This window comes from Bacillus sp. JJ1609, from assembly GCF_036967045.1.
GTDB lineage: Bacteria > Bacillota > Bacilli > Bacillales > Cytobacillaceae > Mesobacillus.
The window spans coordinates 1-115,343 of sequence record NZ_JBALSS010000014.1 but is presented as its reverse complement, the minus strand read 5'-3'; the positions used below and the strand labels follow the sequence as shown (position 1 = coordinate 115,343).

The window sequence follows — 115,343 nt, the reverse complement described above, 5'->3', positions numbered from 1 at the left end:
GCAGTCAGTGGAACTTTCGCCAGTTCCTCCGTGACTACTAGATGATTCGCTTTGTAAAAAAAGAACAATTCCCCAGGCCGTTTTAAGGTAAGATTTCTTCGTGCTTTTTCCTCTTCGATAAAAGTATGCAGCTCCTCGAACAGCTGCTCATCATTCTTTTCACTATAACGCTTCACATTTTTATACAGACCTTCAAGATTATTCGGCAGCTCGCTAATGATTCTCGCTTCCTGCTCGGCACCAAGTCGAATTAGGAATGTCTCTGATTTATCAAAGCGCTGAGGTAAAAGAAAAGCATCGCGCAGAAAATATGGAACATCCAGCTTACGGCCTTTATAAGAAATCGTACGAATTGGCGTGAAGCCTGGAGTTTCCTGTACCTCGACGGTAGGAGCTGCCACAGCAGCAGCCACCTCTTGCTTAGCTGTTTCCACAGCAGGTTTCTGACCTGAATTCTTCAGCAGCTCCTCAAGCCCTTTCAGCCTTACTTCAAGTTCCGACATATCAAACACCCTTTCCACCTGTGGCGATGGATCCTGGTAATCAGGAACGATGACATCGACAGGACCGTACACCTCAACATACCATCGAACGATACTGTATAGGGCCTCCCATGATAAAAGAGCCTCTGAATACCTGAACATCCGCGAGTCATGTGCCGCCTGGTTCCCCAGTCTCCTCACCAAGTGTAGCGCATCGCGATTGTCTGGTATCAGATAGCCATTATCATTCAGCATATCAAGCCGTTCCTTCAAATTCGTACGAGGATCCTCAACCAGTTCCTCTGCTTTACTTACCTGCTGCAAAATATTTTCCACAAAAACCCTCGAGTGCATAAGCATCGTCCTCGGGCTTGTAAAGATACTATTCTCCAATTCCTTCGCCAGCAGCGCAAGCTCCTTGGAAATTGGCTCTAAAAATTGATAGAAATATGTATTTGTGTTCATCCTAAATCCCCCGATAATAGTCTCTCTAAATTTTATCATAAGATAAGTAGAAAAGATGACGGTAGAAGAAACTGGCAGACAAAAAGAAAAAACCTCCCAACATCGAGAGGTTTGTCATTAAACATATCGAATTCCAGCAGCCTTCACTTTATTGATATCACCCGAACTGCAAGGCGTCACTCCATAGGTCATGCCACATTCAGGACAATCCATTACGACCGTTTCCAAAATGAACATCTCACCACACTCACAAACGATGTTATGAGCAATCTTTGGAGCAATATCCTTCTTTCCTTTACTTTTCACATGATCAACAATCTCTTTACCATCTTCCAAACGAGAACAGCCACAGCTCATGATCCAAAACTCCTTTATGTCTTTTTAAGTTATGTATGAATTTACACTATTAAAATAGCATAAAAGAGTCGATAACCAGTATGTGAAAAGTCACAGCCTTGAGCTTCGTGTTACCTCTTAAAATAAGAAAAACCGATACCAAGCTAATGTTGATTCCGGTTCATTTACCCACTATTTAAAGGTTATGATTATGTTTATTCAATTTATTTCGCAGGACTCTTAACTGATTCATCAATTGCTCATATTCTTCATACTCAATATTGCATGTTTTTAATTCCGTCGCAATTTTTTGCACGATTGCCTGTTTCTCTTCGAGGGCTTTGGGTTGAAGAGATATACTCACTTTTCTTTCATCTATTGCAGACCTTTCCTTTTTCACCCAGCCATTCGCTTCCATTCTTTTAATCATGGGTGTTAATGTACCTGTGCCTAAGTTCAATTTTTCGCCAAGCTCTTTTGCGGTAAGGTCATTTTTCTCCCACAGTGCCAATAATACTAAATACTGGGGATAGGTCAGACCAAATGAATCGAGCGATTTAGAGTACAATTTTTTAAATTGGCTGCCTGCTTCATAGACAGCAAAACACAGTTGATTTTCCAGGGTTAAAAAATCTTTCAAATGACTCATCCTTCATTAAGCTTGTAATAGTTTCTCCATATCCTTCTCAATTTTACCCGGTTCTGTCGTTGGGGCATAGCGTTTTACCACTTCACCATTTTGATCAACAAGGAACTTCGTGAAATTCCACTTAATATCCTTGGAAAGGAGACCGCTTTTTTGATCTTTCAAAAAAGTAAATAAAGGTTCTTCGTTTTCACCATTCACATCAATCTTCGCAAACATTGGGAAAGACACACCGTAATTCAACTGGCAAAACTCTGTTGTCTCATTAATATCATCAAACTCCTGGTTGTTAAACTGACTGCATGGAAACCCGAGGATTTCAAACCCATCGTTTTGATATTTATCATACAATTCCTGCAGACCTTTAAACTGACCCGTCAATCCACACTTACTCGCCGTATTAACAATCAACATTGGCTTTCCTTCGAAATCCCTGATCGCTTTAGCCCCACCATTCGTTTTTTTAACAGTAAAATCGTATACCGTTGTCATCATTATGTCCTCCTCTTTTAAATTGAAAACTTTTATTTATATCGTGTACGATTTAATCGTACCAGATTTTATTTTCTGTTTCAACTTTGAATGCTCAGTCATTTTTTAAGTAAAAAAATAAAGGCAATGCAAACAACTGCATTACCTTCTTAAACGGTCACATAATTCAGGAGGAGTAATTTTGTTCCAGCTTCATAAACCGATCTTGTCTCAAAATACTTTTCCTTAATTCTATCTAACTCTTCTCATCAACCTTTTTAAGAAAATCACCAATAACCTGCAGATACTCTTCAGGCTCTTCCATATAAGGCATATGCGCACTTTCCTCAAACACATGGAACTCAGAATTTGGCGTCACGCTGCTATAATACTCCGTTGTCTCAGGAGTAGCCTCATCATATCGGCCGCATGTATAAAGCGTTGGACAGTAAATTTCTTTTAGCTCGGAGGTACAATCGAATGTTTTCAAATTCCCAAGCACCGTAAATTCAGAAGGACCCCACATCGTTTGGTACACCTCTGGATTCCTCATCCCTGCACCAACCTTAAGCCATTCAAAGTCAGGCTCCCCGCGGAACACAAACTCCTTACTAAATGCTGCAATAGCCTCCTTGAATTCGGCAGAATCCGTCGTACCCTCCGCCTCACAGCGTCTGATTGTTTCCTGCATATCAGCCGGCAGCTTCGCAATATTCCGCTTCTGATCCTCTTCCCATAAAGGAGCACTCAAACAAGGACTAGAGAAAATAACACTCTTAACTCCACTCGGCTTCGTCAGACAGTAAGCAGCCGCAAGCGTCGTTCCCCATGAATGACCTAGAATATGTACCTCATCAAACTTCAATGCCTCTCTCACCTGACCAAGCTCCTCAACAAACCGGTCAATATTCCAAAGAGAAGAATCAGTCGGCCTATCCGATTTCCCGCAGCCTAATTGATCATACATAATGACCGGACGATCCTCACCCAGCGCTTTTAAGCCCTTCAACGAATAAGTCGATGTACCAGGCCCTCCATGTAAAATAATAACAGGCGTTCCAGCAGCATCTTGATTATAGATCTCGTAGTAGACTCTCCCACCAGTTACTTCAACAAAACCATCTTGGTACATGACAATATCCCCCTTATGTATACTATCTATGATTATACTTCATTAGCATATTGAACCACTTTCTTTTTTGTAAAAGAAGTAATAAAAACTCCTATAAAAACTAGACATCCTCCAATAATTTGTGGAACGGTAATCACCTCATCGAGAACAAGAAATGCTGCAATAGAACCAAATACTGGAATCAGGTTCAAAGAAATCGAAGCCTTGGATGGACCTATCAAAGCAACCGCACGATTCCATAACAAAAACGAGCAAATAGATGGAAAAATCCCTATGTAAATAAGTGCACTCCAATCAGATATCGAAGGCGCTCCAACCGGAACAATCGAAAGCTCAATAGCAACAGGAAGAATCATCACCACAAAACCAATCGCCAATGTGAAGCCAAAAATCGCCATCGAAGGCATTTTACCAGAAATCTTTCTGATAAAAATAGAATATAAAGCCCATGAGATCACAGCCAGAACCATGATCAAATCTCCAATATTAAAATGCAAATCCATCAATCTTTCGTATGAGCCCTGCGTGATGACGAATAGCACACCAATAAAGGAAACCGCCATCGATACCCAGTATTTCAGCTCCATTTTCTCTCCAAGCAAAAGCGCAGATAAAAGGAAGATGAACATAGGGCTCGTACTGTTCAGCAAGGTAGCATTGATTGCCGATGTGTAATGGACCGCCCAATAAATCAACAGGTTAAAACCAATCACCCCTGTTATAGCCAGGAATAATAACAGCTTAAAATTCTCCCGAAACACGGTCATATCCCGCTTGAAAATCCTAATGATCACCGGAGACATAATCAATACCCCAATTGTTAAGCGGATGAATGAAATTGTCACTGGCGGAAGCGAACCAGCAAGAAACTTACCAGCTACAGCATTGCCACCCCAAAATAAAGCAGCTATCACCAAAAGAAAAATCGGAGCGTTCACTATTCTCTGGATCAATGAATTCTTCCCTCCTTGCTTAGGTAAAACCTATATTACTATTGTATCCGAAAATTCCAATCACTGTAATAATTTTCTAGAAGCAAAGGGACGTACCCTTTGCTCTTTTTTTAAGATGCCATTGAACTGCATTGTAGCTCTAAACTAATTAGAAGCACGAGATATGTCCCCGTATTCCCTAAAGGATAAACGAGGAAGCTATTTATTTACATATTTGAAAAAGAACCGAAATATTAATTTGGAATCTACTTAGGAAAAGGAAACAAAAGTGGTTAAACAGCAAAAAATTATTTATGGGACTTAAAAAGAAAGAGGATATTAGGTTTAACTTCATTTAAAGCAACTATGGGAAGTCGAATTAGGTTCTAACAGGAGGATATTAATTAGGGCTTTTATAATGCATGTTGTTATATACAATACTGATGATTCGTTTGTATGATATTAGCAACTCTTGAGAATGGTCATAAAGAAGGAAAAATAGAGTTGCTATAGTAAGTAGAAAGATTTCCTATACGATTAGAGATGTACAAAACGAATCGTCCAGGTCATTCCTAGAAAAACATTAGATTCTAGAGTTCCCAACCAAAGTGAGTAATTATTTTAATTGTGCATGTTTTTTTCAAGAATATATATACGCTTGTCCATCTCAGTCAATCTGCTGTTCAAATAATCGACTTCAAGATCGGTTTTCTTTTTATTTACTTTCAAGATTCCAATGACATCCTCAGTTTGAGAAACCTCAATTCTATTGACCGTTTCTTTGATTTCATGTATATCTATTTTTACATCTTTAAGATCTTTTTGTACTCCTGCTAAATCATTTTTTACTCCTGTTAAATCATTACTGACAACTGTTAGCCCTTTTTGTAAATCCATTAAAATTTCTAGTATTTGTTTATCCATCACTATTCACCTCCTTCACTATTATTATAAGGTATTTTTAAATCCCTCGCTATCCGAAAAATCTCTTAAGCGGGATGCAATTTTCTGAAATCATAATAAATCAAACTTTCAGCTGTATCAATTCCACTAGATAGTAGCTTATAAAAATAAATTATAATTAAACTATCATTGATCAGTACCTGTTCTTCTTTCATTAAATTCTTTCTTTTGTTTTCGATTATTAAAATGAAATAGAGTATTGCATAAATTAAAGAAGAAGATACGTCCCAAGGGCGTACCCTTTGCTCCTTCTCCTAAAATCCCAATGACTACTTTGCTGCTTAAGCTTTCTAAACTAAATAGAAGCACAAGGTACGTCCCCTAAAGCAATTGGTGGATCATCTTCTTTTTTGCATAATAGAATGAAGCTGTTTGGATGATGAAGTAAATTCCTGAAATCAAAATGAAGTGCTTCAGGATATCAAGATTCTTTAGAATACCACCTACATCAGTTGATAGGATCACGATATAAAGAAACGCCAAAATTGTTCCCAGTGAGATCGGGACAAAAAAGAAGGTTCTCAATTCCTTCGCGACATTCCTTCTGACTTCCCTTGTTGTCATCCCGATTTTGTACAACTTTTTGTACTTCGCTTTTTCTAGGTCGATTTCTGAGAAAAGGTTAAGGTAAAGCAGCACAAATGTGCCGAAGAAGAACATGATGCTTAAGAAAGTGGTGACAAAGAACATGAGTCCATTTTCATTTCTGTTACGTTGATAATCCTCTATTTTTGACTGGACACGGAATATTTCTTGCTCAGTCGTGATTTGCGTTAGAAGGTTCTCAACGGGTGGGGCAGCGGCATTTCTCTTTTCCAGTTTCGCTTTTAGGATGCCCACGGCTTCCCCGCTGGTTTTCCAATCCGTGACATTGATTAAATGTAGGGTTGATTGGAATCCATCCAGTTCGCTCCTGAGTTTACGAAACTCAACGTCGCTAACGATGATGAATTCATACGCATTGGGCAGCAAGTTAATGTGATTTTCAACCACAGAATCAGAAAGTGAATACCTTACCTTTTCATTCCCGACTGTAAACGAGAGTTCATTTAAAGGATCTGGCTTGCTATATTCCGGATCGGTATTTACATAGAACAGATACTCATCGTCTTTCAATGTCTTTTGCTTTGAAGTCAGCTTGTTAAAATCATTCACTGACATAAACGCGTAGGACTCATAACCCTCTATATCCTCATATTTTTTGTAGTAATAAAACACGGGTATCTTTTGATGCTTCTTGATGTCCAATTCAGCGTTCAATTCTTCTTCTGAAATGGTGTTCTTCCTATCTGTTTGAAAGAAAGCCACATCATATGGATTTTGCCTCATTGCATCCTGTTCTGAAGCTTTGTAGAACGTCAAAAGCAATGTACTGTAAAAAATCGTGATCATCGTCATCACGGTCACAAGCATGATGATGGAAGTCAGCTTTTTAAGCTTGTAATCCAGACTCGACAGAAACAACAGCCTGCGGTAATAATAGCCGGGGAATTTTTTCGCCAAATGGATAAAGAAACTGGTAAACTGATTCAACGATATATACAAGCCGATGAACATAGCCATTGTCCATAGAGGCAAGTATCCCCCAGCTGATTTTTCATAGGTAAAATAAAGAATCAGGAGCGAACACGCCATCAGTAAAATTCCAAAAGCTCCGAGGATTGGACTTCTCATTTTAATACTTTCAGCAAATCTGTTGCTATTGATGCTGCTAATCAGGCTGCTTCTGATCGTCTGAAAAAGGGATTTTCCCACCGCAAGGCTAAATACAACAAGATACATACCAATACTGTAGCTGAACATTTTACCGTTAAAATGAAATGAAACATCTTCCTGCAGACCGACACGACTCATCAACAGCATGAAAAACAGTCTTGAAAAAATGGTACCAGCAAGGAGGCCAGTTAATATCGAAGAAATGCCGATGATTCCATTTTCGAATAGAAGCAATTGACTGAGATCCCGTTTTGACATCCCTAATGTCATGAACAGGCCAAATTCACTTTTTCTCCTTTTCATAAAAACATTGTAGGCGTAGCTGATGAAAAAAACCGTAAATAAAATCAGTGCAACACCCGGGATGGATAAAGCATTTTGAAGTCCATCCAGCTTTTTTGCCTGCTCGATTTTGTCGTTAAAATACACTGTTGCGAACATGAAGAAAAACATGACTGCAAAGCTGTTGCAAAGATAATAAAAGGTGTACTTCTTATACTGAACCTTTGCCATCTTCCAGACGATCTGATTAAAGGTCATAGGTTCTTCCTCCCAGGATCGCAAGGTTATCCATGATTTGATGCAGGAACTCCTTTCTGCTCCCCTTTTTGACAATGCTCGAATGAATCAGGCCGTCTTTAATGAAAATGACTTTGTGGCAATAGCTTGCTGCGAATACATCATGAGTGACAAGCAGGATCGTTGTCGAAAGCTCATCGACGATCTTTTCAAAACACTCCATAATAACAGCAGAAGATTTTGAGTCCAGGTTTCCAGTTGGTTCGTCAGCGAAAATAATCGCAGGATCATTCACTAACGCACGGCTGACAGCGGCACGCTGCTGCTGACCCCCGGAGATATGATAGGGATATTTTTGTAAGATTTCTTCAATATCGAAAAGACTCGCAATTCTTCGAACCTTCTCTTCCATCTCGGCTGCAGTTCTCTTTTCGAGCACCATCGGAAGAATAATATTTTCCTTTACCGTTAAACTGTCTAACAGATTAAAATCTTGAAATACAAACCCTAATTGTCTGCGACGGTATAGTGCAAGTTCGTCCCCTGTCATACTATTTAATTCCTGTCCGGAGATCGTGGTTTCCCCAGAAGTCGGCTCATCAATCCCGCTCAGTACATTTAGCAAAGTCGTCTTCCCGCTTCCCGATGGCCCCATGATCGCCACAAACTCCCCCTGCTTGATTGAAAAACTAATGCCGCCAAGAGCCGTCATGGCACCTTCGCCACTGGCACCTCCATATACCTTCACTATATTTTTGGCCTCTAAAATGACCATTTCATTCCCTCCCCCCAACTAGCTAACACCATCTTATCCCCATTCTCGGAACGGAACCATCGAGCATGCTAAAAAATACCTTACAATTTTGTAAGGTATTTACGTTTGTTTTTTCGCGAGCCATCGGATTGTCACAGTTGTCCCTTCACCTTGTTTGGAATGAATGGTTAACTTCGCTCCAATACGGTCAGCAATTTTCTTGCTGAGATACAGCCCAATCCCTGTAGAGTCAGGATGTTTTCTGCCGTTTTCACCAGTAAAAAACGGCTGGAATACTCGTTCGAGATCATAATCAGGGATGCCTACCCCTTCATCGATGATAGCTAAGTAGATATGTTCATCCTTTTTCTCAAACCGAAAAACCAGCTTTTGGCTGCCTTGTTTCAAACTTGAATACTTGATACCGTTTGAAATGATTTGGTCGATTAACATGTCATTCCATTTGGGATCCGTAATGATGAAGGCGTCATTTCCTTCGAATTCTATTGAAGGAAAAATGGACTGATAGATCCATTCCTTTTTTCTCGCGTTAATCAATTTTCGTAAAGACAAGAGTAAGTCAACCGTCTGAAGCTCCAGGTCATTTTCAAACCGGTCCATCCTGATCGAGGTTAAACCCTGTTCAACAGAGCGATGCATCCGCTGGTTCTCCTGCTGGATTTTTTCCAGCACAATAGATTTTTCTTCTTTATTGATGATCAACTCAATCACGGATACAGGGGTTTTCAAATGATGCATCCAATGAGATAGAAAATAGAAGCGTTCATTATTTTGTTCTTTCAACTCATTGTATCGTTGAGTTTGTGCATGAACCAATTTATCCAGTAACTTCTGAAATACTTTCTGTTCTTCAGTTGACGGCTGCCATTCTGCATATTGATCTTTTAAAAGAAAAGCCATCGTCCGGTTCGTCGGGTAAAAGCGGAACCAATCAATGATCAAATAGATCATCAATAAAAAGATCCCAATCGAAAGAGGGTAGAAAACTTCAGTGTTTGCTGGTTCGCTTAGGTGAAAAAAGCCAAGAATACATCCCAGGTTGATCAGGTAAATGACAATGAGGAGCATTCGATCTTTTAAAAAACGGAGGGCAAGTGTTTGCAGCATCGTTATCCCCTTTGAACAGGATTTTGAAGCATATACCCTACTCCTCTTTTACTTTTAATCAAATCCTTCAACCCCAGTCCTGATAGTATTTGTTTGATCCTGGTCATATTCACGGTCAACGTATTATCATCAACAAACGTGAGCGAGTCCCACACTTCTTCAATCAGCTCTTCCCTCGAGACAAATGAATCTGGTTGTTCCATCAATTTCTTCAGCAATTTAAATTCTTTCTTAGAAAGCTCCGTTTTTGTTCCCTTGAATGAAAGCGATAAGCTCTTTTCATCAAGACAAAGCGGCCCCACACAGCTCGCCTTCTCTTCCTTCGCAGAATATTCACCATACACCCTTCTGATTGTCGCTTTCACCTTGGACTGCAGCATCTCAAACGTGAAAGGCTTAGTAAGATAATCATCCGCCCCCATCTCAATCGCCATAATCTGATCCATCTCATGGCTGCGTGCTGAAATCATCAAAATGGGTACATTGGATTTCTGACGGAAACTCCTGCACAAATAATAGCCATCATAATAAGGCAGATTAATATCCAGTAATACAAGATCTGGTTTGATCTGAGTGAATTCTTCCACTATCGTTGAAAAATGGTTTGGAAGCTGAACTGAATACCCATACCGTTCCAGATTTTCTTTTATCAAATCTGCCAATTGCTGATCATCTTCGATCAGCATGATGTTATACATACGCCATTCTCTCCTATAACTCTATATCTTTACTATAATCTTTCAATCCTTTAATTCCCAGGTTATCTCTAATTTTAATAACAACCACATAAACCAGGTATCCAATTACTGAACCTAATACATTAAAAATCACATCGTCAATGTCAGTGATTCGTCCCCAGCCACCTCCAAATCGCTGGAAGAGCTGTAAGAGCTCTATGGTTACTGATACAGAAAAGCCTAATAATGATGCAGCTTTAACACTCCTGAACCTTTTCCATAAAATCGGTGCCAAAAAACCTAAAGGCATCAATAATAAAATATTGCCGCCTACATTTCTGATAATCAGGTAAACCATAAAAAGGACATCCCCATCATAAGCCGTCCCTATTTGATTGATATTCGCGATCACGCTGATGAGCGGCACGATATTTATAGATATTAAAAAATCTCCGCTTTGATCATGGAAGCCTATTGGGAATGGAAATAAAGTGACAGAAATAACCATGAAAAGATAGATAGTAAAAAGGAATAAAATGATTTCAGTTAACCAATGGACATTTAACTGGTTTTTGTATCGTTTAACAATAAATAGACCCCTCAGCACTACATAACAAAGAACCCCTATGAAAATAAAAAAACTTCCATTTATTAAAATCAAGCTTTTTACATCCCTTCTTTTCTAGTCATCCTAATTTTACCATAAAAATAGCAGACTAGTATTTAACGGTTTACTCGTCCGTCTGAGCAATCGCAATACGAATGTCTAAAAATAGGATCCTGATTCTTTACGAAACACTCTAAAACGAATCCGATTTTTGAATACTTAGTTTTTAATAGAAAACTCAATTTTCCATATCTCACTTTCCATTTAATTGGTATAATTCATGTTAGATAGATTAAAGGGGGAAATAAAAATTAAGATTGTAAACTTAGTAATCATGATTGTTGTTCTTTTATTGTTGTTGATTTCTTCACTTGCTGCTCCAATTGGACTGATTGGCGTTGCCATTTATCTTGGTGGCATGTGGCTATATAACCTTAAGGGAAAAGGTAAAAGTTATTTCGAAAAACCGTGGATGTTTTTAACAGCAGGAGCTATTACCACTTTTGTATTGGTTTTGATTTTCGTAGACCCTGTTCCTGAAGAGACCAAAGCCGATGCAAAATCGGAACAGCTGGCAAAGAAAGATGCCGAAAAACTTAAAAGTGAGCAGATTAAAAAAGAAAAAGAAGAAAAGAAGGCAAAAGAATTAGCTGAACAGAAAGCCAAAGAAGAAGCCGAAGAAAAAGCGAAATTAGAAGCTGAGGCACTAGCAAAAGCAGAAGAAGAGGCTAAAGCAAAAGCTGAAGCAGAAGCAAACGCTCAAGAAGAAGCAACACTTGCAAAATTAGGTCTTATGGCAGTCACTGTTGGCCGTGTCGTAGATGGAGATACGATTGAAACAACCGATGGCCAAAAAATTCGCTTCATTGGTGTCAACACTCCCGAATCGACCACAAAGACAGAAACGTTCGGAAAAGAAGCAAGCAACTATACGATTTCCAAGCTAGATGGCCAAAAAATCTGGATCCAAAAAGACGTCAGTGAAACCGACCGTTACGGACGACTGTTGCGAATCATCTGGCTGGCCATCCCAACAGACGACACGAACGAATCCGAAATCCGTTCAAAAATGTTCAATGCCGATTTGGTCCTAAATGGATATGCAGAACCATCCACCTACCCGCCCGATGTAAAATACAGTGAGTACTTCGTCAAGTTCGCAAGAGAAGCACGCGAATCAGGTACAGGCCTCTGGGCATTCGGAACAAACGGAACGACCAAAGGAGACCTTGATCCAAAAGCCGTCGCAAAAGCACCTGCTACTTCAACGAGCAAATCAAACACTACGACCACAAAGCCGGCTGCAACGACAACAGCCCCTGCAACCAGCAGCCAGCCAGAGGATTTTGCTAACTGTACTGAACTAAGGAAAGTGTACCCAAATGGAGTGCCATCGACTCATCCAGCTTATCAACCCAAGATGGACAGGGATAAGGATAATTTTGCGTGTGAGCGTTGATAAAAAATTCGAGCCTGCTTGGGTGCAGGCTCTTTTTATGTTATTTAAAACACCCGTAGGAGAATTATAGACAGTGTTTTATTGCGGAAGCACAAGAAACGTCCCTGTGCTTCCAGCTGTATTACTCTACAACCGTAACAATACGGTTCTTGCCAACTTGCTCTGTTTGGTATTTGTCAAAGACGGCAATGTCATGTCCCGGGATAATGAAATCAACTTTCCCTCCGACCAGTTTATTTATTTTATGAATGGACATTAGTTGTTCCACATTATCAATTCCAAGTCCCAGAGGTTTATTGTCGATAGCATTTTCGTATGTGTACACGACATCCTGGGCAAGCGCATACATTCCTTTCTTTGTCTCAACCGTAACGGCTTGCGTGCCAAATGTGTGGCCCTTGGCTTGATGGAGCTTTACTCCTTCTGCTACTTCAAAATTGTCCTCTTCGATCAGCGTCAACCTGTTTTCTGCCGCCACTTCCATTAGATCTTTAATATGGTCCATATCGGTCGCCAGCCAAACCCAATCCCGAACCTTGTCAGGCAGTGATAAGGAAGACACCCAGCCATCAAGCTCCTCTTTTTGAACATAAAATTGGGCGTTTGGAAACTGGTCAATATTCCCGGCATGGTCAAAATGAAGATGGCTTAATATGATGATATCAATGTCATTTGGAGTTAAATTTACTTTTTTCAATACTTCGGCTGGAGCTTCGATATTCGTTGCACCAAATAATTTGGACCAATCCTTCTGGCCATCTTTTGCCTCATTTCGATAACCGATGTCAAAAAGAATATTGTGTTCCTTATTCTGAATCAAAATATAAAAGAATGGCAGATACGTGGTTCCTTGATTATGCGTCCCATAAACCAATCCAGATTTGGGATAGTCTTCAATACCTCCGTACTCAAGCAGCTTTATACTATAGTCACCTTTTTTAGCCGCAAATGCGCTCCCCGATAGGATAAATGAAAAAATCAAAGTGAAAAGTAAGATTATCTTCTTCAACCTCATCTTCTCCTCCTTTTCATTAAGATTTTATTCACTTATTATGATTTCCAGATTTGGTTCGAAGCATGAATAAACATGTCAAACAACGATTTTTTTCTTAACAAAAAAGAGGAAGCACAAGGAACGTCCCTGTGCTTCCAACTATTATTTATTTTGCTTTTTTAAAGCTTTTAAAGCGACTTTCTCTAGCCCATTTCCTCTTTCTTCTGCAAATTCAATATCTGCTTTTGGCAGAGCTTTATTGTGTTTTTCTTGCTTATTTTTATTGTTGGTCATCTTTTCTCCACCTTTGTTATATTCTTTTGCCCTCATGGGTGTCACAGATAATGTCCAGAATCATGTTACCGAAATTATTGTCTGCACCCATAATTCTTAGTTTGCTTTTCTTTTCAGGGAAAATTCCTCGTTAGAAGATAAATTCATTTGAGTAAAACGCCCTCATCCTTTTTGTTTCCCTGCTGCTAAATTATCCTGCGTCTTCACAACACCATTTTTATTCTCAACAACAAACTTAGTATATTCCCCTACCTCCTCCAAATACTAAGTCTATTGTTTATTTTTTAGAGATGGGTTCATGGCTAGTATTTGGCGGATATTGTGAATGATTGGAAAAATATCTTTCGTACCCGGCCGGTTCTTTTATTGGTGCTGGGTCTCATGGTTCTGCCTTCTGCTTATGCGTAGTTAGTATTGGAAATGTATACCACATTATGACGTATGAAGCTCTCCAGGCTTTAGCTGTAATCTCATGCCAAAGATACGTTAATAACGTTGATCAGTTTAGCCATTTCAATAATGCCCTTCAATTTTCAATTTTAGCAGCCAAGTATTATCATAACGAAAACAGTTTCCAATCCCCTTCGGAGACCACTTCGACCACTCCGTCAATTACTTTGATGGCGGTTTGATCGTCAATCGCATACGCCGGCCCCTGCATCCCGGCGGCCCATTTCTCTGCAGCAGCCATCGTGTTATGCGGCAGCATCTCATGTTCCAGATGAGGAAACATTGCAAAATCGACCATACCCAGCGTTTCATCACTACCGTTGGTCGGGGTCCAGCCAACGAAGAATTCCCCGATTTTAGGTGCCATCACCATGCTCCCAGCACTCATTCCCACATAGACTGCGTCCAATGACGGCAAGAGGTCTGCCAGCCCGGATTGCCGCATCCAGTGGCACAGGTAAAGGGCGTCGCCGCCCGACACCAGCAGGACGTCCGTCTCCCTGACCAGCGGCACCCAGCGGTCATCGTCGATGCTTGGCAACGCTGTGAGCTCCAGCACGCCTACGGACTTCCAGCCCAGGCCGACCATGTTATCGGATCTCCCGCTGATGAACTGCCAGGCATTGACACCTGGACCTACCCAGGGGTGTCCGTACAACGCGGTGGGGATGCACAAGGCGTTGGAGTCGGCAATCGGTTTTCCCAGCATGTCAACAAGCGTGTCGTGTATGCTTTCGTTATTGATGCCAGCAGATGTTAGCAGAAATTTCATAATTTCACTCCTTGTCGTTTAATTTCAAACAGGGTTGCGGATGTCGTTTGGAACAGCGAAAGCTGGTACAAGAACAAATTAACCCGATATAGTGTCGCGTCAAGTACCTTCCCGTTTCGAGTATATATTCTATAAGGATAATTATAAGTCCTTTGTTAATTTTTGCTCAGCAGCGGCTGCCCTTTTTCACCCTAAATAGGCATTGAAAGCTAGTTTTATCGGTCTACCATCGTATTTATAATTAATTATTTGATAATCACTATAATGCTCCGTTTTTTCAATAAGGAATACAGCAAAAAGATGCCTCAATCCTGCCTGGATCAACGCACCTATTAGCTGAAGTAGATTCCTCCACAAACTCTCTTTTACAAATAAAAAGTTGCCTTAACAGCTGTTTTGAAGTTATTTTAAACTTTAAGCTTTTCTTCAATTACTTCTTCTTTGATACCAATATATTCAACCTTTTTCTCAGGTATATAAACACGATAGGTTACAATTCCAGCCTCAGAAATCTCTTTTAAGAAATCTATAAAGGGGAGAGAAATGTTAGCGATTGCATTGAGTACCTTATTTCTATTAAATTTATCTGAGATAACCAGGTTTATTTGGGAATCAGTTTTAAACTCAGAAGTGACTCCCTTATACTTGGCTTGACCAGTAGCAACATCTATTTCATATTCATTTATGCCTCTTTGTGACAATTCGTCTAAGAATTGAGCAAAGCTTATATTGCCGTTACTTCTTCTGTGGATAATCTCTTGAAATTCACTTTCTGTTATTTTGTCAATCATATAATACCCCCGATTAAAATTAACTCTTAATTATTCCTCCACATCCTTATTCTAACCTTGGAGGTAATTCATATGTTTGTAAAAATGTTCATTGTTTCTTCTTCGTTTGTGCTATAAAGAATTCTACAAAAAAAGGCGTTTAATCCTATCAGGGTCACCGCACCCGATAAGTTAAGAAAAAATATTTAAAGATGGGAATCTAGTCATTTAAAGATTTACCCGATTTTCTCCGCCAACTCTAAAATAATTCCCTCTGGACCCCGAACGTAGCATAACTTATAACTTTCTTCATATTGCTGTATCTCACCAAAGATTTCCGTGCCCCTCTTTTTCAATTTTGCAACAATAGCTTCAATATCTTCAACAGCAAAGCAAATATGTCGGATACCCAGCTTATTTGCAAGAGGTTGCTGAATATCTTTTTCATCGGATGGCGAATAAAATTTGACTAGCTCTATCCATGCCTCTCCATCTGGCATCCCCAATCCTACACATGCCGTTTTAACATCATGAAGCCCAACTATTCTGTCCAACAGTTCTCCATCCAATTCCCATTCCGCTTGCACTTCAAGTCCTAAATCAAGAAAAAACGCTTTAGCTCTGTAAGATTATTTTACAATTATACTTACATGATCAATTCTATTGATCTTCATATCTCATACCCCTATACACCTGATATTTTCTTGAAGCAAAGGGACGCCCCTTTTGCTTCTTTTTACAAGTAAATGGTTTAAGAGCTGATAGCAAAAAACTTAGACCAAAATTTTATTTTAATTATATGATTAATTAGATTAGTCCCCTCGGCTTGTTCCGGATGACTTATTTACCCCTGATTAGTCGGCCGGATAATGATTTCATTAACTGCAACGGAAGCAGGCTGTGACAGTGCATAATATACGGCGTTGGCAATATCCTCACTTTTTATGGAAGGAAGATCGGGGTTCTCAAAAATTGGCCTAACTTCTTCATCGATTATTAGATCTGTTAGCTCTGTGTCTACAACACCAGGCGAAATCGTGGTCGTCCGGATATCTGTTTTAGTCAGTTCTTTATTTAGCCCCTCCATAATCACCCTTGCTGCGAATTTTGTTGCACAATAAACAGTCCCTGAAGGGAAAATACCGTGACCGGCAACTGATGATGTCGTAATTATGTGACCACTGTTCCTTTTAAGCATATAAGGAAGCACAGCGCTTACACCATGAAGGACTCCTTTTATGTTGACGTCAATCATTTGATCCCATTCTTCGACTCTATTATTTTTCATATAGGAGAGTGGCATAATTCCTGCATTATTGAAAAGTACATCAATTTTGCCGAATTGTTCAAGTGCGAATTCCGCTAAACTTTGAACCTCTTCGAGTGATGTTACATCTGTCAGTTTATAAACCGCAGTACCTCCTTGTGACTTAATCTCTTGTGCAAGCTCTTGAAGACGTTCTTCCCTTCTTGCAGCAAGAACAATTTTCGCTCCTTCACTTGCTAATTTTAAAGCAGTTGCACGACCGATCCCACTGCTGGCACCTGTAATAATAACGATTTTATTTTTAATTGCCGACATAATTTTCACTCCTTTTTTCACTAACAGCCAATAAGTTGCAAGCCTCTTTTAGTGCACTTTTTAAAAGATAATTGACTTTATTAATCTGTCTAATAATTGATGTGCTCAGCAAATAATAGTCGTGTGTCCCCTTTTCCAATGCAGCAATTCTATTAATTGAGGAAAGTGCGGGAATGGGCAAAAAACCAATAGCTGCATCATGCTCAAAAATATCAGTACACACATAATTAAGAGGAACAAGCTTGCGCGAGATTGCCATAATTCTTTTATTAATCTCTTTCTGAACTACTACCGACATTCCAGATGACAAGAGAGTAAATTGAGCTTTCAAAAGAACTTCTTCAAGTTCGTTTAAGCGTTCCAAAGTTACATCCAAATCGACTTTATCTCCTGCAGCTGCCTGATACTCTTTGATTGTATCTTTCATCTCTCGTACCGCAGCCAACTGGTTAATTGGCAATATAGGATCAGTCAAAACTTTATAGATGGAGAGAGCATAGATTTCACAATCTCGCTTTAAATTTGCAGAGTCGATTTTATCGATTGTGTCTTCCACTGTATGCCACCACCAGCCAAAGCCTCCCGCCTCCTTTCCTGCAAATACTTGAAACACTTTTTGGGATAACGGGTCATTAGATAATGGTTGTTCCGACATTCCCATAAATAAGGAAGGAACTCCTGCTCCCCAAAAAGATTGGTCAGCGTATTTCCCATATCTGCTTCCAATATAATCCTGACCGGCTATCTCCTTCACATAGAGAGCTGCTATCTCCTTCGTTTCACTCATACAGTTACTTTCGCTCAGTATGGTAGCTCCTTTGCCTCCGACAGAATCTATATAAAAATGCATGACACAATTCTCGTGGATTTCTTCCCAATGATGATCACAGTAGTTTTGAGATCCAGCATATCTGCCATGTGAATGTCCTGACCAAAAAGCAAAACGGATTGATCTTTTCAATTGCTCTTTATATTTTGAAAGCACTCTTCCCACCTCAAGCATAGTCGCATTCGCAGACCCGTTATCCATGGCTCCGTAATGCCATGAATCGATATGACCACTGAATAAAACAAAATGCTCTGGTTCCTCTTTACCTTTAATGTCGGCGGTTAACGTGGGGATTTTTGTCCATTTCGTTTCAACCTCGGTATGTAGTTCTACCTGGCCCTTCCCTTCGTTAATCCACTTTTTAAGTATTTCTCCAGAATCATCATTTACTGAAATGACAGGAATCTTCGGCATTTGGATAATATTATCGGCAGTCGGACTCCCCCAGACAGTCGAAACAATCATTTCATGTGTAAAAGGTCCATTTATAAAGATGGCTCCAATAGCTCCCGCTTCCCAGAGCTTTTTTAAAACCACTGGACTCGCAATACCTTCTAAAACAGAAATTTTGCCGTAACAAAGATCAAGTTTATCATCCCTAAACTCACCAATATAAACAGATTCTCCTATTAACCCGCCTTCTTTAGTGGACGGTGCCATGGAGTGAGTAATACAAGGCAGATCGATATCTCCCACCTTTAAGCTCGCCTTACCAGGAAGAGAAATAAACGCTTCGTGAAAAGAGAGTTCAGTCTCTAATCCAAAGCTATGGAGAATCTTTTGGACATAATTGAAGGCTCGGAGCTCTTCTTCAGAACCTGACAACCTTACCTCTTTTGCAATGTTCTTGTTATAATCCATTAGTTGATTCGCATCTATTTGGGATATTATTTCCCTTTCAATCCCTGTCAACCTTTCCAATATTCTCCCTCCCATTTCTATTTATTCCTGAATGCCACTCTCGATCCAAAATACTCATCTCATAATAACTCCAATAATTTTCACCAATCCTGGAAGCTTCTCTAATAAGTCCCTCACTTTGAAAACCCATTTTCTGATAGAGTTTAAGAGCTGGAGTATTAAAATCATATACAGCAAGGCTTACCTTATGAAGTCCAAATTGTACAAATGCTATATTTAAAAGCTTATTGACCATTAAAGGAGCTAAACCCTTGCCTTTCATCTCCTTATCACCAATTAGGACTCGGCACATTCTTGCTGTCCTATTATTCAGATTGATTGCACCAAGGGAAATATGCCCGATTACCTTCGATGATTCAAGGTGAATAACCTTATAAGCATGTACCTCTGACCCTTTTTTATTTGCTTCCTTCAAATACTTAATGAGCTGTTGGTCCGTCAGCGGAAAGGAAAATCCTGACCCGCTCCATTGCAGTAAAAATTCAGGACTATCAATCCAGCTTATAAGTTGTGGGATGTCCTCTTCTGTAAAGTATTCTAATTCGATCATGTTGACGATCTCCCTTTGAGGAAAATATTAAATTTAGAGAAGGTGAAGCTCCCAAAAAGCCTCACCTTCCATTTTTATTGTTTCAACGTGTTAAAAGCATCAAATTCTACACCGTGCAGCTTGCTGATCGCTTTGATAAAGGTTTTTGTAGTATGAGGAGTGTCATACAGAATAGAAAAATATTCCGATCGTTTTTCTTTGGGAGTTTCTTTATAGGCGTTTCCTACCATCCAGCGGCCATAATAGTAGCAAGGGAAATAGGTTTTTTGTATTGGGTCTGAGAAGAATCGGAAGGCATTGTTTGCTTCAATTTCTGTTATACCGCCTTTCTTGATTAAATAATCAATCGCTTCCTCCCTGGATACCTGGCCAAGGTTATACATAAAGCAGGCATTAGTGGTAAACATCCTTTGATAGTCTAGATAATTCCTTGCGAGCAGATACTGTTGCTTTTGTTCATCTGTTACACCAGGTGTTTCCTCATTTAAATCGTCCCAGCCGAGAAAGCTCAGGGCTGTTTCTGGACCACCTTCAAACAATGCATTGGTAGGACTGTTGATTAAGTAATACGAAGCTTCAAGTGGAAGCTTTCCCTGCTGGAACAAGTAATCCCAGCGACAGTAGAACGCCTGGTGCCCTGGATAACCTTCATGTGTCATGATTTGTGCGAGAATTGGCTCTGTCCATGGGCGGTCAATATTGAAGGTTAAGTTTCCGCGATACTTGCCGGTATATTTGGAATATCCGCTCCAGAACACTCCCCTGATCGGCTTGATCCAATCAATTCCATCTTCTTCTGGAAGTCCAATAACCCTTTTCAATGTCCCTTGCTTGCTGTTTTCACGGAAGTTTTCAGCTACTGTTGTCACCTGTTCAGGGTCAATCAATGTATCAGAACGCCAGGCAGTTGCTTTTTCAAATAAGCTTCCTTTGTACCCAAGGTCTGACAACCCTTTTTCAACAAGATCCCTGGCGTGTTCGAGCTGCTGCTCTGTAATTAAGGTGGATGGCAACTCCTGAATGTTCGCAATCAGTTCTTCATATGGAACGTTGTCGCCCTGCAGGCTCCGAGCAAAATAACGGAATCCGTTTAACATTGCTCTCAAATATTCTCCTTCATGCCCTTCTTTCGCTTTAATTTCGCTTTCTGCCTCATCCAAAGCATCAGAAATGTCATCAAAGCTGGTAAGCGTTGGTTTCACTTGACTATAACTTGCTGTTGCAACCTCCTGGCTGTGTAATTTTTGTGCTTGTTCATTCAAACTGACAACGATATCGACGATTTTTTCTCCTATTGGTTCATCCGTCCATCTTAACATTTTATTTTCCTCCTTAATTGACTGATTCATATGCCACCCTCCATAAATCTTCAATATCGGATAAAACTAGTTCCAGCATCATTTCATATAATCTTTCGCCTTTTTCGGCTGTCGCTGCGCCTGCATTTCCTAAATAGCCATCCTTAAAGAAATTCTTGCCTGATTTTTTGAACTTGATTTTCGTATTCATATTTACATGGTGGTCACCAGCAAGACTTGGATCAGCAAGTTTCTCATCAATGGCCAGAATCAATGAAGTCTCATCTTCCCCTCCATGACCGGGCCCTTTGGTGATTTCTAAGATTTGCTCACGGTAATCCATCCACCAATTGATGGTTAAAACCTTCATCCCTAAGTCAGCAAGCTTTTCGGCAACAGTTGTTAAGCTTGGGATATTTCCTCCATGTCCATTGAACAGAACAATTTGTTCAAAACCATTCCGGTGAAACTCTTTTCCGATTTCGTAAACGTATTGAGAAAAAGCTTCCGCAGATATATCAATCGTTCCTTCAAATGGGGCAAGACCCCAAGAATGACCGTAAGCAACTTCAGGTGCCATCAATACCCTGTCTCCAATCATCCGATCAAGCCGGCGGACAAACTCCCTGGGAATCCACACATCCGTTCCAAGCGAACAATGAGGTCCATGCATTTCAATCATTCCAATAGGCAACAAAACAGTGTCTACGGATGCTTTAATTTCTTTGAATTTTGAGGCTGTTAAATCCATCATGTACATAATGTCAGTCCCCCTAGTTATTGGCATATCTTTGAATAATTTCAGCCATCAGGGCTGCTCTGTATGGAAGATTCGATAAATCCACATGTTCATTATCAGTATGAGCTCCATCTCCAACAGGCCCTAAACCATCAATTGTCGGAATGCCAAGACCTGCTGTGAAGTTGCCATCGCTCGCTCCTCCCGAAGACCCTTCTCCCAAATCGTATCCGTGTGAGGCCGCAATTCCCTTTAGCTCTTCATATAATTGAATCACTGCCTCTGTCCGTTCAAGAGGATAGCGGTCAATCTCCCCAAATACCTCGACCTTTGTTCCTTTTACAAAAACTGGTCTGTTCAAGATTGCTTCTGTAATCTTTTCCGCCTGTGCACTTTTGGTGATGCGAACATCAATCTCTGCTACAGCTTCTTTGGCAATGACGTTCCCGCGGGTTCCGCCTTTCACTACCCCGACATTCACTGAAATTCCTTCATCGCGGTTCTCAAGCTTCTTCAAATCTAGTATTTGGTGAGCCAGCTCTTCAATTGCACTGGCACCATCCCAGGCATTGATCCCCGCATGCGCAGCAATCCCTTCAATTTTCATCAGGAACTGCGCTGCTCCTTTTCTTTCGGTTTTTACTGCCCCATCCGGTCCGATACTTGATTCCGGAACCAATACTACCGAGCTTTTTCCAGCTTCCTTAAGGATGATCTCCTTCGAATTGGCACTTCCCACTTCTTCATCTGTGGATACAAGGAAGGTGATTTGCTTGTTCAGCTGGGTACCGGTTTCCTTCAATGCCCTTAATGCCCAAAGTGTAATAGCGAGACCACCTTTCATATCAAAAGTCCCTGGGCCATAAAGAAGGTTTCCTTCCTGCCTTATTGGCAGTGCTCCCACATCCCACACGGTGTCCATGTGGCCAATCACCAAAATCTGCTCTTCTTCATCCCCTGCTCCATATGTAAATTTGTATTGGTTGCCAACTTCCGTTTTTTTTATCATTTCGACGGAACCGCCTACCAGACTCTCAAATTCCTGTCGCAGTACTTCACCACACTTATCCACGAGAGCTTTTGTATGGGATGGAGATTCAGCCTTTGTCAACCTAATCAAAGTGTCAGTGATGTAGTTACTGTGCTCTTTAAGGTATTTTAAAATATCAGACATTGATCTTGATTCCCTTCATTGATTTGCCTAGCAGCCTTTCTAAATTCACTGCTGCTTCAATCAGTCTTTTGTCCTCAAAACGTCTACCAACAAGCTGCAGTCCAACCGGAAGCTTACTATCAGTAAAACCAGCGTTCATCGTTATAGCTGGATGTCCTGTAACATTAAATAACCCGGTAAATTTCATTTCGTTATCTACTTCAAGGGCAGGGTCCTCTTCTGGAGCAGGATAGGGTACCGTAGGCATAAGCAGAAAATCCACTCCATTTAATATCTGGTCGACATCCTCCCTCGCATTTATTACATCTCTTTTAGCTTCCAAATAATCTATTGAGCGATGTGAAAGGCCTGCGTCGATCTGTTTATATGTTAAAGGGGCATACTCCTCTTTCCTGGAATGCCATATTTCATGAATCAAGGCTGCTTCAGGTAAAAGAACATTCATAACTATTTCCTCTGTGCGATTAAAATACTTCAAATCAATTTCCTTCACAGACCAGCTTAAATTTTCCAACTGTTTTAACGCCTCTTCATAAACACTTAATACCTCTGCGCAAACATCTGAAATTTTATCGGCTGGCAAGATTCCAATGATCATATTTTCATTGTTTGGAAATTTCTCAGAGAGAAAGCCTGGCACCAGGGCATCCATCACCACTAATAAATCATCCGGACTCTTTGCCATAGGCCCGGCATGATCGAGTGATGGCGATAATGGAAAGACACCTTCGATTGAGAGCAAGCCATAGGTCGGTTTAAGTCCTGTAATTCCACAATAAGACGCAGGGATCCTTATTGACCCTCCTGTATCTGAACCAAGTGAAAATAACCCAAGCCCGACAGCGACTGCAGCGGCTGATCCACCACTGGATCCTCCAGCAGTCTTTGAAACATCCCAGGGATTGTTAGTCTGGCCATAATCAGGATGAACAACCCCATAGGCAAACTCCAACATATTCGTTTTACCAATGAGTATGGCTCCGCAGTCCTGCAGCTTTGATACCAATGGAGCAGTGGTGTCAGGAATATATTCCTTCAGGATATGGGACCCGCATGTCGTCCTGACTCCCTCTGTATAATATAGATCTTTTACGCTGTATGGGATCCCATATAAAACATGCTCCGCTTTATTTTTTAAAAAAGCAGTCTCAGCCTTTTTTGCTGCTTCTATGGCTTCTGATTCCAATGCAGTAATAAAACTGTTCAGTTCTGAGTCAACTTCTTTAAGCCTTTCGAAAGTGTTTCCTACTAATTCAACCGGAGACATTTCCTTTCGCCTGTATAAATCAGCCACTTCCAAAATCGATAAATCAGACCACTTTTTCATCATTCATCACCTATTGCCAGATAGAATCTTTTATTTTGATCGCCTGTTCTGTCACCAGGAGAAGAGGAAAATCTCGCCATCCTTCAGGTCCCAAAATTCTACATTGTCATTCCTCCTCCATTTGATTGAATAAAACGACCGCATACGATAAAGTCCTGCGGTCGCTTTAATGAAAATTATTCTTTCGTCATCTTTTGGAACGGTACATACCAAGTGTTCATCGGATTGATTTCATACCCTTTTACCCAGGTTCTTTGAGTAGCCTGAACAAGACGCTGTGCAGGGAAGATATACGGAACCTCTTCACTCATGATTGCCTGGATTTCCTGGTAAATTTCCTCTCGTCTGCCTTCATCGACAGTCTTTCTGCCTTCTTCCAATAGCTGATCGACTTTGCTATTTTCATAGAATGCAAGGTTGAATCCAGGTCCCTTACTAGAAGAATGTGCGAAGTACCAAAGATTGTAATCCGGGTCAGCATAATCCGGTGTCCATGCTGCGAGTGCTAACTGATGACCTCCTGAAGTAACAGTCTCCAGGAATGTCGGCCATGCAAGTGTCTTGATTTTCAAGTCAACACCAATCTTTTTAAAGTCTGATTGCATCATGACCGCAATATTCTTACGTACTTCATTATTCTCAGAAATCAGGATCTCCGTTTCAAAACCTTTACCGAGTCCCGCTTCCTCTAGAAGTGCTTTTGCTTTATCAAGGTCAAAATCATATTGCTTCACATCAGGGTTATAACCAAACATTCCTTCAGGGATGATTCCGCCGATACGCTTACCAGCACCCAGAAGAATATCATTATTGATAGAATCGTAGTTTACAGCGTGCGCCAATGCCTGACGCACCTTCACATTGTCAAGAGGTTTCTTCTCTATGTTAATCGCAATATCATCAATCTGGTATCCAGGCTGTGTGATAATATCAATACCTTCTGTACCTTCCATCTGTTTCATTACATCAGGGGAAAGCATAGAGTAATCCAGCAAATCTACTTCGCCTTTTTCTAGCATTAATCTCGCCGTTGAAGGTTCGTTGACAATCATGATATTGACAGTTTTTAATTTAGGTACTTCTCCCCAATAGTTCTCATTTGCTTTTAAAACCATCTTCTGGCCGCGATCCCAGCTTTCAAGAGTGTATGGACCAGAACCGAAATCCTTATCAGCAAGGTAACTTTCACCTAAATCATCGCCATGGTTTTCAGCAAGTTTCGGATTGACGATATTGGCAAACACAGTTCCAAGTGTTTTGATGAATGGGGCAAATGGTTTCTCGAGAGTAATTTTGATTGTATGATCATCCACTATTTCAAAGCTATCCTTTAAGATAACTTTATTAAATTGACCAGCAGCAGATTTTCCAATATCAATCGCACGAGTGAAGGAATACTTAACAGCTTCCGACGTAACAGGGGTACCATCATGGAATTTAGCTTCCTTATTCAAGTAGAATGTGTAGGTCAAGCCATCATCCGAAACATCCCATTTTTCAGCAAGTTGAGGCTTGACTTCAGTACCTGTTCCATCATAAGTAACGAGACGATCATAAAGCATGTAGGTTACACGAAACGATGTATTGGCAGCAGTGCCATGTGGGTCAAGGTGAGGTATATCCTGGTTGGTGGCGAAATTGAAGACTTCTTGATTTCCCGAACCCTTTGGTTCTGCTGGCGTATCGCTCTTGTCTTCGTTCTTCCCCTCTGCAGGTGTTGTCGTCTCCTGGTTATACTTATTACATCCAGTCAAAGCAAGTAACAGAATCAGCGCCATGGTCATCACTTTAAATAAGATACTCTTCCTTTTCATTATTTTCCCCCCAGATTTTTAGTGGAATTATTTTTACTTGCAAAGCTTTAAAAAGCAGGAATCACCCCTTTCAAAGAAATATAATTACCTATTCTTAGGATCAAGCAAATCTCTCATGCCATCACCCAATAAGTTAAAACCTAAGACAGTCAGCAGGATCGCCAAACCGGGAAAGGTAGCTGCCCACCAGGCATCCCGCAGAATTTCTCTGCTCGATGATAGCATAGCTCCCCACTCAGGAGATGGAGGCTGTGCTCCCAGTCCGATAAAACTTAGACCAGCTGCAGCCAAGATGACGAATCCTAAGTCCAGGCTCGCCTGGATGCTTGCTGGAGCAATCGCGTTTGGAATGATTTCTTTAAATAAAATTCTAAAAGGGTTGGCTCCGATCGCCCTGGCTGATTCTATAAACTCAGAGCTCTTGATTGACAGGACAGACGACCGGACAATCCTTGTATACCAAGGCCACCATGTGATCGCTAATGCCAGGAGGACATTTTCAATCGATGGTCCAAGGGCTGCTGCAATGGACATCGACAGGATGATACCTGGAAAGCTGAGGAAAATGTCAGTAAGCCTCATGATTACCTGGTCGACCATACCACCTACATAGCCAGCTATTGCGCCAAGGATGGTGCCGATTGGAAAAGAAATCAAAACGACCATTAATCCAATCTTTAAAGAAATCCGAGTTCCAAAGATAATCCGGCTTAGTATATCCCTTCCTACTTCATCCGTACCGAACAAATGATCGGAACTGGGAGGAAGTAATTTTTGTCCCAAATTTACCTCCAGCGGATCCTTAGGGGCAATCCATGGAGCGAATATGGCTAGAATAATAATCATTACAACCAGGAAAATCCCTAACACTGTTAAAGGACTTTGTAAAATCCGTCTAACCACTTATATTGCCTCCTTTTAATCATAGTTAAGTCGAGGATCGACAACCTGATAGAGTATATCGATGATAAGGTTTACGAGAATGAAGAGAACGGCAATCAAAATAGTGACGGCCATCACAGCTGGAAAGTCCAGATATGTAATGGCATTGACTGCATACTTGCCAAGTCCTGGCCACGAAAACACCGACTCAACGAGCACACTTCCGCCGAGTGAATGGCCAAAGGTCATGCCAAGAAGCGTCATGATCGGCATCATCCCATTCCTTAATGCATGGCCGTAAAGTACTCGCTTTTCTGATCCACCTTTGGCAAAGGCCGTTCTAATATAATCACTTCTTAACACTTCAAGCATTGATGATCTCGTCATTCTTGTGATCATCCCGATTGTTACGGCAGCTTGCGTAATCCCAGGAAGGATTAAATGGATCACAGCTGATTTAAACACCGTCCAATTCCCAGTCAGAAGAGCATCAATTGTGTACATCCCAGTGATTGTCTCCGGAGGAACCAGTCCTGTATCTAACCGTCCTGAACCAGGTAAAACCCCTAGTTTTAAATAGAAGAATAATAGAAAGATAATTCCCAGCCAGAATGCCGGCATGGCTACACCTATGAGTGCCATGACCCTGGCAAATTGGTCAGCTGCTTTATCTTTCTTGCTTGCACTTATGACCCCTAAAGGAATGCCGATTAAAATCGTGATAAACATCGAAAAAAAAGTTAACTCTAAAGTTGCCGGAAAATATTGTTTGATATCCTTCATCACGGGCTGATGAGAATAATTACTGTTTCCAAGATCTCCTTGAAGCAATTTTTTCATGTAATTGGAATATTGAACATATACAGGATCATTCAGGCCCATTTTTTCCTGCAGCTCCTCGATTACCTTCGCATCTGCGTATGGACCTGCAGCCAAACGAGCTGGATCACCTGGAATGGTATTCGAGATGAAGAAAGTTAAAATGCTTATACCAATCAATATTGGTATCATGAGCAGAATCCTTTTTACCGTGTAACGAAGTGCGTCCACCTATCCCGCCTCCTTTTTGGTTATGAAATATGGATTTTTGTTTTCGTAATCTGCTCTGCGTGTACATGAATACATGAAGCCCAGTGTCCCATTACTTTTTCCCTGAGCTCAGGAGTTTCCACTTTACATTCAGGTGTTGCTACTGGACAGCGAGTATGGAATGCACAGCCTGTCGGAGGGTTGATCGGGCTTGGCAGGTCTCCTTGCAAAAGGATTCTGTCTCGCTTTTTTGTCGGATCCGGAAATGGTACGGCAGTTAGCAGTGCCTTGGTATAAGGATGCAGCGGATTCCTGTATAGCTCATCAACATCCGCAATTTCGACGATTTTCCCCAAATACATAACAGCTACTCTGTCGGAAATATGCTGTACAACAGAAAGGTCATGCGAGATGAACATATAGCTCAAGCTAAATTCCTTTTGAAGATCCACCATAAGGTTCAGAACCTGCGACTGGACCGAAACATCAAGTGCAGAAACAGGTTCATCTGCGATAATTAGTTTCGGATTCAAAGTGAGTGCCCTTGCGATGCCGATCCTTTGTCTCTGTCCGCCAGAAAATTCATGCGGATAGCGGTCGAGCTGTTCTTTGCGAATGCCGATTTTATCAATCAAGCCTTCAACAACTTTCAACCTTTCCAGTCTATTTCCTACACCATGAACGATCAGCGGGGTTTCAAGAATCGCACGAACTGTGCTCCTGGGGTTTAAGGAGGCATAAGGGTCCTGGAAGACAATTTGCATATCCTTCCGCAACTCCTTCATTTCCTTTCTCGGAAGATGGGTAATATTCTTTCCACCGAAAAAGATATCTCCGGATGTTGGTTTTATTAACTGGAGGATTGTACGGCCCAAACTTGATTTCCCGCAACCAGATTCACCAACAATCCCTAACGTTTCCCCCTGCTCAATGTGGAAGCTTACTCCATCAACAGCTTTTACTTTTTTCTTTTCACCAAGAAACCCCTTACTAATTGTGAAGTGCTGCTTCAAGTCCTTCACTTCCAGAAGAGCCATTCAATTCTCCCCCCTTTTCCTCGTATAGCCAGCAAGCTGCTTTATGATCTTCTCCTACACTGCGCAATGAAGGTGTTTTACCTTTACAAATTTCCATTGCTGAACTGCAACGATCAAAGAAGCGGCAGCCCGTTGGCATTTTATCTGGTGATGGAACCATTCCAGGAATGGATCCAAGCTTTGCTTTTTTAACCCCTAGTTTCGGTATTGATTCAAGCAGACCTTTTGTATAAGGGTGCTTAGGATTCAAAAATAACTCCTTAACATCTGCCTGCTCTACAATTTTGCCAGCATACATCACAACAACACGGTCACAAACCTCTGCAACTACACCGAGATCGTGGGTGATCATGATAATCCCCATCTCGTTAACCTCTTTAAGATGATTCATTAAATCAAGGATTTGTGCTTGAACGGTTACATCCAAAGCAGTTGTTGGTTCATCACAAATCAATAGGCTCGGGTTGCATGCCATGGCAACAGCAATCATGATTCTCTGCCTCATACCGCCAGATAATTGATGTGGATATTCTGTAGCAATCTCCCCTGCTCGCGGCAAGCCAACTTCATTTAACAGCTCTATGACGCGTTTTTTACGTTGCTCCTTATTTAAATCCGTATGAAGGATTAGCGTCTCTTCAATTTGCCTGCCGACAGTATGAAGTGGATTCAATGACGTCAGCGGATCCTGGAAAATCATCGCCATTTTATTGCCTCTGATTTTCTCCATTTTCTTTTTCGAATAGGAAGTTACATCATCACGATCAAGATTAATGACACCCTCAAGCTTTGCCTTTTCAGGTAAAAGGCGCATGATCGATAATGCGGTCATGCTTTTTCCGCAGCCTGACTCACCGACAATACCTACTGTCTCGCCTTTATTTACCTGGAGAGAGATCTCATCTAAAATTTTCACGTATTTCCCATCTATCTTAAGAGATAGTGATACATCATGCAGTTCTAGCAACATAAAAACACCACCCTTATATAGTCAGAAGGCCCTTGACCCCTTTTAGTTCATTCAGTGCGTGAACATAATGATCGGAAAACTCCCTGCTGACTCTATCTGTGTCCTTTGACTTCAAAGCATCCAGTAGTTTTCTATGGTTTTCTACAACAAGAGCTGCCCTCGCAGGAAGCTTGTTAGCAACTGTCAAAAACATGGCTCCAACCTGGGTATCCAACTGCTGATGCATGTGGATCAATCTTTTATGCCTAGAAGCACTGACGATCACACTGTGGAAATCTATATCACACTTTGCCTCTGTTTCTAAGTCCTTCTCTTCCATAGCATGTTGGAACTCTTCCAATAGCGACTCCAGCCTGCTAAAATCTTTATCTATTAAATGAGGAATTGCAAGGCTTGCTGCCTTTGCTTCCAGCAAAGCCCTGAGAGTATAAATCTCATATGCATCCTGAGAAGAAAGTGTGGTAACATGTGTTCCTTTATTTGTTTCATGTTTGATCAACCCTTCATTTTGCAGTAACATCAGAGCCTCTCTTATCGGCCCGCGTGATATATTAAGACTTTCTGCAAGTTGGGCCTGGTTCACTTTTTCGCCAGGCTTCAAGGAACCGTTCAGGATCATTTTTCTTATGATTTTAGCTACATGATCGGAAAGATTTTCATGGTTTAAATGCATATTTTTTCTCCACTTTCATACCGTTCTTTTAATTTATATAAGTGATCCCAATCCATTTGAATCGTACCGTTTTCTATCTCTTTGATGAGAGACACCAGCAAACTTGTCAGTGGCATCGGAATACGATGATAATCTCCTATTTCTAAGATAGGGACTAATTGCGAATCAATTTCTGTCTTTCTTCTTCTGACAGCCAAGTCTCTCCAGATTCCACTTTTCGTTTTTTTGTTTGCAGCCATTCTTTGTGCTAGCTTTTCCAGCTGATTATCGAGAACTGTTTGATCCCGTGTATCTCGAGGATAAACAAACTCCGGGACCCAATCATCGAAACCGATTGGCTTAACACCTTCCTTATCCGCCACCTCTAGTATTTCTGAACAAAGTTCCATCAGTGTTTCCCTCAGTTCCATTTTTCTGACAACAGCTGCCATTGTTTCATCAACTAATGCAGTAGCGTATAAAAGTCCAGCGTAGGACATCTTCCCCCACAGGTAGCCCCATATGTTATTCGTAATCTGAGCTGGTCCCCAGCATTGGAGGATTTGCTGCAAATTCTTAACCCGCTGACTGATTTCCCCATCCAACTCCCCAAGATAGAGCGCTGCGACTCCTCCATAAAGAATCCTGCCCGGCTCTAAATAGTCAGCTGAAAAATTAACAAAGCATCCAATCGTTTTTTCTCTGCCTATCAAGCTGGCAATCTCGTTTTCGCATAGCCCGTTTTGGAAGGATACAACTTTGGTATCTTCCCCAATCAAAGGTAAGAATGGCTTTAAGGCTTCTTTTGTATGCTGTGCCTTAACACACAGGAAGACTGCATCCAATGCTGCGTTATTTTTAACTAGCTGTTCCGGTATATACGCATCGCATTCTACGGTAAAAGTTTCATCAGGCCCCTCAATTCTAAGACCGCGACGATTCATCACATCAACATGTTCTTGATCTTTATCGCAAAAAGTTACTTTGTTGCCTGCTCTCACTAGGTGAGCTCCCAACACGGCGCCAATCGCGCCTGCACCAATCACTGTGATTTCCATTCGACCCCTCCTAAAAAAGTTGTTGTCCGCCATCTGCTGAAATAGTTTGGCCACTCACATAGCTTGCAAAGTCCGATGCAAAAAACAGAACCGGATGAGCTATATCTTCAGGTTCTCCGAGTCGCTTCACCGAAATCGATTTGACCAGATTCACCTGTTCCTCTGTTGTCATTCTTTCCCACTGCTTCTTTGTTGAAGGATTGGAAATGACAAATCCTGGCGCTATGTTATTGACTGTTATGCCATATGGACCAAGTTCTTGAGCCATTTGTCTCGTAAAGCCTATCTGGCCAGCCTTGGCACTGGCGTACGCCTGTATTCCAGTCAGACTAGTACTTCTCCCTGCTCCACTTGAGATATTAATAATCCGTCCATATTTCTGCTTTTTCATATGTGGAGCAACTTCTTTTGTCGTATAGAACGCGGCATCCAGGTTAACCGCAAATATTTTTCTCCATTGCTCAGGCGTCACTTCTTCCACTGGTTGATGTATTTGCCCACATACACCTCCAGCATTGTTTACCAGGATGTCAATCTTCTTAAATTTTTGAACCGTGAACTCCACCAGCTCTTTCACACTTTTCTCTTCTGTTATGTCGCATGTATATGTATTAAAACGGTTGCTTTTTTTATTCAACTCAAGCCACTCATTGAGCTCGCTTTTCACTTCCGCAAGTTCCTGATTCAATATGTCCGTACCAATTACTGTTGCTCCGTGCCTAAGGAAAGTCTCGCAAATCCCTTTTCCGATCCCATGAGCTGCACCGGTAACTAAAACTACCTTTCCCGTAAAAAATGTCGATTGTAAACTGTTAACACTTTTAATCAAAAGACCACCCCTTCACTATCCGCTAGATATTGGTAATACTATATAACAGGGTTAAAAGGTTGTAAAGATTGTTTTTAGAATATTTTTAATATTATAAATTTAATGTTATTACGGTATAAATAATCTATTACTCTCTAATAATCTTAGTGTTATTTTGAAATACCTTTGTATGATCAGAAGTATGATTAAACCTAAAGTCAGCCTTCAGAAATTGATATACTGAATAAGTAAGTGTGTTTGACTCCGAAAACTTTTTTGAAAAACAAAAAAAAATAAAATTTTAAACCCTTTTACCTTTACGGCCTATAACATTTGAGTATTAGTAGAATTTTCAGTGTAATTGCTAATGCAAACTGTGTTATTTGAAGAGTCAAGATTTGATAGCAAACGACATATTATGCAATGGTTTAGGTAGACTTAATAACTTAATAACTTAATAACTTTTGAACCTAAAAAAAGCACATGCTAGTCAAACTACCATGTGCTTTCAATATATTTCATTTCTTTTTATAAACTAAAAGGGAGCTGATTCAGATGGCACGCTTTGTTCTGCGTGGTACCTAATATTTTAGTTGTATGGATAAATACACGATTGAAAAAAGCGCAGTGTACGTCCCTGCGCTTCCCTGTTATTTATTCAGTTCGATTGTTTCATTAACATTTGTTGATTCTGAACTTTGTCCTGTCATGCGTTTATACATAAAGACGATTTTCTTTATAAAATTACCGGTTTCCCAATATTCGGCTGCTTCGGCTTTTACCTTTATCAAGACCACATTAGGATCATCAAAAGAGGCCTGCATGATCTGCTCATATGCTTTACTCCAGAATTCCTCTTTCTTTTGTAAATCCTCAACAATTTCTGCCCTTCCACGGACTGAAACATAGGACTTACCTGCATACGCCACATTAACATCTTGGTCATTTAAAATTTCTTCATATTTATTCGTTTCTTTTTTAGTGAAAAACCATAAGTCTCCGTCAAACTCTACTTCTTGTGTTTTCATAGGACGAGAAACAAGCCCTTCTTCAGTTACCGTAGTCAGCATGGCCGTGTCCACATCTTTGATTAACTATCTCAAGGTTTCCATTTCTTCTTGTTTTATCATTTTAGACATTTCCTATACCTCCTCTAATATGTTCAGAGGTATACTACCCTTTACACCAACTTTTATTCCAGGGAGCAAAGGGACTTCCCTTTGCTCTTTCTGCTTTTAATTAGAATGAAGGTGAAGGTTTCTAAAATAAATAGAAGCACAAGGAACGTCCCTGCGCTTCCGTAAATTGTTATAAATCGTCTAACGAGGAAAATGTTCTTTCGTTCATTTATTTTGCCTTAAAGTTCTGGGCGCTTACTCACCCACCATACCGTCATTATCATTATCGCGCATATAGGGGTATAACCAATGATCAGAGGTTATCGGCATACTGAAACCTGCTGCTTTTGCTTCTTTAATCGTCACCTGTCCGTTACCGTTTGTATCAACACTAGAAATTTCACCGTTTGTGTTAGTACCAGTTGAATCGGAAGGCACACTGCCTGTTAAACCGAGTGATGCGTTTACTTCATCAGGGTTCACATTGTCAAATGTATCAACGATCTCGTTACCCATTAAAGTATAGGTATAATGATAACTTGAAGGAATCTGAGTTTCCGTATTCGGATATGTGATAATTGCTTCAAAATTGGTGACTCCACCTGCTCTACGAATTACGTCTTCCATATAAGCTTGATCACCATGTCGGTTGAGCGTACTATCTTGCGGGGTAATATTATAAGCATTCGATACCCCTCCGAGAGAATCAGCAATGATATGTCCTTCATCTAAAACGTCACTTTCGACACCAGGAACCCTTGCCTCATCAGAGTAGTATCTGCCAGAAGATAATACAGGTTCGTTACGGTCATCTTGTAGAATGATTTCGTCAGCAATGACACGTACTAATTGCCCGTATTCATTAGTAAACGCCCAATATTCACGGTCCCCATAACCAATGTCAACGACGACGTTAGGTTCACGATATCCTGACAAATCACCACCATCAACTTCAATTAGTTTGTATCCTGAGAACAGCTCATTATTTGATTGGGTTGGTTTTTCCTCTACTGGTTCATCAACAACCGTAGTGATCGTTTCTTCTTCTTCACTATTTTCATTTGTATTAACTGTGGTTACTTCTTGTGGATCTGTTTCTCCATCTGTAATGGATGAATCTTCTACGTTGGTACAACCAACTATAAAAATGGTTATTAAAAGTAAGATTAAATAGTTCACTTTCTTTTTCATTTTAGGACTCTCCTATAATAGTTTCATATTGTTCATTATTCTTTGAATAGTAAAATGTATTTACATTATTATCCTATTGATAATAGGACATTCCAATATCAACTATTATTATATGTCAAAATCCGGATTTATTCCTTCTACTTTTCAAGCACTTAGGACTCAAATTTACATTCGGATATATCCATTGGTCATTCAGGTTAAGAAAATTGTAAGAAAAAAAATAATCCCATCTCATTACTTGAGAAGGGATTATTCATAATTCAATATCTTAGAAAGGTCATACGAGATCACCCTTTCTACTTACATTATACTACCAATTATAAATTATTTATAGACTACACTTTCTACAGTTCCTGTCCTATACTTTTATTTACAAATCTAAAAATATAAGAGGTGTGTCACTATGAATGACAAAAAAGACATCTTAGATAATGGTCCTTTCTTTCATGGTACTAAAGCAGAACTAAAAATTGGAGATCTTCTTGAACCACAACACTTATCAAATTATCAAGACAAAAAATCGAACTATATATAATTCACTGCAACACTAGATGCGGCTAAATGGGGTGTCGAATTAGCAACAGCTAAATCCAAAGAAAGAATTTACATTGTAGAACCATTAGGTGATTTTGAAAATGATCCGAACTTAACTGACAAAAAATTCGCTGGAAACCCAACACGCTCATATAGGTCTAAATCTCCTTTGAAAATAATAGCTGAATTAAGTTCATGGGAAAGACATTCCGATGAAGAAATAAATCATATGCTTACTTTTTTAAAAAATTTACGTGAACAAGGAAAAGCTGTAATTTACGATTGATCTTCAACATCTATAAAGTCATGACTTAAAAGAACCAAAAATCAATTTGATTTTACAATTGGATTTCGTTTCGGCACCGGAGTGCCTCAATGGAAGCAAAGGGACGTACCTTTTGCTTCTTTTTAATATCAGCTTAAAACTTATACCAAAATTTTATTTTTTAAATAGATTCGTTAGATTAGTTCTTACCGCTTCTTGTTCCGGAATTTCAATTTACTAAGCTAAGGGAGGGACGCACACTGCATTTCTCTGTCAGTATTCCCCCGACAGCACCTCATCACCTCTGCTTAAAATGCAGAAACTGAACCCTTTAGCTAACTTATATGCAACCACTTGTCTATTCGTTTCTGGATTGACTACATAGGTAGAATGAAAGCATTCGTTCCAAAAAGGGATAGTCCTGGAGAAACGACTAATAATTTGCCGTATATGATCCTCGTTGAAACGGTCAAACCACTATGTAAAAGTACTATCATGCCACCACCAACGGTCAATCATTTTAAGGAATAGAAGAACAGATAATAATAAAATGCAATCCATTAAAGACAGCTGTCATTCCTTTTGCAGCGTTTTTTATTATTTAATAAAATATTGTGGCGGTACTTTTGGAGTAAATGCTAATCATTTTCAGGCGGGATCTGGCACAAAAAACCTCGAAGAGATGCAATCTCTCCGAGGCTGAATAACTGCATGCTCTACTGTCGTCCACTGGATTCTGAATAAGGCGAAAGTTGTTGATTCGCTGCGTCAATCGCTGTTACATGTACAGCGGGGCGCAGCCCGTTGTTCCATTTACCATCCAACGCGCGCTCGATTTGGGCTCCCAGCTGCAAAAGCAATCCATCGTTTCCTTGCTGTGCGAGGGCGTGAATTCCCATCGGCAGCCCGTTCTCAAGCTGAGCCATAGGCAAGGAGATACCCGGAAGACCACAGAGATTGGCAATCGGAGTATAAGAGAATATGCGCCAGAGATTATCGAACCAGTCGTAGACGGAGGGATTTTCGCTGATTGTGAGATACTCCTTCGTTCCAACCAGTGGCGTCGGAAGGGCCATCGTCGGGGTAAGGATGATGTCCCAGTCTTCAAAGAAGGCGGCCAGCCTGCGGGAAGTATCATTGAACACCGCCTGCATCTTGGCACGTTGTGTATAGGTGGCGCCACGGCCTTCTTCCCATACCCGAATACACATCGGTTCAACAAGGTCGGCAGGCGGTCTGTCCAAGCCTTTTTGCTCCAAAAGACCGTAAATCGTTTGTGTAAAATTCATGATATAGCATTCGGTTTGGGCCATATAAGAGGCATGAAAGTCAATATCCGGTTTAATCCATTCGACATGATGGCCAAGCCCTTCGAGGAATCCGGCCGCCCGCTCCAGTTCAGCAGCAATGTGAGGTGTGGCCTGGTAATCCCCCCACTCGTGTGAAACGGCAATACGGAGCTTTTTCGGATTCCGGCGGATGAGCTCTGAGTATGGCTCCGGCGGCATCCAGTAAGGCATGAACTCGCCCGGTGCCCCGCCCCGGCAGCTGTCCACAAAGGCAGCGGTGTCACGTATGGTACGTGTGTGGCAGCCCTGAACGGAGACCACCCCCATCAAGTCAGAGCTGTAGGGAGCAACCGATAATACGCCGCGGGAGGGCTTCAAGCCGATGTTGCCGTTCACACCTGCGGGAATTCGAATCGAGCCACCCCCATCAGTCGCATGAGAGATTGGAATGATTCCGGCCGCTACCGAAGCTGCCGTGCCGGCAGAGGAGCCGCAGGTTGTATAGTCCAGGTTCCACGGATTTCGAGTAACATAGACTTCGGGATTCTCGGCTGAACTGCAAAGCCCAAACTCTGGTGTTGTCGTCCGCCCTATAATGTTTAGACCGGCTTGGCGGATGCGCTTGGTCAGGAAGCTATCGGCAGAAGAGCGATTTCCTTGCATCAGCAGAGAACCCATCTCCTGCAGGCGCCCTTTAAGAGTGGGTCCCAGGTCCTTCATGAAAAATGGTACGCCCGCAAAGACGCCATCAGGGTTCGTTCCGTCTTTCGCCGGGTCTTTAACCGCATCATCGAAGACCTCAATGACGGCATTGATCTCAGCATTTAAGGTTTCTGCGGCGAGGGCAGCCTGTTGGGCCACCTCTTGCGGGGTAATCTGACCCCCCCTTACCAAATCAGCGAGGCCAATAGCATCAAGGTTAGACCATTCACTCCAGCTCATGACTGACTTCAATAATCTTCACTCCTTCTTTTTGGTTCAGATAGGATATTTATAAATGCACTTATAACGGCTTCGTCTTATGATTATGAAATACATCTTTATGGGCGATTATCCCTTCAATACTCTCAGCGGATTTAACAGCATCAATGATTGCCAGCTCCATAACCTTTGCTGCCAAACCGCCAATGACATCAACTGGGACCTTTTCCCCTCCAGTGGCAACAGCAAAAATGGTGTCCCCATCAAACATGGTATGGGCTGGAAAAATCGTTCTGGCATACCCATCCTGAGCCATTTGGGCAACCTTCGTCGCCTCCGCTTTCGTTAAATCGGCATTCACCGCGACTACTCCAATGGTCGTATTCGACCCGGTCGGAATAGGGGGAGAATAATTTTGTTCGAGAAGCTTAAGGCTGTCAAGAATCTCCCCATTCTTATATGGTCCCGCCAAAACTCCTTCATTGGAAGGTTCCCGGACATCCCCAGCGGGATTGACCGCAACAATTGCACCTATCACAACACCATTTTCCAGACGGATCGATGCACTGCCTAGTCCGCCCTTCATGCAAAAATCGGGACCGGCCATTTTGCCTACGGTTGCTCCACAGCCGGCCCCATAATTTCCAGTGTGAAACTTTTCTGTTGCTGCAGTTTTTGCTGCTTCATACCCCATCTGTTTATCGGGCCTGACATTTGGGTTTCCGCAAGCCAGGTCGAACAGGACAGCGGCCGGGACAATTGGCACCTTGGCCACACCCACATCCAGGCCGATCCCTCTTTCTTCCAAAAATCCCATCACTCCTGAAGCTGCATCCAATCCAAACGCACTGCCCCCGCTTAAACAGATGGCATGCACTTTATCAACCAAATTTACCGGATTAAGAAGATCAGTTTCCCGTGTTCCGGGTGCGGACCCTCTTACGTCCACACCCGCAACCGCACCTTCTTCAAAAAGGATGGCTGTACAGCCTGTCAATGCCTGTTGATTTTCTATATTGCCTACTTTTACTCCAGGCACATCCGTGATTTGATTATGCATATCCTACATTTCCTTAGAGATTTTCGATTTTTTGTCTTTGCCGATTTGTTTCCAGGCTACTACAACTGCCAGCGTAATAATGGTGGCTACAATCGCTTCAGGAATTCCATTTGTTATGCCTACTGTCCAGGCAACTGCTGGAGTCAAATAGTCTCTGACGACAGCCATAGTTAAAACAAGAACTGTATTGGTCAAGGTCCCAAGAAATGCTGCAGCGCCTACTGCAAAGTACTCGTTTCTGCGGCGGAATCCAACATATACAAGCCATGCTGCAACCCCAATAAACAAGCGCGGCAGAATTGCTACCAATGGGTCTTTAAATAAAGGAACTGTGGCATTCAGGAAGGAGGATATTCCAAAAATTGCACCAACAATGAGCCCGACAACCGGCCCCTGCATAATTCCACCGATAATCGCGGGAATGTGCATGATTGTGGCATTCCCTGCCGCTGTTGGAACAGGGATATATCCCAGCCGCGTTACCCCTAAAAGAATCGCTACCGCACCAAGTACACCTGCAATTACAATATCGCGAACCGTTAAAGATTTTTTCATTCCATTTTCTCTCCTTTTATTTTTAAATGGTGTTCCAAACGGTTTTGTTGAATTTCACTCTTTCCGGTAAAAATTCGATATTATCTGCAAATCTAATTAACCTTCGAGTTGTACGAAGTTCCTGATTTTTTCTGTAATGATCAGCTCTTTATCTTTGATTCTAGCTCACTCATCCGCGTATAGAAGATATGAAAGAATTCATTAAAATGGAAACGGGTAAAACAGCAGCATGACTGAAAATAAAAGCCCGATCAAAAGAATAAGATAATCCTTCGACATTGTTTTGTATACTGTGTAGGAACTCCTGGCTCCTCCTGGTGTATAGCATCTCGACTCCATTGCAAGAATCAGGTCCTCAGCGCGGGACAATGCGGTGTTGAATAAGGGGATAATGATGGGAAACGTCTCTTTTGTCCTTTGAATGATCCTCCACCAGCCGCCCGTGCCAAAGTCCGCTCCTCTTGAAGCCTGTGCTTTCATCATTTTTTCCATTTCAATTGCAAAGGTTGGGACAAACCGAATCGCAATGGTTACAATGAGCGAAATTTCATGAACTGGAAAGTTAATTTTCTTTAATGGACTTAACAAGCTTTGGATCGAATGTGTCAATTCTGTTGTGGAGGTTGATAAGGTAAGAACACTGCTTAAAAAGATAATTTCAATAAAGCGAACGGCAGATACTACGACCAGGCGAATACTTTCACTGGTAATCAAGATAAAGCTATAATCCACATACACTTTGCCGCCGGAAAAGAGCTGTCCTTGAAAAAGGAGCTGCAAAAGGGCCAGGATGATAATAAATGGAATGGCGGGTTTTACCCCGGACAGCCCATAGCTGATTGGGATTTTGGATGCCCAGAATAAATAGAGTGACAGGATCAGTCCTATGGCGTTTCCTATATAACTCGTATTAAATGCAATGGCGATTACGAGGATAACAAACACAAGCAGCTTTACTCTTGGGTCCAAGCGATGAATATAGGACCCGGTTGGTACGTACTGGCCGATTGTGATATTTCGGGATATTTCAAATTCGCTGGACATCTTTCAAATCCTCCTTTGTATCATCAAGAACCTTGATGATTTCTTCTGTTGCTTCCTTAACCGAAAAGGCAGCCGTGTTTACTTTGTATCCAAGGTCGGTCAGCCTGTAAAGGACCCGGACCGTTTCTGGCGTTCCAATCTGATGCCGCTGCAGCTTTTCTTTATCCGTAAAAATTTCCTTCGGGCTTCCGGATAACACATCCGTTCCGTCTGCCATTACATAGACGCGGTCGGCCAGCATTGCGACCTCTTCCATGTTGTGTGACACGAAAATAAGCGTAATCTTTTCCTCCCTGTTTAACCGTTTAATTTTTTCCAGCAATTCATTCCTTGACCTTGGATCAAGCCCTGCTGTCGGTTCATCGAGGACTAAGATCTTTGGTTTTAACGCAAGAATCCCTGCCAGGGCAACCTTCCGTTTTTGTCCGCCGCTTAGAGCAAAGGTCTGTCTGTCCTTCATTTCCTCAAAGTCCAGTCCCACAACAGACATTGCCCATTTGACGCGCTCCCTCACCTCCTTTAGTGTATGACCTGCTTTGAATGGTCCATAGGCAATATCATCACCTATGATTTTTTCAAAAATTTGATCCTCGGGATTTTGAAAAACGAGTCCCACTTTCTGTCTTAGCGCTTTTAGGTCCACCTTTTTCTCTGACAAGTCTGTCCCGTCAATGAGGACCTTTCCGGATTCTGGTCGCATCAGCCCATTGAAGTGCTGGATCAAGGTTGATTTTCCTGAGCCGGTATGGCCAATGATCGCTATACATTCCCCTTCTTCTACATATAGGTTGGCTCCTTTTAAGGCAACATGCTCCATCGGAGTTCCTTTCAAATATGTATGGGACAGGTTTTCTACCTGGATGATCGGTCTCGCCGGCATCAGATCACCTCCGCTTTGGTGAATTTCATTACTTCATCAATAAACTCATCCTCTTGGATTAAATCCCACGAAAAATCGGTGAATTGCTGGTGGATCCCTTGGGCCATTTGACTGATCGAAGGCACTTCCAATTGCAGATTATGCAATTCCAATATGTGTTTATAAATTTCCCGGGGCGGCGCATCCATGACGATTTGCCCGCCTTCAACGACGATGATCCGGTCGGCTTCCGCAGCTTCCGACATATGGTGGGTAACCGTTATAATTGTCATCCCTGCATCGTTCATTTCTCTCATAACCTGCAAAACTTCTTTTCTTCCAAAGCTGTCCAGCATACTGGTTGCTTCATCAAAAACAATGCATTCCGGCTGCATCGCCAGCACCCCGGCAATTGCAACCCGCTGCTTCTGCCCCCCGGAAAGATGATGGGGCGGCCTGTGGCGAAACTGAGACATTTTTACAATGTTTAAAGCTTCATCTACTCTTCGTTTCATTTCATCCCTTGGAACACCAATGTTCTCCAGTCCAAATGCAACATCCTCCTCCACGATTGTCGCCACAATCTGGTTATCCGGATGTTGAAAAACCGTCCCCACCGCCTGACGAATAGCCCGTTTCTTGCTGGTATCCTTCGTGTTTTGGCCATGAACCCAAACATCTCCACTGTCTGGGGTCAAAATCCCGTTCAGGTGTTTGGATAGGGTAGATTTACCTGAACCATTGTGGCCAATAACGGCTACATATTCTCCAGGATTTATGGAAAAGGAGATGTTTTTTAGAACGGATACCTTTGTTTTTTCATTGATCTTGTAGGAAAAAGATACATTTTCAACGCGAATTATCGGTTCCATCTTATCTTCCTTTCTATATTTTTTAATACTCCGAAATTTTCATTTAAATAAGGCTGCATCTGCCATGCCGATCATCAATATTGATAATCAGCCAAATTAGGATTCCAAGTTATATTTCAATGCCACATTCTTCACTTGAGTATAATTCCGCAACGCCTCCAGCCCTTTTTCACGGCCGAAACCGCTTTTTTTGTATCCTCCAAATGGCTGCGCAATGCCTCCGCCGGCCCCGTAGTGATTGATGAATACTTGGCCGCATTGAAGCTGGCTGGCAACACGGTGGGCACGTCCGGCGTTTTCAGTCCAAATGCCAGCAACCAGTCCGTAGGGTGTGCCATTTGCGATTTCGATTGCTTCTTCTTCTGTATCGAAGGTTGTCACTGTCAATACAGGGCCAAAGATTTCTTCCTGGGCAAGATAATGGCTTGCAGGAACGTTATCCAGGATAGTTGGCTGAAAGTAATAGCCTGATTCGCACCCTTCTACCAACTGACGCTCTCCGCCTGTTACGATCCTGATTCCGTCTTTCCTGGCAAGATCAATAAAACTTTTGATGCGATCAAATTGCTTTTGGGAGAGTATCGGCCCTAAATCGTGATCATCAATTCCGGGACCGATCGAAAGCTCCTCCATTGCTGCAGCAAGCTTCCTTACGAACTTATCTTTTATTGATTTTTCAATGACCAAGCGGGAGCCTGCTGAACAAGTCTGTCCTGCATTTTGCACAATCGACTTAAGCACCAACTTAAGAGCCTGCTCTTCATTACAATCTGCAAAGACTATATTCGGGGATTTCCCTCCAAGCTCAAGGGTAACGGGAACGATATTCTGTGCAGCTGACTCCATGACCCTTTTGCCTGTCTCTACCGATCCTGTAAAAGTAATTTGGTTTATATCTGGGTGACCTGAAAGCGTAGCACCTGCCTCGTGGCCGTAGCCTGTTACAACATTCAAAATACCTTTTGGAAGTCCTAAAGGCTCCATCAATTCAACAAGCTTTAGCGTCGTTAACGGTGTATCCTCTGCCGGCTTCAGAACAGCAGCGTTCCCAGTTGCGATTGACACAGAAATACTTCTTGCTGCAATTTGCAAGGGATAATTCCAAGGAATGATATGTCCGACAATACCAATCGGTTCGCGAACCGTGTAATTAATGATTCCTGGTTCTACTGGAATCGTTTCTCCGAGAATTTTATCTGCAATCCCAGCGTAATATTCAAAATAACGTGCAGCAATCTCAACATCCACATAAGATTGATTCAATGGCTTTCCGACGTCCAACGTCTCCAATTTTGCTAATCCCTCTTTATTCTCGCGAATGATTTCCGCTGCCTGATATAGCAGCTGGCCACGCTTATAAGGACTGAAGGTTTTCCATTCTTTGGATTGAAATGCCTTTTTCGCTGCTTTTACTGCCAGGCCGATTTCTTCCTTGTCCCCTCTTGGAACAAATGCTAAATTAGATCCGTCCGCTGGATTTTTGACTTCTATTAATCTCTCTTTTTCAGGTAAAATCCATTCACCGTCTATATAACATCCTCGAACTTGACCTTCGACTGCCTGCACTAGTCAGATTCCCCTTCCCCCATCTACATTTAAGACAGAACCTGTCACAATGGATGCTTCCTTTGAACACAAATACACAAGGGAATTAGCGATATCAATCGGAGCAATCAGCCTTCCCATTGGAACACTTTTCTTAAAAACTGTTTCTTTGATTGTCTCAATATCATTCCCCTTGGCCGTAAAATCCCCAAGCATATTCGTATCAGCCGGCCCAGGGTTCACAACATTTACCCTAATTCCATACTCGGCCAATTCAATGGCCAATGCCTGTGATAATGAAACGGCGGCTCCCTTAGATGCAATATAGGCATTTAAGCCAGGTCTTGGCCTCACCATGGAGATAGAAGCGATATTGATAATCACTCCTCCACCTTGGTTTTTCATGTAAGGCACAGCAGCACGGCAAGTTAAAAAAAGAGCAGTTGTGTTAATACGCATAATTTTCTCCCAGTCTGCTAGGCTTACTTCTTCAATTGGTGTGGCAGGCTGGGCGATGCCTGCAAGATTGACAAGCCCGTCAATCCGTCCAAATTTCTCAATCGCAGCCGAAAAAACCTTCTCAACTTCCTCTTCCTTTGTTAAATCCGCAGTAATCGGCAATAGATGTTCACTTTCTTCTGCCCCGTCCACATTGAGATCAACAGCGGCCACCAATGCTCCTTCTTCTAAAAATCGTTTGACAGTTTCTGTTCCCATTCCTCCCTGAGCACCTGTAACAATAAATACTTCGTTTTCCAGCCTCATCATTATCAACCCTCTTTAACCAGTAATAATTGCCGTAACGCATCCCGTATTGCCGAGCCCATTTCACCTGTTGTAGAACTGCCACCTAAATCCGGTGTTAGCACTTCTTTTTTTACAAGCACATGTTCTATTGATTCCAGGATGACTGCCGCCAAATCCTTTCTCCCCAAATGTTCAAGCATAAGTGCCGCAGACCAAATTTGCGCAATCGGATTGGCGATGCCTTTACCTGCAATATCAGGAGCAGAACCATGGACCGGCTCAAACATGGAAGGGAAGTCTCCTTCCGGGTTTAAGTTAGCAGAAGGGGAAAGCCCAAGCCCACCTGCAACCGCGGAGCCTAAATCACTTAAAATATCCCCAAACAAATTGGAAGCAACCACTACTTCAAAATCCCCAGGCCTTGCAACAAAATAGGCTGCCAGAGCATCAACATAATAGCTTTGCAGATTAATCGCCGGAAAATCCCGGCCCACTTCTTTTACTGCCTCGTCCCATAGTTTCATTGAGTGGATGATCGCATTCGATTTTGTTGCGCTTGTGACCGTCCCTTTACCTTGCTTACGGGCATATTCAAAAGCAAACCTCGCCACTTTGTTCGTGCCCATCCGCGTGATAATCGTATTTTGGACGGCAATCTCCTGTTCCGTGCCTGAATACAATCTTCCCCCGCTATTGGAGTATTCACCTTCTGCGTTTTCCCTGACAATAACAAAATCGATATTTTCACCGTCATACCGGCTGGACACTCCCTTCAATAACTTAACCGGACGTAAATTTATGTACTGCTTGAAATTTTTCCGGATTGGCATAATCAGCTCCCATACCGTCACATCATCAGGGACCCTGCTATCGCCTATAGCTCCGAAAAAAATCGCATCATACTTTTTTAAAACATCAAGGGCGTCTTCCGGCATCATTTTTCCATGCCTAAGATAAAACTCACTGCTCCAGTCAAATGTATCAAAGTCGATAACAAATGAAGGGTCCAGAGTTTTTAGCAGTTCAAGTACTTTAACTGCTTCATTCACCACTTCCGGGCCGATTCCATCCCCTGGGATTACAGCAATCCGATGGTTTGTCATATTTCGCCGCCTTTATTCATTCTTTTAAATATTTTTATTATTGGGCGCCAATACAGAGATTTAATAGGTAACAAGCAATTTAACTAACAACTAAATAAAGCGCTTACAAAATGCTGTTCACCAGTTATTCGGCTATTTTTACCGTGAAGACCTTTTCAGGCAATTTAAGATGGTTGCGCATATTTAGAGAAGCCTTCGTGCTATTCATATTTAAAATTTGAAAATAGATACTTTCATGCTCCATTAATATCTTTTCAATAATGCCTGGAACTTGAAAAAATTTGGAGATTTCTGAACGATAATTATCAATTAGAAGCGTAGTCATTCTTAGGAGGACTTGATTCTTTGAAGCTTTTGCTACAGCCTTATGAAATTCAACATCCCACATGGCGAAAGCTTCATAATCGTTTAAGCTATTCGTCATCCCATCAATCGTCTTTTCGATTTCTGCTAGATTGTTATTCGTTCTTCGATTTGCCGCCAATGAGCTCGTTTCACTCTCAATGATCTGTCTCGCTTCCACAATTTCAAGCAGGTTGTTGATATTATGGAAAATCAACGATGAAAATCCAGACGGTGCAAACATTCCTTCTTCTCTATTATTCAGATAAGTACCTTTTCCTTGATGGACACTAATGATTCCAACTGCAGATAATTTAGTAAGAGCTTCTCTAATAACAATCAAGCTGACCTGATAACGATTTGCCAATTCCTTCTGGGAGGGCAATTTATCACCATATGTATAAACTCCAAATTCAACATCTTTTAAAAAGACATTCACCACGTCATCGACGAGAGAGATCCGTTTTACTGCCATATTTTCACCTCCCCTTCACTCTTCATATGATATGATTACTTAAGAATATTTTACGAGATACAATTCTGAATTGTCAATATATTTATAATTATCCGACTATAATTAGGTTACTTTTTAAGACCTTAAAGACTTACTGGGTTTATAAAATTATAAATTATAACCTCTATTAGGATGTGGAGAGTTATTTGCTTCCAAACTTTTTTTGTCTTCATGCATTATCAACACTTAAAACAAGTTTTCTATTCTTCGTAAACCAATCGCCATTTTCTTCTAAATCCAATAATTTGTCGGAATTTGTTACCGTCACAAAAACCTTGCATCAACAATCATGCAAGGTTTTCTATTGGAATCATATCTCAATCTCATCTAAAGCGGGATCCTCAAATGGATGCTTCTCTCTTTTGTAGTACTGCTCCTTTTCCTCCCTCCGGATAAGTGACTTTACACGTTTCAATCAACTCCCAGCCTTCCTTAAGAAGCTGATTTACCCGGTAGATTTCAGTATGCACGAAACCTTTCAAGTAATTTTTCAAGAGTAACTCTCCTTATCTTCTCCCTCGGAAAATGCTACGATTTTCTTAAAGTCCTCCACTGTTTCCATAAATGAAGATAATCTGACCGTTTGATTTTCAATGTATTACTGTTTACCTGGCACCTGCCATTTAGGAAGATGTCCATCCTCTGTATGCGGATAAAGCTTGTTCTATCTCATTAAAGGAAGTTCCAAGTAATGATACATGCGCGTGAATAATTTCAAGTAAATCAGCTAGTTCCTCAACTGCCTCCTTGGTTGTCACTGCTGCACAAAACTCATCTAATTCTTCATAGCTTTTCTTTTTTAGTTCATTTATGTATTCCTCATCGGTTAAAGTCCGAAAGTTAGCCTTTTTCCCTTCTCTTTCTATTATCTCTGGTATATTATCACGTACCAGCTTATTATGAATTTTCATAGCAGACTCCTTGTTTGTTCAATAGACTGTGGGTGAGTTGATACCACACAGTCTATTATGATTCCCTCTCTAACAAGCCCTGTAATTGTTTAAATACAGCAGAAGGGTTCTTAACTAACAATTCAACAGAGAACTTTTTCATTACGCCAGACTTATGGAAGGTAATTTCTCGGTTTACCTTATCAATTTGTATAGATACTTCCTTAATTTGGTATTCTTTAATACTTGTCGCTTGATCTATATTTGGTTGATCCAAGTCTATCTTAATCCTATCGGACACCCTTCTCAGCATCCGCCAAATAGTCATTTCTTCTTTGGATCTCATAAATAACTCAGGAAGTTCAGTTGCTTCTTTCATCAATTTAAAAGTCGTCATTACATAGCTTGAGATACCATAATTGACGGGCTTTATGATATTTTCGAGGTTTGTCCATGATCCAACAACTAAACGGATATACTTTTCGGTTTCAACGTTATACGGTCTAACCTCTTGGATTTTCCCATAAAAAGTTACACCATGATTTTCGTTTATACCATTCTTTACATATAAAGCAACATACTTCGCTTCCTGCCAGCCTTTTCGCAAATTCACAACAGGAATCTGATAGTAACCATCTTGTATAAAACGGTCATAATCCCCCTGGGTTGAAACAAGCCCAACAAGCACCATTTCATCCAAACTGGATTTCCATTCCTCCAGAGCTCCTCTTGGCAAAATACCTTCTTGCTGTATTTCTTCAGGACTCTTATCAATTAACCGTTCAACGAAACGCTCTACTAAATCAGTAGCGTTTGGGAGGAACGGCAGCCCGCCAATATTCACTTTTTCGATACTTTTATAGAAATCATGTTCTTGATAGATCGATTCATCGAACCAAGGGAATAACACATATGCACCAAATGCTTTTCGTTCATAAACGTCCTCATTTGCAGCCACAATCGAATCACGATATCGATGCATTGTATTAATATCGTCCTCCATTGGCCCTGGAGTCTTGTACTTTTGTTTATAATAACTGTCCTGCTGTGCATAATCGATTCGGTACTTGGCATCAAAAATGTAATGATACTTATACCCTTTTCCCTTCTTTTCAATGCTCAGCATTGTATCAGGAATCTGCGAAACAGTCGGTAACCTATTTTCTTTTTTCTGATAGGCTAAAATAATCTCTTCATTCGTGACAGGATGTCTAAATATCCTTGTGGCCGTTTGATCCGCTTTTAGATTAACAAATAGTCCGTCTCTGTTAACCTGAACAATATCCTGACTAACGAGTGTATACTTTCGTCCAAGGATCTGCCCCAGCTTTAAAAAAGTCCAATATTCATAAAGAGTAGCTACATCCTTAACAGACATACGATAAAGGTTCCCCTGAAGCATTAACCCTTTGGACACGGTCAAATAAATTTGAAACGCATCTCGGTAACCAGGTGCCATTTGAAGAACTAAGCTCATTACTGACCGATCTAGTTTGCCAATGCTCCTCCAAAAAGCACTCTGTAGACGATTTTTTAACTGTTTAGCCATGGCTTCTATTTTTCCAACTAAATCATCATCAGGATTCTCCCGTGGCCAGCGATTCTGGTTTACGATCGCTCCTAATAAATCCTCAAGCTTTTGAATCAACCGTTGGATCATCCACTTCACATAGCGGTTCTCCAGCGTATCATATGTAAGTTCCTTTTTAATCTTCATGCCTTCAGATGGCATAACACTTCTGCCTTGAATCAAAATACCCTTTGGCACATCAACAAACAAGTTGCCCCGCTTTCGCAAAAAGCTGCGACTAGCTGAATCTAGCTTGCTTAACTGATCTCCTCTAGCTTTTTCATACGTTTTTTCTAATTTATGATGTGGCTGATACTCGATTCTTGAGACCGCCTGTAAAAATTGATTAAAATGATGTCTGATTAAACGATAAAACTCAGCTTGAGAAGGATTGCCCTCCAACTTTAATTTGGACCCTAAATAGGTTTTCCTGATAAAGTGAAAAGCAAGATTGTAGATCTCATCGTTAACTTCCTCTAAAAGCTTTTGATAATCCTTTTTATAATCCAGCTTTACAGGAAAGACTTCCAGAGTAACCTCCAATAAAATCTTCTCACCAGACCGAATCTCAAAGGTCGAATAACCAACCTCATTTTGAAAATGAAGATTCCCCATTAAAATCTGTTGATTTCCTATAGGGACCGAAGACACAGCTTGTCTTAATAGCTGGTATTCATGATAAAAGGTCAAATCCTGAGCATTCTTCGGTACCACAATTAGCTGGTAAACGCCATTCTCAAAAAATACAGGTCTTTGTTCAGTTGGTGAAACCAGCTGCTGCTGAGTGACATCATACACCAATATGTCATGAACATTAATCCCGTCCGCTCTAAAATACATCACATCATGACGGTCCATCGACCTGTACTGCTTTAATCCTTCATACCGATCGTGATATGGCCGTCCCTTAAGTACTAATGACAGCTCCTCCGTCTCTATTTTAACTAACTCAACATCCTCACGAGATCCAGAAGGAAGTGAAGCCATCTTCTAACCTCCTAAGCATCTCAGCAACCTTCGCAGCACTTCGAGGATATCTAGCTCCCTCTATATCATGAGTTAATTCTACCCTCTCACCCTCGTATTCTTTGTTAGTAAATTGTCGGTAAAGATTTTTAAGTAAATGCTCTACTCTTAAATCGCTGCCGGCAACCCTTGGGAGAATTTTTTGCAAAATACAGTGATCAAAGGCCTTCTCATAGCTCATTAACTCTGACTCTTCATTGTAGGCAAGATAAAAACATATCTCATCACGAACTCGATAACCCACATGTGCATTGATTAATTGAAGAGCCTGGTTAATACCGACAAGCTCATTCGTAGCCCTTTCAACTAGTTCTTTATGCTGCTGGTAAACATCTTTTAAGTGAAGATATTTTGAAGAGAAACGATCCTGTCCAATTACCTTTGCTTCAACTTCTTCTAGATCAGCTAAAAAAGCAAGATTACCTAAATCAACTCGATTAAACTCTATTGTATTAGCGCGGTCCAAAACCTTTTTGCTAAAAGGATGAGTCGTTTCATCCATATTTACAGTTCCGATAATATAGAGGTTGTTAGGAAGTGTAAGATCCTTACCAATAATGTCCGCAGACAAAAGAGTAGATGAAACAATTTTGTTATCGTTCCATTTACGGCTTTCCATCACACTTAAAATGTCACTAAAGTAATACTCAACCCGAGCAAGGTTCATTTCATCTAAAAGGACAAAATAAGGCAAATCCGGATTATCTTTAGCTTTCAGTATTACTTTCGTTAATGGACCCTCTTTAAATTCACCTTTAATATCTACGTAACCTAGTAAATCTGAACCATCGTTCCAATCTGGACGGATTGGAATTAAACTGAACTGACCATTTTCTTCAGTTGCTCCTACACTTTCGGCAAACCATTGAACTATTTTTGTTTTACCTGTGCCTGAAATTCCAGAAATAATCACGAAAGGTTTTGACTTTAGAGATAAAAAGAGATTGATTACTTCTTCCTTTTCGTAATAAAAGCCTTTACTAGCAACATATTGATTTATATGATTAACAAGATCAATAATTGTAATTTTTAAGGGTTCCTCTCTAATCAGGCTAGCAGAGGGTGTTAAGGTATATCTCACATCTAATTTGTTATTATCCAAGACATTCCACTCCTCATCAACCAAACCTGTTTCTTTAAACCAATTTAATATATTTCTTGTCCTATACTGGGACACCGACGGTACCATTAAATTTGAGCCCATTGAGTTTCTAACAATAACCATTCCAATTTCAGTCAGCAAGGCGAATTTTTCCGACTTCGAAACTCCATTTAAAAGAGATAGCAACTGATAAATTACTGAAAAGTAGGGATGCAGCAAAACTCTTTTCGAAAGATATTCTGTCTTATTGTCAATTTCAAGATATTCTTGCAAGATATGATGTTGAATATGGTATTCCTCATTTAAGAAACCCAGTATTTTTAACCCCTGTCTTGCACGTAGTTTAAGACGTTTTATTGCATCATCCTTAAACTTTTGGGAGATTGCTTTTGGGTCAAAATCTTGATTAATAATTTCATTTAACAGTTCCAACGTCTGTTCTAAGTTTGCTTCAGGAAGCTGGTCTGTAGTGAACTCTTTGAATTTAATAAAAGGAATATTATCTCTTAATTCTTTTTCAACAAAAGGTAATTCATAAAAAAACGCCATAATGAAACGGGATCTGCCTTTTGTCTCGATAAAGTCATTTGCTGAAGCCATCCTAACTTTTAAAAATTCATCCCATGCTGCTTGAAGAAAATCATATGTTAATAGAGAAGATGGTTTTTTCTTTTCTCCTCTAGAAAACTTCTCTCTTGAAGTTTCAGTTTCAACAAAGACCCCGGCATTGTCTACCTTCGTTATCCAATTAGGTTTATTTGTACTAAGGGTTCTAATTTCATCATGATTTTTTGCTAATCTTTGAAAGAGTAATTTAATCATACTATTTTCACTGTCATTTTCATCTTCAGCATCGTAATTCACTCGGTTTAATAAATCTTCTATTTTTACATATTTGATTGGGTTACCTAAACCTTTATGTATCTCTCTCACGTTTAATTCAAGAAGTTTGGAGCGTATTGAGTCATCTGCTAGTTCTCCAAACAAAATAAACCGACCTAAATTATCAGGATGCAAATCTTTCTCATATCCTGTAAGATTATAAACCTCTTTAATCTCATTATTATAAACGGCACAATAATATTTTAATTCCCCAGATCGGAGCCTACTTTCACTTATTACCCAGCTAACACTAGTTGCATGATACAGCTCATCAGATGTCATTCCCTCTTTATATGAAACACCAATTTTAATCAAAATTGTATCTTCTGTGGCCATAGATCTTTAATCCTCCTGGTAGGCTTGTTTTTCCACTTGAATAAATAATTAATTCTCACCTCTTAAATAATGAATACTCTTCTTCTTGTTCTAATGAAAATGTATTTTTATAGCATAATAATCCTTCGGATGTGTCCGATGAAATCTCTTCAATACAGAAATTTTTTTATACTCAACTGTGGATAAATAGTAAATCCAATAAAGAAAAGAAGCCAGGGAAAAACCCTGCGCTTCTTCTATTTACTTATTAAAACTTCCCAACCCTCTTTTGTTGCTTTTTGATATAAAGCATAAAGCACTTTTGACTGTTTTTCAGATGGTAAAGGAATTTTCCCCTCTGTATATTTTTTCAAGATATCTCTTTGTGTAATGGTTAGTGATCTCATGTTATTGTTACTCAAATAATATCCTTGTAGCTGCACCCAATGTTCAAAATTAGTGCGAATGACAAACGCTTGGATTTCAATACCGCTGTCTAATTCTTTTTCTTTTTTACCTGATTTTTGTTCGAATTTTTCTTCTTCTGTCGTGATCACTAGTTTCCTAAGTGGTGATAAATCCAATTCTATCGTGCTGACATCTTTCCAGCACGCCTCTTTTTTACACCATTGTGCAATATTTGCGGAACCAGCCGGCGGATTCGTTATTCTTTCATACACTTTCTTTGTAATCACTTTCATTAATTCTACTAACTCAATCGGCAATTGCTGTTCTTGCCATATTTTTGAGAAGTCAAAGAATACTTTCTTTTTATTAATCGCATGCGAGAGCAATGCAATAGAATATGCAACTGTTTGAGCTCTAAAGGCATTCTCATACCAAGGAGCTTTCGAGACGATTTTTTCAGTGGCTCTGAATAGAATGACCTTTGATACTGCGTCTCTAAAATACTTTTCTGTAATCGCCATATGGTTCTTTTCTAGTGTATTCGTAACCGAATTAGCAAACTCTTCAAAGCTGTATTGCGCCCCTTTGGAAACAATATGCGGTTTTCGTTCCCAAGCTATTTCACTTTTTGCCAAGAATGTTTTTTCAATTAGTTTATCCTTAGGATTTTCCATTTGGAATTGAGTTTTCTTCGCTTTTGTTAAATATGCCTGCTCATTTAAATATTCTCCGCGTACTCTTTCATAAAACCAATGTATCCGTTTCTGAGAACCATCATTAGAAGAAACCCATATCCGTTTTGAGTAATCCTTCATTTCTTTATGGAATGGGCTATTTGAGAAGAAATCAGATTTATTTACTTTATTTTGCGTGTTGGCATATTGTGATACGCTCGATACGAACTCGCCTTTTTTCTCAATATTATTAACGACTGATAATTTCATTTGAACAGAAATCTTTGAAATATCAATCCTCGAGTTCTTTTTCGCGGCATAAATCGCAGAAGTCGTTTGCCCGCCATTCACGATTTGGAAATCAGTAATTTTCGTGATTTTCCCATTTTCCGTTTCCACATTTGTTGCCGTTGCAGTGATTCCATTATTATAGGCGAAAAACATATCCGGTTTATACTGAATCGTATTTCGGATTCCTTGGTTTACACCGCCCCTAAATTGTAAAAAGGTACGAACATTTTCCTCAAGTAGTTTTTGCCCATATTCGTCGTATATTTCAAATAATTGTTCTCCGTCCATAATCGCTAAATAGGATTGATATTCATCTGATTGGGTTTGAACTTCAAGATAGGGAATATTCAATTCAATCTCATATGAACCTGAGCCGTTTTCAGACATATAGATACTAAATAAATAATTAATATCAATAATTCTATGTTCACAAGCAATCCCTTCAATCGACTCGTTTGGAATACTTGTAATCGTGCTTGTCAATTTTCCATCGGTTAATATAATTAAACGGAATTTGTCTATTAGCTTATTTTGCGCATTGCGATATAAATTAAAAGCCAAAGAATAGGCATCGGAGGTCTCTTCTAAATCCTGATATAAACCATCCATGCTTAATGAAGCAAATTTTTTCAAACGGTTGAATTTTTGTGTTATATGCTGTCTTGTTAATGTTTCAATTGTATCCTCCTGGAAGAATTGAAAATTTATCAGCGTAAATATTTTCCTATCTTCATCATAATCATATCCATAGACTTCGCTGCCTGGTTTAATAAACTCTGCCATTTCGTAATTATTGGTCAAGTCCCCCACTCGCATAAGATCCTCACAAACTAATTCGAAAAATGACTGAGCCTTCATTAAACCGCGGCTTTCTGAATCAGAAAGGATAGATTGTAAGAAATGCTGATGGAACTCTTCTACGGTTATCAAACCTTACATCTCCCTTTACTCCAGAATGGAGTTAATTTTTACTTTAAATGTTGAACAGCCTGATAAATCAATGCTATATTTCAAGTTTGGTATTAATGGAGAAACATGTTCCATAATAATTTTGGGAAATCCTTCTCTCACTTCATAACTTGTCACCTGCTCTAAAACAAACGTTGACAGCGTTTCCTGCGGTATTTCTGGAAAATAACCGTACTCTTCAACTTTCTCAATAAATTCACTTAAAAGATTTTCATTTTTAATAGTTCTGATAATCGATTTTACCAAGTCTGCGATTGTTTCCCCGCTTCCTGCTTCATTTAGCGCACAGGCAAAAAGATAAAGAGGATTTTTTTCGGAATTCAATTGTTCTTTTGAAGAAATCCAAACAGTATTGCCAGAAGTCATACGAAAGGACTTTACTTCAATCGCAAATTTCTCCAATAGGAAATCCTGTTTATCTCCAAGCGCACCAACCCAGCCGTGAATACCAGCACTATCACCATACGCAGGAAGAATATAATCGCGCAAAATTTTTAATTCGCTGTATAATCCCATCTGTTCTTCTTTTGACATGATCTTAAAAGTCGATTTTCGCAGCAACTTTTGCCACCGCTCCAGCCGTTTCATGACATTTACTATGATATCTACATCATGTTCCTTCATAACATGAATCAAATCATTACAGAGGATTAAGAAAATCTCCCAATCTTTCGTATCTTTTAAAAGTAAAATAAGCTTGTTCGGCGTTGAAGATTGATCAAGCTGAATCTGAATTCCATTCAGCTTGATCTCGCGGATGGGCTGCTTAAAGTCTTCATTACATTGGATCATTAATCCATATTGATTTAAGGCATCCACTATCCAAAACGCATGATAGTTGATCGATTCTTTCACTCTTAGGCGGCTCAGCCGATCTAATTGTAACCAGGGATTATTATTCTTCGTAGACAACCTCTTCACCAACTTCATCTTTATACGCTTCTTCCAGCTGCTTTTTATAAACACTATTAATTCGAACTTTAACTGTGTTAACAAAAGAATCTTTTACAATTGGGAAGCTGATACTAAAACCAACAGCATCTATCTCATTCTTATTTTCATCCTCAAGTTCTAATGCATGAACGAATAAAACAGGTTTCAGCAATTTGCGGCGCATTTCATATGATTTTAATTTTTTATATTCAGCCGGCATGATAATTGCTTCTGGATTCGCCCGTGAAAGCTGTCTATTGGCTACCTCATAATATCCCTGTTTCTCTTTCACCGTACGGAATTGACGCTGCACTTGTACGGAATCAGTTTGGAATACAGTCTCGCTTTTACCATTGTATAAGACCACGTCCCAGTTTAACTTACCTGCTTCAATATATTGTTTAATAAATTCTATTGGCATTCTTGATTTTAAACCCAATGGGTCATGCTTATATAAATGGTAATGATCCACAAAACGCTGCACAATTGCCTTGTCTACGTTTTTCCAGACATGACTGTCTGAAGCAATATGCTCATAACCGCCATCTTGTAACATTTGAATGGTTTCTTTTAATAGCGTTTCATTGGCAGCAAGATCTGACGGAATACTGCTGATCCATCTTGTTTCTTTTATCTGGCCATCCAGGTTCATTTCTAAAAACATATCTTCTGTATATTTTGATTTATTGCGGGCTGTAACTTGGAGCAGACTGTCTGGATGCAGCTGAACAGCCAATCCAAAGTCTTCCGGTGTTAAATTTTCCTCGCGCATATCATTTAAACGGCTGACTAATTCATTTGTAGCATCAATGATAAAACCAAATTTCTTATTCATATCATCCGTTAAGTACACCCGGCAAATATCCTCATAACCAATACGGTATCCGAACCAACGGCCCATTTGCATTAATGTATCATAGTAAATAGTGGTTCTTAAGAAATAACTAACGCTTAATCCCTCTAAGGTAAAACCACGAGACAAGCTTAACCCGCCGACAACGATTACATTATTTTGGGTATCCTTTCGATACTCTAAGGGAGTTTTTGCTTTTTGGTGTACATCGACGATTTGGACCGAATCTACTATCAAGCAAATCTCTTTTAAAATAGTACCAAAATCAAACTCGATATCTTTTAATCTCATAGAAAAAGTTTCTTTCATCGCTTTCAAATGTGGAAATTGGTACGGATTAGGTGTATTTCCATACGCTTTAATCTCCGATTTAATTTCCTCATAATAACTTTTTACCAGTTTCATTATTTTAATATGAACATCTGTGAATCTCGAAATATGGATCAACATACTATTATGCTTCCGTTGATTTCGCAAATTACGAATCGCGACATTGATCACAAATAAACGTACGGCATCCTTCAAGGTTTCAGGCAGTCTTTTTATCTCGCTTTCATAATCCTTTTTATGCTTGATGATAAATGGAATTTCATTCGGCGGATAGACCGTCTCCTCATCTAACTCATAAACAGCTTCATCATTCGGAATTTCAACTACGTACTTTTCATTCTCTTTATTAAAAATCTTTTCCGCACCGAAATAATTGGATGGTGCTTCTAATGCGTAAATAAAATCGCTCGGGAATAAGTCTCTGCCCGCGCCATCATTTTTAGCTGTATGGTCAATAAAAATGTTAGCATATGGTGTAGCCGTATAGGCAACATACGCACTCTTTTTGAATTTTTGTAAAAGGAGTCGGATTTTCTCATTTATTACGGTAGGATCTTCTTCTTTTTTTGTATTAATCGAAGCATAATCCGATTCATCATCAATCACAAGCATGGCTTTATCCACTTGATTCTTATAATGAATATCTAACCATTTTAAAAGATGATCTAACGTCTTCGTGTGTTTTTTAATCACCACTAAAATGGGCTGCTGCATATTATCAAAGTTTGTTGTTCCTTGAGCTCTAGCCGTTTCAATTTTGAAGTCATTTTTTGCATTTGTTAAGCTGGCCGGCATTTTGTCTCTTCTAAATCCAGACAATTGTCCAACACCCGAGTAGTTTGCTCCTACAAATACTTCATCTAATCGTGCTTGTGTCTGGTCCCGTAAGTTATTTTGGCCGCCTGCGATTACGACGATAAAACGGTAACCTGCATCGGCCGCCTTACAAATTAACGCTGCATAGTTGGAGGTTTTCCCAGATTGGACATGGCCTACGACCATGCCATATCGTGAAAATGCATCTAAATCGGGATCTGCCAAGTTATTCATAACCGCATCGGTATCTTCATTAATCGTATCCAAGACTTTTTGGGGCATGTCACGTTTCATGTACGTCATATAATTATTTAGATAATAATTATCCGATTGTAATTGTTTCTTACTTGTCCACCATGACAAGTCTCGCTTCTTCTGTTTTTCACCTGTTACCAGAATACCAGTAGTAATTCGGACGTTAAAGGATTGCTCTAGTTCTTTGCTGAGATAGTTCCATTCCGGTTCCGTTAATGGGCGTATATTATTTTCATCTATTCCTAAAATAGTTTTTAGGAACGTTGGCGGTGTACCTTCAATTAATTTTTTCCATTCTTCAATAATGGACTGGATGGTATCTTCCTGCAAACTGCTTTGTTCTTGAAGAGTACCTGAAATCTTTTCTTTGACATGTTTATACATGATTTGATGATTTATATCAGTGTTGGTTTGCATTTTCAAAATACCCCTCCTTGTTTTTGTATACTTCCGTCTTAAGTAATTCCTTTATGAACGCTTCACTAATACCCTTTGATCGCCAATTTTCCACTAGGATTTTTATCTCATCCTCATTTATTAATGTGTCCTGGTTTACCTTTAACGGATTCGTATTCAGCTGAGCGACAATCGCATCTAGTGGCAAATAGCTTTCTAATCCCATTAAAATAACATTTAATAAATGATGCTGGTCTTCTCTTAAGGTATCTTCAAGACTCTTGATAATAGGATGCTCCCGGTTGATAGCAAAGTGAATTTCACTATTATCTGCAACTAGCTCCCAAAAACGTGTGGTTGTTTTGTCTTCAATCTTTTTGCCTCTGCCTGTATAAGGCCTTGACCCCTTGGGCGTCACCTGCGCAATAATACGTTTTAAATCCTTCTTAATTTCACTTACAGGGTTGGCTGTTGATTTTTTAATATCAATACCCCAATCGTGATCTTGATTGTTTGGGATATCGATCTTAATCCGTACCAGCTTATGGGCATCATTTGCTCGATGGAGCCCCCACCAAGTGCCATGAATCAAAAGGCGGTGAGCACGATATAAATAAAAGCCCTGTGATTTGGTATAGCCGTCTTCCGTAGCGTATTTGTCGAATTCCTGCTGGGAAAGCTTTGAATGATGAGGCAAGATATAAGGCTGAACTGTTATTTCAGAATTTTTATATTTAATTTTTTCCGGCACCAATTGCTGTGTAGCAATATGTTTTGGATTAAAAGGATTAAACGGTTCTAATGTTTGACCATTAACAGATATTTTCATTGTTTTTTTACCAGGAACAATACCTTCTAAGAAACAATGAAAAACCAAAGACAAATGGTTTCGCAAAACATCTAACTTATGAGGGATGTCGTCTTCCGTGAAAGTATCAATTCCCTTCCATACAACTAACGTCCCGCTCTCTTGGTTCATAAGCTCCTCAAATAAAGGAATGTTTTGGTACTTATTAATGTCTGGTGTTATTAAAAACCATTCGTTTTCCTTTGATATATAGTCTAAGTCCCATTGCTTAATGGAAACCATTCCATCTTTTTTTGATAAGACGGTTAAGTCTTTACACTGTGAAAAAGACGCTGTTTTCAGCCCCAATCCAAACTTCCCTAAATCAGAACTCTCTCTAGGCGAATCTGGATCATTGGATGATAAACGCATAGCGTTAATCAGTTCACTGTCAGACATCCCGATCCCATCATCTAATATTGTAAAAACGGTTTTTGGATCAGGAATACAAGAAATTTGTATGTTTTTTGCCTTTGCGGTAATGCTATTATCAAGCACATCTGCCACTGCTACTTCAAAGGTATATCCTATGTCACGCAATGACTTAATGAAATTTGATACGACAGGCTGCACGACTTGCGTAATCATTTATTCACCCACTTTTTCATTATTAATAATTGAATTATTAAAGAAATAAACATATTTCTTCCAAGTATAATAAAGTTTCGTTTTTTAAACACCAATGTGATTTTTATGATCCAAGCCTGGTATTCTAAAGTTGAAAAAAACTTTCCCTAATTTTCAGGGTAAACTCCTTAGTTGTTCACATATTATTGTAAATTTATTAATAGCAACTCTTTAAATCCCATATAAAAATTCAGAATATATTATACTTATTTTAAAATACAATTCTAGTACGAAATAATAGCTTCTATATTATTATAACACCCACCAATTTACAATAATAGACAAGATACATGCTAATTCGGGACTTTTCACATATTAATATAGTAGTATTTATTTCACTTCATCAAATTTTATAGTTTTAAAGAGTTCTTCTTTTATACACCGCAAAATTACCTTACTATGTATTTAATAATTTCTCCCATTGTTTCAAAAGGATCAAGTTCTTCTTAATCAATAAATCGGTGCAAAAATTATAAGATATGTGATAACATAAGTGTTTCACTTTATCTATAACCATATGCTTAAAGAGAAATCAGTTTTTATTTCATAGATTTAAGTTACTTTTTGACAACAATAAAAGTAAAATTTACACGAAAAAGCCATCCTTAGGGATGGCTTTTAATTAGAGTTTATCTATTAATTTGGCCCCAAAATTACCTCTTGCTTTGGCGTGACCATCCTTAATAGTTCCGCAAGGTTAATACTTTGTTGATATTTTCATCTATCTGTTTGTTCCTATTGTTTCACTGTACAACTTATCAATTGCATCTATTCGAATGTGTAATATCATTTTCAATTTGTCGACCATTTTTTTGATTTTATTTCTGTATGTAAAATTACTGTCGAGATACCTAAAGCTAACTCTTCATCACTTACATACTCAAGCATCTTGTTACTTAGGACTTCTAGAGATGCGTCCAGATCCTTTAAATAAGCCACAGGCTCTGCCACTTTAATTTCTCTTAGAATAAACAGAACGCTTGCAGGCGTCTATGTACATTAGACTTGCTGCAAGATTTTTATTTATTTATACATGCAATTTTATAATAGAAGATTTACACTGAATTATATCTTTTTAACTTCAAATTTATAGCCTACTCCCCATACTGTGACGATCATTTGAGCCACATTTTCGGAAACAGCACTTATTTTCTCTCTAAGACGCTTTACATGAGTGTCGACTGTACGCAGGTCTCCAAAAAATTCATAATGCCATACTTCTTGTAGCAATTGTTCTCTTGCAAAAACCTTATCTGGACTTTTTGCCAAATAGTGTAAGAGCTCAAACTCCTTAGGAGTTAAATGAACCTCTTTTCCTTCTGCGAGAACTCTGTGAGCATCATTATCAATTGTAAGATTTTCAAATACTAACACATCTTTGGTCGATGTTTCTGTATGTAAATATGCTGTTTGAGTTGAACGTCTAAGAATTGCTTTTACTCTTAAAACAACTTCTCTTGGGCTAAAGGGTTTTACAATGTAATCATCAGTTCCAGCTTCAAAGCCTTGTACTCGATTTACTTCTTCGCCTTTAGCAGTAAGCATTATAACTGGCGTTGATTTTTTCACTCTTAGGTCACGGCAAACATCGAGGCCATCCTTACCAGGCATCATTAAATCCAGCAAAATTAAATCGTAATCATTATTTAATGCCATGGAAAGAGCTGTCATACCGTCTTCAGCCTCGTCAATATTAAAACCTTCACGTTCAAGATACATTTTTAATAAACGCCGAATTCTTTCTTCATCATCTACTACTAATATTTTTTCGTTCATTCCCGTTTACCCCCCCAGATATCTTCTATCTTACTTTATAACAAATGCTGCCAATTTGCTTAATAAATTTTTATTTTAAGGAACTTCACTCACTATCATCCTTATATTACATATCAGATTAATGCTCCTCCTCTTTTTTCACTTCGTCTATAAATTTAGCCACTTCTTTAACAGTTTCAATTAAACCGTTCTTGATTTCATGTTCCCAGACTCTTTTTATATGCCAACCATTACTAATGTAAAATTCATTTACTGCGATGTCTCGTTGCTGATTTTTAGCAAGTTTCTGATCCCAATATTCTTGGTTGCTTTTTGGTCTATTTCCATGTAAAGGACAAGCGTGCCAGAAACACGAATCAATAAAAATTACAACTTTGTACTTTTGAATAGCAATATCTGGTTTACCAAATAAGGACTTAACATTTTTTCTAAACCTATATCCTAATTTCCATAGCTCCCGAGTAAATATATTTTCAAGATTAGATTGTGATCTTATTGCCTGCATATTTTTCTGTCTTTGCTCTTTAGAAAGATTGTCAGCCATATCATTCACGCTCATTTTATGTTTTATATTTTATCTTTTATCTCCCCTTAAATCCCAAATTTAAACGCTGTAATAAAATTAATATTGCTGATAGCTTTCATTGAAAGCTATCAGAATTTACTTTAAATTTTAATCATTCATATTTAACAGAACACTCTATAACGATCTAGTTGATAAACTGAATGTAGGTATTAAGGAATAAATCTGAACATTTTGTATCATATAAGCAGATGTGTAACATTAATAATAAAAAAATAAATAAATATCCCCAACTATAAGCTCGTTCTTTCAATCTATTCTTATATTTGTAAATTAATATAACTAAAAATAGTTTTATGAATCTTTTCTTTTTAAAAATCCTTTTATTATCTCCATACCCTTAGGATAATGAGCTGTGCTAAAATGGATTCTGTGCTGTTAAATTGGCAAAAAATATAATGTTTTATACAGAACATTGGAGAGAGAGGACATGCTGTGGAAGGTACACCTTTTATAACGGTTGAAGGACCGATTGGCATCGGAAAAACATCACTTGCCCGTGCCATTTCCGAGCGATTTGAATTTGCTCTTTTAAAGGAAATTGTCGATGAAAATCCATTCTTAGGCAAATTTTATGATGATATCGAAGAATGGAGTTTCCAGACAGAGATGTTTTTCCTATGTAATCGATACAAGCAGCTTGGAGATATTAATGAACATTACATCAGCAAGAACAAGCCTGTCGTTGCTGACTACCATATAATGAAAAATTTAATATTCGCACAGCGTACTCTTAGTGAACAGGAATACAATAAGTACCTCGCTATTTATCAAATCCTGACAAAAGATATGCCAAAGCCAAATGTCATCATCTATCTGACTGCCAGCCTCGACACGCTTTTAAAGCGAATCAAGATACGCGGCCGCGAAGTTGAAAAGAACATTAGCCCACTATACCTTGAGCAATTATCCCTTGATTACGAGCAGGCTATGTTCCAATTCGAACAGGAGCATCCGGAAATCCCTGTTCTTCGCTTCAGTGGAGATGATCTTGATTTCGTTAAAAATGAAGCTGACCTGCAGCTGATCATAGACCAATTGACTGCATCATTAAGGAAAAGGAGCGTACAACCATGAATTTAAGATTAAAATATGACATTCCAGCCAATGCGGTCATCACGATTGCCGGTACAGTAGGAGTCGGCAAATCAACTATGACAAATGCCCTGGCTGATGCCCTGCGTTTCCGTACATCCTTTGAAAAGGTAGATACAAACCCTTATCTCGATAAATTCTATGCTGATTTTGAACGCTGGAGCTTCCATTTGCAAATTTATTTCCTAGCTGAACGATTCAAGGAGCAAAAAAGGATCTTCGAATACGGCGGCGGCTTTATCCAGGATCGTTCTATTTACGAAGACACAGGAATTTTCGCAAAAATGCACTATGAAAAAGGCACCATGTCCTCAGTGGATTATGAAACATACAAGAGCCTTTTTGACGCAATGGTCATGACTCCATACTTCCCGCATCCTGACCTGTTGATTTATCTGGAAGGATCCATTGAAGATATCCTCGAGCGCATAAAATTAAGAGGCCGTCCCATGGAACAGAAAACACCCATTTCATATTGGGAAGAAATGCATGAACGATACGAAAACTGGATTAATAACTTTAACGCTTGCCCTGTCCTGCGTTTGAATATCAACGATTATGACCTGTTCAATAATCCTGAATCGATCGAGCCAATTGTCGAGAAAATCGCGACTCACATCAGACAAACACAATTATTGAAAAAATAAGTCGCCATACAAAAACTGCACTAAAATTGTATTTTAGTCTTACAATTTTGGTGCAGTTCAGAATAATAAAGTTTTATTTTGTCTTATATTCGCTTTCAAACAGATCATATGTGCCAAGTTCCCGAAAGTCTATTGAATACTCTCTTTCGCTATGCTTGTAAACAACAACAGAATCTATACCTAAAGTCTGTAATCGATCATATGTTAGTGGTTCTCTTTCACTTAAATCCATAACCTGTCTTAAAAGCCATTCCCCGAGTCTACTATTAGGATTAGACATAAGGGCCTTGCTGTTTTCTTGACAGACTTTCGCTGACATTCGCGACTTATCTGGAAGACGCAGTTGAAAATCTTGATCACGAGAAGGAAAGAATCCTTTAAAATCCTTGTGGATCCAGCTTGGGATTGGTATATAAACTTCATTAGGGTTTCTTGCTCTTCCAGCTGCGTTCCATTGGTTAAGTCCACTTTTTTCAGGAACATGACGCTGCGCACCACGGTCAGAAAACAATGGAAGAATTACAAAATTTTCAGATCCCGAAGAGTTATCGTAAAGCGCAATGTCTTCTGAAACGAGATCATAAGACTGTAATGAATTATAATTATTATAGTGAATTGGTTTAGCAATTTCTTCAAGTTTTGCTAATAGTTTATACGGTTGAGCGTGAATTGCAACTTCAATTGTGGCTAGAGCTAATAATTCCGGTAAAATAAAACGTTTGTATAGTGTGCTCTTAGTCACATTGAAACTATATTCATTAAGTCCGTCCTCAAATGTGATTGCATTTCCATTATTACTTGATTTTATATTTGAAATAGAATCAGTCTGAACCAGATGCATTGGCATTTCAAAAAGTAGAATTTTTCCGGGCAATCTAGTTACACAATGGTAGATCATGGATTCAAGGCCGTAGGTTCTTTTTGTGAATTCAATTCTTTCGTTTCGAAGCTCAGCAATTTTCACAACAAGCTCCTTTGGCGAATAGGTTCGATATAATTCTGACTCCTTATTGAATTCCGCCACTTTTTGCAGTGTCTTTCCGTTACCGTGTAAGAAGGTTTTGATTCCTACTCCAATTTTATCGATAGATGCATCGGCTGAACAATCTGCACGACCTAAGTTGTCTGCACCTAGAGCTTCACAGAAGGCATTTTCCACATTTCTGGATACCAAATATGGCGAGTCGCTTTCTGAAAACAAATTCGACAGTGATGCTGTCGAATTTAGCATTTGTTTGTACAGTTTTTGATTATCTAATGGTTGGTTTATAAACGGCACTATTTTTATCCCCCTTTAAATTTGGCTCGTGATCTGTTAGACCCAATAACCAATCTGCAGAAACCTGTAACGTTTTAGCGATTGTCCGAAACTTGGCTAAGTTTGGTTCTTTATTATTACTTTCATACTGAGACCAAGTAGGAGCTGAAACCTTTATTACATGACACATATACTTTTGTGTAAATCCCCTTTGTCTCCTTGCCATCTGTATTCTTAAACCTAATGAATACTGCATATCCCACCTCCGTTGGTATCTATTTTTATCCTATCACCACAACTTTGAAAATAGTCATAAGTTACCATATAGCTAAAAGTTTATATTTTCAGATATTTAGCTTAAAGCTAAGTTGTAAATTTCGTTTTCCTTATAAGCTTGTTCAATTTATCATAACTTGTGTGTCAAACTACTTTACTTAAAGAAGTAAATATAAATGTATACAGAAGAAATTTAGGAATGGGATTGTTGGTTTTAGGAATCCAGTTGTTCCTGAGGGCGTTGTGGAAAGATAACGAAGTTTTTTAGTCGAATAAAAAGAAGTGTAAGTTTACATTACATATAGTTTTTTTTTGACCTTTAATAGATGGGAATGTCACCCAAATCCTATGATTGTTTGAATATCGTTTCTATTTTAGGTTTAAATACTTTCCTTTCAAGTGCTTGTATATTTTCGATCGACAGCAATGTAATTTGCTAAATGTTTGTAGATAAGCTAAAGTTCTTTTCGCAACCTATAACATTGATTACCTTAATAATATTGTTCTGCTTTCCTTTAGTTTAATAATACACAAAGAAAAGTGGCAGTCCTTTTAACGGCCTCGATTGAGTCTTTCTATTAATCTCCATTTTTTTACAATATATTGTTAATTCTTCATGGGTAAAATTTTGTTTTTTTTAACAACTTATTTAATTGTTCTCCAAAAGTATTAGTTTTTCGTAAATTAGACAAATACATTATAATTGTCTTAAATTTAAATTCTGATCGGTAAACACCTCCTATGAAATTAAGTGAATTTCATTCCGTATAAAATATTTATGTTTGATTCACATAAATAAAACAGGCCGCCAAATGGCCGCCTGTTAGGAACGTATAAAATGTTCTTCAGTTTCTGCTTCTACAGAGGTGTTGAGAGCTTTTAATATTTCGGTTGCTATTAATGTTGCAACATCAACAGACACTGCATTTCCAGCTTGTTTATATAATCTGCCGTCTGAAAAACCTCTCCCCTTGTAATGAGTAGGCAAGTAATATCCAAACCCAATAGGGAAGCCCTGAATTTTAAAAGTTTCTTCAGGAGTTAACTTTCGAACCCCATCATGAACTTTTATTAATGGAACATTATGTCCGCCTGTACCCATATTAGCAGTAAGAGTAGGGCAGACTCCATTTTGATTTTTCCTAACGTACATTCCTCTTCTTACCTGGTAAAATTCGTATTCTTCATCGATTTGTTCCTCGATATTAACTCTCTGTTCTTTTCCTTCAGCACCTTTTAAAGATACGTATTCTTCTTCAGTAAGAAAATACAAAGGATATTTCTCTTTTGTATAATAATATTTCTCAGCATCTTTCTTTGATAAGTGCAGGTCCAAAACGCTTCTTATATCTTCTCGCCTTTGATCTTCTGTTTTTGTAACTTTTAATCTATGAATCTCATCAAATAACGTGAACCGGTCGGCTGCAGCAGAATCTAAAAAAGCAACTATATATATCCTTTCTCTGTTTTGAGGCAGCCGAGTAACATCTTTGGTATTAATTACTTTTTCTTTAACTGTATACCCAAGCATTTCTAATTGTTTCTTAATTACAGTATATGTTCTGCCATTATCGTGTGTCTTAAGGTTTTTTACATTCTCAAGAAGAAGCACGGAGGGTTTTCCCTGTTTTTCATCTAATAATTTTATCAGGTCAACTATACTCCAAAATAAATTCCCTCTTTCATCATCAAATCCTTTTCTATATCCTGCTATTGAAAAAGATTGGCACGGGAAACCCCCAACTAGAATATCTATTTTTTGTTGAAGCATACCTTCTTGCATTGTAAGATATTTCTCTCGTTCTGCTTCATCTTTCGATCTCTCAGGCTTTACCACTTTTTCGAGGTCACCGTGAAATACTTGATGCGGGAAATTAAGCTCATAAGTTTGGACAGCGTACTCATCAATTTCATTGGCCCATACTATCTCATAACTGTCGTTTTGAAAAGAGGCATTCTTGAAGCCCCAATCAATACCTCCAACACCAGCAAATAAACTTCCTACTGAATATTTCAAAGTCATTTCCCCTTAAATAATATTATTAATAAAATATTAACATTACTCTCTTGAAAAATCAATTCGTTTTTTCAAGTTTTTGTATGTTTCTATTAAAGTTCTTAATGATTCACTTCTATTCTTTCCATCAAATGATTCTATAAATTTTATCTCATCTTCTGTTAGTTGAAAGGTATATCCTTTTTTCTTTAATTTCTCATGCAGGACCTTTCTGCCAGAACCTGTTCTAGCTCCCCCCCAACTGTTGCTCATAACTATCCACCCTTTAATTAATATTAAAAAACAATTATATCATTTATAGACATATATATAACAATAAAACATCTAGTTTTATTTAAAAGGAAATTAAAAAGCACTCCTTAAGGAATGCCATCATCTCTTTCCAGTAATATAAACAAGATGATTAAAGATAACTTCAGTTTACACGAGAAACTTTCAATCAAATTATTGCGGGCTATTCAAAATTTTATATTTGATGGAGTGAAAGTAGCAAGGTTCTTATGTATAATTTATCAACCGGGTGAGAACATTTAGGAATTTTCAAGTTCTTCTTGCGTTAACCCAACTCTACCTGTCGCCTAAAACAAAAATGTTTAACTAATGTATTTTAGGGATTTACTTGGGGCATGGAATTACAATATTATCTTTCAAACTACGTACTTTTTTAGTTTTTTCTCATATTTCTTTTAGCTTGTTAATTAGTTTTGACATTTGAATTAAGTCTCCTGTTTGGACATAATAATTCTCAGCATCCATCGAATTCCCTTTTTTATTTAGGAAAGCTCTCTTAGGAATTATGGTCTTAGATTCTATTATTTGAAGCAATGATTTTTTCGAGATACAGCCAGGAAGATTATAGGAGTATACCAGTTGCTCATTAAAAAATATGCTTTCAAGCGCTTCTTTTTTCACAACATCTTTTTTTAATAATTTATTATCGTCCATTATTTTTTCAATATTGGGCATTATGCGAACCAAAACAAAATAATCGTATTCAGCTGGCTTTCCAGCGGCAAGATTGGGTCTATATTCTCCTTTTTCATTCCAATCACCTGTTTCTAAGAGTAACAATTCTCCATAAAACTTGGTTGATTTCACTGATATCTTCTTTTTTTTATAATCAAAGTCCACACTATCCCACTTGCCAAGTCCATATCGCTCAGTATCAGGTTCATCAAGCAAAACACCATGTTCTTTAAAAAAATGTTTTGTTCCGTATTCTGCTAATTTCCCTTGAAATGCATTTGTGAATATCTCCCCATTTGTCCTTTTAGAATCTCCGCCAGTTCTGGTTTGCCGATGTTCACCTTTTTTACCAAAACTCATATCAAAAGCAAAATCAAATGATTCTTTAACAATAGTATTTGTCAAAATACCATCCGTTTTATATGGTCTCTTATTATTTACTTTAAACAATTCCCTTGGCTTTCCCCAGTTGTCTTTTACTTTCTCAATGTTCATTTTCATAGGCCACATCTTACACCCTCCTATTATCGCATCATTCGCAGTTTGATAATGTCTTATCGAATGTTAGTATTTTCGCCAACATAAACTTGCAAAATTTCCCTCATATTCAGATAATATTCCATGATTTTAAATCCTTCTTCAACTCCTGAATGTTCTTTGTCTAAATGAAAATGAATTTTCATAAATCCTGATTTTGATGTAGGAAGGAATAATGCATTATATATCTTTAATTTTTTATCATTTTTAAAATTCTCCAATAAAAAATAGTAGGCAACTTGTTTATAATCAAGCTTATCTAATTCACTATAATATTTAGCATCAAATATATATCTGTTATCTACTTCGTCAAGAAAGTAATCCGGTTCAATCCTATATGTTTTTACTCCTTTATTTTTTTTTCTACTATCTAACTCAAACTCCCTCTTTTGAAAGTTGAGTTTTTTATTATCTCTGCTATTAAAAATAATCTCTTCGGTTTCATTATTAATTTTTGAAAAGTGATTATTGAGGTAATATCTAACCATATCTTCCCATATTAAATGAAAAGAATAGATTTTAATTTCATAATGTTTACTGCCATGATGCTCGTTTTTAAAAAATGTAATTAAGTCTTCGATTAAGCGCAGATGTATATCTTTAAAAAGATGTGATTTAATATCTCTCAAATGGTTAATTATTTTTTCTTTGTTACTAAAGTTTATATCTCTGTACTCTAAACTGACTAAGGGAAGTTTAAATAAAAAGTGAAAGGTATCGAGTGTTGTATTAATAACATAAGCCATACATTTACTTATAAATACAAAATCCGAAACACGATCTTGCATTACAGGTGGCAAATATAGTAAATTTCCCTGATTTAACACTAAAGGTGACTTTTTAAATGTGTCTTTCCATAGGATCTTACCGCTATAACCGAATTTTTTATTGTTTCTTTCTTGTGTAAATAAATTGTATTTTTGATAATATTGATAAATAGCTGAGAAAGCTTCAAATGGATAACCCTTATTGATTTCTTGTTTTACTTCCAAAAGTCTTTTATTTTCTCTGCTTATATTTTTTTGTATGATTTTAAAAAGAAGATCCAAATATATATCAACATTTAAATTATCTCTATTAATTTTTGATAAACTTTCTTCCGAAAAAAAATGCTTTGGAAAACTTACCAATGCTTCTTCCTCAGTGAATATAAACCCAACGAAGTTTATATAATCTCCTATGTTATTACTTCTAATATCCCTATAAGTAAAATATCTTTTGAATTTTTTTTCAAGATCACTTTTCAATAAAGTTCCATCTTGAACAATTAAATATTTATAGTCATTCACATATGTTACCTGCCATTTTGATTATATTTATTAAGATATTTCTGAAACTCGGTAGAAAATACATTTTTTCTATTCTTAACAGCTTTATACGCCGCAGAGAAATTTGCTATTTCCGGTTTAAAAATAGAAACATTTGAGTAGGAAACCAATTGGACATCATCCCATAAATATTGCAGTAATTTTCCATTAAACTGATTGTAATTATAGCTATCATCATTCTTCCTGAACTTAATGAAGAATTGTCCTAATTGTTTATCTTCTGATAACCCTAACCCTTGATCGCCATAATTAGTAATGAAATCATTTAAACTTCTATATAAATCAATCCAATCGAAGAATACACTTTCAGTATCGTCATCATCTAAAAGATTGAAAGTGAAATTATTCAGCGGCACTTTTTTGTTATCTAACGCTACTTCATTTGCATCAATATATTCAAACTCAAACCGGCGTTTAAAAGCTGTATCCATTACAAAAACATTTTGATCACTCGTATTGACTGTGCCAATAATAAAGAAATTGTACGGCAAGTAGATTTTTTTTACAGAATGTTTTCCCCAAACTTCATTTGAGATCATTAAATTATCTATACGATATTCACTTTCACCATTTTCATCTCTATCTAATAATTGAAATAAATCTCCAAATACTGCTGCAACATTTGAACGAGACATTTCTTCTAAAATTAAAAACACTGGTTCACTAGGGTTTTCAAAAGCAAACTTTAATGCTTTTGTGAAAACCTGAGGATAAAATTTATATTCTATTTTAGAATTACTGTTATCAATAGGTGTTACCACCGGCATTACTTGTCCAACAAAATCTGTATAACTAAATTCCGGATGTAATGTAGTTCTAAATACGTTTGGAAAATCTCTTTTATCATTGTAATTAGCTATGCCATTTGTCTTAATAAATTTTTCAATATTATACGACTTTCCCGTTCCAGGTGCCCCAAAGTAAATTCGATTAATACCTCTAATTTGAGTATCTTGTAAACACTCTAAAAACCTAAAGTAATAATTAATAGCAGATGAGTGAGTGTAATTTTGATCATTATTTAATTGATTTATAAAGTTATCATTAAATAAAGCATCTTTGCCAATTTCATCTTTTACGAAGTAAGGATCTCCCCATATATCAATTTTACTAATATGATTGGTGTTCCACGTACTTTCTAAGGATTTCATTGCTGAGATATAGTTGGTTTGACTTTTCTTTGAAAGCTCTCCCAATTCACTCAGCCATTTTTTAAATGATGATTTATAATCAAATTCATAATCCTCGGGAGTTTCAGTTTTTCGATAATCATTCCATAAAACATCCGGAGTAATAGTCTCTTCAATATGAATATTCATAAACTCTAAGAGTTCTTTGATATGAGGATTCTTATAAAGTATCATCCCTAATAAACTATTAGAGTGCTTTTCACCTGAAATATATTGTAGTGAGTCATTTCTATTTCCATTGTATGGAGTTAAATTGATAGTATTCGGATTTAATTGTATATCCCGAACAGATAAATGTCTTTTAAGTTTAAAAGGATATATTACAACTACACCAAAGTTTTTGTATGCTTCTCTGCCTTTATATTCCTCGCTAAACTTCATCGGATTAGATATAGCAACTCCTAATCCATAGATACCCCTCGTGTTTAATGCTTCGTCTAAATCTTTAAATTGCCCATTTCTATAAGAAAATAATATATCCCCAACCCTTAAATGCTCTCTCGAATGATCATTAAGAGGGCGATATATTAAAAAGGGTATATTCTCTTCTTCGTTGATTAAATTGGAAAAGTTGTCTTTAGATGAAATTGTATGGAAGTTTTTATTTGGCTTTTTAAATAGTTGCTCTATCATTAAATTTGTAAATTCAATTTGATTTGCATTTCCCTTTTCGAAATCTTTCAGGTCTAAATCATAGGTTTGTAATATTTGTTTAAAAAGAGAATCTGTTATATTTTTTTCTTTTCTAATAGCTTCCAATACTTGATATAAATTATAATCTTTCATTTTAGGTCCCCTTTTAAATAGTTAATCGTATAAAAACCTCAAATCGAAATTCAAGAAAATATAATTGCATTTACCGTTTTTAATTCCAATTTATTTGTGTGTATAATTATATAATGGATAAATTTGGAAACCATACGCTAGTTTCCTCTTGCTCATTGCTTAAATTGAGGTCCACTGCAATTAACTAATAATCCCTCTTATTTATCGGTAAAAATCCTTTTTCGTGAACATAATCTATAAAAAAATCCCTTTTACGGAAAATAATTACTATATATCAGGAATACCATTGCTTGTGTAAATTCAAAGCTTTAGGGAGTGATAGGTACGGTTCTTGTAGATCATTCGAGAGAATCGATATATCAATTCTATTTGTGAAATTCTTGCTATTAAGAGAGTCTTTTCCACAAAAAGTTAAAAGGTTACATCTTATTGCAAGTACAATCTTCAAAACAGTTTCACAGTGCGTAAAGTATGTTAACATTAGATAATGTTAATTTTTCATTTCTTCACCATATGCCTACAAGTATAGATCTTTTAAAGCTTTCCTAGCCACCGTCCTCCTCCCCCGCCGATCCGTCCTGGAGAGACACAGGGATGGTTCTTTTGTATCGATTGGTGAATCGAATCATTTTAATTACTGAATGCTCGTTACTAAAAAAGCCTTTTCCACTAAAGGAAAAGGCTTTAAAATTTTGGTGCATATAATCTTCGCAGCCACTTCAAAGTCTATAGAGTTTATACCTAACAAGTACTAATTTTGTTTATAAAATTAAAATGTTAATGATTTTTTTCTTCACTATATGCTTTGAAATATAAACTTTTTAACGCCTTCCTGGCTGCTCTCCTCGCACTCCTTTTATCAGTCCCTATCCCAATAAAATCCTTGTAGGGTTGTTCTTCCTGGCATATTGTCACAACTACTTTATAATGATGCTGATACTTAATGATTTCCATTTCAATCTCATCATTGTATTCATTGGTGAGCCTGGAGACGCTACGCTCAATATACTCTAATAAATTCATATGGGAATTCTCCATTCTATCTGGACCTTTTATTCTTTTTATTAAAGATTTTTTTCTCTTCAATTTCTCTTAGGAGTTCATTAAAGTATACCGCGTTTTCTTCTAGTTCTTCTATTTCCCTTACTAATTCTGATGGCTTCATGCCTAGTGCAGCTGCCAAACTATAGATGGTTCCGAATGAGGGATTATATTGGTCTCTTTCTAGGTCGCTGATAGTGTTTCGGTCTTTTTGGCTTAAATCGGCTAAATCTTCTTGACTAAGCAATTGTTTTCTCCTATGTTTTTCAATAATTTTGCCAACAATAATGGTCTTCTCTTTTTTCAAGGAAATAACTCCTTTTTAAGACCATTACAAACTTATTATTCAAATAGATACACACATAAAACTAGGCATTTGTTTCCTTAATGAAACAATTTTGTAACTGACACAAAAAAAGGCAGTCTCTAAGCTCCCTCGAATGTATATATTGTTTAATCAAGATTATTATAGCGATTATTTTTGCACGTCAAATATAAAACTTTATTATTTATAGCCCTTATGTCGTGTAGACATAGGACGGTTCTTGCGTCTCACTCGAGAATCAAAATACTATTTCAAAAAATAAATTTCTCAACTAAAAGAGCCTCATCCTTAAAAGGATAAGGCTCTCATATTTATGCTAGTACAATCTTCGTAACAATTTCACAGTTTTTAGAATTCATATAAATTAGGATATTGCTTAATCATTCAATTATTCACAATATGCCTTCAAATACAATTCTTTTAAAGCTTTCCTAGCCACCCTCCTCCCACCTGCAATCCGTGCCAATCCCAATAAAATCCTTGTAAGGCGGTTCTTCCTGGCATATCGTCACAACTACTTTAAAATGATCTTGATACTTAATGATCTCCATTTCAATCTCATCGTTGTACTCATTAAAAAACCTAGGTACCCTTCGCTCCATATACTCAGTAGTATTCATGGGATCCTCCATTTGGGGATTAATCGTTTTTTACATTATTTTTGTTCTGTCTATATACCGCCTTAATCTCTTCTACTTCTTTTGAAGCTTCTAACAAATAGTGTGCGTTTGCTTTATATTCTTCTATTATCTTTATGAATTGAGAAGGCTTAATTCCTAATGCCGTTGCTAATTTGATGATGGTTTCTAATGTCGGATTTTGTGTATTCCTTTCCAGGTTGCCTATGTATTTTCGATCCAAATTGCTGTAGTAAGCTAGATCTTCCTGTGAAAGATGTTGTTGTTTGCATAGCTTTCTTAATGGTTCCCCGATCAGGATTGTCAATTTCTGTTCCAAAGGTGATTCTCCTTTTTACCACCATTAGATACCTCTGGAAAAATATTGACCACGCACGATAATGACCATTTGTTTCCCTTTCGCAACATATTTTATGCGCATAGAAAAGCGACAGTCTATGAACTGCCGCTATCAGAAATTATTTAGCTTTTCATAATCAAGGCAACAACGTCAGAACCGCAAAAAAATGCATAAACGAAGCGGCAATGACAAACAGATGCCATATTGCATCATGATAATGAAATCCCCGCCATACTCCTGTGGATGTATGCAGGAAGCGTTTAACGAACAAGGATTTGAAGATAGTGAGATATCGGGACGTTTCTCTCTCATCATTTCGGATTCTAAATATCAATTCAATTAGTGAAATTCTTGCCATTATAAGAGCCTTATCCACAAAAGGGTAAGGCTCTTATTTTTTATGCAAGTACAATCTTCGCAACAGTTTCACGCGTTTGAAATATAGGGACGGTTCCGGCCTATCATTCTGTAGGTGAAATAGTCCTAGAATCAAAGGGACTCACCAGGGACTTATCCTTTGCTTCTTTGATGATTTATGTTCAGTGAATAATATTGAAACCGTGTGAAAGATCCCTCATAATTAACGGAAATTTTAGGTACGACCCTATGATCTCCTCAGAGCTTGCGAAGAAAATGAGCTTCCAGATATAAATAGCCTAAACAAAAATAAGGTGGATAAAAGTAAAAAATTATACTAATTGTTCGGTTTCTTCATTAATTTGATTGAGGATTGACTCTAATTCTTGGCATTTTAAATAAGGGGTAATAGTTATTAAATCAACTTCTCTATTAAATCTACTAAACATATTCCCTCTTATTTTTTTCATCATAAATTTACCTTTTCTCTTATCTTCAGTCAATGGGATTCCTATACCAATTAAAGAATAAGTGTCTGGGCACTGATTTATATTCTGTCTCGAATATAATTTACCCTTAATTTCATCTCTCTTTCTTGTAAATTCGTGTTGAATTTGATTATGATTTAATCTAGCTAATTCATCTATCCAAGAACGGACTTCAATCTCTTCCATTTCAAGTAATTCCGCGACATGATCAGATTTAATGAAATAAGCCTCAACATCACTTCCTGATGTTATAAAGGGAATTGCATTTGCTTGTAATATTTTATTTTTTATTTTTTCAACCTCATCATCAGTCATAAAGTCCCTGTCTCTATGAATAATTACTTTACAATTATTTGCAACTTCCTTGATAAAGTCGACAAACAATGATGCTCCTTCTAGGTTTGAAGACGTTTTATAACTGTAAACTAAAACGTTATTTAAATTAAAACCATTCGCTACCAACAATTTTTCTAAAAAGGCAGTATTTCGGTCCTCGGTTAATACCACTGAATTAAGTAACCCTTGCCTAAATTTATCAAAGTCATCTAACGCACCGATATCAACTAATAAAGGTAACCTTTCAATAGTATAACCCTCTTCATGAAGTTTTCCATCTTTCATCCAGATGAAATTCGCTTGCCCATAAAGTGCATCAATAATATGTCTACTATGAGTACAAAGAAGTATTTGTGTATTTGTTTCTTCTGAAATTAATTTTAATGTATCAGCTAAAACAACTTGATTATTAGGGTGTAAATGTGAATCAGGTTCATCTAATAATAATAATCGAGGATTGAAATAAGTAATGTAAGATAGGATCTGAAGAATTTGAAGAACTCCTGTTCCAATTAATTCGAGTGGTGTTGACCTCCCGTTTAAATTGATAAATACTTTAATATACGTATCGAGTTCTTCGTTAAAGTTAATTGAAACAGACATTCCTGGGAATATTGAACTTAAACTACTATTTAAATCTTCTAACTTGTTTGTCTTTTCAATATAGTATATTACATTCCGTAAATACAAATTAGCATCTCCACTAGCTACCCCTCTTCGTACAATTGCCTTAGACTTTAATTCCTCTGATTGCGGAATTCCGGCCAAACCTGGAACATAAATACTAAATAAGTTGCTTGGGTCTGTTATCAATAAACCTAATGGTTGGTCTCCGTTACGGCGACACCCAATGTTACCATGGTTCCTTCCTTTATTAAGCACAATATTATAACTAACTCGAGATTCTGTGTTTTCTGCTAAAGCTGAAATGCTTAATTCACTACTTATATCTTCACCCATATTTCTATATGGTGTTCCATTTTTTAATAACGTAAAATCAGGTGTAGGGTTATATAACAATAAATCACTTGAGAATGTTTCTAATTGTTGTTGTCTCGCTATTGCAGAAACAGTAACAGAAAAATGGATTCCCTGTAAAATACTACTTTTTCCTGAATTGTTGCCACCAATTAATACATTAACTTTATCCAAGTTAAATTCAGCATGTTCAACTCGCTTGAATTTTCTTAAAGTAATTTTGTTAATAAGCATAATTTACTCCTTAAAACTAATATTTGTTATTCAATTATAAATAAATATAGCATAGTATTATTTAATATCTTTAAATATTTTATAGTTTTTATAAAACTTTAGGAATCTCAAATTAAATTACTATAGAGTTGTTGATACAAATAAAATTTCGGCCACTTAATTTTGAATTTATTTTGGCACTCATGAGATTATCCGTTTAGATTAATTTACACCTGTCCATAGTGTTAGGGTTTACTAGTTAACGATTCAAACACAAAAGGAAGAATAAGCCTATTCTCTGCATACTCTCCCTTTTCTCACGAAATTTCTTCAAGTTTTAATTTTCTAGGGCTGCTCTTCAATGAACAACTCCAGCTAAGTCTCTCCACTTACTCCTCCTTTCCGTCCCTTTCCCAATAAAATCCTTTTTAGCGGTTCATTCTGACAAATAGTACTCATGACCTTATAATGGTCAGGATACTTAATAATTCCCATTCAATCTCAATTAAAAATACATACAAAAAAACGGCAGTTAATTACTGCCGCGTTTGGGGTATTTCTACTTATCTTCTTTTGTTTAACATAAGCAGTTAGCTCCTGGAGCATCAAGGCAACAACGTCAAAACCGCAAAAAAGTGCATAATCGAAGCGGCAATGACAAACAGATGCCAAATTGCATGATGATAATGAAATCCCCGCCATACATAAAAAATGGCTCCTACTGTATACAAAACTCCTCCAATTACTAGAAACATTAATCCTTGAGCTGATACGTTTTCTTTCAATGGCCCCCAGGCAAACACGATCAGCCATCCCATTAAGACATATAATCCAGTAGATGTGTGCAAGAAGCGTTTAACGAACAACGATTTGAAGACCGTTCCGGCAATTGACAGACCCCAAACAATGCCAAACAGAGTCCAACCTAGTGCTCCTTTTACCGCAATGAATAGAAATGGTGTGTATGTACCGGCAATAAAAAAATAGATGGATGAATGGTCCATAATTTCAAAGACATCCTTTGCTTTACCGGGTGGGAAGCTGTGGACGAGTGTTGAGGATGTATAGAGCAGCACCATGGTCGCTCCGAATAAGGTGAAGCTTACGACATGCCATGCTGTTCCGTATAGTGAAGCAAATACGATCAGGATGACAAGGGCAGCGATGCTTAACAGTCCCCCGATTCCATGGATAATCGCATTTGCGATTTCTTCTCTCTTCGTAAATTCATGCACATTCGCCATACTTTTAAACTCCTTTGCTCTATATAACAAACGATCAGTGAGATCAATTTCTTCTATAATAGTAGAACATGAGTATATCATTAATGACTTTAATAAGTGAAAGGATAGGAATTAAGAGAAATGAGGTCTATATTCTTTTTGAATAGAAGGTGCTTAGTCTTTGGCCATTGGAATAAACCACAATTGTTCACACCTTAGGCGATTACTTGCATAAAAACTTCAGCGTTTAAATCCTTAAATCCCCTATCCTTCTTAAAACTCCAAGACATTTCCCTCTTAAATCACTTAACCATTTGCTTTTGATCAGTTCATCAAACACCAAAAGATGAATGAAGAAACCGTAGCATTAAGAAAAAGAATGCATTGTTCCACAAACTTGTGAGCCAGTTCCCTTGTTCAAAAACCAGGGTTGGAATAGCGACAAACAGCGCTCCAAGAAAAATGTGAAGCACAGCTGCTGCCATCCTCCTATACCCACCTGATCTTCTTGTTAGATAATCAGATAAGATAGAACATGGAATTCCATTGACTAAAAGCATCGGCAGGATGTACATACCTAAAAAGAGTCCTACTCCAAACTCTTCAATTAACGAATACAAGATGACCATAACCACCGTTGTAGCCAGTGCAGAGATTAATTTTCTGATAACCAAGGCCTTCCTCAGTTCTTTCACATTTTCTAATTACCATAGCCCAATTCCATCTCATTTTCTGCAAAAAAACGGGCCGATCCATCCTCTTTCATGGGTGACAACATATGTCCATTTAAACTCTTGGTCGACAACGTATAAGTCGGCATACTCGCCATCTGCCAGCAAAAGGTCTTTTGCCTTCAATTCTGAAGCATTCTCCACGTGCAACACGTCATCCGAATGCTGAAAGAAAATCAGGCAAGTATCTTTATATTGATGTTCGAAAGAAAGCTCTGCTTGTTCTTCCTTCTCACACTTTCTTTTCTCATAACTAAACACATGCCACAGATATCCACTTGCACCACTGTATGAATGAAGGTAGATATCCCTTTTTTCTGGAGGACTTAAGTGCGATGCAAAGTTTTCTTCCCACTTCTTCCTTAAATCATAACCAAAGTCGTCCGTTTTGCTGACTTGTAATTTTTTGCTTTTTAATTTGTGAAAGAAGTACATATTCTGCCTCCTCTTTGACCTTCTATAACATTCTACTTTTTTGTGATGTATTCCTTTAATTGATTTCTTGCCCAAATAAAGATGGTTGGATATGCAAAAATAAACCTTGACCTCAACTTAGGTTGAGGTTGTATCTTTTTATTTGAACCTATTTAAAAGAATCTTGGAGGAATGAAGAATGACGAAATTTGCATTTGTAACAGGAGCGAATAAAGGGATTGGGTATGAAGTTGTCCGCCAGTTGGCAGAAGAGAATTACACTGTATTCTTAGGAGCTCGGAATGAGGAACTTGGATTAAAAGCTGTGGAATCACTTGGTAAATCAAATGTTTCGTATGTAAAAGTAGATGTAACCGACACAGAATCCATTGAAAAGGCAAAGAATAAGATCGTTGAAGTGACAGATCACTTAGATCTGTTAATTAATACCGCTGGGATTGCACTCGATTTCGGGATCTCCCCTACTGAATTAAAAATAGACACGCTGCGTGAAGAATTCAATGTGAACTTCTTTGGAACGTTTCAGATGATCCAAACTTTTTTACCGATCATAAAAAATGCTCAACGCGGGAAAATTGTGAATGTGACGACCGATATGGCTTCGCAAACGATGTTTGACAATGGTCAGGCGGGGCATCTGAATTTATTAGGGTACAATTCATCTAAAACGGCTGCAAATGCCTTAACTTTATCCTTCGGGAAAGCATTTGGAATTGATGGGCCAGAGATTTTCAGCGTAACACCTGGCTTTACCTCTACTGACCTAAACGGTAACGCTCCAGGAGGCAAAACAACGTCCGAAGGTGCAAAGATTATTGTTGATTACGCATTAAGCGAAAACGGTTATAATGGAAAAATACTAAACAACAGTGGAATCATTCCATGGTAATCATGAAAAGGAAGATAAGATGAACTATACGATTGGTCAAGTCGCAAAAATGAAGGATTTATCCATCTCCTAATTACGTTACTATGATAACCAGGGCCTGTTCCCTTTCCTAAAAAGAACGGAAAAAGGCGATCGGGTTTTTGACGAGGACGCCTTGAAATTCATGGATTTCATTCTATGTTTAAAAGATACCGGTATGTCAATCAAGGACATAAAACGGTTTGTAGAATGGTCGATGATTGGGAAAGAAACGAATCTTCAACGGATCGAAATGATGAAACAACTAGAAATAAAGATTCAACAACAAATTCGTGAATCAGAAGAAAACCTCATCAAGATCCAGGAAAAGATTTTACGATTAGAACGAGAAATGCAAAACTGATCAGAGAAGACCAACGTTGCTAAACTGATGGTCTTCTTTGTGATCTTTAAAAGACAAAAAATAGTATTCAGCCAATAATTATTATACAGATAGGAATCAATCCCCTCTTAAAAGAATATAAGTAGGTAAAACTGTAAATGAGGGATAAACGTGGCTTTTGTTGCGATTTATACTGTCGGCAGGCTAAAACATTCAGCTGAACACCCCGCCTCACGTGAATTTTTTGAAGTTGGTGCTGAAGTTATGCGTGAAGCTGCAAAAACTGGTCATCTCGTAAAAGAATTCTCTCCTAATGGAAGGTATTTCCCTGAAAAAGAAAGCATAAGCCAGGGAACACCTTTTCTCACCTTGACAGTATGGAAAAGCCTATCAGCTATATATACTTTCTCTTACTCCGGCTTGCATAAGGAAGCTTTACAAAATAGAAAAAAGTGGTTTGGCACTCTTGAAGAAAGACAGCCAAATTATATCGTATGGTGGACGGATAAGGTAACTGATGTCTCATGGAAAGAAGCTTTTAAGAGATACGACTTATACCTAAAACATGGACCATCTCCTTTGGCATTTGATTTTAAACATGTTTTTGATGAAAATGGGGAAAAAACTGTGCTTTAAATCGTCATCTAAATGCAGAAAAGGCAATTACCTTTTCAGTAATTGCCTTCATTTTACCTCAATGCATTTGTCTTACATCAATGTTTCTTATGTTCTTTGTCTTTCTTTTTCCCTTTTCCTTTGCCTTTTTCCTTCGGCTCTTCCCCTCTCTTCTTATCTTCTTTATCCTTCTCTTCCTCTCTCTTCTTCTCCTCATCCTTTCTCTCTTGCTCTCTTCTATTTTTTTCTTCTTCTAGCGCTTTTTGCTGCTCTTCTTTTTTCCTTTGCTGTTCAACCAGCTTATTAATGGAGGACAGATCAAATTGTTTTTTTGAAAATTGATTTTGGAACTTAGAAAAGATCTCTTTAAAAATAAGGGTTACGGTAGAACCACTCGATTCTGTCAGGTAATGATTTTCATCCGTTTGGTCATATCCCATCCAGATGGCACCGACCATTTCTGGGGTGTAACCGACAAACCAATGATCCTTTGTTCCCTCTTCATTCCCAAAAGGAACCTCTGTCGTGCCCGTTTTTGCGGCAATCTCCCAGCCGTCAACTCTGGCACTTTTACCTGTGCCTTCTTCAACGACTCCTTTAAGCATGTAGGTCATTTTATCCGCTACTTTTTCATCGGTAACCTTCGTCGCATTATTATGCCATTTTCCGATCAGATTTCCTTCTGCATCCTCAATTCTTTTAATAGAGTGAGCCTCTGTCATTAATCCTTTGTTTGGAAATGCAGAATATGCCTGCGCCAATGTTAAAGGAGAAACACCCTTGTTCATTCCCCCGAGTGCCAGACCAAGCTGATGGTCTTCTTCCTCCACTTTTATCCCGAAACGCTCGACTGCGTTAATGCCGTACTTCACTCCCATTTTATCCAGCAGCCATACAGGAGGGACATTATAAGAATTGATGACCGCTTCATACATGGATACCTGTCCGCGGTATTGTCGATCGTAGTTCATGGGCTGATATCCGCCGAGATCCATTGGCATATCCTGAAGCATATCGAACATCTCATATCCTTGTTCCAGGGCAGGAGTATAAACGGCGAGTGGCTTCATCGTTGAACCCGGCTGCCTTTTAAGTTGAGTCGCCCGATTAAACCCTCGAAAAGTATGTTCCCCTCGGCCACCAACTATGGCCGTAATCCCTCCGGTTGATGGATTGATGAAAGCAGCCCCGCTCTGGATCAGTTGATCAGGCTTGCTTTCCGGAAACAAACTTTTATTCTTGTAAACTTCTTCAACAGCACCCTGAATTTCTGGATTCAGCTCCGTATAGATTCGCAGCCCGCCTGAAAGAATTTCATTTTCTGTCAGGTCGTACTTTTGGATGGCTTCTGCAATAATATGGTCAACATAATAAGGGTAATTCCCTTTGTAATCATCAATCTTCTTGCCTTCTAACACAATTTGCTGTTCTTTGGCTTTTTCCAGCTCCTTTTTACTGATGTAGCCCTCTTTCTCCATTAGTGTCAAAACTACATCTCTCCGCTCGACAGATTTATCCATGTCTTTAAAAGGAGACAAGATGGAAGGAGCCTTGATTAATCCTGCAATCATCGCTGATTCACTTAAATTTAGGTCACTTACATCCTTGCCAAAATAAGTCTGTGCTGCACGCTGAATTCCCCATGCACCTTCACCAAAATAAATCTGGTTCAGGTAACGTTCCATGATTTCATCTTTAGAGTACTTTTGCTCAATCTTTTTCGTAAGAATCAATTCTTTAAACTTTCTGGTATACGTACGTTCCTGTGTCAAAAATGCATTTTTCGCCAGCTGCTGGGTAAGCGTACTGCCTCCTGCAACAATTTCACCCTTGAATGTATTTTGCATGAATGCCTTGGCAATCGCGAAATAATTGATTCCACCATGCTTGTAAAATCTTTGATCTTCGGTAGAAACCACAGCATGTATCAGATGCTCCGGGATTTGTTTTATGCTAACTCCTTCAATATTGGAAGCTGCAACCTTGCTTGCAACCTGATCATTTTGATCCAAAATCATCGTAGGCTGCGGTGCAGGTTCTTCCAGTTTGCTGACATCACTGCTCCAAATCATGATATTTAGAATCAAAAATCCCAAAATGAGCAAAGCCCCACTAATGGCGATGACCTTCTTCATCGTACTTTTAGATTTAATATCATTCCAATTGATAATTGATTTCTTCCTTTGCTGCCTTCTTTCCATTCTCCCCAATTGCAATTCCCACCTTGTTTTCTTATGTTTAGTAACTAGTTGTTAAAAGGTGCCTTACATCTATATGAGTGCACCAAACAATTATATAGAATTATATTTTTTAGACCAATTATATAGGTTCGTTTTTAGGAATGGTTTTGTGGGGTTTTATATAAAGAACTGAAAGATGTGGTAAATACAACCTGGCGTGTTACAGTAGGTAAACTGTTTTTATCTAAAAATACCCATTTTACTTATTGCGAAACCACCTTTTTCCATTACTGTTTAACAAAGTTTGAATTTCTACTATAATCATAAACAGGGATCATCACCCATTATTCGCCGAAATGAGGTATGGAATGTGCAGGTTTTTGAAACGGAGCGTTTAAATGTCCGCTGGCTGGATGTTCGTGATTCGGAATTTATTTTACAACTATTGAATGAACCGGGATGGCTTCAGTATATAGGTGATAAAGGAATTCGGTCGATTGAGGATGCTGAGAATTATATTTTGTCTGGTCCAAGGAGCATGTACGAACGGCACGGGTTCGGGCTATTTGTGGCTGAACTCAAAGAAACCCATATACCAATAGGATTATGCGGATTGATCAAACGGGATGGGTTGGAGGATGTGGATCTAGGCTTTGCTTTCCTTGCAGCACATCAATCCAAAGGATATGCCTATGAAGCGGCTAAGGGTACAGTGGAATATGCGAGGAAATTGGGTATAGACAGGCTTGTTGCCATCACCACAAAAGATAACACTGCTTCTTCAAAGCTACTGGAAAAACTCGGGATGGAGCTTGAAGGGTATGTGACTCTTCCTAATGATACTGAAGAATTGAAGTTTTATGGTATTGATCTGGAAGCATGATTATTATCAAGATAAGTAAAATGAACAGGATGGTTCTCAGATGAATCCTTGGAATGGTTGGGGACTATATGTTCATTATAAAATTCAAGCCAACTCACATTTAATGTAGTTGGCTTGATTTTTATATTTATTCAAATAGAGGACTTACTGCTTTTTCATTATGAATACGGTCGATTGCATCCACAAGCAATGGTGCAATTGATAAGGTTGTAATTTTATTGATCATTTTCTCTTCTGGAAGCTCAATTGAATTCGTGACTACTAATTCTTTTATTGCTGATGCTTCTATTCTACTAATTGCTGCTCCGGAAAGCACAGCGTGAGTGCAGCATGCATACACTGCTTTTGCTCCTTTTTCCATTAATGCATTAGCTGCTAAAGTTATTGTGCCGGCTGTATCGATCATATCATCAATTAGAATTGCATTTTTTCCTTCAATGTTACCAACAATGTTCATAACTTCTACAACATTCGGCTGTGGACGGCGTTTATCTACTAATGCGATAGGTGCATGTAAACGGTTCGCCAATTTTCTAGCTCTGACTACCCCGCCATTATCTGGGGCAACCACCACAATATCCTCTAATCCTTTATTCTCGAAATATTGAGCAAGGATCGGGACACCTACTAATTGGTCAACGGGTATATCGAAAAATCCTTGTATTTGCGGAGCGTGAAGGTCAATGGTAAGAATTCTGTCTGCTCCAGCTGTTACTAGAAGGTTTGCTACTAGTTTTGCTGTAATCGGTTCCCGGGAACGTGCTTTTCGGTCTTGTCTTGCATATCCGTAGTAAGGAATCACGACATTGATTGTTTTAGCTGAGGCTCTTTTCAATGCATCAATCATGATGAGAAGTTCCATAAGATGTTCATTGCCAGGCTGTGAAGTCGACTGAACCAAATAAACATCACTTCCACGAACACTTTCTTCTATATTAATCTGAATTTCCCCATCACTAAATCGAGTGACAGAGCTTTTCCCTAACTCGCATCCTAAAAGTGATGCCATTTCTGCTGCTAATTTAGGGTTGGAATTCAAACTAAACATTTTAAAACGGTTTGATAATTGATAAGCCAATGTAAGTCCTCCAAGATCTATGATTTAAACCAACTCAATTAATATTTTACCATAATTCATGAAAGCGGTTCCTATCTATTTTTAACCTTTTCTATTTCAACGGTTCAATTCGCCAGCTCATTTTTTGCTCTATACAGGTGAATAGCTATTTGATAAGACTTTCATTATTTCCATGCAAGACTTGGCTATAGATTTTCTAAAACCAATGATTCAAAGAAATTAACGACGAAGAAATAAATAAAAGTTGATGCTCAGCAGTTTCCGGAATGAATAATAGCGAGTTTTTTACTTTTACTCCAACAATATTATTTAGAGGCTCGACTTGTCTTGCTGGAAGAATAATAGTAGTTTCTTTTTACTGTAAAACGGGAACTTCATGTAGTAAAAGAATAATATAGGAAGTGAACATTATATGAATTCACCCTCAACAATAGAAGTAAATGATAAATTAAGAGAAGCGAAGCCGTGGGTACGCCGTTTTGGCCGGTTAGGTTATTGGGCGAAAGGTCTTGTGTACGTGATGATTGGGGTACTCGCAGCTTTAGCAGCAATCGGACCTAGCGGAGATACGACTGGGACTTCTGGTGCTCTCCAATCCCTTTCCGCAATGCCATTTGGTGAAGTTGGGTTATGGTTCATTGGAATTGGTTTAATCGGTTATATCTTATGGAATTTTATTAAAGCGATTAAGGATCCTGAAAATGAAGGAAGAGATGCAAAAGGTCTGATTAAAAGAACGGGTTATTTCATCAGTGGACTCATTTATACGAGTCTAGCATTTGGTGCCATAAAATTAGCTAGTCACACAGGGAACGCTGGCAGTGAAAACTCGCACAAGACGATCTCCGCTAAGTTAATGGAACAGCCATTTGGCGTATGGTTAGTAGGATTACTAGGAGCCATAATTATTGGATACGGTGTTTACGAACTTTATAGTGGTTTTAAAGAAAAATTCATGCCTAAATTCAAAACCTATGAAATGAATGATCACGAACGGAAAATTGCACGTTGGTCAGGTAAAATCGGTCTGATTTCACGAGGGATTGTTCTAAGCATGGTCGGATTTTTCTTCATCCGCACAGCCTACACACATAATCCCAACGAATCAAAAGGACTTGGCGGTGCTCTAACAGAATTAGCAAACCAGCCATTCGGACAGTTTTTACTGGCTATTGTGGCAGTTGGACTCATTTTATATGGAGTCTACCAAATCATCCGCGGACGCTATCAGCATATGAATTTTGGATAAGAAGCACAGGGACGTACCTTTTGCTTCTACAAGGTAAAAGACCAGGACAAGAACTCCTGGTCTTTTGCATTTTATTTAAAGTGCTTCTCTCCATCATCAACAACAAATTCTTTTTTATCCTTTGTCCTAACGACAATCTTATAAGGATCTTCCTTAACATGTGGCCAAATTTCATCTGACTTGATAAATTCCTCGGCCATCGAATATAAATCGCTGGCGTGTTCGACAGCCCCTTCGTCCGTGCTCTTCATCTTCATTGTGATGAAAATTCTCATCAAGCCTTCTTTACTCTGATAGCCGACACCTGACACATTGTATTTTTTATACGTTTTAAATTCATGAGCGATGCCTGAAACTGCGTCACTCCAGCGAGCATATTGTTCACGTTTGGCCAGATTGTACTTCCTGATCTTCACCTCAACATAGTCCTTGCCGCCTGCAGCGAGCGCATCTTCTACAGCCTTTTTAATTTCATCCACTTTTTCTTGCTTTTCATGACTCGGTATTTCAAGCTCAACCGAGTCACTCATATAACCAAAACCGTTATTATAATTAAATGGCTTTAAAGCAGCCTGGACGATATCAAACACTTCTTCACTTTCCTTTTCGATTTCGGCCTGTTCCTGCTGCCATTCTTCAGATGGTTCATGATGTTTCCTTACCTTGATATAATAATCCTCGATTCTCGTCCCTTTGAACTCCTTGCTCTGGACAATGGAAAGACCGATTTTTTTCACACCAGCTTCCATATCTTTGACCTGATTTTCAGATGCATCCAATGTAACGAGGATTCCTTCCTTTTTGCCACCGACGTGCTGGTTCACTTGCTTAACAGGATACCCTTCTTTTTCCAAAGCTTGAGTTAAGCGCTCCGTCAGGTTTTGCTCATGGCTATCAAAGATCGAGCTTAACGGCGGAATCTTAGCTACCATCTTAGCCATTGTTGGTGATACAAACCCTGAGCCAACAAATAGCAAGAAGCTAGCAGCTACTGCAGCTGTTGCCACCCCTGCCTTTTTCCAAACGGTCCATGGCTTTTTCAATGCTTTATTAAATTCTTCAAGCTCACTGGCTACCCTCTCTATCCTCGCATGATCAAATTCTCCAGCCGCGAATCTCCCTGGCAAATTCTTTGTAAACTTCTCAAGCGAAACAGAGACCTGCAGTTCATCTTTTTCATATCCCATAAGACTGCTCCTCCTTATGATAGTGGTGATGCTTTTCCATGAGTTCTCCAAGCTTTTTCCTGCCCCGGGACAACCTTGTTTTTACCGTATTGCTGTTTTCATTGAGAATTATGCTGATTTCCTTTACTGATAAGTTTTCAAAATAATACAGCAGCAGTGGGACGCGCTGTTCATCCTTTAAATAGGTGATCAGCTGCAGCATTTCTTGTCTTGTTTCCTTTTCAACGGCCTTTTCCTGAGCTGACTCGGACTTCATCTTGGAGATAGCTTCTGGATTCTCCTCTAGATCAGTAAACTGATTTCGCTTTTGCTTCCGATACACGTCGATCGAACGGGTATAGACGAGCCGGTAAAACCATGCTTTAAAATGGCGGATTTCCACATTTCGCATAATACTGAGATAGCAGTCCTCCAAGGCAATCTGGACAGCATCCTCTGCCAGCTCCCTCGAACCAAGGATGAGATAAGCCGTCTTATAAGCAGAAGAAAGTAGATGTTCGACCAGGTGGCTGAACGCTTCCCCATTCCCTTCCCTGATTTGATTGAATAATTTCTTTTCCTCACTCAACTGGGCAACCTCCAATATTTATTTTCACTAGTATGTCGTTCAGACTAGGTATGTTGGTTTCATTTTCCGTAAAAAAATATGTAAAAGCATGGGACGTACCCAGTGCTTCTTCCTACTACGTATACCAATAAATACTACAGATTGTTTTTTGAATTCACTAATGTAATAACTCAAAAAAAAGGATAGTAACCAATTTAAAAGTCACTATCCATTTGCTACATTCTATTAAAAAAAATATACGGATAAGCCCCCCGATACAATACCTTGTAATGGCCAATGAATCCATAGATATAATGAACCTGCATGCGATTCTGAGGGAATAAGACGGTACATTAAAGATAATCAAGGTTTTAGTATGAGTCCGATGTAAGGAATATTCCCTCCTAGACTTCTAATCCTGCAATCCCGAATCCCCCAGGTCCAGCGTGAGTAGAAATCATGGCACCGGCTTGGATCCATTTTACATTTTGGAATCCTGTTTCTTTGGCGACTTCATCCATCCGCTGCTTGATATTTTCATCAAGTCCGATTGAGTATATGAAATAAAGTTGTTCTCTATCTATGCTGTATTCACTTAAATAATCTTGCATGAGTTTTTCCGCAACTCCGCTCATTTTCCCACGATATTTTTTAGTAGAAACAAGCTTTCCTTCAATTAACTCGATGCATGGCTTTATTTTTAACAAAGCCCCTCCTAGGTAAGCTATATTACTTACGCGTCCACCCGCTCTTAAAAACTCTAAGCTGCCAGGAAGGAAAGCCAGTCTTGATTTAGGAACCATAGACTCAATTTTTTCTGCTAAGCGAACAGGTTCAATGAGTGGTTCTTTCTCTAACAAAGTAGCAGCATACATCACAATTGCAGATAGTCCACCTGTAACGTTCAGAGCATCAATTAGAAAAAGGTCTTCAAAATCTTCCGCTGCGATCATCGCGTTTTGAAAGGAAGAAGATGCCTTTGACGTATAACCAATATGAATAACGATGCAATCAGGAAAATCTGTTTTTATCTTCGTGAAAAAATCGTGATATTCGTGGGCATTAGTGGAAGTTGTAGAGGGTATTTTTTTTGTACGATTATAATAATCATAAATCTCATTAACAGGTAAAGAACCATCTAAATAATCCTTTCCTTCCAGTACGATATGCATCGGAACTACCTTAATGGCATATTTACTAGCTAAATCTTCAGGTAAATCGGCTCCGCTCTCTGTCGATAAAACAATCCTTCTCACTTCATTTCCTCCCCTAATATATCTTTAAGCTTGTCTTTTCTTACTTCATTATTATGACCTATCCTAACTATACAATAGAAATGAAACTGAAGTAGGTAAACCTCTTTAATAAAATGAATATTTTCATTTTGCAAAAATGCACTCTCCCTATCAAATATTCTCTCGAACATGAAACAGAGAGTTCACTATCCAAGAGGTCACCATTCAATTCAAATGAAAACATACATTTTTCCAAGGGGAACAGGCACTTATTTTATTATTATTAGATGACATTGTTACTACTCCTTTTTATGGCTTACAAAGTGATTGCACACAGATTGATCTAGTAGTGTTTACCGTATAATTAATTTAATCGTTACACGTTAATAAATATCGCCTGATTGTTGAAGAACTCTATTTTCTACACGGTTCTCCGTTACTTATTTAAGTGAGGGTTAATAATAAAAAAAGAAAATCCCTCCTTATAAGATAATTTCTTTAAGGAGGGACTCTATTTAAATAAACAACCCTATTTAATTCTGCTGCTTCTATAATCCCTAAAATGACTTTTAGAAAAGATAATGCATCTTCCCCTGTTACAAATGGGGAATGATCAAGACGGACACATTCAATAAAGGAATCGATAACACCACTGTTCGTCTGGTTACTGTTGGTTTGAATACTTTCAACTTGGTACTGTACTTTCTCGCGATCTGTAATCACTTCCAATTGGTATTGATCACTATGATAGATTTTCAAAATCCCTTTTTCACAATAGATAATAGTACTATTGTCTTCTTCTCCGTAATAGGTCCAAGAAAAAGATGCTGTACCCAAACGACCTTTTTTCGTTTTTAAACTACATACTATGTTATCGCATACTTCTATAGGTTCGCCCTTTTCATTAATTTTGTCGAGCGCTCCTTGAAAAGCACTAACCGGCTCGATTTCGTCATCTAATAAGTATTGTAATAAATCAACTTTATGAATCCCCAAATCTCCAGCAACACCAAGACCTGAGCGTTCCTTTTTAAAGAACCACGTTGAGTTTGATTTATTGACACCCCAATGCTCTGGTCCAAAGTGTCCAAAAGTCGTTCTAAATGTAAGTAATTTCCAAGTTCTTTATTCTGTATGATTTCTTTATCTTTTTGATGGGCACGAGTAAACCGTTGATTATGATCTACCATTAATTTTTTCCCGGATTGCATCTGGGCATCGACTATTTCTTTCGCATTTTCAGCCGTTAGGGAGTTGCCCATTTAGGACAAAGGTTATTGGATATTATGTGACAATGCGATCCGTTACTCTGTTTATGACTCTCTCTTCATACCGCCAAATGCTGCTTTTCATTTTCATTGTCTGATTCGTACTTAATTCCCAGTTCCTTCAATCGGCTGGTCAAAAACGAATACAGTCATTGCAACATCTTCTTTAATATTAATATCAGAAAATAACCGAAGTACTTTTGCACCCATTAAGTTTTCAAATCTTAAAAGAACTTCTGGCTTTTTGTATATTTCCTTAACAAATCTTGTTCTCGTTTCATGGACCATTTCTTCACCATGGTTTGAAGTAAGCATGAACTTCTCCACATTTGTGAGGTTTCCTTTCATTTCAGTGACCGCCCAAGAACCGATAAATTTGGTGGTGATTTCCTTTGGGCCATTTCCCACATATTCTTTTCTAATTTCGCGAATAAGCATACTAAATTGATGCTCCATATTTTTTGCCATTTCATGATCCTCCTTATCCTGCCACTTAGTTTGATTCTAAAGAGGAAACCCATTCATTACATGAACGAATGGGTTTGCTTTTTCTTTGTATATACTATTTTAAACCTTCGCCCATACCTTTTAAAAGATTAAATCCAAATCCTATCGCCCGATTTATATCAGGATCCTTTATAGCCTTCATTAGGTCAAAAAGTCCAACTTTGGAATCTTCTGCTAACCCCTGCTGAGCCTTTTGCAATCCATTCGTCAGACCTTTAGCGAGCTTACCTGTTGTTTCAGGGTCCAATTCAGTAAGTATACCGCCTGCGGCCATCGCATTATTGATCATTTTTGTGACTGGTTCGCGTGAAAGCTGACCGACAGCAATTTTTGCTGCCTTTTCTTTTGTTTTTAGCAAGCTTCCTAAAGCGTCCATGATCCCACTATCGTGTAATTCCTGAAGCAAATTTAAGGTCTCGAGCAATGAATCCTTGTTATCCGCAACCCCGGAGAGAAGATAATCCAGGGATTGCATTTTCTTTTGTTCTTCTGTCAGTTCTGTCTTTTGAACGATTTTTATCGGCTTTGCCATTACGCATTCCTCCTGTCATAGAAACCAGGTTCAATATGCTCATTGGTACTAGCAATCGGAACGTAATCACCGCGTTCCCACTTACGGTATATTTCAAGCCCCTTTTGCGGCGTACGAGTGGCATTACGCGGATTGTACCTTGGCAGCGGATTTTCTCCGTTGATTGCAAGGACCTCCATCCGTACTTTTGTTTGTTTATATGCTGGTGTATGTGTCACGACATCCACTGCTCCACCCGTAAGAAGATTAACCGCACTCTCGTGGCTTGAGGAATGCATTGGAACATAGACCGTTTTTCCTTCCACACGATCTGTTACTAGAACTGGCAGCTTAATCGCTCCATACGGTGATACAAGACGAACAAGTGAACCGTCTTTTACGCCTCGTTCTTTCGCTAGTTCCGGTGATGTTTCCACGAACACTTTTGGGAATTTGTAGTTAAGTCCTTCTGATTTCTGAGTTAAGTTTCCTTCATGGAAGTGCTCCAACAGACGTCCATTATCTAACGCGAGATCGAATTCCTGTGGGAACTCCATTGGCGGAATATAATCAAACAAACCGAAACGTGCTTTTTTATCTGGAAAATTAAAGCCGTTTTCGAAAAGGAGCGGCGTGTTGGATCCATCAAGTGAGCCCCAGTGGAAACTGTTCCACCCTTCCAGAACATCATAATTACACTGGCTGAAGAAAGGAGTTAAGCCTGCCATTTCATCAAAAATCTCACTTGGATGCGTATAACTCCAATCAAAGCCCATCTTTTTAGCGAGCTGTGTCAGAATCCACCAGTCTGGTTTACTATTGCCTAGAGCCTGTAATGCTTGGTACAAACGCTGCACACGGCGCTCGGTATTGGTAAACGTTCCATCCTTTTCAAGAGACGGAGCACCTGGCAAGATAACATCTGCAAATTGAGCGGTTGTGGTTAAGAAGATTTCTTGAACAACAAGGAAATCTAACTTCGCAAGCATCGCCTGTGTATGGTTCGAGTCCGCATCAACCCATGCCATATCCTCACCAGCTATAAACATCGCCTTCATCTCGCCTTTATCGACAGCACCGAGCATTTCTATATTGTCAAGTCCAGGATTTTTAGGAATTTTCACCCCATAAGCCTTTTCAAATTTTTCACGGAATTCAACATTTGTTACGGATTGATAGCCAGGGAAGATATTTGGCATTGTTCCCATATCTGCCGCACCTTGGACATTATTATGTCCGCGTAATGGGTAAGCACCAGCGTTTGGACGCATCATGTTGCCTGTTGCAAGAAGCAAATTCGCAATAGCCACAGAAGTGTGTGAACCCGCGATATTTTGCGTTACACCCATTCCCCAGCAAATCACGGTTCCATCCGCATCCCTGATCATTTCTGCCATTTGTATTAGGGTTTCTTCCGAAATACCAGTAATATTCTCGGCCTCTTCCAAACTATAAGGCTCCATCATTTCCAAAAATTCATCATAGTGATTCACATGTTCTGTAATAAATTTCTCATCATGCCAGCCTTGGTCAATCATATACTTCGTAATAGCAGAAAGCCATACATAGTCCGTCCCTTGTTTTGGACGAACGAACAAGTCTGCACGGTCACCCATTTCATGTCTGCGCACATCCACGGTGATTAATTTCTGACCGTGAAGTTTCTGCGCCCGCTTAATACGTGTGGCAAGTACAGGATGTCCTTCTGCAGGTGCGCATCCCACGAGCATGACAAGCCCTGCACCTGCGATATCCTGAATCGTTCCAGAGTCCCCGCCAATGCCTCCAGTTTGCTGTAACCCCCATGAAGCCGGTGACTGGCAATAACGAGAGCAGTTGTCCACATTATTCGTACCAAATACTTGACGTGCCAGCTTTTGGATGAGGTAATTTTCCTCGTTTGTAATTTTTGATGAAGAAATGAAACCAATGGCATCACTGCCGTACGTTTCTTTAATACCGCCCAGCTTCTCCGCCACTAAAGAAAGAGCCTCATCCCAGCTTGCTTCCACAAACACATCACCCTTACGGATTAAAGGTGATGTAATTCGTTCTTGAGAATTGACAAAATCCCAGCCGAATTTTCCTTTTACACAGGTTGAAACACTGTTTACAGGAGCGTTTTCAGATGGTTCAATTTTAAGGATTTCACGGTCTTTTGTCCAAACTTCAAAGGAACAGCCTACACCGCAGAACGTACAAACCGTTTTTGTTTTCTCTATTTTCGTTTCACGCATGGCTGCTTCTATTTCTGAAACGGCCATGATTGTTTGATAATCAGGCTCTACTGCTTTGACGATGTCAATCATTGGTGTAAGCAAGTCATCGGAAATCCCTGTCATGAATCCTGCATTTCCAATCATTGATTTTTCCATCAATGCGTTACAAGGACAAACCGTTACACATTGTCCGCAGGATACACAAGAGGACTCATTAATGCTTTTTCCTCCATCCCATAATACGCGCGGCTGCCCGCTTTCCCAGTTGATGGTTAGCGTTTCATTCACTTGAAGATCCTGACAGGTTTCCACACATCGCCCGCACAAAATACATTGATCAGGATCGTAACGATAAAACGGGTGAGACACATCTACTTCATGCCCCTTAGAACGATGGGGTCGAGTTTGGTGTTCAATCCCCATTAGTTCTGCTGTATTATGTACTCGACAATTGCCATTGTTATTGTCACATACAGTACAATATAATAAATGGTTTTCCAGTATACGATCCATTGCTTCCTCTTGAGCCTTCGTCGCAAGCTCCGATGACGTCAAAATGTCCATACCTTCTTCGATCTCAGTGGAACATGCACGCATGATGCTGCCATTTACTTCACACATACACGTATCACAGCTCTGTACCGGTCCAAGAACTTCAGAATAGCAAATGTGCGGATGCTCCATATCTTGTTTTAGTAAATAATCTATAATACGAGTCCCTTTTTCCACTTGGTGTGCTGTTCCGTTAATAAGAACGTCCACTTTTTCCTTCACTGTAAATCCTCCTTAGTAAAAAACAAAGAAATCTATTGTACTTCAAAACAGAAGATTACTATTATTGAATAGTTGTTAACTTGCTTTCTTAATACTTACCCTTGCTTTCGATAGTGTTTGAAGGGAATCCTTGTGAACCATCCAATAGATTAAAGCTACAAAGACACCGCCGCCAATCGCATTTCCAATGATAACCGGAACAAAGTTAGCTAAATAATCCCCCCAGGTGAAGTGCCCCGCAAAGATTGCTGCAGGGATGACAAACATGTTGGCCACAACGTGCTGAAAACCAATCGCTACAAACGCCATAATCGGAAACCAAATAGCAAGTATTTTTCCGCCGATATCATCTGCCCCAAAAGCCAGCCAAACGCCTAAACAAACGAGCCAGTTACACCCAATAGCGGAAATTAAGGTCTTAATAAATGTTTCATCGATTTTCGCTTCTGCAATCGCAACGGTTTTGGTCAGGAATACACCTGTTTCCGTTAATCCAACTATGTGTCCAAAAAAATAAGCAACAGAGATTGCTCCAATAAAATTACTAACTAAAACTAACAGCCAATTTTTACCCAGTTGTTTTAGTGTGGCGCGCTTTGCTAGAACGGCAATCGGAAGTGCCATCATATTTCCCGTCAACAATTCTCCACCTGCGATAATGATTAACATTAGACCCACTGGGAAAACTGCTCCACCTAAAAGCGAGCTGAAGGAACCCCATTCCTGTGGTAAGTTTGCAATAACTCGAATGTCTAATAAGAAACCAAATGAAATAAAGGCTCCACCTAAAAACCCTAATAATAGTGTATGAGCAGGCCGCATTGAGGCCTTCTTCATTCCAGCTTCAACCGCTAATTCCGCGATCTGCTGTGAACTGTGAAACGCCATATTCTTATCCTCCAATAATTGATTTTATAGTGTTTTTTAAAACATAAGGACAATAATCCACCTCTTTGATCACAGTTTTAAAAGTAAATGTGAATTGAAAGCCGCGGAAGAATGAGAACGCAAAAAAGCCCACTATAAATCGGTTCACATGCCAATACATGTACCGTTTTACAGTGGGCTGAAAGCTAAGCATTGTTTTATACTAGCAATCCTTCCGCACAGACACAATGGAAAAACAGGATTTAAAGTCAATCTTCATTAACCTACATCAATGAACTTTCCATTCTCTACAAATCTTTTTAACTTTAACATAGATTTATTGTATTGTGAACATTTTATGGACATTTGCATTTTATAAAAATTATAGGAATATTCATAAAAATATATGTTTTAATATTGCAGTTTTCCCAGGAACTATAAGGTCGCAATCCATTTCCCCCTTCTTTTAACGGGTGTGCCCCATGTTTTCCAGGTGAATAGACTTGATTTTTTAACAACTTATTAGCATGGTTAAGTGGCTGTCCAACAATGGAAGCAATTCTCTCAGATATTTGTTGAACATTTTCGTTAAAATTGTGTTCTAACCAAGCTTGTTCTGTGTGTTAGAGAATTTTTTTCAAGTATCCAACCACAGCTGACCGTTGAAGTTTCCCTTAAGGCAAAACTGTTAGCTCTTTACATTCCATTGGGTTTGCTGCATTTTCAAAATAAGCTATAAAGGAGGTTTGATAATGGTGGATATTGGATGACCTCTTCATTGTTATTAACCCTATCCTCTACATTACGTAATGGATGTATTTAGAGTGCATGTAGTTTACGCTTAATGATATCCAAACTGCTCTAAATCCGAATAAAAAAGAGAGAGAAGTATCATTACCTCTCCCTTTTCAGATTTTCATGTCCCAACTTAGTATCATATTTTAAAACCATCAAAAAAACCGTACCTATTTATGATACGGTTCACTACTAAATATCTAAGTGAGGTTTATTAAGAAATGGTTTGATTACTGAAGTATGAGAAGCGTTACCCCTTCAATCGACTATTTTTGTCCCATGAACTTCTCTAATATTTATGGCGGATGTGATTGAGTGAAGGTTTTTATTAGTAATTCCGCCACCAGGGAGTATAATGATTCTTCCATCTGCATAGTCTATATATTCCTTCAACCTGACTAGGTTATCCTCGATTTTAGTATCTAACGGACCTCCATGGGTTAAGATTCGATTTACCCCGTGTCCCACAAGCCAATCAATCGCTTTAAACTGATTTCCAGGGCTTATTTGGTCAAACGCCATGTGAAATGTTACCTCTAGTCCATTTGCTAAATCTAGTAAGGTGACCATAGCCTCTTCATCAATCCAGCCAGTGTCATTTAAGCAACCCAGCACCACTCCATCTGTTCCTAATTCCTTCAAATGGACAAGATCCCGCTTTATCATTTCCTTTTCTTCTTTACTATAAATAAAGTTCCCGCCTCTTGGCCTTATCATGGTCATAACCTTAATGTTTTTACCGTGGCAGTAGTTAATAGCTACTACCGCTACACCGTGACTTACTGTTGTACCTCCTACAATAAGGTTGTCACAAAGTTCAATCCTGCCAGCCCCATTAGCAATTAATTTGGGGATATTCGTAAAATTTTCTACACAGACTTCTTTAAGCATACTTACATCCACCTTATGAAGTTCAACTGAGGAAATCAACATTTACAAATAGCTTTTCTTTCATTATTGTTATGCAGTCGTATTTTGCATTCCAATTAATGATAACTTTTCGTATATCTTTTTAACTTCTCACCCTGCATCATTCTTAGTAATCGATAGTCTTAACCTTGGTTAAGCGTATCATTTCTAAACTCTCCAACAAGGACATTATGGATATAACTTACTTTCTCCATCTAAGACCCTCGGGAATACACTTTTTCTCCAATATTTAAGACCTCCTTTACTTATGGTACGGTTCACCGTAGTTATTTAAGAGGCAAAAAAAGGCATTGGTAAACTGATTTTACCAATGCCTTTTTAATTTTGACCTACTGTAATTTTGCGCAGAGATTCCATGGTAAGAAGCGTGATCTTAAACGGCAAAATCAACGACAATAGCAATAAATTTTAGAAAATCATATAATTCTAGTCTACTTGTAATCATTCTTCGGTCCTGCATCCATTACAACCTCTACCATATTAGAAGCGCCCATCCTAAGTTTAGGCCTAAACTCTGAGTTCGGTGAGCTATACAGCTCCAATGCACTAATTATCACTCCATCGGGCGTATTTTGGAGGATTCCAGGCACACAGGTATAAATTCGATCATTGTTGTTTGCATTCTTTGCGGAAATGGTAACGGAGGTTCCATGATGATTATCAATACTCATGGACACTTTGTATCTGTAGAATGAACCCGTTCCATTTGACTGCGCAGAGTAAACGACAGGAACGACTGCGAGAATATCATTATTTAACCTTAATTTAATCACTTCTGTCTTCGTTGATCGATTATCTCTCCTGACATCCCCCATATGTTCTACTGCTCCATTGGCGAGCCTTCTGAGGGGAGGCGTTCCATTTGCTCCAAACATCGCTACATCTATCTGCCTGCCATCCTTAGTATAGACTAAAGCATAGATATCATAATCAGTCCCAGTCTTCCAAGATACCGTAGCCGTAATCTCTGGTGTTTTTTCAATGATCACTGGCTTTTGACCTTTGTCGAGACTGATCTTACCCTTTACCTTTTCAAGGCTTATTGATGACAACGTGTTTTGTCCATTTTTGTTATTAGGAACATTTAGAGCCTTTTTTGGTTTTTGGACAGCAAGTGTTTGAACCGTTTTAGGTTCAGAAGGCTTATTTTGCTGATCAGATTCTACTTCAACACCGAAATTTTTACATAACCCTTCAAGCCCGGAATCAAATCCACGCCAGATTGATTTTGCCTTTGTCTGACCATTTCTTCGATATAATTCTAATACTACTATTCCATTTTCCTTTGTGAAACTAGATGGGGTTAATTGGATAATCGTATGATCCGTAAATATCTCGGCCTTTAAATTCTTCACATTCGAAAACCCTGTACTATTATCCTCTGTAAGAGTTATAGCTATTTTATTAATACGTTCTGGGGCTTTACTCATATCAAAATGAATTTTATGTACTTTTGTATTACCTACATTTTCATATGGTAGAAGAGCAGCTACACCAGAAGAGCTCTGTGGTTGATTATAAAATATAATCCCGCTATCCCCTTGTACCTTGTCTGAATCAGTTAAAAGGAAAGCTGTTAAGGAAATATCTATTAAACTGGAGATTTCGTAGCTAACAGTAACGGTACCTTTCGGAGAACTTAACACTGTATTTGCTCCCATTTGAAGCAATTGGTTCATTTAAACCACTCCCTACATAAAAATCGAAAGACAAACTTTTCTTTTATTCACTTAAGCTGCCCATCTTGCCCCCTTAAAAGCAGCAGTCGTTACCCCTTCACTTCTTTTCACCTTGATTTTTTGATTCTTTTCATTGCCCATCTTTAACGGGTTTTCATTCATATCAGGTATTATTCTTTATTTGATGACTACCTTGTTAATATAAAAACCATTATAGCAATTTTTACAATTTTTTACTATTGAATGAATTTTCATTTTTCCTATATATGAAATTGTCTTTATCTGAGGCTGCTAGTATAAGTGACTTAGTATTCGAAAAGAGAGAGTTTACCTCAAGTTCTGACTTCACCGTAATGACGTTACTCTTGAGGAACATCCTGTAACAAACGTTTCTTTAAAAATATGGTCGTTAAAATCCGAATCCAGTTGGGATTTGACTGTGAGGATCTTCATAAATTGAAATCAACTTGGAATCAATTATCTACATTCACTCAAGGTGAAAAGCATTTGCCCTTCTCTCTTCATAAAGGTTCTCCAGGATTGGAATAAGAAAAAATGCTAAATATTCTTTATCACTCTTCTTAAATAAGAAGGATGGTCCTTATTCAGTAACCAGAGTAACCAGCGAAAATAAAATAAGCGGAGATTTTTCTGTTAGATGCAGAATGGAGCTCGTTTAGGCGTATATAAGCTGAGGTTTTCCGGTTATGCAAAGCTAAGTCCCTCATTTTAGCAGTTTTCGAGTCAATAGGCGGAATCTTTCCGTCTATATAAGCTATTTTCAATTCAATTTACTAATTTAGAGGAATTTTTCCGTCTATTTATTAGATTGGATGCTTAACCTGATCTCCCAACCGATAAGAGCGAATCCTAATGGTACCAGATTCGGGAATCAACTTCTTTTTATCGACTAGTTGAGAAAGTACTTTTTTTACGGTCTTGTCACTTAACTTCAGATACATCTCGACTTCTTTAGGGAATATAGCTTCTCCTTTTCGAATCGCAAACCGAAGCACTTCCTTTTCCACGAAGGACAGGGAGGTCTGATCCAGCTCATCACCCAGCCACCGACCAATCACTTGCTGGACGATCTGTTGGCACCGACGTGGTTGGTCTTTAACTTGGTCATAAGAAAAGCGGATCACGGTCCATCCATCAATCACCAACTGATTTTGACGCTCCAGGCTGTCAGAAAATTGCCATCTGCTTATGTTCTTCAGGTGAGGGCCATATCCGTCGATCTCAAGGCAAATCCGTATAGCTGGACGAATATAAGCAAAGTCCAAATACCTTTTTCCATCCTTGAAATCATTAACTTCATATTCCGGATGAAGGTAGCGAAAATGATAAAATAATGGCCACCACACTTGCCTCAAAAACATCCTTTCTGCCTGGTTGTGACCTTCTTGTAAACGCCGCAACCGTTCACCGGTTCTTACCTGCAAGTGAGCATTCATAAAAGCCTGGTATTCTTCTTCAAATCCCATAGCATTCTACTCCTATCTAATGGTAATTCATTGCTTAACAAAATGTGCGATGCAATCAGAAGTGAACTGGAAACCACCTGCCCCCATCTCATACAAATGCTCATGAGTTTTATGATAATATTCTTCAAATGAAGAGCGTCCACAACATGGGCATTTAATAGCACACTTATCCGATGCCATGTATGATTCATTTCCTTTATTTATTCATTTGAACTTCCGACAGATTTCTCGACTTAATGGATATTAGCGTGAAGTAAAAAAAGAGGTTTAATGTGGTTTTAATTGAAGAGAGTAAAAGGGAATTTAAGACTAATAATTAATAAAGTAAAAGCTAATTCTCACGGAAGGAACGAAGAGAGGAATATGATATAGAAGAACTTGAGATAAAGCTATTTTTAGTTTAATAGGATTCTTAAATTTGTCAACCTATTGCCCTTAAAAATTTTGATAATTAAATTTTTATCATTTTTATTTTTGCTATGATTTAGCCACCTCATCCTTAAGGAGAGGCATTTGACTAAAAAACCTCACTTACTTATGATACGGTTCACCGCACCTCCTTAAATGGCAGTTTTCAACCATGTCTTCGTTACTCTGTTCCCGACCATTTCCATGGAGTATAATGAACATAAAGAAATAATGATTGGAGGTAATTCGATGAAAAAATTAAATGGCTATGCAGCAGAAGTAATAAAAGAAATGATCTGTGAAGGTGAATCGATTTTTGAAATTGATGGAAAGAAATATTTTTTATCCTTAATTGATGAACCAGAAATAACAGTAAAAGAAGACGTTGAGCGTGACCCCGACTTAAAACAAAAGCTATTACAAGCAAAAAAGGATATTTTAGAAGGAAACGTTTTTTCAACTGATGAGATTTTAGAGATGATTGAGCAAGGTGAACTATAAATATGAAAATAAAATGGACTAAACAAGCCTTGGAAGGGTTTAATACTATTCAGAGTCAGTATTTTACTGCAAGTGAAACAAAGGAATACAAAAAAAAGTTAGTAAAAAGAATCGAAGTTAAAATTTTCCTACTCGGAACAAGTATCCCTGCAAATCAACCAGAGTGGGAAGGAAGCTACAAAATTATTGTAGATAAGTACATTGTTTATTATTCCTTTTCCGATGACCAAACTATTTGCTATATTGAATACTTCAAGCATTCCAGACAAAAAAAATAAACTAGTCAAGATAAACAAAAAATTCTCAAGTCTAGTTTATTTTTATCAATCATTTTTCAAAAGACGCCTCTATCTATCGTAAGTCCACATTCTGGGCCAAATTGATAATAAAAAAATTAAAAAACAGCGTCCTCAAGGTATCCATGATATATACCAATTCTAACCTACTCCCACTTAAACACATAACTAGCCAGTACAAACCCTCCCACTAACCAACAACCCAATACAAGAGTTTCCGTCCCTAACTGAAGGAAAGGTGTTCCTAGGTTCATCGTTTCCCTCAAAGCAGAACTCAAATGAGCAATCGGCAGGATCTTCACGATCGGCTGAATGATATCTGGCATATTACTGATTGGGAAAAATACGCCTCCAAGAAACAGCATCGGAAACGTTATAAATCCTGCAATCGGGCCTGCACTTTCGGGGTTTTTCGCGATTCCGGCAATAATAAACCCAAGTGACATAAACGCAAGGGTGCCGAGTACAATGAAAAAGATCAAGGCAAGCCAGGATCCAACGACATCAATGCTAAAGACGAAATGAGCAATGAGGACTACTAGCAGGGCTTGGGTTCCATTGAGCAGTAAGCGAGCCGTGATTTGAGCTGCAATGAAGGTAGAGGCTTTCAATCTAGTTCCTTGCATTCTGCGTAAGATTCCTCTTTCACGCCAGGCAGAGATTTGGCCTGCGACTCCGTTCATGTTGTTGCTCATGATCATCATGGCGACGATTCCTGGTACAAGGAAGTCAACATAACGAATATTCATGGCTTCAATGCCCACTTTTTCAACTGTAACCAAAGGCTTGTAGTCCACAAGGTCTTTACTGTATTGATCAATGATTCCGTTCACAACTGACAGGCCAAGCTCTGAGGTTGCAAGGTTTTTCTCATTATAATAAACGGGAAGGGAAAAGGCTTTGTTCTCTTTCCTCACGTTTGCTTCGTATCCTTTTGGGATATCAACGAGAAGCTGGATATCTCCATTTTTCACCGCTTCTTTCCCGCTTTTGACTTTTTCATAAGTTTTTGTTTTTAATCCCTCATGCTTATTAAACAATTCTTTTAAGTCCTTCGAGGCATCTGTTCGATCAGAATCGATCACCCCTACGGTTAACGATAGATTGTCTCCTTTTCCAGCAAAGGATCCAATGGCAAGCATTAAGATAATTGGGAAGAGTAAGGTAAAGAATAAGACTTGCTTGTTACGAGCAAAAATCCGTAATTGCGCTAGCGTTAATTGCCAATATGCTCTCATGATTCCCGGATGCTCCTTCCTGTCATATGAATGAATACATCCTCTAATGTCGCTAAACGTGTTTGTAAATCCTCAATATTGAACTGATGTTCCGCAGAAGCTCGGATTAAGGATATTAAGGCTGTCTGTAGATCGTCCGTATATAACTGGACAAATGTATCCTTGATGGACACCTCTTTCACTCCCTCCATTTTCAAAAACCACTCTTGTTCAGGTGGATTGCTCAAATGGAATTCTACGGTGCTAGTAGACTGGAGTTTTTTTACCAGATTCATTGGCGTGTCAAGAGCAATCAGTTCTCCTTGATCCATGATTCCGATGCGGTCACAGAGCACATGGGCTTCATCCATATAATGAGTCGAGAGAATGATGGTTTTTCCTCGCTCCTTTAAGCGTAAGACGATGTCCCATAGGGTTCTTCTTGCTTGTGGATCTAGGCCCGTCGTTGGTTCATCAAGAAACACAATGTCTGGGTCATGGATAAGAGCTAGCGCAATTGCGAGACGTTGCTTTTGTCCACCAGATAGTCCTTTAATGCGGTCCTTCCGTTTCTCTGTTAGGAGCATATCGCCGATTAATTCATCAATGTTCACATGACTTGGATAAAAGCTTCCGTACAACTGCAGGATCTCTTCTACTTTTAATAGCTCGAATAAGGAGGTGGACTGAAGCTGTACCCCGATGACCTCTTTGACTTTGTTCACTTCTTTTTTAACATCAAAGCCAGCAAGAGCTGCTGTTCCTTCATCCGGCTTTCTTAGACCGACTAACATTTCAATGGTGGTCGTTTTCCCAGCTCCATTCGGACCAAGCAGACCAAAAATTTCACCTTTTCCCACCTGAAAAGAAACCCCATTAACCGCAGTAAAGGATCCATATCGCTTTTTTAACCCTTTTACATCTACTATTATGTCATTATGCATAACAAGCCTCCTTTGAAGGGTAAGATGATCTTGAATTTTAAAAAAACTCATCCAAAAAAAGAAACAGCCATTAGGAAGCTGTTTCTTTTTCATTATACGCGATGGTGATCAGCACTCCAATGCCGAATTGCCTTTTTAATGTCATCTGGTGAAAGATTCTCTGACTTCGCTCGCTCAACTAACTCCACGTACTCCTCGTCTCCTGCAAATCGTAGAGCAATCACTTGCTTCAAGGAAAGCTTGGAATCTAATTGATTCCCAGTTAAACGATAATAACGGAAATTTTCCTCAGTTCGGATGATCCTGTCCTGAAGCTGAAGTGCATACCCTCGCAGCCTCACAGTTATTAATACAAGCATCAGCGCAAATCCTAACACAATCACACTCAGCAGCCACTGACTGCCAAGATGTTGAAAGAAAAACACAAGCGATAAAATGAGCGTAATAAGTCCAAGGAAAACGATCCCAACATGGAATATCGGGTCCATTTTTCTATGGTGTTCATAATTTTGCTCCATTGTAACAACCCCCTATCATTCTATTATTATTATATACATTATTAAAATAGTACGCTTATCTTTTCTGCTATTCAAATGGATGAACAATTCTTTATTTGAACTCTTAAGGCCCCACATTCATCTCAAAACTTCCGTCTTTATAAAGAAGCGGGGAACGTTCGGTGCCGCTTTTGGAGTATTTTTCAACCTGCATTACTTTCATTTCCTTCGGATCAGTCAGATAGATCTTTGCAATCGCGACCCAGGAGGCAAACTTGTTGTTTTCAAATAAGGGGGATGTGACCACTTGTCCCATCTTGTTATCCACTACCGCTTTTGCTTTCATACTTTTAAAGCTTCCGATACCGTTCGATAATGCGCAGTAAGCAGCGAACAACAAGTAATAGATTTCAGATGGCTTATGAACGATAATCGTTACTTTTCCGGTTCCTTTTGCCTCCCCGTCCAGAGTTATATATGAAGCTTTAGCAGCATTCCCTTTGTTCCGGTAATAGACTTTCCCTACTGTTTTTCCATTTGTTACCTTTCTATATTTTGTAATAATATCACAAAAAAGAAAAACAATGTGTTAGCATAATTAGGGTATTTCAGCTATTAACAACAAGATTTTACATACAGGGGGAAGCAGCAAGAATGGATAAGTGGATTGGAAATCATCCAACTATTTCTCAAAAGGGGCTTAAACTAAAATACAGCCAATTGCTAAATATAGATAAGTGGTCAGTCCTTGGTCAAAATGAAAAGGTGCTAAAAGTCATCGAGGGAGAACTGGATAAACGTGGCGGTAAGGAGATCAATGGTGTTGTCGCTCTTACTGATTCAAGAATCATGTTCATCTCACGTTCTGAAAATTCTTCGTACAATTACTCCTCCATTTTTGATATTCGAATTACTGAAGACGGCAAGGACAAGCATCAGTGGAAGCTGAGCTTTTCTGCGGGCGGACGAAGAGTTGTTGTCGATGATATTGCTAAGAATGATGATAGTGATGAGTTTTTCTATATTTTGAATCAAAAGGTTCAATCTCCAAACCGCCGAATTGAAACAACGGTTACCCATGATTTCACTTACTTTCTTCATGCAGGAAGGTTAGAGGAATTGCGGAAACAAAACGTGGTCATTACGTCTTTTCTATTAAAAAGAGACGATCAAGGAACAAGTGCAAATGGTCTTCGACTGTTAAAAGAGAAACATCCTAACGCATTATTCATTGTCCAGGGAAAATATAAGAAAGACAAAGCAGAGGGCGATTTTATCGTTGTCGATGATTTAGTATATTTGTATGACTATGATAATAAAGAACGAGTAGCTACCCTGCTCCACTCGTGGCCATTTGGAGCCTTTAACGGAGAAACAATAGATTACTATGCTCTTAAAACGGTTGTCACCGTAACTGGTGGTGAACTTATTTTTAACTCTAAAGGAAAAGAATTTGCTGTTTTACTGAATGAGAAAGGTGCATTTTTCACCATTCAGAAAAGAATGTGGCATCAGAAAATCCTCGGTTTCCGCAGCGGAGAGCTCTGGAAGAAGAGTATCGCCTCCCTTTCCTATCTGCTCATCCTGTTTGTTGGTCTGATGATGATTTTTGGAGATTCAGATACTGAGAGTAAGAAGACCCCTCCACAAGGCATTGCTGAAACAAATACGGAAACGGAAGAAAATGACAAAAAAGCGGAGGAAAATGCCCGCCTAGCTGCCGAACAGAAGGCGAAGGAAGATGACGCCGCACGCTTAGCTGCTGAGAAAAAAGCGAAAGAAGAAGCTGCTCGACTTGCTGCTGAACAGAAAGCGAAAGAGGAAGCTGCTCGACTTGCTTCTGAACAAAAAGCAAAGGAAGAAGCCGACCGTCTTGCTGCTGAAAAAAAGGCAAATGAGCAAGCTGCTGCAAAAGCAGCGGCAGCCAATGTCTATTATAAAAACTGCGATGCTGTAAAAGCTGCAAATGCCGCTCCAATTCGTACCGGTGATCCTGGTTACTCAAGGAAACTAGACCGTGATGGAGACGGAATTGCTTGTGAGTGGTGAATGATTACTAATTCATACTGAAAATGAAAAAAGGAGAGCAGATTATAGGGTCTACTCTCCTTTTTATTTTGCGATCCACAAGAACCGTCCCCATGTTTACATTGGTAAAACACAAATGGCTGAACCAGTATTTAAAGGGTTCAGCCTTTGATTTATATATATAACTTATTGTGCCTTCCGGTCATATTTCAACACAAAAACCGGTTCATTCTGCATCCATTCCGCAAACAGCACATCTTCATAATGATGGATCTTTTGCTTTTCTAACTCCTTTTTCAGCCACTGTTCATCAAACCCGGCTTCTTTCAAGTTTTCGCACACGACTTCTCCGTCGATGATCAGATTAATCGGTAAGCTCGGAGCCTCCGCTTTGATTTTCAAATCACTATTTTTAGGTGTATCGTAATCTACCTTAGGAAGGACACTGATCATCCCATTTGTTTCAATAATTGCATATTCTACTTCTCTCAGTGAGAAGTACCCTTGCTGCCTGACCAAGCTTTGCAGCTGATTGATATCTAGCTTTGCTTTTTTCAGAGCGTCGTATTTAATTTGGCCTTTATGAACGACAATATTGGGCTCACCTTCTAATAATTTTCGTGAACCGATGAACTTTTGCGTCACCATTTCAGTTACATAAACCAGCACCGCCCATATGCCAACTGAGAAAGCAATTTCTCCGAGCTTCACTTCATGGTCGTAGATGGCGTTCCCTAACAACTCCCCCAGGATAACTGCTGAGATAAAATCGAAAGGGGTTATTTGTGAAAACTGCGTTTTTCCTTGTAGCTTCGTGGCAAAAAATAAAAAAACAAATCCACACGTAAGCTCAACTGCAATCGATAAATAATGATTCAACACTCCCACTCCTTTTTACCAGTATGGAAAAATTTGTGGAATTTGAATCCTTATTTTTAATAAAAAGAAACGTTCTCAGTCTAATTATTTTAGTCTAAGTTCTTCTACCACCTTCGCCCTTTCCATACGCCCAATTGAAAAATGATTGCTGAATAGGTAATGAATATTGATAGAGTTACGATGATCTTCTGATGGTTTTTCCAAAGATCAAGGATTGTTTTTTGGAGCTGGTCTTTAGAATACAGATAATAGATGTAGACCATTACGAAGGATAAGAATAGTAAGAAGGCAAAGCGGAGCATACGCAAGAAACCGATGCCTCCAGGAGAGGATTTTGGATATCTTTTTCCCTTATATCCAGCGGAACTCTCGTTTGAAAACCTTGTTTCAGCCATCATGCTCACTCCCCTGAACTGATTCCTTTTCATACCCTTTAATATTCTTTGCCTTTGCCGCAATATCCTTTGAATTTTCCAAGAAAAAAACAGCCCTAGCAAAGATAAACGGGTTCTCTTTTGAGGTGCGTAAAGTAAAAAGACAGGTTAAATAACACACGAAAAAGAATGGTCATTCGCATATGAATTCGCCATAATTTTTGTATTTCTTTAAACCTGTATAACACCAAAAAATGGTATGTCTAACGTTTTAACATTGGTATAATGGGATTTAGTCACAACGTGAAACCACTTGTATTTTTAAAAGGAAATAATTTATTAATGTAAAATGAATAAACCTGCGATATTAGGAGGAGAGATGGATTTAAATTTAAAGGCTGAAAACAACGCCAGAATTTGTACCGTACAAACGCTTGTTTTTTATCTTCTTTTCTTTTACTTTATTTGGGCTTTAAAAGAATTGTGGTTCATTAATTTCTTTCATTTTTTTGGTGAGACAACCTATGCCTTACAGGAAGCAATAGTAAAGGTTTTGGTTTGGATAGTTCCAATTTGGGTTTATGTAAAATACTATCTAAATACAAGCCCAATGAGTTACTTTAATATGAACATCAATGTAAAAAAAGGATTACTTTGGGGTATCATTCTTTCTATACTCGTCGGTTTCCGTTTTGCCATTGAAGTTTATCTCGTTAATAATGAAACATTTCATTTTGTACTGCCATTATACATCTATCTTAATGGGTTTCTTGTGGTTGGTATAACGGAAGAGATGGTGTTTAGAGGGTTTCTTCTTAAAGAATTAAATAATAGAATATCTTTTTGGAAAGCAAATGTAATTACAGCATTACTATTCTTGCTTATACACTATCCGATTTGGATTCATGAAGGAGTATTTTTTCATTTTTGGACTCACGTTTATATTTTTCTACTTGGACTAATATTTGGATTTGTTTATAAAAAGACAGTTTCATTATGGTCGGTTGTATTATTGCATTCTTTTTACGATTTGTTTATTAATATTATTTAGCACATAAAAACTGCTTGGAACATTTCATTAACGGGTTCGGTTTTGAAGGGCAAAATAGCAATTAGCAGTTTATTTCGCAATTGAATTAGGAAAGAAATCACCATATAATTAGTAGGTACTCTAGCTGTAAAATTGGCACACAAAAGCTCAGAGCCTTTTATAAGGTCTGAGCTTTCATTTTCCTTATGTTATTGTAGATAAACACCCGTTAATTTAAGTACAATGCTTCACAAAGATGAATAGGCAGTCCCGCAAAAATGTGACTGCCTAATTACAAATTCTTTTAGAGTTCTTGAACAGTTGGGCGAACAATCATTTCATTAATCGCTACATCTGATGGTTGTTCAATGGCAAATGCAATGGCACGAGCAATGCTTGCAGGCTCGATTCCAATTTTGCTATCTTCAACGATGGCAGATTTTAATTCTGGATCTGATATGGCTTCAAGTAATTCTGTAGTAATGGTCCCCGGCGAGATAATGGTTGTACGAATATTATTGCTAGCCTCTTCTATACGGAGACCTTCAGTAATGGCACGTACAGCAAACTTTGTACCACTATAAACTGCACCAGCAGGGAATACTAAATGACCAGCTATTGAGGAAACATTAATGATTTGCCCCTCTTTTCTATCTCTCATGGACGGAAGAACAGCAGCTATACCGTAAAGTACACCCTTGATGTTAACATCAATCATCGTATTCCATTCATCGATTTTTTTCTGATGAACAGGCGATAGCGGCATTACTCCAGCATTATTGACCATTACATCAATCTTTCCAAACTCTTTAAGAGCATATTCAGCTAACTCTTCCATTTGTTCATGCGATGCAACATCCGTCACTTTATAAATAGCTTGACCGCAATTATTTTGAATCTCTTCTTGTAATTTCTTTAATCGTTCTTCTCGACGAGCCGCCAGTACCAGCTTAGCACCTTTAGATGCAAGTTCTTTTGCAGTCGCTTCTCCAATCCCACTAGAGGCACCCGTAATAATGACAACCTTATCATGAATATTTGACATATCAATTCCATCCTTTCTTCAAAAAATGTGATAAAAAAAGTAAATTTCTCTATTGCGATGTTATTCTTCGATATTAAACCAAGGACCTGAAGCTTGGATTACATTCCAAAGTTTTTCTGGAAGCTCAAGTTCGCTTACTTTTGAAGTCTTAATCGCTGTCTCAATTTCAGGTTCTTCTACATTCTGGATCTTTTCTACCCAGTCTGGATTCATGATTAACGTATGACCAATTGCTGCCAGGGATAAGCCCTTAGCCAATGCTGCAGCAACATCATCAGCAGTTACCATGGAACCAGCAGCCATTACAGGAACTCTGCCGTTTACATGTTCAACAATTAATTCAAGATATGTTTTTTCATCTTGACTATCGACTGGCTTTGAAGAAAGAGCATCAGCCAATGAAGCATGTACATAATCAACATCCGCTTTAATAAGGCGATTAACTAATTCGTAGGTATCCTTCATTCTCAAACCGCCTTCTTCATGTTCGTCAGGAGATATTCTATACCCGAGGATAAACGGTTTTGTCGCATGCTTTTCAATGACATTTTTCACTTCCTGCACGATGGCCAGTGGGAAACGCAAACGATTTTCCAGCGATCCTCCCCATTCATCCTCACGTCTGTTGAAGAAAGGAGACAGGAAGTTTTGCATTAAAAATCCATGAGCACCATGAAGTTCAACGCCGTCAAAGCCTGCTTCAATGGCACGTCTGGTTGTTTCCCCAAACGCGTTGATTACTTCCAATATTTCACCATGTGACAGTTCTCTAGGCAATACGGAAGGTGCAAATGCAGTAGCTTCCGTCTCTACAGCACTGGAACTAACCACCTCACCATTTGGAGTTAAAGATGGTAGTGCTTTATTACCTGCATGGAAAATCTGAAGTAACGCAGGAGCTCCACCGCTTTTCGCAGCATCTGCTAATTTTCGTAGACTTGGAATAAATGTATCGTCATAAGCTGCGAATTCATTCGTAAAACCTATACCGTTTGGTTGTACATGAGTACATCCAGTTATAACAAGTCCTACTCCATTGACTCTTCTTTTATAATATTTCACTTCTTCATCTGAAATGGTGTAATCATCATTACTGGACCAAGTTGTCATTGGAGCCATAACGACTCTATTTTTAATGGTGATCCCTTTTTTAAATGTAAGTGATTCAAGTAAGCTGCTATATTTTGTGTTCATTTTTTAACCTCTTTCTGAATAGTGTTCTTCGATGGTGCAAGACTAGATTAATCCTTTGAGTGGACTCTAAAGCAAGGATTTTTTATTTTTATTTTTTTCGATAATAACCATTTCGAATGTTGTCTGTACAATGTTTAGCAAAAAGACTCAAAGGAATAGGAACTCTCTGCTTAATCTTTCGAGAAACAGTCTCCTATTTCACTTTCATAAAAATTTATCTTATGATCCAGATGTTCTAAACTTTGACGGAGCTTTTCCAAATCTTCCACTACTTTTTTGCGGTGGTTTTTAAGTAAAGCTAACCTGTCCTCCATAGTTACATCCCCGATATGCCCCCACATGGCAAATTGTTTCATGTCTTTTAGTGACATCCCCGTATTTTTCAGATGGAGCAAAGATTCAATCCATAATTTATTTTCATCCGAGTAGATTCTGACATTGTTTTCGTCTCTGTTTACTTTGATTAACCCTTCTTTTTCATAAAACCTCAATGTATAGTCGCTCAACCCCACGATTTTAGAAAATTCTCCAATAGAATATGTCAATATAACCGCCTCCTAAATCTGAAATAGCTATTTTTTTGTTTTTAATTCGTGACATAAAGTAGAATAATACTTAGAGTTTACTCTAAGTCAAGATTTTTTATTTCCTTTGCCTATTACTATCTAATTCGTTTTCTGATATGTAAAAAACAAAACTCCCCTCCAAGTAGACAGATTTTCCGTTTTCAATCTGCCTACTTAAAGGGGAGCATATTATGTTGGCGTGTTTTCTTTATTATAACCAGTGCTCTATTCAACTCCGGTTCCGAAGCGCGGGGACGTACCTTCGCTTCTTTTCTCTTTCCCTATTCAGAAAAGAAAGTGACATCAGAAAATACTCGGTTTTCTCAACGGAAAGCTCTTGAAGAAGGCTATCGCCTTTCGGATGAAACACAAGAATTCATGTTTAAAAGCTGCAGAAAAAAGGCTGAACAAGAAAATTCCTTGTTCAGCCTCATGATTAATTCTTTTTTACTAGTTCATATCCATTCTGCTGGATTGCGTATTCTACGCCTTGCTGTAGGCTGGAGAAGGATTGGATTCCCTCAAGAGTTACGCTTGAACTTAAAATTTGGATGCTCAGTTCAGCTGACACACCGACAATGAAGCATTGGCCTCCTATCAGGCGGATGGACTGAATCAGTTTTTGGATGCCATGAATCGTATATGAATCGACATGCTTAATTCCCGTTAAATCGATTAATAAGTACCTAGCCTTTAGACTGGTCAGTTCAACCAGTGCTTTTTCGATCAAGTTGCTGAGCCGCTCTTCGTTGTACTTGCCAATCAACGGGGTGACAAGAATATCCTTAAGAACCGGGATGATTGGGGAGGAGAGCTCTTGTATCAAAGAGGAGAGCTCTTCCGTACGTGCCTCTACCTTCTTCTCCAATTCCATGATGCTTTCCTGCTCTTTCTTTCTCGCTAATTCATGGATGTTGCGCGAAATGGTCACTGAAGTTGGAAATATCTCAACCTCATCATAATCATGGCCTTCTAGCTGGCTCTTCACCATTTTGTACCCCATGTCTTGCTTAAAGAGTCCGCTGAAAATCCCAGCCCAATGGCTTGGAAGCAAAACTCCAGCTTTATTTTTATCAGCAAGCTTGAAAATGCGATGTTCCCAGCTATTGCGGATTCTCACGACAGCCCTTTTCTCATCATATGAGTACTCATGAATCTCAAAGATTCCCCAGCCTGCGCTTCTGTATATATCACTATATTCATTCAACAGCTGAACCACATCAGTTCTGCCCTCGTAATAAGAGCTTACAAGCTGTCCCATGCGAAACCCGGTCACTTCATAGACGGTATTCGACACATCATCTCCAGAGATTTCTTCGATCGTTTTTAAAAACAGTTCGATTGCTGAATCCCAGAAAAGCAATGCAGGGGCTCCATCAAATGTAAGTTCACCCTCCTCGCCATTCCATACGAACTCATTTTTGTTCACTTTTATCTGATAAGTAGAATTGCCCATTATTCTCTCCCTTGGTAAAATGAATTAGTTCCATTTTAACTTAAACAAAAGGAAAATACTAATTCACTAGTCCGGGAAAAAACAACTCTTTCCGAGAATTGAGTGTAAGAATACGGACATCAATGATGGATAATCAGTAGATATGTACCTTTGCTTGCAGGTATGCTCCTTCACATTTCGCCTCCCAAATGAACACAAGAACAGTCCCATGTTTACTAGGTGGGTGCAATGTCTTCACCACTTTTCTGGGATTAAAATCACCCCTGAGTTCTTGCTGAACCCAAAACCTAACCAAATTAACGTTCAATAACATCTATTATTTTATCTTCATTAAAGTAAATATCGTACAACGGAAATTTAGCATGTTTATTAGCCAAATCTAAGGACATATTATTAAACTTAGCAAAAACTCTTACCTTATTTTCTGATCTAGTATATTCATAGTCATAAGTGATCTCGGGATCATTTTTAAATACGATTCGTTTATACCAGCACTCATTTTTATAGTCATAAACATCCACAAGTATGTCGCTATTTTCAATAGATGCTTGTTGTAACTCGATTACCTGCGCTATTCTTTTATCAGCCCGTTTTTCATAATGTATAAAATTTAGCTTTAAGCCACCCCACGCAAGAAACATTAACAATGAAACTATTAAAATCCTTTTCATACCCACTCACCCTTTTAGTGTAATATTACACTTTTTAGTTTAATACAAAAAGTGGATATTAACAAAGAATTTTTTATTAAGCTAAATAAAAAAAGCATACTCAGTGTATGCTTCAGTTTGCAAATAAAAGGGGGGCGGAATCTCGACACGCTATTGGCCTTGAAATTGAATATGGACCCGCACCGGATAGTTGAGTAAGAATAACTTTAAAATATTCACCAAGTAGCTCTATATGACCAAATAATTCCTAATCTCTGTTTCAACGATCATTATCCTTCTTTTGCAACATCAGGATGATATAAGGCTGTTCCTTTTGGCTGCTTTGTAGCTGAAAAATTCTACTTCACGCTCTTAACAAGTTCCCTGATGGCATTAAGCTTGGAAGACAGCTCTAAAAACCAGTCTTCATCTCCAGTAGTAAGTGCCAGGTCGATTAGATTAAGAATTTGTTCCTTATTTTTCACATTCGAATTGGGCAGTCTTTTAACTTTATGGTTTAGTATAGGAATGGTTTTGCCGACTAATTCTTGATGATCACTTGTAGTGACGGTTACCTTTGTCGTTTCTTGCGGTAGATCAAAGGATTCTACATAACCGATGATCAGTTCACCCTCGCGTGATTTTGCCTTAATCCAGTCGCCAATGCATAAGATCGCATTATTATTGGCCATGCTTTTCACCTCTTTTAAAAATAATCACAAAACTGTAACATTTTTTATTACATTTAAATTATGAAGAGATTTGAACTCTTCTAGTTATTCTTCTTTATTAATTAGATCGACGACCTCTTTTAAAGAATAGTTCTTTAAATATTCTCCCAAATGTTCTTCTGCACCAAGGAAAATGGCGAATAGGACTCTCTGCATATTTGCTCCGACGACACACCGCTCATTTGAATCAGGACATTTTGGCTGCAATGCTCCTTCAGAGGTTAATTTGTATATATCCCAGAGGTTTACATCGCTAAGATCGATTGCAAAAATGAATCCCCCGCCAGTACCTTCTTTTGATTTAATAAATCCATGTTTTTTTAACAAACTCAGCACTTTGCGGATGCGTACCGGGTGGACACCTGCACTCTCAGAAATCGCATCGCTTGTCGACATTCGGTCCGGCTGCAGTGCAAGATAGGTTAAACTGTGTATGGCAAGAGTAAAGTCACTGTTCATTGCCTGGCCCCCAACATAAGGACAAATTGCTCATCCCTTTTTTTACTGTAATACTATATGTTACAGATTATATTGTCAAACTTCCCGTTTCCAATCAACTACTGAACCGCGCTAAGTCCTCCACTGTTTCTCTACTTGCTCCTCGGCCAGGCGTTTAATTTGGTCCCATGCCATTTCGCTTTTGACAATCACATTGGTTTGATAATTTTTACCTTTATAATTTACCGTAAGGAATACTTCACTCATCTTGACCTTCCTCCTCCCTGTATTTTAATATCAGTTAGCCTTGCTTTCCCACTCGAAGACAGGAAATGTCCGTAGATTGCGTGGCAGAAAACGGCGAATTTCTTCATCATTATAACCAACCTGCAATCTTTTATGGTCGACGATGATCGGACGACGCAGCATCAGCGGGTTTTCAATGATTAATTCATATAATTCTTTAAGCGGGAGTGAATCGATATCCACATTTAACTGCTGATACGTTTTTGAGTTCGTTGATATAATCTCCTCAGTACCGTCCTCCGTTAGCCGAAGAATCGATTTAATCTCCTCCGCTGTAAGGGGCTCAGATATAATATTTCTTTCAACATACTCAATATGATGTTCCTCAAGCCACGCTCTTGCTTTCCGGCAAGAAGTACAGCTGGGTGTGATATACAAAGTGACCATGATTCTACAACTCCTTAGATATATTTAGATTCAAAACTGTAATAATAAAAATTACATTTAAGTTAAAAAATATAAAATTTGCTCTATATTTGAAACCCCACTTAAGTCTAATATGTTTATACCGTACTGTAATATTAATATTTACAGTTTAAGAAGTCAATACCATTTTTTAATAACATGGGGACGGTTCT

General features: G+C 38.7%; 108 protein-coding genes and 4 pseudogenes (1 of these 112 running past the window's edge). 13 read left to right on the top strand and 99 right to left on the bottom strand.

Annotation, left to right across the window (positions count from 1 at the left end; all coding sequences use genetic code 11):
* The 13 genes from V7654_RS12800 to V7654_RS12740 form a co-directional block, all read right to left on the bottom strand.
* A protein-coding gene (locus tag V7654_RS12800) for a DUF4145 domain-containing protein (protein WP_335430726.1) crosses the window boundary here: on the bottom strand, positions 1-947 show its 5' portion. The gene continues 592 nt to the left of window position 1, outside the view; 947 of the gene's 1,539 nt are visible here — the first part of the coding sequence; its start codon is at positions 945-947; its stop codon lies beyond the left edge, outside the window.
* Positions 948-1,064: 117 nt separating this feature from the next.
* Positions 1,065-1,304 carry a hypothetical protein gene (locus V7654_RS12795; RefSeq protein WP_335430725.1) on the bottom strand — a complete coding sequence of 80 codons (240 nt, stop codon included), beginning with the start codon at positions 1,302-1,304 and terminating at the stop codon, positions 1,065-1,067.
* 175 nt (positions 1,305-1,479) lie between these two features.
* Complete coding sequence (locus V7654_RS12790; protein ID WP_335430723.1) at positions 1,480-1,932, bottom strand: MarR family winged helix-turn-helix transcriptional regulator; 453 nt, start codon at positions 1,930-1,932, stop codon at positions 1,480-1,482.
* A 6-nt stretch (positions 1,933-1,938) separates the two neighbouring features.
* Positions 1,939-2,421 (bottom strand): glutathione peroxidase, encoded by a 483-nt coding sequence (locus V7654_RS12785; RefSeq protein WP_335430722.1) that lies wholly within the window; start codon positions 2,419-2,421, stop codon positions 1,939-1,941.
* Positions 2,422-2,656: 235 nt separating this feature from the next.
* Entirely contained in the window at positions 2,657-3,532 is an 876-nt protein-coding gene (locus tag V7654_RS12780) for a proline iminopeptidase-family hydrolase (RefSeq protein WP_335430721.1), read from the bottom strand.
* Positions 3,533-3,564: 32 nt separating this feature from the next.
* Positions 3,565-4,485 carry a DMT family transporter gene (locus V7654_RS12775; RefSeq protein ID WP_335430720.1) on the bottom strand — a complete coding sequence of 307 codons (921 nt, stop codon included), beginning with the start codon at positions 4,483-4,485 and terminating at the stop codon, positions 3,565-3,567.
* Positions 4,486-5,085: 600 nt separating this feature from the next.
* A complete protein-coding gene (locus V7654_RS12770; protein WP_335430719.1) occupies positions 5,086-5,388 on the bottom strand; it encodes a hypothetical protein in 303 nt (100 codons plus the stop codon).
* Positions 5,389-5,553: 165 nt separating this feature from the next.
* The gene (locus V7654_RS12765; RefSeq protein ID WP_335430717.1) at positions 5,554-5,736 is read right to left on the bottom strand and encodes a hypothetical protein; all 183 of its coding nucleotides are present in this window, start codon (positions 5,734-5,736) and stop codon (positions 5,554-5,556) included.
* A 12-nt stretch (positions 5,737-5,748) separates the two neighbouring features.
* Complete coding sequence (locus V7654_RS12760; protein WP_335430716.1) at positions 5,749-7,683, bottom strand: ABC transporter permease; 1,935 nt, start codon at positions 7,681-7,683, stop codon at positions 5,749-5,751.
* Complete coding sequence (locus tag V7654_RS12755; RefSeq protein ID WP_335430715.1) at positions 7,673-8,437, bottom strand: ABC transporter ATP-binding protein; 765 nt, start codon at positions 8,435-8,437, stop codon at positions 7,673-7,675. Before V7654_RS12755 ends, V7654_RS12760 begins: the two co-directional genes overlap by 11 nt.
* 99 nt (positions 8,438-8,536) lie before the next feature.
* Positions 8,537-9,544, bottom strand: a complete 1,008-nt coding sequence (locus tag V7654_RS12750; RefSeq protein ID WP_335430714.1) for a sensor histidine kinase — start codon at positions 9,542-9,544, stop codon at positions 8,537-8,539.
* Positions 9,545-9,546: 2 nt separating this feature from the next.
* Positions 9,547-10,242 carry a response regulator transcription factor gene (locus tag V7654_RS12745; RefSeq protein ID WP_335430712.1) on the bottom strand — a complete coding sequence of 232 codons (696 nt, stop codon included), beginning with the start codon at positions 10,240-10,242 and terminating at the stop codon, positions 9,547-9,549.
* A gap of 13 nt (positions 10,243-10,255) precedes the next feature.
* Positions 10,256-10,882 carry a VanZ family protein gene (locus V7654_RS12740; protein WP_335430711.1) on the bottom strand — a complete coding sequence of 209 codons (627 nt, stop codon included), beginning with the start codon at positions 10,880-10,882 and terminating at the stop codon, positions 10,256-10,258.
* Positions 10,883-11,162: 280 nt separating this feature from the next.
* On the opposite strand from V7654_RS12740, the gene V7654_RS12735 reads away from it, so the two are divergent.
* Positions 11,163-12,287 carry a thermonuclease family protein gene (locus V7654_RS12735; protein ID WP_335430710.1) on the top strand — a complete coding sequence of 375 codons (1,125 nt, stop codon included), beginning with the start codon at positions 11,163-11,165 and terminating at the stop codon, positions 12,285-12,287.
* A gap of 121 nt (positions 12,288-12,408) precedes the next feature.
* On the opposite strand, the gene V7654_RS12730 is transcribed toward V7654_RS12735, so the two are convergent.
* From V7654_RS12730 to V7654_RS12625, 22 genes and pseudogenes are all read right to left on the bottom strand, one after another.
* Positions 12,409-13,296: an N-acyl homoserine lactonase family protein gene (locus V7654_RS12730; protein WP_335430709.1), complete on the bottom strand. Its 888-nt coding sequence runs from the start codon at positions 13,294-13,296 to the stop codon at positions 12,409-12,411.
* Between the two features lie 147 nt (positions 13,297-13,443).
* Entirely contained in the window at positions 13,444-13,575 is a 132-nt protein-coding gene (locus V7654_RS12725; protein WP_335430708.1) for a hypothetical protein, read from the bottom strand.
* A 556-nt stretch (positions 13,576-14,131) separates the two neighbouring features.
* Positions 14,132-14,797, bottom strand: coding sequence for a Type 1 glutamine amidotransferase-like domain-containing protein (locus V7654_RS12720; RefSeq protein WP_335430707.1), 666 nt, complete (start codon positions 14,795-14,797; stop codon positions 14,132-14,134).
* Between the two features lie 407 nt (positions 14,798-15,204).
* On the bottom strand, positions 15,205-15,588 hold the full coding sequence (locus V7654_RS12715) for a DUF1398 family protein (protein WP_335430706.1): 384 nt from the start codon (positions 15,586-15,588) through the stop codon (positions 15,205-15,207).
* 215 nt (positions 15,589-15,803) lie between these two features.
* A pseudogene (locus tag V7654_RS12710) lies at positions 15,804-16,241 on the bottom strand (VOC family protein).
* Positions 16,242-16,411: 170 nt separating this feature from the next.
* Complete coding sequence (locus tag V7654_RS12705; RefSeq protein WP_335430705.1) at positions 16,412-17,149, bottom strand: SDR family oxidoreductase; 738 nt, start codon at positions 17,147-17,149, stop codon at positions 16,412-16,414.
* On the bottom strand, positions 17,136-18,839 hold the full coding sequence (locus tag V7654_RS12700) for a M28 family peptidase (RefSeq protein ID WP_335430704.1): 1,704 nt from the start codon (positions 18,837-18,839) through the stop codon (positions 17,136-17,138). The genes V7654_RS12705 and V7654_RS12700 overlap by 14 nt, the downstream gene beginning before the upstream one ends.
* Positions 18,840-18,876: 37 nt before the next feature.
* On the bottom strand, positions 18,877-19,449 hold the full coding sequence (locus V7654_RS12695) for a GNAT family N-acetyltransferase (RefSeq protein ID WP_335430703.1): 573 nt from the start codon (positions 19,447-19,449) through the stop codon (positions 18,877-18,879).
* A gap of 74 nt (positions 19,450-19,523) precedes the next feature.
* On the bottom strand, positions 19,524-20,768 hold the full coding sequence (locus V7654_RS12690; protein WP_335430702.1) for a hypothetical protein: 1,245 nt from the start codon (positions 20,766-20,768) through the stop codon (positions 19,524-19,526).
* 13 nt (positions 20,769-20,781) lie between these two features.
* Positions 20,782-21,507, bottom strand: coding sequence for a creatininase family protein (locus tag V7654_RS12685; RefSeq protein WP_335430701.1), 726 nt, complete (start codon positions 21,505-21,507; stop codon positions 20,782-20,784).
* Positions 21,508-21,520: 13 nt separating this feature from the next.
* Entirely contained in the window at positions 21,521-22,660 is a 1,140-nt protein-coding gene (locus V7654_RS12680) for a M20 family metallopeptidase (protein ID WP_335430700.1), read from the bottom strand.
* Positions 22,653-23,987 (bottom strand): amidase, encoded by a 1,335-nt coding sequence (locus V7654_RS12675; RefSeq protein WP_335430699.1) that lies wholly within the window; start codon positions 23,985-23,987, stop codon positions 22,653-22,655. The genes V7654_RS12680 and V7654_RS12675 overlap by 8 nt, the downstream gene beginning before the upstream one ends.
* A 176-nt stretch (positions 23,988-24,163) precedes the next feature.
* On the bottom strand, positions 24,164-25,801 hold the full coding sequence (locus V7654_RS12670) for an ABC transporter substrate-binding protein (protein WP_335430698.1): 1,638 nt from the start codon (positions 25,799-25,801) through the stop codon (positions 24,164-24,166).
* Between the two features lie 84 nt (positions 25,802-25,885).
* Entirely contained in the window at positions 25,886-26,704 is an 819-nt protein-coding gene (gene nikC, locus V7654_RS12665) for a nickel transporter permease (protein ID WP_335377642.1), read from the bottom strand.
* A 15-nt stretch (positions 26,705-26,719) separates the two neighbouring features.
* A complete protein-coding gene (locus tag V7654_RS12660; RefSeq protein WP_335430697.1) occupies positions 26,720-27,733 on the bottom strand; it encodes an ABC transporter permease in 1,014 nt (337 codons plus the stop codon).
* A 20-nt stretch (positions 27,734-27,753) separates the two neighbouring features.
* Positions 27,754-28,749: an ABC transporter ATP-binding protein gene (locus V7654_RS12655; RefSeq protein ID WP_335430696.1), complete on the bottom strand. Its 996-nt coding sequence runs from the start codon at positions 28,747-28,749 to the stop codon at positions 27,754-27,756.
* The gene (locus V7654_RS12650; protein ID WP_335430695.1) at positions 28,703-29,719 is read right to left on the bottom strand and encodes an ABC transporter ATP-binding protein; all 1,017 of its coding nucleotides are present in this window, start codon (positions 29,717-29,719) and stop codon (positions 28,703-28,705) included. The genes V7654_RS12655 and V7654_RS12650 overlap by 47 nt, the downstream gene beginning before the upstream one ends.
* Before the next feature lie 13 nt (positions 29,720-29,732).
* Positions 29,733-30,392: a GntR family transcriptional regulator gene (locus tag V7654_RS12645; RefSeq protein WP_335377646.1), complete on the bottom strand. Its 660-nt coding sequence runs from the start codon at positions 30,390-30,392 to the stop codon at positions 29,733-29,735.
* Positions 30,383-31,429: a ketopantoate reductase family protein gene (locus tag V7654_RS12640; protein ID WP_335430694.1), complete on the bottom strand. Its 1,047-nt coding sequence runs from the start codon at positions 31,427-31,429 to the stop codon at positions 30,383-30,385. The genes V7654_RS12645 and V7654_RS12640 overlap by 10 nt, the downstream gene beginning before the upstream one ends.
* 10 nt (positions 31,430-31,439) lie before the next feature.
* Positions 31,440-32,258 (bottom strand): SDR family NAD(P)-dependent oxidoreductase, encoded by an 819-nt coding sequence (locus V7654_RS12635; RefSeq protein ID WP_335430693.1) that lies wholly within the window; start codon positions 32,256-32,258, stop codon positions 31,440-31,442.
* A 629-nt stretch (positions 32,259-32,887) separates the two neighbouring features.
* Complete coding sequence (locus V7654_RS12630; protein ID WP_335430766.1) at positions 32,888-33,328, bottom strand: pyridoxamine 5'-phosphate oxidase family protein; 441 nt, start codon at positions 33,326-33,328, stop codon at positions 32,888-32,890.
* 282 nt (positions 33,329-33,610) lie between these two features.
* Entirely contained in the window at positions 33,611-34,546 is a 936-nt protein-coding gene (locus V7654_RS12625; protein WP_335430692.1) for a DNA/RNA non-specific endonuclease, read from the bottom strand.
* Between the two features lie 403 nt (positions 34,547-34,949).
* Here V7654_RS12625 and arr point away from each other — a divergent pair.
* Positions 34,950-35,366 (top strand): annotated as a pseudogene (gene arr, locus V7654_RS12620) (NAD(+)--rifampin ADP-ribosyltransferase).
* 695 nt (positions 35,367-36,061) lie between these two features.
* Here the strand turns inward: arr and V7654_RS12615 are convergent.
* The 21 genes from V7654_RS12615 to V7654_RS12515 all read right to left on the bottom strand — a co-directional run bounded on the left by V7654_RS12615 (position 36,062) and on the right by V7654_RS12515 (position 61,715).
* The gene (locus tag V7654_RS12615; protein ID WP_335430691.1) at positions 36,062-37,588 is read right to left on the bottom strand and encodes an amidase; all 1,527 of its coding nucleotides are present in this window, start codon (positions 37,586-37,588) and stop codon (positions 36,062-36,064) included.
* A 49-nt stretch (positions 37,589-37,637) separates the two neighbouring features.
* The gene (locus V7654_RS12610) at positions 37,638-38,615 is read right to left on the bottom strand and encodes a P1 family peptidase (protein ID WP_335430690.1); all 978 of its coding nucleotides are present in this window, start codon (positions 38,613-38,615) and stop codon (positions 37,638-37,640) included.
* Between the two features lie 3 nt (positions 38,616-38,618).
* The gene (locus tag V7654_RS12605; protein WP_335430689.1) at positions 38,619-39,170 is read right to left on the bottom strand and encodes an ECF transporter S component; all 552 of its coding nucleotides are present in this window, start codon (positions 39,168-39,170) and stop codon (positions 38,619-38,621) included.
* A gap of 201 nt (positions 39,171-39,371) precedes the next feature.
* Positions 39,372-40,214 carry an energy-coupling factor transporter transmembrane component T family protein gene (locus V7654_RS12600; RefSeq protein ID WP_335430688.1) on the bottom strand — a complete coding sequence of 281 codons (843 nt, stop codon included), beginning with the start codon at positions 40,212-40,214 and terminating at the stop codon, positions 39,372-39,374.
* Positions 40,198-41,094, bottom strand: a complete 897-nt coding sequence (locus V7654_RS12595; protein WP_335430687.1) for an energy-coupling factor transporter ATPase — start codon at positions 41,092-41,094, stop codon at positions 40,198-40,200. The genes V7654_RS12600 and V7654_RS12595 overlap by 17 nt, the downstream gene beginning before the upstream one ends.
* Positions 41,094-41,945 (bottom strand): energy-coupling factor transporter ATPase, encoded by an 852-nt coding sequence (locus tag V7654_RS12590; RefSeq protein WP_335430686.1) that lies wholly within the window; start codon positions 41,943-41,945, stop codon positions 41,094-41,096. Before V7654_RS12590 ends, V7654_RS12595 begins: the two co-directional genes overlap by 1 nt.
* 96 nt (positions 41,946-42,041) lie before the next feature.
* The gene (locus V7654_RS12585; protein WP_335430684.1) at positions 42,042-43,511 is read right to left on the bottom strand and encodes an aldehyde dehydrogenase family protein; all 1,470 of its coding nucleotides are present in this window, start codon (positions 43,509-43,511) and stop codon (positions 42,042-42,044) included.
* Between the two features lie 3 nt (positions 43,512-43,514).
* On the bottom strand, positions 43,515-44,255 hold the full coding sequence (locus V7654_RS12580; RefSeq protein ID WP_335430765.1) for an SDR family NAD(P)-dependent oxidoreductase: 741 nt from the start codon (positions 44,253-44,255) through the stop codon (positions 43,515-43,517).
* Positions 44,256-44,260: 5 nt separating this feature from the next.
* A complete protein-coding gene (locus tag V7654_RS12575; protein WP_335430683.1) occupies positions 44,261-45,340 on the bottom strand; it encodes a tartrate dehydrogenase in 1,080 nt (359 codons plus the stop codon).
* Between the two features lie 124 nt (positions 45,341-45,464).
* Positions 45,465-46,157: a FadR/GntR family transcriptional regulator gene (locus V7654_RS12570; RefSeq protein WP_335430681.1), complete on the bottom strand. Its 693-nt coding sequence runs from the start codon at positions 46,155-46,157 to the stop codon at positions 45,465-45,467.
* 380 nt (positions 46,158-46,537) lie between these two features.
* Positions 46,538-46,690 carry a hypothetical protein gene (locus V7654_RS12565; RefSeq protein ID WP_335430680.1) on the bottom strand — a complete coding sequence of 51 codons (153 nt, stop codon included), beginning with the start codon at positions 46,688-46,690 and terminating at the stop codon, positions 46,538-46,540.
* A gap of 129 nt (positions 46,691-46,819) precedes the next feature.
* Complete coding sequence (locus V7654_RS12560; RefSeq protein WP_335430679.1) at positions 46,820-47,107, bottom strand: nucleoside triphosphate pyrophosphohydrolase; 288 nt, start codon at positions 47,105-47,107, stop codon at positions 46,820-46,822.
* 55 nt (positions 47,108-47,162) lie between these two features.
* Positions 47,163-49,643: a restriction endonuclease-like protein gene (locus V7654_RS12555; protein ID WP_335430678.1), complete on the bottom strand. Its 2,481-nt coding sequence runs from the start codon at positions 49,641-49,643 to the stop codon at positions 47,163-47,165.
* The gene (locus tag V7654_RS12550; protein WP_438825295.1) at positions 49,615-52,002 is read right to left on the bottom strand and encodes a hypothetical protein; all 2,388 of its coding nucleotides are present in this window, start codon (positions 52,000-52,002) and stop codon (positions 49,615-49,617) included. Before V7654_RS12550 ends, V7654_RS12555 begins: the two co-directional genes overlap by 29 nt.
* A 236-nt stretch (positions 52,003-52,238) precedes the next feature.
* Positions 52,239-54,284, bottom strand: coding sequence for an AIPR family protein (locus V7654_RS12545; protein ID WP_438825294.1), 2,046 nt, complete (start codon positions 54,282-54,284; stop codon positions 52,239-52,241).
* Between the two features lie 15 nt (positions 54,285-54,299).
* A complete protein-coding gene (locus V7654_RS12540; RefSeq protein WP_335430763.1) occupies positions 54,300-55,244 on the bottom strand; it encodes a PD-(D/E)XK motif protein in 945 nt (314 codons plus the stop codon).
* Positions 55,219-57,927, bottom strand: coding sequence for a Z1 domain-containing protein (locus V7654_RS12535; RefSeq protein WP_335430762.1), 2,709 nt, complete (start codon positions 57,925-57,927; stop codon positions 55,219-55,221). The genes V7654_RS12540 and V7654_RS12535 overlap by 26 nt, the downstream gene beginning before the upstream one ends.
* Entirely contained in the window at positions 57,911-59,341 is a 1,431-nt protein-coding gene (locus tag V7654_RS12530) for an ATP-binding protein (RefSeq protein ID WP_335430676.1), read from the bottom strand. The genes V7654_RS12535 and V7654_RS12530 overlap by 17 nt, the downstream gene beginning before the upstream one ends.
* Positions 59,342-60,172: 831 nt before the next feature.
* Complete coding sequence (locus V7654_RS12525) at positions 60,173-60,331, bottom strand: hypothetical protein (protein ID WP_335430675.1); 159 nt, start codon at positions 60,329-60,331, stop codon at positions 60,173-60,175.
* 114 nt (positions 60,332-60,445) lie between these two features.
* Positions 60,446-61,156 carry a response regulator transcription factor gene (locus tag V7654_RS12520; protein ID WP_335430674.1) on the bottom strand — a complete coding sequence of 237 codons (711 nt, stop codon included), beginning with the start codon at positions 61,154-61,156 and terminating at the stop codon, positions 60,446-60,448.
* 118 nt (positions 61,157-61,274) lie between these two features.
* Entirely contained in the window at positions 61,275-61,715 is a 441-nt protein-coding gene (locus V7654_RS12515) for a very short patch repair endonuclease (RefSeq protein WP_438825293.1), read from the bottom strand.
* A gap of 459 nt (positions 61,716-62,174) precedes the next feature.
* Here V7654_RS12515 and V7654_RS12510 point away from each other — a divergent pair, with 459 nt between their 5' ends.
* Positions 62,175-62,816, top strand: a complete 642-nt coding sequence (locus tag V7654_RS12510; RefSeq protein ID WP_335430673.1) for a deoxynucleoside kinase — start codon at positions 62,175-62,177, stop codon at positions 62,814-62,816.
* Positions 62,813-63,481 (top strand): deoxynucleoside kinase, encoded by a 669-nt coding sequence (locus V7654_RS12505; protein WP_335430672.1) that lies wholly within the window; start codon positions 62,813-62,815, stop codon positions 63,479-63,481. The genes V7654_RS12510 and V7654_RS12505 overlap by 4 nt, the downstream gene beginning before the upstream one ends.
* 73 nt (positions 63,482-63,554) lie before the next feature.
* Here the strand turns inward: V7654_RS12505 and V7654_RS12500 are convergent, their stop codons facing one another.
* The 15 genes from V7654_RS12500 to V7654_RS12430 form a co-directional block, all read right to left on the bottom strand.
* Complete coding sequence (locus tag V7654_RS12500; RefSeq protein ID WP_335430671.1) at positions 63,555-64,760, bottom strand: NgoFVII family restriction endonuclease; 1,206 nt, start codon at positions 64,758-64,760, stop codon at positions 63,555-63,557.
* Complete coding sequence (locus V7654_RS12495; protein WP_335430669.1) at positions 64,732-64,995, bottom strand: helix-turn-helix domain-containing protein; 264 nt, start codon at positions 64,993-64,995, stop codon at positions 64,732-64,734. Before V7654_RS12495 ends, V7654_RS12500 begins: the two co-directional genes overlap by 29 nt.
* A gap of 843 nt (positions 64,996-65,838) precedes the next feature.
* The gene (gene dcm / locus V7654_RS12490; protein ID WP_335430668.1) at positions 65,839-67,032 is read right to left on the bottom strand and encodes a DNA (cytosine-5-)-methyltransferase; all 1,194 of its coding nucleotides are present in this window, start codon (positions 67,030-67,032) and stop codon (positions 65,839-65,841) included.
* A 42-nt stretch (positions 67,033-67,074) separates the two neighbouring features.
* A complete protein-coding gene (locus V7654_RS12485; RefSeq protein WP_335430666.1) occupies positions 67,075-67,284 on the bottom strand; it encodes a hypothetical protein in 210 nt (69 codons plus the stop codon).
* Between the two features lie 423 nt (positions 67,285-67,707).
* Complete coding sequence (locus V7654_RS12480; RefSeq protein WP_335430665.1) at positions 67,708-68,508, bottom strand: hypothetical protein; 801 nt, start codon at positions 68,506-68,508, stop codon at positions 67,708-67,710.
* A gap of 44 nt (positions 68,509-68,552) precedes the next feature.
* Positions 68,553-69,824, bottom strand: a complete 1,272-nt coding sequence (locus V7654_RS12475; RefSeq protein ID WP_335430664.1) for a hypothetical protein — start codon at positions 69,822-69,824, stop codon at positions 68,553-68,555.
* A 5-nt stretch (positions 69,825-69,829) separates the two neighbouring features.
* Complete coding sequence (locus V7654_RS12470) at positions 69,830-71,839, bottom strand: McrB family protein (protein ID WP_335430662.1); 2,010 nt, start codon at positions 71,837-71,839, stop codon at positions 69,830-69,832.
* Positions 71,840-72,616: 777 nt separating this feature from the next.
* Positions 72,617-72,862, bottom strand: coding sequence for a hypothetical protein (locus V7654_RS12465; protein WP_335430661.1), 246 nt, complete (start codon positions 72,860-72,862; stop codon positions 72,617-72,619).
* A gap of 16 nt (positions 72,863-72,878) precedes the next feature.
* On the bottom strand, positions 72,879-73,187 hold the full coding sequence (locus V7654_RS12460; RefSeq protein WP_335430660.1) for a helix-turn-helix domain-containing protein: 309 nt from the start codon (positions 73,185-73,187) through the stop codon (positions 72,879-72,881).
* Between the two features lie 449 nt (positions 73,188-73,636).
* Entirely contained in the window at positions 73,637-73,825 is a 189-nt protein-coding gene (locus V7654_RS12455) for a hypothetical protein (protein ID WP_335430659.1), read from the bottom strand.
* A gap of 19 nt (positions 73,826-73,844) precedes the next feature.
* Positions 73,845-74,162, bottom strand: a complete 318-nt coding sequence (locus tag V7654_RS12450) for a helix-turn-helix domain-containing protein (RefSeq protein ID WP_335430657.1) — start codon at positions 74,160-74,162, stop codon at positions 73,845-73,847.
* A gap of 710 nt (positions 74,163-74,872) precedes the next feature.
* On the bottom strand, positions 74,873-76,576 hold the full coding sequence (locus tag V7654_RS12445; RefSeq protein WP_335430656.1) for an AAA family ATPase: 1,704 nt from the start codon (positions 76,574-76,576) through the stop codon (positions 74,873-74,875).
* Between the two features lie 584 nt (positions 76,577-77,160).
* Positions 77,161-77,799 (bottom strand): PAQR family membrane homeostasis protein TrhA, encoded by a 639-nt coding sequence (gene trhA / locus V7654_RS12440; RefSeq protein WP_335430655.1) that lies wholly within the window; start codon positions 77,797-77,799, stop codon positions 77,161-77,163.
* A gap of 311 nt (positions 77,800-78,110) precedes the next feature.
* Entirely contained in the window at positions 78,111-78,473 is a 363-nt protein-coding gene (locus V7654_RS12435; protein ID WP_335430654.1) for a hypothetical protein, read from the bottom strand.
* 30 nt (positions 78,474-78,503) lie between these two features.
* Positions 78,504-78,944, bottom strand: a complete 441-nt coding sequence (locus V7654_RS12430; protein WP_335430652.1) for a DUF4275 family protein — start codon at positions 78,942-78,944, stop codon at positions 78,504-78,506.
* Between the two features lie 178 nt (positions 78,945-79,122).
* On the opposite strand from V7654_RS12430, the gene V7654_RS12425 reads away from it, so the two are divergent.
* From V7654_RS12425 to V7654_RS12415, 3 genes and pseudogenes are all read left to right on the top strand, one after another.
* Positions 79,123-79,833: an SDR family NAD(P)-dependent oxidoreductase gene (locus V7654_RS12425; RefSeq protein ID WP_335430651.1), complete on the top strand. Its 711-nt coding sequence runs from the start codon at positions 79,123-79,125 to the stop codon at positions 79,831-79,833.
* A gap of 19 nt (positions 79,834-79,852) precedes the next feature.
* A pseudogene (locus V7654_RS12420) lies at positions 79,853-80,215 on the top strand (MerR family transcriptional regulator).
* Positions 80,216-80,365: 150 nt separating this feature from the next.
* The gene (locus tag V7654_RS12415) at positions 80,366-80,830 is read left to right on the top strand and encodes a DUF3291 domain-containing protein (protein WP_335430650.1); all 465 of its coding nucleotides are present in this window, start codon (positions 80,366-80,368) and stop codon (positions 80,828-80,830) included.
* A 77-nt stretch (positions 80,831-80,907) separates the two neighbouring features.
* On the opposite strand, the gene V7654_RS12410 is transcribed toward V7654_RS12415, so the two are convergent.
* Positions 80,908-83,010, bottom strand: a complete 2,103-nt coding sequence (locus V7654_RS12410; RefSeq protein WP_438825297.1) for a transglycosylase domain-containing protein — start codon at positions 83,008-83,010, stop codon at positions 80,908-80,910.
* Positions 83,011-83,359: 349 nt separating this feature from the next.
* Between V7654_RS12410 and V7654_RS12405 the strand changes: the two genes are divergently transcribed.
* A complete protein-coding gene (locus V7654_RS12405) occupies positions 83,360-83,872 on the top strand; it encodes a GNAT family N-acetyltransferase (protein WP_335430649.1) in 513 nt (170 codons plus the stop codon).
* 127 nt (positions 83,873-83,999) lie between these two features.
* Here the strand turns inward: V7654_RS12405 and V7654_RS12400 are convergent, their stop codons facing one another.
* Complete coding sequence (locus tag V7654_RS12400; RefSeq protein WP_335430647.1) at positions 84,000-84,950, bottom strand: ribose-phosphate diphosphokinase; 951 nt, start codon at positions 84,948-84,950, stop codon at positions 84,000-84,002.
* Positions 84,951-85,362: 412 nt separating this feature from the next.
* On the opposite strand from V7654_RS12400, the gene V7654_RS12395 reads away from it, so the two are divergent.
* Positions 85,363-86,199, top strand: coding sequence for a DUF1206 domain-containing protein (locus V7654_RS12395; RefSeq protein WP_335430646.1), 837 nt, complete (start codon positions 85,363-85,365; stop codon positions 86,197-86,199).
* 71 nt (positions 86,200-86,270) lie between these two features.
* On the opposite strand, the gene V7654_RS12390 is transcribed toward V7654_RS12395, so the two are convergent.
* From V7654_RS12390 to V7654_RS12340, 11 genes and pseudogenes are all read right to left on the bottom strand, one after another.
* Positions 86,271-87,386: a DUF4179 domain-containing protein gene (locus V7654_RS12390; RefSeq protein ID WP_335430645.1), complete on the bottom strand. Its 1,116-nt coding sequence runs from the start codon at positions 87,384-87,386 to the stop codon at positions 86,271-86,273.
* Positions 87,376-87,954 carry an RNA polymerase sigma factor gene (locus V7654_RS12385; protein ID WP_335430644.1) on the bottom strand — a complete coding sequence of 193 codons (579 nt, stop codon included), beginning with the start codon at positions 87,952-87,954 and terminating at the stop codon, positions 87,376-87,378. The genes V7654_RS12390 and V7654_RS12385 overlap by 11 nt, the downstream gene beginning before the upstream one ends.
* 383 nt (positions 87,955-88,337) lie before the next feature.
* Entirely contained in the window at positions 88,338-89,189 is an 852-nt protein-coding gene (locus tag V7654_RS12380) for a DegV family protein (RefSeq protein ID WP_335430643.1), read from the bottom strand.
* 477 nt (positions 89,190-89,666) lie between these two features.
* Positions 89,667-90,421, bottom strand: a pseudogene (locus tag V7654_RS12375) (Gfo/Idh/MocA family protein); the annotation flags it as partial.
* A 120-nt stretch (positions 90,422-90,541) separates the two neighbouring features.
* On the bottom strand, positions 90,542-90,904 hold the full coding sequence (locus V7654_RS12370) for a DUF2294 domain-containing protein (RefSeq protein ID WP_335430641.1): 363 nt from the start codon (positions 90,902-90,904) through the stop codon (positions 90,542-90,544).
* Positions 90,905-90,998: 94 nt separating this feature from the next.
* On the bottom strand, positions 90,999-91,475 hold the full coding sequence (locus V7654_RS12365; RefSeq protein ID WP_335430639.1) for a DUF1641 domain-containing protein: 477 nt from the start codon (positions 91,473-91,475) through the stop codon (positions 90,999-91,001).
* On the bottom strand, positions 91,475-94,447 hold the full coding sequence (gene fdhF, locus V7654_RS12360; protein ID WP_438825292.1) for a formate dehydrogenase subunit alpha: 2,973 nt from the start codon (positions 94,445-94,447) through the stop codon (positions 91,475-91,477). Before fdhF ends, V7654_RS12365 begins: the two co-directional genes overlap by 1 nt.
* Positions 94,448-94,522: 75 nt before the next feature.
* Complete coding sequence (locus tag V7654_RS12355) at positions 94,523-95,335, bottom strand: formate/nitrite transporter family protein (RefSeq protein WP_335430638.1); 813 nt, start codon at positions 95,333-95,335, stop codon at positions 94,523-94,525.
* Positions 95,336-96,367: 1,032 nt separating this feature from the next.
* Positions 96,368-97,000 (bottom strand): copper homeostasis protein CutC, encoded by a 633-nt coding sequence (locus V7654_RS12350; RefSeq protein ID WP_438825296.1) that lies wholly within the window; start codon positions 96,998-97,000, stop codon positions 96,368-96,370.
* A 470-nt stretch (positions 97,001-97,470) separates the two neighbouring features.
* Entirely contained in the window at positions 97,471-98,718 is a 1,248-nt protein-coding gene (locus V7654_RS12345) for a TerD family protein (RefSeq protein WP_335430635.1), read from the bottom strand.
* Positions 98,719-99,542: 824 nt separating this feature from the next.
* Positions 99,543-100,205, bottom strand: coding sequence for a DNA-binding response regulator (locus V7654_RS12340; protein ID WP_335430634.1), 663 nt, complete (start codon positions 100,203-100,205; stop codon positions 99,543-99,545).
* 657 nt (positions 100,206-100,862) lie between these two features.
* On the opposite strand from V7654_RS12340, the gene V7654_RS12335 reads away from it, so the two are divergent.
* Together V7654_RS12335 and V7654_RS12330 are read left to right on the top strand one after the other, a co-directional pair.
* On the top strand, positions 100,863-101,114 hold the full coding sequence (locus V7654_RS12335; protein ID WP_335430633.1) for a hypothetical protein: 252 nt from the start codon (positions 100,863-100,865) through the stop codon (positions 101,112-101,114).
* Between the two features lie 2 nt (positions 101,115-101,116).
* On the top strand, positions 101,117-101,392 hold the full coding sequence (locus V7654_RS12330) for a type II toxin-antitoxin system RelE/ParE family toxin (protein WP_335430632.1): 276 nt from the start codon (positions 101,117-101,119) through the stop codon (positions 101,390-101,392).
* A gap of 164 nt (positions 101,393-101,556) precedes the next feature.
* Here V7654_RS12330 and V7654_RS12325 read toward each other — a convergent pair whose 3' ends face one another.
* The 4 genes from V7654_RS12325 to V7654_RS12310 form a co-directional block, all read right to left on the bottom strand.
* On the bottom strand, positions 101,557-102,648 hold the full coding sequence (locus V7654_RS12325) for an ABC transporter permease (protein ID WP_335430631.1): 1,092 nt from the start codon (positions 102,646-102,648) through the stop codon (positions 101,557-101,559).
* Positions 102,645-103,571 carry an ABC transporter ATP-binding protein gene (locus V7654_RS12320; protein WP_335430630.1) on the bottom strand — a complete coding sequence of 309 codons (927 nt, stop codon included), beginning with the start codon at positions 103,569-103,571 and terminating at the stop codon, positions 102,645-102,647. The genes V7654_RS12325 and V7654_RS12320 overlap by 4 nt, the downstream gene beginning before the upstream one ends.
* Before the next feature lie 92 nt (positions 103,572-103,663).
* Positions 103,664-104,089 (bottom strand): DUF6526 family protein, encoded by a 426-nt coding sequence (locus V7654_RS12315; protein WP_335430629.1) that lies wholly within the window; start codon positions 104,087-104,089, stop codon positions 103,664-103,666.
* A gap of 103 nt (positions 104,090-104,192) precedes the next feature.
* A complete protein-coding gene (locus V7654_RS12310) occupies positions 104,193-104,414 on the bottom strand; it encodes a hypothetical protein (protein ID WP_335430627.1) in 222 nt (73 codons plus the stop codon).
* Positions 104,415-104,722: 308 nt separating this feature from the next.
* Here V7654_RS12310 and V7654_RS12305 point away from each other — a divergent pair, with 308 nt between their 5' ends.
* On the top strand, positions 104,723-106,117 hold the full coding sequence (locus V7654_RS12305; protein WP_335430625.1) for an excalibur calcium-binding domain-containing protein: 1,395 nt from the start codon (positions 104,723-104,725) through the stop codon (positions 106,115-106,117).
* Positions 106,118-106,282: 165 nt separating this feature from the next.
* Here V7654_RS12305 and V7654_RS12300 read toward each other — a convergent pair whose 3' ends face one another.
* Positions 106,283-106,975, bottom strand: coding sequence for a DUF421 domain-containing protein (locus V7654_RS12300; RefSeq protein ID WP_335430624.1), 693 nt, complete (start codon positions 106,973-106,975; stop codon positions 106,283-106,285).
* 104 nt (positions 106,976-107,079) lie between these two features.
* Positions 107,080-107,370, bottom strand: a complete 291-nt coding sequence (locus V7654_RS12295; RefSeq protein ID WP_335430623.1) for a hypothetical protein — start codon at positions 107,368-107,370, stop codon at positions 107,080-107,082.
* 328 nt (positions 107,371-107,698) lie between these two features.
* Between V7654_RS12295 and V7654_RS12290 the strand changes: the two genes are divergently transcribed.
* Positions 107,699-108,400, top strand: a complete 702-nt coding sequence (locus tag V7654_RS12290; protein ID WP_335430622.1) for a CPBP family intramembrane glutamic endopeptidase — start codon at positions 107,699-107,701, stop codon at positions 108,398-108,400.
* 283 nt (positions 108,401-108,683) lie between these two features.
* Here V7654_RS12290 and V7654_RS12285 read toward each other — a convergent pair whose 3' ends face one another.
* The 9 genes from V7654_RS12285 to spxA form a co-directional block, all read right to left on the bottom strand.
* On the bottom strand, positions 108,684-109,424 hold the full coding sequence (locus tag V7654_RS12285) for an SDR family oxidoreductase (RefSeq protein ID WP_335430621.1): 741 nt from the start codon (positions 109,422-109,424) through the stop codon (positions 108,684-108,686).
* 60 nt (positions 109,425-109,484) lie between these two features.
* On the bottom strand, positions 109,485-110,618 hold the full coding sequence (locus tag V7654_RS12280; RefSeq protein WP_335430620.1) for an NADH-dependent flavin oxidoreductase: 1,134 nt from the start codon (positions 110,616-110,618) through the stop codon (positions 109,485-109,487).
* A 170-nt stretch (positions 110,619-110,788) separates the two neighbouring features.
* Positions 110,789-111,163 (bottom strand): MerR family transcriptional regulator, encoded by a 375-nt coding sequence (locus V7654_RS12275; RefSeq protein WP_335430619.1) that lies wholly within the window; start codon positions 111,161-111,163, stop codon positions 110,789-110,791.
* A gap of 457 nt (positions 111,164-111,620) precedes the next feature.
* Complete coding sequence (locus tag V7654_RS12270; RefSeq protein ID WP_335430618.1) at positions 111,621-112,640, bottom strand: STAS domain-containing protein; 1,020 nt, start codon at positions 112,638-112,640, stop codon at positions 111,621-111,623.
* 296 nt (positions 112,641-112,936) lie between these two features.
* Entirely contained in the window at positions 112,937-113,311 is a 375-nt protein-coding gene (locus tag V7654_RS12265; protein WP_335430617.1) for a DUF3139 domain-containing protein, read from the bottom strand.
* Positions 113,312-113,649: 338 nt separating this feature from the next.
* Positions 113,650-113,982: an IDEAL domain-containing protein gene (locus tag V7654_RS12260; protein ID WP_335430616.1), complete on the bottom strand. Its 333-nt coding sequence runs from the start codon at positions 113,980-113,982 to the stop codon at positions 113,650-113,652.
* An 84-nt stretch (positions 113,983-114,066) separates the two neighbouring features.
* Complete coding sequence (locus V7654_RS12255; protein ID WP_335430615.1) at positions 114,067-114,480, bottom strand: RrF2 family transcriptional regulator; 414 nt, start codon at positions 114,478-114,480, stop codon at positions 114,067-114,069.
* Between the two features lie 111 nt (positions 114,481-114,591).
* Complete coding sequence (locus V7654_RS12250) at positions 114,592-114,726, bottom strand: BA3454 family stress response protein (RefSeq protein ID WP_335430614.1); 135 nt, start codon at positions 114,724-114,726, stop codon at positions 114,592-114,594.
* Positions 114,727-114,756: 30 nt separating this feature from the next.
* On the bottom strand, positions 114,757-115,152 hold the full coding sequence (gene spxA / locus V7654_RS12245) for a transcriptional regulator SpxA (protein ID WP_335430613.1): 396 nt from the start codon (positions 115,150-115,152) through the stop codon (positions 114,757-114,759).
* Between the last annotated feature and the right edge of the window lie 191 nt (positions 115,153-115,343).

Bases quoted from the DNA above. Each gene is read 5' to 3' on its own strand.
- V7654_RS12795 (WP_335430725.1), bottom strand. From the start codon at position 1,304: ATGAGCTGTGGCTGTTCTCGTTTGGAAGATGGTAAAGAGATTGTTGAT.
- V7654_RS12790 (WP_335430723.1), bottom strand. From the start codon at position 1,932: ATGAGTCATTTGAAAGATTTTTTAACCCTGGAAAATCAACTGTGTTTT.
- V7654_RS12785 (WP_335430722.1), bottom strand. From the start codon at position 2,421: ATGACAACGGTATACGATTTTACTGTTAAAAAAACGAATGGTGGGGCT.
- V7654_RS12780 (WP_335430721.1), bottom strand. From the start codon at position 3,532: ATGTACCAAGATGGTTTTGTTGAAGTAACTGGTGGGAGAGTCTACTAC.
- V7654_RS12770 (WP_335430719.1), bottom strand. From the start codon at position 5,388: ATGGATAAACAAATACTAGAAATTTTAATGGATTTACAAAAAGGGCTA.
- V7654_RS12760 (WP_335430716.1), bottom strand. From the start codon at position 7,683: ATGACCTTTAATCAGATCGTCTGGAAGATGGCAAAGGTTCAGTATAAG.
- V7654_RS12755 (WP_335430715.1), bottom strand. From the start codon at position 8,437: ATGGTCATTTTAGAGGCCAAAAATATAGTGAAGGTATATGGAGGTGCC.
- V7654_RS12750 (WP_335430714.1), bottom strand. From the start codon at position 9,544: ATGCTGCAAACACTTGCCCTCCGTTTTTTAAAAGATCGAATGCTCCTC.
- V7654_RS12745 (WP_335430712.1), bottom strand. From the start codon at position 10,242: ATGTATAACATCATGCTGATCGAAGATGATCAGCAATTGGCAGATTTG.
- V7654_RS12735 (WP_335430710.1), top strand. From the start codon at position 11,163: ATGATTGTTGTTCTTTTATTGTTGTTGATTTCTTCACTTGCTGCTCCA.
- V7654_RS12725 (WP_335430708.1), bottom strand. From the start codon at position 13,575: ATGACCAACAATAAAAATAAGCAAGAAAAACACAATAAAGCTCTGCCA.
- V7654_RS12720 (WP_335430707.1), bottom strand. From the start codon at position 14,797: ATGAAATTTCTGCTAACATCTGCTGGCATCAATAACGAAAGCATACAC.
- V7654_RS12715 (WP_335430706.1), bottom strand. From the start codon at position 15,588: ATGATTGACAAAATAACAGAAAGTGAATTTCAAGAGATTATCCACAGA.
- V7654_RS12705 (WP_335430705.1), bottom strand. From the start codon at position 17,149: ATGTCGGCAATTAAAAATAAAATCGTTATTATTACAGGTGCCAGCAGT.
- V7654_RS12700 (WP_335430704.1), bottom strand. From the start codon at position 18,839: ATGGATTATAACAAGAACATTGCAAAAGAGGTAAGGTTGTCAGGTTCT.
- V7654_RS12695 (WP_335430703.1), bottom strand. From the start codon at position 19,449: ATGATCGAATTAGAATACTTTACAGAAGAGGACATCCCACAACTTATA.
- V7654_RS12690 (WP_335430702.1), bottom strand. From the start codon at position 20,768: ATGTTAAGATGGACGGATGAACCAATAGGAGAAAAAATCGTCGATATC.
- V7654_RS12685 (WP_335430701.1), bottom strand. From the start codon at position 21,507: ATGTACATGATGGATTTAACAGCCTCAAAATTCAAAGAAATTAAAGCA.
- V7654_RS12680 (WP_335430700.1), bottom strand. From the start codon at position 22,660: ATGTCTGATATTTTAAAATACCTTAAAGAGCACAGTAACTACATCACT.
- V7654_RS12675 (WP_335430699.1), bottom strand. From the start codon at position 23,987: ATGAAAAAGTGGTCTGATTTATCGATTTTGGAAGTGGCTGATTTATAC.
- V7654_RS12670 (WP_335430698.1), bottom strand. From the start codon at position 25,801: ATGAAAAGGAAGAGTATCTTATTTAAAGTGATGACCATGGCGCTGATT.
- V7654_RS12655 (WP_335430696.1), bottom strand. From the start codon at position 28,749: ATGGCTCTTCTGGAAGTGAAGGACTTGAAGCAGCACTTCACAATTAGT.
- V7654_RS12650 (WP_335430695.1), bottom strand. From the start codon at position 29,719: ATGTTGCTAGAACTGCATGATGTATCACTATCTCTTAAGATAGATGGG.
- V7654_RS12645 (WP_335377646.1), bottom strand. From the start codon at position 30,392: ATGCATTTAAACCATGAAAATCTTTCCGATCATGTAGCTAAAATCATA.
- V7654_RS12640 (WP_335430694.1), bottom strand. From the start codon at position 31,429: ATGGAAATCACAGTGATTGGTGCAGGCGCGATTGGCGCCGTGTTGGGA.
- V7654_RS12625 (WP_335430692.1), bottom strand. From the start codon at position 34,546: ATGAAAAAGAAAGTGAACTATTTAATCTTACTTTTAATAACCATTTTT.
- V7654_RS12610 (WP_335430690.1), bottom strand. From the start codon at position 38,615: ATGCATAATCAAATCACGGATGTGCCTGGAGTAAAAGTAGGCAATATA.
- V7654_RS12605 (WP_335430689.1), bottom strand. From the start codon at position 39,170: ATGAAAAAATCTTTAACGGTTCGCGATATTGTAATTGCAGGTGTACTT.
- V7654_RS12600 (WP_335430688.1), bottom strand. From the start codon at position 40,214: ATGTCCAGCGAATTTGAAATATCCCGAAATATCACAATCGGCCAGTAC.
- V7654_RS12595 (WP_335430687.1), bottom strand. From the start codon at position 41,094: ATGCCGGCGAGACCGATCATCCAGGTAGAAAACCTGTCCCATACATAT.
- V7654_RS12590 (WP_335430686.1), bottom strand. From the start codon at position 41,945: ATGGAACCGATAATTCGCGTTGAAAATGTATCTTTTTCCTACAAGATC.
- V7654_RS12580 (WP_335430765.1), bottom strand. From the start codon at position 44,255: ATGAGGCTGGAAAACGAAGTATTTATTGTTACAGGTGCTCAGGGAGGA.
- V7654_RS12575 (WP_335430683.1), bottom strand. From the start codon at position 45,340: ATGACAAACCATCGGATTGCTGTAATCCCAGGGGATGGAATCGGCCCG.
- V7654_RS12570 (WP_335430681.1), bottom strand. From the start codon at position 46,157: ATGGCAGTAAAACGGATCTCTCTCGTCGATGACGTGGTGAATGTCTTT.
- V7654_RS12560 (WP_335430679.1), bottom strand. From the start codon at position 47,107: ATGAAAATTCATAATAAGCTGGTACGTGATAATATACCAGAGATAATA.
- V7654_RS12555 (WP_335430678.1), bottom strand. From the start codon at position 49,643: ATGGCTTCACTTCCTTCTGGATCTCGTGAGGATGTTGAGTTAGTTAAA.
- V7654_RS12550 (WP_438825295.1), bottom strand. From the start codon at position 52,002: ATGGCCACAGAAGATACAATTTTGATTAAAATTGGTGTTTCATATAAA.
- V7654_RS12535 (WP_335430762.1), bottom strand. From the start codon at position 57,927: ATGCAAACCAACACTGATATAAATCATCAAATCATGTATAAACATGTC.
- V7654_RS12530 (WP_335430676.1), bottom strand. From the start codon at position 59,341: ATGATTACGCAAGTCGTGCAGCCTGTCGTATCAAATTTCATTAAGTCA.
- V7654_RS12520 (WP_335430674.1), bottom strand. From the start codon at position 61,156: ATGAACGAAAAAATATTAGTAGTAGATGATGAAGAAAGAATTCGGCGT.
- V7654_RS12515 (WP_438825293.1), bottom strand. From the start codon at position 61,715: ATGAGCGTGAATGATATGGCTGACAATCTTTCTAAAGAGCAAAGACAG.
- V7654_RS12505 (WP_335430672.1), top strand. From the start codon at position 62,813: ATGAATTTAAGATTAAAATATGACATTCCAGCCAATGCGGTCATCACG.
- V7654_RS12495 (WP_335430669.1), bottom strand. From the start codon at position 64,995: ATGCAGTATTCATTAGGTTTAAGAATACAGATGGCAAGGAGACAAAGG.
- V7654_RS12485 (WP_335430666.1), bottom strand. From the start codon at position 67,284: ATGAGCAACAGTTGGGGGGGAGCTAGAACAGGTTCTGGCAGAAAGGTC.
- V7654_RS12480 (WP_335430665.1), bottom strand. From the start codon at position 68,508: ATGTGGCCTATGAAAATGAACATTGAGAAAGTAAAAGACAACTGGGGA.
- V7654_RS12470 (WP_335430662.1), bottom strand. From the start codon at position 71,839: ATGAAAGATTATAATTTATATCAAGTATTGGAAGCTATTAGAAAAGAA.
- V7654_RS12465 (WP_335430661.1), bottom strand. From the start codon at position 72,862: ATGAATTTATTAGAGTATATTGAGCGTAGCGTCTCCAGGCTCACCAAT.
- V7654_RS12455 (WP_335430659.1), bottom strand. From the start codon at position 73,825: ATGAATACTACTGAGTATATGGAGCGAAGGGTACCTAGGTTTTTTAAT.
- V7654_RS12445 (WP_335430656.1), bottom strand. From the start codon at position 76,576: ATGCTTATTAACAAAATTACTTTAAGAAAATTCAAGCGAGTTGAACAT.
- trhA (WP_335430655.1), bottom strand. From the start codon at position 77,799: ATGGCGAATGTGCATGAATTTACGAAGAGAGAAGAAATCGCAAATGCG.
- V7654_RS12430 (WP_335430652.1), bottom strand. From the start codon at position 78,944: ATGTACTTCTTTCACAAATTAAAAAGCAAAAAATTACAAGTCAGCAAA.
- V7654_RS12425 (WP_335430651.1), top strand. From the start codon at position 79,123: ATGACGAAATTTGCATTTGTAACAGGAGCGAATAAAGGGATTGGGTAT.
- V7654_RS12410 (WP_438825297.1), bottom strand. From the start codon at position 83,010: ATGGAAAGAAGGCAGCAAAGGAAGAAATCAATTATCAATTGGAATGAT.
- V7654_RS12395 (WP_335430646.1), top strand. From the start codon at position 85,363: ATGAATTCACCCTCAACAATAGAAGTAAATGATAAATTAAGAGAAGCG.
- V7654_RS12390 (WP_335430645.1), bottom strand. From the start codon at position 87,386: ATGGGATATGAAAAAGATGAACTGCAGGTCTCTGTTTCGCTTGAGAAG.
- V7654_RS12370 (WP_335430641.1), bottom strand. From the start codon at position 90,904: ATGGCAAAAAATATGGAGCATCAATTTAGTATGCTTATTCGCGAAATT.
- V7654_RS12365 (WP_335430639.1), bottom strand. From the start codon at position 91,475: ATGGCAAAGCCGATAAAAATCGTTCAAAAGACAGAACTGACAGAAGAA.
- V7654_RS12355 (WP_335430638.1), bottom strand. From the start codon at position 95,335: ATGGCGTTTCACAGTTCACAGCAGATCGCGGAATTAGCGGTTGAAGCT.
- V7654_RS12350 (WP_438825296.1), bottom strand. From the start codon at position 97,000: ATGCTTAAAGAAGTCTGTGTAGAAAATTTTACGAATATCCCCAAATTA.
- V7654_RS12345 (WP_335430635.1), bottom strand. From the start codon at position 98,718: ATGAACCAATTGCTTCAAATGGGAGCAAATACAGTGTTAAGTTCTCCG.
- V7654_RS12340 (WP_335430634.1), bottom strand. From the start codon at position 100,205: ATGGGATTTGAAGAAGAATACCAGGCTTTTATGAATGCTCACTTGCAG.
- V7654_RS12335 (WP_335430633.1), top strand. From the start codon at position 100,863: ATGAAAAAATTAAATGGCTATGCAGCAGAAGTAATAAAAGAAATGATC.
- V7654_RS12330 (WP_335430632.1), top strand. From the start codon at position 101,117: ATGAAAATAAAATGGACTAAACAAGCCTTGGAAGGGTTTAATACTATT.
- V7654_RS12325 (WP_335430631.1), bottom strand. From the start codon at position 102,648: ATGAGAGCATATTGGCAATTAACGCTAGCGCAATTACGGATTTTTGCT.
- V7654_RS12320 (WP_335430630.1), bottom strand. From the start codon at position 103,571: ATGCATAATGACATAATAGTAGATGTAAAAGGGTTAAAAAAGCGATAT.
- V7654_RS12315 (WP_335430629.1), bottom strand. From the start codon at position 104,089: ATGGAGCAAAATTATGAACACCATAGAAAAATGGACCCGATATTCCAT.
- V7654_RS12310 (WP_335430627.1), bottom strand. From the start codon at position 104,414: ATGAAAGCAAAAGCGGTAGTGGATAACAAGATGGGACAAGTGGTCACA.
- V7654_RS12305 (WP_335430625.1), top strand. From the start codon at position 104,723: ATGGATAAGTGGATTGGAAATCATCCAACTATTTCTCAAAAGGGGCTT.
- V7654_RS12295 (WP_335430623.1), bottom strand. From the start codon at position 107,370: ATGGCTGAAACAAGGTTTTCAAACGAGAGTTCCGCTGGATATAAGGGA.
- V7654_RS12290 (WP_335430622.1), top strand. From the start codon at position 107,699: ATGAATAAACCTGCGATATTAGGAGGAGAGATGGATTTAAATTTAAAG.
- V7654_RS12285 (WP_335430621.1), bottom strand. From the start codon at position 109,424: ATGTCAAATATTCATGATAAGGTTGTCATTATTACGGGTGCCTCTAGT.
- V7654_RS12280 (WP_335430620.1), bottom strand. From the start codon at position 110,618: ATGAACACAAAATATAGCAGCTTACTTGAATCACTTACATTTAAAAAA.
- V7654_RS12270 (WP_335430618.1), bottom strand. From the start codon at position 112,640: ATGGGCAATTCTACTTATCAGATAAAAGTGAACAAAAATGAGTTCGTA.
- V7654_RS12265 (WP_335430617.1), bottom strand. From the start codon at position 113,311: ATGAAAAGGATTTTAATAGTTTCATTGTTAATGTTTCTTGCGTGGGGT.
- V7654_RS12260 (WP_335430616.1), bottom strand. From the start codon at position 113,982: ATGGCCAATAATAATGCGATCTTATGCATTGGCGACTGGATTAAGGCA.
- V7654_RS12255 (WP_335430615.1), bottom strand. From the start codon at position 114,480: ATGAACAGTGACTTTACTCTTGCCATACACAGTTTAACCTATCTTGCA.
- V7654_RS12250 (WP_335430614.1), bottom strand. From the start codon at position 114,726: ATGAGTGAAGTATTCCTTACGGTAAATTATAAAGGTAAAAATTATCAA.
- spxA (WP_335430613.1), bottom strand. From the start codon at position 115,152: ATGGTCACTTTGTATATCACACCCAGCTGTACTTCTTGCCGGAAAGCA.